Origin of the sequence: Pseudoalteromonas sp. SR41-7, from assembly GCF_014163935.1 — a bacterium.
GTDB lineage: Bacteria > Pseudomonadota > Gammaproteobacteria > Enterobacterales > Alteromonadaceae > Pseudoalteromonas > Pseudoalteromonas distincta.
The window spans coordinates 84,209-199,551 of record NZ_JACJEF010000006.1; the positions used below are offsets into that span (position 1 = coordinate 84,209).

The 115,343-nt window shown below is 39.2% G+C and carries 112 protein-coding genes, 1 tRNA gene and 1 other RNA gene (2 of these 114 running past the window's edge); 47 read left to right on the forward strand and 67 right to left on the reverse strand.

Translation table 11 applies throughout. The features are described from left to right. The 3 genes in view from ybeY to lnt are tightly spaced (at most 22 nt apart) and all read left to right on the forward strand, a layout consistent with a single transcriptional unit that may run on beyond the window. A protein-coding gene (ybeY, locus tag H5092_RS10050; RefSeq protein ID WP_182671337.1) for an rRNA maturation RNase YbeY crosses the window boundary here: on the forward strand, window positions 1-137 show its 3' end. Its footprint begins 322 nt before the window's first position; 137 of the gene's 459 nt are visible here — the last part of the coding sequence; its start codon lies off the left edge, out of view; the stop codon is at window positions 135-137. Between the two features lie 22 nt (window positions 138-159). Beyond that, on the forward strand, window positions 160-1,044 hold the full coding sequence (gene corC / locus H5092_RS10055; RefSeq protein WP_002958541.1) for a CNNM family magnesium/cobalt transport protein CorC: 885 nt from the start codon (window positions 160-162) through the stop codon (window positions 1,042-1,044). Continuing rightward, a complete protein-coding gene (gene lnt / locus H5092_RS10060) occupies window positions 1,025-2,575 on the forward strand; it encodes an apolipoprotein N-acyltransferase (RefSeq protein WP_182733441.1) in 1,551 nt (516 codons plus the stop codon). Before corC ends, lnt begins: the two co-directional genes overlap by 20 nt. 493 nt (window positions 2,576-3,068) lie before the next feature. On the opposite strand, the gene H5092_RS10065 is transcribed toward lnt, so the two are convergent. From H5092_RS10065 to H5092_RS10090, 6 genes are all read right to left on the reverse strand, one after another. Continuing rightward, complete coding sequence (locus H5092_RS10065; protein WP_139015391.1) at window positions 3,069-3,365, reverse strand: hypothetical protein; 297 nt, start codon at window positions 3,363-3,365, stop codon at window positions 3,069-3,071. A 7-nt stretch (window positions 3,366-3,372) separates the two neighbouring features. After that, complete coding sequence (locus H5092_RS10070) at window positions 3,373-3,657, reverse strand: hypothetical protein (RefSeq protein ID WP_182733442.1); 285 nt, start codon at window positions 3,655-3,657, stop codon at window positions 3,373-3,375. Between the two features lie 24 nt (window positions 3,658-3,681). Continuing rightward, window positions 3,682-4,137 carry an ATPase gene (locus H5092_RS10075; RefSeq protein ID WP_182733443.1) on the reverse strand — a complete coding sequence of 152 codons (456 nt, stop codon included), beginning with the start codon at window positions 4,135-4,137 and terminating at the stop codon, window positions 3,682-3,684. A gap of 82 nt (window positions 4,138-4,219) precedes the next feature. Beyond that, window positions 4,220-5,074: an alpha/beta hydrolase gene (locus tag H5092_RS10080; RefSeq protein ID WP_182733444.1), complete on the reverse strand. Its 855-nt coding sequence runs from the start codon at window positions 5,072-5,074 to the stop codon at window positions 4,220-4,222. Window positions 5,075-5,103: 29 nt separating this feature from the next. Beyond that, complete coding sequence (locus H5092_RS10085) at window positions 5,104-6,138, reverse strand: RDD family protein (RefSeq protein ID WP_182733445.1); 1,035 nt, start codon at window positions 6,136-6,138, stop codon at window positions 5,104-5,106. Window positions 6,139-6,290: 152 nt separating this feature from the next. Then, the gene (locus H5092_RS10090; protein ID WP_182733446.1) at window positions 6,291-7,376 is read right to left on the reverse strand and encodes an alkene reductase; all 1,086 of its coding nucleotides are present in this window, start codon (window positions 7,374-7,376) and stop codon (window positions 6,291-6,293) included. Window positions 7,377-7,556: 180 nt separating this feature from the next. On the opposite strand from H5092_RS10090, the gene H5092_RS10095 reads away from it, so the two are divergent. Together H5092_RS10095 and H5092_RS10100 are read left to right on the forward strand one after the other, a co-directional pair. Continuing rightward, window positions 7,557-8,333, forward strand: a complete 777-nt coding sequence (locus H5092_RS10095; RefSeq protein WP_182733447.1) for a hypothetical protein — start codon at window positions 7,557-7,559, stop codon at window positions 8,331-8,333. A gap of 67 nt (window positions 8,334-8,400) precedes the next feature. After that, complete coding sequence (locus tag H5092_RS10100; RefSeq protein WP_182694060.1) at window positions 8,401-8,925, forward strand: CIA30 family protein; 525 nt, start codon at window positions 8,401-8,403, stop codon at window positions 8,923-8,925. Window positions 8,926-9,069: 144 nt separating this feature from the next. On the opposite strand, the gene H5092_RS10105 is transcribed toward H5092_RS10100, so the two are convergent. From H5092_RS10105 to H5092_RS10120, 4 genes are all read right to left on the reverse strand, one after another. Further along, entirely contained in the window at window positions 9,070-9,324 is a 255-nt protein-coding gene (locus tag H5092_RS10105) for a hypothetical protein (RefSeq protein WP_182715651.1), read from the reverse strand. A 25-nt stretch (window positions 9,325-9,349) separates the two neighbouring features. Beyond that, window positions 9,350-9,826, reverse strand: coding sequence for an FKBP-type peptidyl-prolyl cis-trans isomerase (locus H5092_RS10110; RefSeq protein WP_024594701.1), 477 nt, complete (start codon window positions 9,824-9,826; stop codon window positions 9,350-9,352). A 2-nt stretch (window positions 9,827-9,828) separates the two neighbouring features. Beyond that, window positions 9,829-12,252 carry a Lon protease family protein gene (locus tag H5092_RS10115; RefSeq protein ID WP_024594702.1) on the reverse strand — a complete coding sequence of 808 codons (2,424 nt, stop codon included), beginning with the start codon at window positions 12,250-12,252 and terminating at the stop codon, window positions 9,829-9,831. A gap of 77 nt (window positions 12,253-12,329) precedes the next feature. Further along, window positions 12,330-12,788, reverse strand: a complete 459-nt coding sequence (locus tag H5092_RS10120) for a zinc ribbon-containing protein (RefSeq protein WP_002958528.1) — start codon at window positions 12,786-12,788, stop codon at window positions 12,330-12,332. Between the two features lie 175 nt (window positions 12,789-12,963). On the opposite strand from H5092_RS10120, the gene leuS reads away from it, so the two are divergent. The 13 genes from leuS (at window position 12,964) to lipA (ending at window position 25,712) form a co-directional block, all read left to right on the forward strand. After that, window positions 12,964-15,552: a leucine--tRNA ligase gene (gene leuS, locus H5092_RS10125; protein WP_024594703.1), complete on the forward strand. Its 2,589-nt coding sequence runs from the start codon at window positions 12,964-12,966 to the stop codon at window positions 15,550-15,552. Between the two features lies 1 nt (window position 15,553). Next, a complete protein-coding gene (gene lptE, locus H5092_RS10130; RefSeq protein WP_024594704.1) occupies window positions 15,554-16,045 on the forward strand; it encodes an LPS assembly lipoprotein LptE in 492 nt (163 codons plus the stop codon). After that, window positions 16,045-17,082 (forward strand): DNA polymerase III subunit delta, encoded by a 1,038-nt coding sequence (holA, locus tag H5092_RS10135; protein WP_002958525.1) that lies wholly within the window; start codon window positions 16,045-16,047, stop codon window positions 17,080-17,082. Before lptE ends, holA begins: the two co-directional genes overlap by 1 nt. Before the next feature lie 17 nt (window positions 17,083-17,099). Beyond that, window positions 17,100-17,735, forward strand: coding sequence for a nicotinate-nucleotide adenylyltransferase (gene nadD / locus H5092_RS10140; protein WP_182715652.1), 636 nt, complete (start codon window positions 17,100-17,102; stop codon window positions 17,733-17,735). Between the two features lie 55 nt (window positions 17,736-17,790). Next, window positions 17,791-18,108, forward strand: a complete 318-nt coding sequence (rsfS, locus tag H5092_RS10145) for a ribosome silencing factor (protein ID WP_002958523.1) — start codon at window positions 17,791-17,793, stop codon at window positions 18,106-18,108. A 37-nt stretch (window positions 18,109-18,145) separates the two neighbouring features. Continuing rightward, entirely contained in the window at window positions 18,146-18,616 is a 471-nt protein-coding gene (rlmH, locus tag H5092_RS10150) for a 23S rRNA (pseudouridine(1915)-N(3))-methyltransferase RlmH (protein ID WP_002958522.1), read from the forward strand. A 9-nt stretch (window positions 18,617-18,625) separates the two neighbouring features. Further along, window positions 18,626-20,494, forward strand: a complete 1,869-nt coding sequence (mrdA, locus tag H5092_RS10155) for a penicillin-binding protein 2 (RefSeq protein ID WP_154903378.1) — start codon at window positions 18,626-18,628, stop codon at window positions 20,492-20,494. Further along, the gene (gene rodA / locus H5092_RS10160; protein ID WP_002958520.1) at window positions 20,491-21,597 is read left to right on the forward strand and encodes a rod shape-determining protein RodA; all 1,107 of its coding nucleotides are present in this window, start codon (window positions 20,491-20,493) and stop codon (window positions 21,595-21,597) included. Before mrdA ends, rodA begins: the two co-directional genes overlap by 4 nt. Continuing rightward, window positions 21,597-22,361, forward strand: a complete 765-nt coding sequence (locus H5092_RS10165; RefSeq protein WP_182695326.1) for a septal ring lytic transglycosylase RlpA family protein — start codon at window positions 21,597-21,599, stop codon at window positions 22,359-22,361. The genes rodA and H5092_RS10165 overlap by 1 nt, the downstream gene beginning before the upstream one ends. A gap of 99 nt (window positions 22,362-22,460) precedes the next feature. Then, window positions 22,461-23,624 carry a serine hydrolase gene (locus H5092_RS10170; protein WP_002958518.1) on the forward strand — a complete coding sequence of 388 codons (1,164 nt, stop codon included), beginning with the start codon at window positions 22,461-22,463 and terminating at the stop codon, window positions 23,622-23,624. Window positions 23,625-23,798: 174 nt separating this feature from the next. Next, the gene (gene ybeD / locus H5092_RS10175; RefSeq protein ID WP_002958517.1) at window positions 23,799-24,077 is read left to right on the forward strand and encodes a DUF493 family protein YbeD; all 279 of its coding nucleotides are present in this window, start codon (window positions 23,799-23,801) and stop codon (window positions 24,075-24,077) included. Window positions 24,078-24,096: 19 nt separating this feature from the next. Next, window positions 24,097-24,750 carry a lipoyl(octanoyl) transferase LipB gene (gene lipB / locus H5092_RS10180; RefSeq protein ID WP_010554695.1) on the forward strand — a complete coding sequence of 218 codons (654 nt, stop codon included), beginning with the start codon at window positions 24,097-24,099 and terminating at the stop codon, window positions 24,748-24,750. Further along, complete coding sequence (gene lipA, locus H5092_RS10185) at window positions 24,747-25,712, forward strand: lipoyl synthase (RefSeq protein WP_002958515.1); 966 nt, start codon at window positions 24,747-24,749, stop codon at window positions 25,710-25,712. The genes lipB and lipA overlap by 4 nt, the downstream gene beginning before the upstream one ends. 80 nt (window positions 25,713-25,792) lie before the next feature. On the opposite strand, the gene H5092_RS10190 is transcribed toward lipA, so the two are convergent. Further along, on the reverse strand, window positions 25,793-27,079 hold the full coding sequence (locus tag H5092_RS10190; protein WP_182733448.1) for a VCBS domain-containing protein: 1,287 nt from the start codon (window positions 27,077-27,079) through the stop codon (window positions 25,793-25,795). 255 nt (window positions 27,080-27,334) lie between these two features. Between H5092_RS10190 and H5092_RS10195 the strand changes: the two genes are divergently transcribed. Together H5092_RS10195 and H5092_RS10200 are read left to right on the forward strand one after the other, a co-directional pair. Beyond that, a complete protein-coding gene (locus H5092_RS10195) occupies window positions 27,335-27,574 on the forward strand; it encodes an RNA-binding protein (RefSeq protein WP_002958513.1) in 240 nt (79 codons plus the stop codon). Between the two features lie 319 nt (window positions 27,575-27,893). Then, the gene (locus H5092_RS10200; RefSeq protein WP_182724579.1) at window positions 27,894-29,513 is read left to right on the forward strand and encodes a M28 family metallopeptidase; all 1,620 of its coding nucleotides are present in this window, start codon (window positions 27,894-27,896) and stop codon (window positions 29,511-29,513) included. 36 nt (window positions 29,514-29,549) lie between these two features. Here H5092_RS10200 and H5092_RS10205 read toward each other — a convergent pair whose 3' ends face one another. From H5092_RS10205 to H5092_RS10325, 25 genes are all read right to left on the reverse strand, one after another. Continuing rightward, window positions 29,550-30,497, reverse strand: a complete 948-nt coding sequence (locus H5092_RS10205; RefSeq protein WP_024603579.1) for a PDC sensor domain-containing protein — start codon at window positions 30,495-30,497, stop codon at window positions 29,550-29,552. 220 nt (window positions 30,498-30,717) lie between these two features. Then, entirely contained in the window at window positions 30,718-30,933 is a 216-nt protein-coding gene (locus tag H5092_RS10210) for an EF-hand domain-containing protein (protein WP_024597051.1), read from the reverse strand. A gap of 80 nt (window positions 30,934-31,013) precedes the next feature. Beyond that, window positions 31,014-31,220: a calmodulin gene (locus tag H5092_RS10215; RefSeq protein ID WP_182733449.1), complete on the reverse strand. Its 207-nt coding sequence runs from the start codon at window positions 31,218-31,220 to the stop codon at window positions 31,014-31,016. Between the two features lie 169 nt (window positions 31,221-31,389). Beyond that, window positions 31,390-31,602: a calmodulin gene (locus tag H5092_RS10220; RefSeq protein WP_007585535.1), complete on the reverse strand. Its 213-nt coding sequence runs from the start codon at window positions 31,600-31,602 to the stop codon at window positions 31,390-31,392. 601 nt (window positions 31,603-32,203) lie between these two features. Then, window positions 32,204-32,419 carry a TIGR02450 family Trp-rich protein gene (locus H5092_RS10225; RefSeq protein ID WP_002958506.1) on the reverse strand — a complete coding sequence of 72 codons (216 nt, stop codon included), beginning with the start codon at window positions 32,417-32,419 and terminating at the stop codon, window positions 32,204-32,206. A 70-nt stretch (window positions 32,420-32,489) separates the two neighbouring features. Then, window positions 32,490-32,843, reverse strand: coding sequence for a cupredoxin domain-containing protein (locus H5092_RS10230; RefSeq protein ID WP_182733450.1), 354 nt, complete (start codon window positions 32,841-32,843; stop codon window positions 32,490-32,492). A 20-nt stretch (window positions 32,844-32,863) separates the two neighbouring features. After that, window positions 32,864-35,110: a heavy metal translocating P-type ATPase gene (locus H5092_RS10235; protein ID WP_182733451.1), complete on the reverse strand. Its 2,247-nt coding sequence runs from the start codon at window positions 35,108-35,110 to the stop codon at window positions 32,864-32,866. After that, entirely contained in the window at window positions 35,100-35,543 is a 444-nt protein-coding gene (locus H5092_RS10240) for a MerR family transcriptional regulator (protein WP_182733452.1), read from the reverse strand. Before H5092_RS10240 ends, H5092_RS10235 begins: the two co-directional genes overlap by 11 nt. Window positions 35,544-36,051: 508 nt before the next feature. Continuing rightward, window positions 36,052-36,549: a DUF2059 domain-containing protein gene (locus H5092_RS10245; RefSeq protein ID WP_024595964.1), complete on the reverse strand. Its 498-nt coding sequence runs from the start codon at window positions 36,547-36,549 to the stop codon at window positions 36,052-36,054. Window positions 36,550-36,679: 130 nt separating this feature from the next. After that, the gene (locus H5092_RS10250; RefSeq protein WP_002958501.1) at window positions 36,680-37,012 is read right to left on the reverse strand and encodes a Na+/H+ antiporter subunit G; all 333 of its coding nucleotides are present in this window, start codon (window positions 37,010-37,012) and stop codon (window positions 36,680-36,682) included. Between the two features lie 9 nt (window positions 37,013-37,021). Next, entirely contained in the window at window positions 37,022-37,291 is a 270-nt protein-coding gene (locus H5092_RS10255) for a K+/H+ antiporter subunit F (protein ID WP_007378493.1), read from the reverse strand. Continuing rightward, window positions 37,285-37,821 (reverse strand): Na+/H+ antiporter subunit E, encoded by a 537-nt coding sequence (locus H5092_RS10260; RefSeq protein ID WP_002958499.1) that lies wholly within the window; start codon window positions 37,819-37,821, stop codon window positions 37,285-37,287. Before H5092_RS10260 ends, H5092_RS10255 begins: the two co-directional genes overlap by 7 nt. After that, window positions 37,821-39,338: a monovalent cation/H+ antiporter subunit D gene (locus H5092_RS10265; RefSeq protein WP_024595965.1), complete on the reverse strand. Its 1,518-nt coding sequence runs from the start codon at window positions 39,336-39,338 to the stop codon at window positions 37,821-37,823. Before H5092_RS10265 ends, H5092_RS10260 begins: the two co-directional genes overlap by 1 nt. Further along, complete coding sequence (locus H5092_RS10270; protein ID WP_010554685.1) at window positions 39,335-39,688, reverse strand: Na+/H+ antiporter subunit C; 354 nt, start codon at window positions 39,686-39,688, stop codon at window positions 39,335-39,337. Before H5092_RS10270 ends, H5092_RS10265 begins: the two co-directional genes overlap by 4 nt. After that, entirely contained in the window at window positions 39,688-42,480 is a 2,793-nt protein-coding gene (locus H5092_RS10275; protein WP_182733453.1) for a monovalent cation/H+ antiporter subunit A, read from the reverse strand. Before H5092_RS10275 ends, H5092_RS10270 begins: the two co-directional genes overlap by 1 nt. 215 nt (window positions 42,481-42,695) lie before the next feature. Continuing rightward, entirely contained in the window at window positions 42,696-43,871 is a 1,176-nt protein-coding gene (locus H5092_RS10280; protein ID WP_182733500.1) for a hypothetical protein, read from the reverse strand. Then, a complete protein-coding gene (nlpI, locus tag H5092_RS10285; RefSeq protein WP_002958493.1) occupies window positions 43,858-44,736 on the reverse strand; it encodes a lipoprotein NlpI in 879 nt (292 codons plus the stop codon). Before nlpI ends, H5092_RS10280 begins: the two co-directional genes overlap by 14 nt. Before the next feature lie 141 nt (window positions 44,737-44,877). Further along, a complete protein-coding gene (pnp, locus tag H5092_RS10290) occupies window positions 44,878-47,004 on the reverse strand; it encodes a polyribonucleotide nucleotidyltransferase (RefSeq protein WP_182721252.1) in 2,127 nt (708 codons plus the stop codon). 620 nt (window positions 47,005-47,624) lie between these two features. Then, a complete protein-coding gene (gene rpsO, locus H5092_RS10295; protein WP_002958490.1) occupies window positions 47,625-47,894 on the reverse strand; it encodes a 30S ribosomal protein S15 in 270 nt (89 codons plus the stop codon). Window positions 47,895-48,047: 153 nt separating this feature from the next. Further along, on the reverse strand, window positions 48,048-49,007 hold the full coding sequence (gene truB / locus H5092_RS10300) for a tRNA pseudouridine(55) synthase TruB (RefSeq protein WP_002958489.1): 960 nt from the start codon (window positions 49,005-49,007) through the stop codon (window positions 48,048-48,050). Further along, entirely contained in the window at window positions 48,991-49,473 is a 483-nt protein-coding gene (rbfA, locus tag H5092_RS10305) for a 30S ribosome-binding factor RbfA (RefSeq protein WP_002958487.1), read from the reverse strand. Before rbfA ends, truB begins: the two co-directional genes overlap by 17 nt. A 109-nt stretch (window positions 49,474-49,582) precedes the next feature. After that, complete coding sequence (infB, locus tag H5092_RS10310) at window positions 49,583-52,243, reverse strand: translation initiation factor IF-2 (RefSeq protein WP_002958484.1); 2,661 nt, start codon at window positions 52,241-52,243, stop codon at window positions 49,583-49,585. A gap of 25 nt (window positions 52,244-52,268) precedes the next feature. Beyond that, a complete protein-coding gene (gene nusA, locus H5092_RS10315; RefSeq protein WP_002958483.1) occupies window positions 52,269-53,768 on the reverse strand; it encodes a transcription termination factor NusA in 1,500 nt (499 codons plus the stop codon). Window positions 53,769-53,807: 39 nt separating this feature from the next. After that, entirely contained in the window at window positions 53,808-54,263 is a 456-nt protein-coding gene (gene rimP / locus H5092_RS10320) for a ribosome maturation factor RimP (protein ID WP_002958482.1), read from the reverse strand. Window positions 54,264-54,544: 281 nt separating this feature from the next. Then, window positions 54,545-54,621, reverse strand: a tRNA-Met gene (locus H5092_RS10325). 435 nt (window positions 54,622-55,056) lie between these two features. Between H5092_RS10325 and H5092_RS10330 the strand changes: the two genes are divergently transcribed. Together H5092_RS10330 and H5092_RS10335 are read left to right on the forward strand one after the other, a co-directional pair. Next, window positions 55,057-55,518: a globin domain-containing protein gene (locus H5092_RS10330; protein ID WP_002958480.1), complete on the forward strand. Its 462-nt coding sequence runs from the start codon at window positions 55,057-55,059 to the stop codon at window positions 55,516-55,518. A gap of 311 nt (window positions 55,519-55,829) precedes the next feature. Then, window positions 55,830-57,386 (forward strand): cryptochrome/photolyase family protein, encoded by a 1,557-nt coding sequence (locus tag H5092_RS10335; protein WP_182715661.1) that lies wholly within the window; start codon window positions 55,830-55,832, stop codon window positions 57,384-57,386. A 60-nt stretch (window positions 57,387-57,446) separates the two neighbouring features. Here the strand turns inward: H5092_RS10335 and H5092_RS10340 are convergent, their stop codons facing one another. The 9 genes from H5092_RS10340 to H5092_RS10380 form a co-directional block, all read right to left on the reverse strand. Then, complete coding sequence (locus H5092_RS10340; RefSeq protein ID WP_024595972.1) at window positions 57,447-57,893, reverse strand: Hsp20 family protein; 447 nt, start codon at window positions 57,891-57,893, stop codon at window positions 57,447-57,449. 235 nt (window positions 57,894-58,128) lie between these two features. Next, on the reverse strand, window positions 58,129-58,659 hold the full coding sequence (locus tag H5092_RS10345; protein WP_024595973.1) for a peroxiredoxin-like family protein: 531 nt from the start codon (window positions 58,657-58,659) through the stop codon (window positions 58,129-58,131). A 113-nt stretch (window positions 58,660-58,772) separates the two neighbouring features. Continuing rightward, window positions 58,773-60,170 (reverse strand): sigma-54 dependent transcriptional regulator, encoded by a 1,398-nt coding sequence (locus tag H5092_RS10350; RefSeq protein WP_084324654.1) that lies wholly within the window; start codon window positions 60,168-60,170, stop codon window positions 58,773-58,775. A gap of 9 nt (window positions 60,171-60,179) precedes the next feature. Further along, the gene (locus tag H5092_RS10355; protein WP_039489282.1) at window positions 60,180-60,554 is read right to left on the reverse strand and encodes an Hpt domain-containing protein; all 375 of its coding nucleotides are present in this window, start codon (window positions 60,552-60,554) and stop codon (window positions 60,180-60,182) included. 108 nt (window positions 60,555-60,662) lie between these two features. Beyond that, entirely contained in the window at window positions 60,663-61,403 is a 741-nt protein-coding gene (locus H5092_RS10360; RefSeq protein ID WP_024595976.1) for a bifunctional diguanylate cyclase/phosphodiesterase, read from the reverse strand. A gap of 500 nt (window positions 61,404-61,903) precedes the next feature. Next, window positions 61,904-62,194, reverse strand: a complete 291-nt coding sequence (locus H5092_RS10365) for a hypothetical protein (RefSeq protein ID WP_182715663.1) — start codon at window positions 62,192-62,194, stop codon at window positions 61,904-61,906. 688 nt (window positions 62,195-62,882) lie between these two features. Next, window positions 62,883-65,693, reverse strand: coding sequence for a PAS domain-containing hybrid sensor histidine kinase/response regulator (locus H5092_RS10370; protein ID WP_024595978.1), 2,811 nt, complete (start codon window positions 65,691-65,693; stop codon window positions 62,883-62,885). Beyond that, a complete protein-coding gene (locus H5092_RS10375; RefSeq protein WP_231619836.1) occupies window positions 65,686-66,300 on the reverse strand; it encodes an isochorismatase family cysteine hydrolase in 615 nt (204 codons plus the stop codon). The genes H5092_RS10370 and H5092_RS10375 overlap by 8 nt, the downstream gene beginning before the upstream one ends. Window positions 66,301-66,319: 19 nt before the next feature. Then, window positions 66,320-67,357 (reverse strand): response regulator, encoded by a 1,038-nt coding sequence (locus H5092_RS10380; protein ID WP_259398383.1) that lies wholly within the window; start codon window positions 67,355-67,357, stop codon window positions 66,320-66,322. Between the two features lie 258 nt (window positions 67,358-67,615). On the opposite strand from H5092_RS10380, the gene H5092_RS10385 reads away from it, so the two are divergent. The 3 genes from H5092_RS10385 (at window position 67,616) to H5092_RS10395 (ending at window position 70,711) form a co-directional block, all read left to right on the forward strand. After that, window positions 67,616-67,879 carry a GrxA family glutaredoxin gene (locus H5092_RS10385; RefSeq protein ID WP_024595981.1) on the forward strand — a complete coding sequence of 88 codons (264 nt, stop codon included), beginning with the start codon at window positions 67,616-67,618 and terminating at the stop codon, window positions 67,877-67,879. 160 nt (window positions 67,880-68,039) lie between these two features. Then, window positions 68,040-69,884, forward strand: coding sequence for a DEAD/DEAH box helicase (locus tag H5092_RS10390; protein ID WP_024606656.1), 1,845 nt, complete (start codon window positions 68,040-68,042; stop codon window positions 69,882-69,884). Window positions 69,885-70,120: 236 nt separating this feature from the next. Beyond that, window positions 70,121-70,711: a membrane protein gene (locus tag H5092_RS10395; protein ID WP_024596511.1), complete on the forward strand. Its 591-nt coding sequence runs from the start codon at window positions 70,121-70,123 to the stop codon at window positions 70,709-70,711. 76 nt (window positions 70,712-70,787) lie between these two features. Here the strand turns inward: H5092_RS10395 and H5092_RS10400 are convergent, their stop codons facing one another. From H5092_RS10400 to prmB, 9 genes are all read right to left on the reverse strand, one after another. Next, on the reverse strand, window positions 70,788-72,341 hold the full coding sequence (locus tag H5092_RS10400; RefSeq protein WP_182733454.1) for an AbgT family transporter: 1,554 nt from the start codon (window positions 72,339-72,341) through the stop codon (window positions 70,788-70,790). Between the two features lie 144 nt (window positions 72,342-72,485). Beyond that, entirely contained in the window at window positions 72,486-72,761 is a 276-nt protein-coding gene (locus H5092_RS10405; RefSeq protein WP_024596509.1) for a YfcL family protein, read from the reverse strand. Beyond that, complete coding sequence (locus H5092_RS10410) at window positions 72,758-73,921, reverse strand: ATP-NAD kinase family protein (protein ID WP_182733455.1); 1,164 nt, start codon at window positions 73,919-73,921, stop codon at window positions 72,758-72,760. Before H5092_RS10410 ends, H5092_RS10405 begins: the two co-directional genes overlap by 4 nt. After that, the gene (locus tag H5092_RS10415; protein ID WP_182733456.1) at window positions 73,911-74,465 is read right to left on the reverse strand and encodes an elongation factor P hydroxylase; all 555 of its coding nucleotides are present in this window, start codon (window positions 74,463-74,465) and stop codon (window positions 73,911-73,913) included. Before H5092_RS10415 ends, H5092_RS10410 begins: the two co-directional genes overlap by 11 nt. A 118-nt stretch (window positions 74,466-74,583) precedes the next feature. Next, window positions 74,584-75,045 carry a zinc-ribbon domain containing protein gene (locus H5092_RS10420; RefSeq protein WP_182733457.1) on the reverse strand — a complete coding sequence of 154 codons (462 nt, stop codon included), beginning with the start codon at window positions 75,043-75,045 and terminating at the stop codon, window positions 74,584-74,586. A gap of 61 nt (window positions 75,046-75,106) precedes the next feature. Beyond that, window positions 75,107-75,754, reverse strand: a complete 648-nt coding sequence (locus tag H5092_RS10425; protein ID WP_182733458.1) for a glutathione S-transferase family protein — start codon at window positions 75,752-75,754, stop codon at window positions 75,107-75,109. Between the two features lie 106 nt (window positions 75,755-75,860). Continuing rightward, the gene (locus H5092_RS10430) at window positions 75,861-76,238 is read right to left on the reverse strand and encodes a DUF4112 domain-containing protein (protein ID WP_024591638.1); all 378 of its coding nucleotides are present in this window, start codon (window positions 76,236-76,238) and stop codon (window positions 75,861-75,863) included. Window positions 76,239-76,357: 119 nt separating this feature from the next. Then, the gene (gene aroC / locus H5092_RS10435) at window positions 76,358-77,455 is read right to left on the reverse strand and encodes a chorismate synthase (protein ID WP_182733459.1); all 1,098 of its coding nucleotides are present in this window, start codon (window positions 77,453-77,455) and stop codon (window positions 76,358-76,360) included. A 64-nt stretch (window positions 77,456-77,519) separates the two neighbouring features. After that, on the reverse strand, window positions 77,520-78,455 hold the full coding sequence (gene prmB / locus H5092_RS10440; protein ID WP_007580615.1) for a 50S ribosomal protein L3 N(5)-glutamine methyltransferase: 936 nt from the start codon (window positions 78,453-78,455) through the stop codon (window positions 77,520-77,522). A 152-nt stretch (window positions 78,456-78,607) separates the two neighbouring features. On the opposite strand from prmB, the gene smrB reads away from it, so the two are divergent. Both smrB and H5092_RS10450 read left to right on the forward strand, forming a co-directional pair. Then, window positions 78,608-79,165 (forward strand): endonuclease SmrB, encoded by a 558-nt coding sequence (gene smrB / locus H5092_RS10445; protein ID WP_007377742.1) that lies wholly within the window; start codon window positions 78,608-78,610, stop codon window positions 79,163-79,165. Between the two features lie 27 nt (window positions 79,166-79,192). Beyond that, window positions 79,193-80,134 (forward strand): AEC family transporter, encoded by a 942-nt coding sequence (locus tag H5092_RS10450; RefSeq protein WP_024604477.1) that lies wholly within the window; start codon window positions 79,193-79,195, stop codon window positions 80,132-80,134. 52 nt (window positions 80,135-80,186) lie between these two features. On the opposite strand, the gene H5092_RS10455 is transcribed toward H5092_RS10450, so the two are convergent. Both H5092_RS10455 and sixA read right to left on the reverse strand, forming a co-directional pair. Continuing rightward, on the reverse strand, window positions 80,187-80,537 hold the full coding sequence (locus H5092_RS10455) for a RidA family protein (protein ID WP_024604476.1): 351 nt from the start codon (window positions 80,535-80,537) through the stop codon (window positions 80,187-80,189). A gap of 23 nt (window positions 80,538-80,560) precedes the next feature. Then, the gene (sixA, locus tag H5092_RS10460) at window positions 80,561-81,031 is read right to left on the reverse strand and encodes a phosphohistidine phosphatase SixA (RefSeq protein ID WP_024593905.1); all 471 of its coding nucleotides are present in this window, start codon (window positions 81,029-81,031) and stop codon (window positions 80,561-80,563) included. A gap of 191 nt (window positions 81,032-81,222) precedes the next feature. Between sixA and H5092_RS10465 the strand changes: the two genes are divergently transcribed. Then, entirely contained in the window at window positions 81,223-83,946 is a 2,724-nt protein-coding gene (locus H5092_RS10465) for an insulinase family protein (protein ID WP_182733460.1), read from the forward strand. Between the two features lie 54 nt (window positions 83,947-84,000). Continuing rightward, window positions 84,001-86,253, forward strand: coding sequence for an EAL domain-containing protein (locus tag H5092_RS10470; protein ID WP_154903373.1), 2,253 nt, complete (start codon window positions 84,001-84,003; stop codon window positions 86,251-86,253). On the opposite strand, the gene H5092_RS20700 is transcribed toward H5092_RS10470, so the two are convergent. Together H5092_RS20700 and yeiP are read right to left on the reverse strand one after the other, a co-directional pair. Next, window positions 86,250-86,444, reverse strand: a complete 195-nt coding sequence (locus H5092_RS20700; protein WP_024604473.1) for a hypothetical protein — start codon at window positions 86,442-86,444, stop codon at window positions 86,250-86,252. The genes H5092_RS10470 and H5092_RS20700 overlap by 4 nt on opposite strands. 139 nt (window positions 86,445-86,583) lie before the next feature. Further along, a complete protein-coding gene (gene yeiP / locus H5092_RS10480; RefSeq protein ID WP_002962153.1) occupies window positions 86,584-87,156 on the reverse strand; it encodes an elongation factor P-like protein YeiP in 573 nt (190 codons plus the stop codon). A 194-nt stretch (window positions 87,157-87,350) separates the two neighbouring features. Here yeiP and H5092_RS10485 point away from each other — a divergent pair, with 194 nt between their 5' ends. Further along, a complete protein-coding gene (locus H5092_RS10485) occupies window positions 87,351-87,737 on the forward strand; it encodes an MmcQ/YjbR family DNA-binding protein (protein ID WP_024596739.1) in 387 nt (128 codons plus the stop codon). 35 nt (window positions 87,738-87,772) lie between these two features. Here H5092_RS10485 and H5092_RS10490 read toward each other — a convergent pair whose 3' ends face one another. The 3 genes from H5092_RS10490 to fadI form a co-directional block, all read right to left on the reverse strand. Next, window positions 87,773-88,282 carry a GNAT family N-acetyltransferase gene (locus tag H5092_RS10490; RefSeq protein ID WP_024596740.1) on the reverse strand — a complete coding sequence of 170 codons (510 nt, stop codon included), beginning with the start codon at window positions 88,280-88,282 and terminating at the stop codon, window positions 87,773-87,775. Between the two features lie 74 nt (window positions 88,283-88,356). Beyond that, window positions 88,357-90,564, reverse strand: a complete 2,208-nt coding sequence (fadJ, locus tag H5092_RS10495; protein ID WP_182733461.1) for a fatty acid oxidation complex subunit alpha FadJ — start codon at window positions 90,562-90,564, stop codon at window positions 88,357-88,359. Then, the gene (gene fadI, locus H5092_RS10500) at window positions 90,564-91,874 is read right to left on the reverse strand and encodes an acetyl-CoA C-acyltransferase FadI (RefSeq protein ID WP_004335629.1); all 1,311 of its coding nucleotides are present in this window, start codon (window positions 91,872-91,874) and stop codon (window positions 90,564-90,566) included. Before fadI ends, fadJ begins: the two co-directional genes overlap by 1 nt. Before the next feature lie 306 nt (window positions 91,875-92,180). Between fadI and H5092_RS10505 the strand changes: the two genes are divergently transcribed. From H5092_RS10505 to H5092_RS10545, 9 genes are all read left to right on the forward strand, one after another. After that, complete coding sequence (locus H5092_RS10505; protein ID WP_007377762.1) at window positions 92,181-93,137, forward strand: MoxR family ATPase; 957 nt, start codon at window positions 92,181-92,183, stop codon at window positions 93,135-93,137. Between the two features lie 3 nt (window positions 93,138-93,140). Further along, window positions 93,141-94,085 (forward strand): DUF58 domain-containing protein, encoded by a 945-nt coding sequence (locus H5092_RS10510; RefSeq protein ID WP_004335626.1) that lies wholly within the window; start codon window positions 93,141-93,143, stop codon window positions 94,083-94,085. A 2-nt stretch (window positions 94,086-94,087) separates the two neighbouring features. Then, window positions 94,088-94,522 carry a DUF4381 domain-containing protein gene (locus tag H5092_RS10515; RefSeq protein ID WP_004335624.1) on the forward strand — a complete coding sequence of 145 codons (435 nt, stop codon included), beginning with the start codon at window positions 94,088-94,090 and terminating at the stop codon, window positions 94,520-94,522. After that, window positions 94,515-95,501: a VWA domain-containing protein gene (locus H5092_RS10520; RefSeq protein WP_008138638.1), complete on the forward strand. Its 987-nt coding sequence runs from the start codon at window positions 94,515-94,517 to the stop codon at window positions 95,499-95,501. The genes H5092_RS10515 and H5092_RS10520 overlap by 8 nt, the downstream gene beginning before the upstream one ends. After that, window positions 95,501-97,432, forward strand: coding sequence for a VWA domain-containing protein (locus H5092_RS10525; protein ID WP_182733462.1), 1,932 nt, complete (start codon window positions 95,501-95,503; stop codon window positions 97,430-97,432). The genes H5092_RS10520 and H5092_RS10525 overlap by 1 nt, the downstream gene beginning before the upstream one ends. Next, entirely contained in the window at window positions 97,426-99,084 is a 1,659-nt protein-coding gene (locus H5092_RS10530; RefSeq protein ID WP_182733463.1) for a BatD family protein, read from the forward strand. Before H5092_RS10525 ends, H5092_RS10530 begins: the two co-directional genes overlap by 7 nt. A gap of 61 nt (window positions 99,085-99,145) precedes the next feature. Continuing rightward, entirely contained in the window at window positions 99,146-99,703 is a 558-nt protein-coding gene (locus tag H5092_RS10535; RefSeq protein WP_032827217.1) for a sigma-70 family RNA polymerase sigma factor, read from the forward strand. After that, window positions 99,703-100,455 (forward strand): DUF3379 family protein, encoded by a 753-nt coding sequence (locus H5092_RS10540; protein ID WP_138489429.1) that lies wholly within the window; start codon window positions 99,703-99,705, stop codon window positions 100,453-100,455. Before H5092_RS10535 ends, H5092_RS10540 begins: the two co-directional genes overlap by 1 nt. Window positions 100,456-100,619: 164 nt before the next feature. Further along, complete coding sequence (locus H5092_RS10545) at window positions 100,620-101,474, forward strand: Tim44 domain-containing protein (RefSeq protein ID WP_182733464.1); 855 nt, start codon at window positions 100,620-100,622, stop codon at window positions 101,472-101,474. Window positions 101,475-101,521: 47 nt separating this feature from the next. Here the strand turns inward: H5092_RS10545 and ggt are convergent, their stop codons facing one another. Together ggt and H5092_RS10555 are read right to left on the reverse strand one after the other, a co-directional pair. Further along, window positions 101,522-103,195, reverse strand: coding sequence for a gamma-glutamyltransferase (gene ggt / locus H5092_RS10550; RefSeq protein ID WP_182733465.1), 1,674 nt, complete (start codon window positions 103,193-103,195; stop codon window positions 101,522-101,524). 98 nt (window positions 103,196-103,293) lie between these two features. Beyond that, entirely contained in the window at window positions 103,294-103,836 is a 543-nt protein-coding gene (locus tag H5092_RS10555) for a GNAT family N-acetyltransferase (protein ID WP_024596749.1), read from the reverse strand. A gap of 51 nt (window positions 103,837-103,887) precedes the next feature. Here H5092_RS10555 and H5092_RS10560 point away from each other — a divergent pair, with 51 nt between their 5' ends. Further along, window positions 103,888-104,253 carry a hypothetical protein gene (locus H5092_RS10560; RefSeq protein WP_024596750.1) on the forward strand — a complete coding sequence of 122 codons (366 nt, stop codon included), beginning with the start codon at window positions 103,888-103,890 and terminating at the stop codon, window positions 104,251-104,253. 101 nt (window positions 104,254-104,354) lie between these two features. Here H5092_RS10560 and fabB read toward each other — a convergent pair whose 3' ends face one another. Beyond that, the gene (fabB, locus tag H5092_RS10565) at window positions 104,355-105,566 is read right to left on the reverse strand and encodes a beta-ketoacyl-ACP synthase I (RefSeq protein ID WP_004335606.1); all 1,212 of its coding nucleotides are present in this window, start codon (window positions 105,564-105,566) and stop codon (window positions 104,355-104,357) included. 179 nt (window positions 105,567-105,745) lie between these two features. Between fabB and mnmC the strand changes: the two genes are divergently transcribed. Then, window positions 105,746-107,755 (forward strand): bifunctional tRNA (5-methylaminomethyl-2-thiouridine)(34)-methyltransferase MnmD/FAD-dependent 5-carboxymethylaminomethyl-2-thiouridine(34) oxidoreductase MnmC, encoded by a 2,010-nt coding sequence (gene mnmC / locus H5092_RS10570; protein ID WP_182733466.1) that lies wholly within the window; start codon window positions 105,746-105,748, stop codon window positions 107,753-107,755. Between the two features lie 57 nt (window positions 107,756-107,812). Here mnmC and H5092_RS10575 read toward each other — a convergent pair whose 3' ends face one another. Continuing rightward, on the reverse strand, window positions 107,813-109,294 hold the full coding sequence (locus H5092_RS10575; RefSeq protein WP_182733467.1) for an OmpA family protein: 1,482 nt from the start codon (window positions 109,292-109,294) through the stop codon (window positions 107,813-107,815). A gap of 318 nt (window positions 109,295-109,612) precedes the next feature. Between H5092_RS10575 and H5092_RS10580 the strand changes: the two genes are divergently transcribed. Both H5092_RS10580 and H5092_RS10585 read left to right on the forward strand, forming a co-directional pair. Next, entirely contained in the window at window positions 109,613-109,936 is a 324-nt protein-coding gene (locus H5092_RS10580) for a hypothetical protein (RefSeq protein WP_024596752.1), read from the forward strand. Window positions 109,937-110,118: 182 nt separating this feature from the next. Next, window positions 110,119-110,754, forward strand: coding sequence for an NAD(P)-binding oxidoreductase (locus H5092_RS10585; RefSeq protein WP_182733468.1), 636 nt, complete (start codon window positions 110,119-110,121; stop codon window positions 110,752-110,754). Window positions 110,755-110,930: 176 nt separating this feature from the next. Here the strand turns inward: H5092_RS10585 and H5092_RS10590 are convergent, their stop codons facing one another. Next, on the reverse strand, window positions 110,931-111,689 hold the full coding sequence (locus H5092_RS10590; RefSeq protein WP_024596754.1) for a sulfite exporter TauE/SafE family protein: 759 nt from the start codon (window positions 111,687-111,689) through the stop codon (window positions 110,931-110,933). Window positions 111,690-111,875: 186 nt separating this feature from the next. Here H5092_RS10590 and H5092_RS10595 point away from each other — a divergent pair, with 186 nt between their 5' ends. The 3 genes from H5092_RS10595 (at window position 111,876) to H5092_RS10605 (ending at window position 114,481) form a co-directional block, all read left to right on the forward strand. Continuing rightward, window positions 111,876-112,880, forward strand: coding sequence for a YHYH protein (locus H5092_RS10595; RefSeq protein ID WP_182733469.1), 1,005 nt, complete (start codon window positions 111,876-111,878; stop codon window positions 112,878-112,880). 35 nt (window positions 112,881-112,915) lie between these two features. Continuing rightward, complete coding sequence (locus tag H5092_RS10600) at window positions 112,916-113,212, forward strand: hypothetical protein (RefSeq protein WP_182195342.1); 297 nt, start codon at window positions 112,916-112,918, stop codon at window positions 113,210-113,212. A gap of 135 nt (window positions 113,213-113,347) precedes the next feature. Then, window positions 113,348-114,481, forward strand: a complete 1,134-nt coding sequence (locus tag H5092_RS10605) for a hypothetical protein (RefSeq protein ID WP_182733470.1) — start codon at window positions 113,348-113,350, stop codon at window positions 114,479-114,481. Window positions 114,482-114,579: 98 nt separating this feature from the next. Here H5092_RS10605 and ssrA read toward each other — a convergent pair. Further along, window positions 114,580-114,936, reverse strand: a transfer-messenger RNA (tmRNA) gene (gene ssrA, locus H5092_RS10610). 263 nt (window positions 114,937-115,199) lie between these two features. Here ssrA and H5092_RS10615 point away from each other — a divergent pair. Then, window positions 115,200-115,343: the 5' end (the start) of a DUF342 domain-containing protein gene (locus H5092_RS10615; protein ID WP_182733471.1), read on the forward strand. Its footprint extends 1,482 nt past the window's final position; the window shows 144 of its 1,626 coding nt (coding positions 1-144); it begins with the start codon at window positions 115,200-115,202; the stop codon falls past the right edge of the window.

The window sequence follows — 115,343 nt, forward strand, 5'->3', positions numbered from 1 at the left end:
ACATGGTTATTCACGGATGCTTGCATTTGCTTGGATTTGACCATATAAAGAGTGAAGACGCTTTAGAGATGGAAAGCATCGAAAAGCAAATACTTGCAGAGCTAAACATAGCAGACCCATACCGGGACGATATTTAAATTAACGGAGCAATTAGACGCAATGAGCGACGGTAACTCGCAATCTAGCCAGGGTTCTTCTGGCAAAACGTGGTTGGGCAGAATAGCCCAAATGTTGCAAGGGGAACCCCAGAATAGAGAAGAGCTGGTCGAAGTTATTGCCGATGCGCAAGAACGAGACGTAATCGATCCAGAAACAAAAGAGATGATAGAAGGTGTGCTTGGCGTGTCTGAGCTTAAAGTGCGAGACATAATGGTTCCGCGCTCACAAATGATCACTCTTGAGATTGACAGCCCGCTTGAAGAACTAATTCCAATGATGGTTGACTCAACTCACTCACGTTTTCCAGTGGTGATTGAAGACAAAGATCATGTAGAAGGTTTTTTACTCGCTAAAGATTTATTGCCACTGATCTTAAATAAAGACGAGCATTTACCATCAATACGCGATTATTTACGCCCAGCAATGGTAGTACCTGAAAGCAAACGTGTTGATACATTGCTAAACGAATTCCGTCAGCAACGCTACCATATGGCTGTTGTTATTGACGAATACGGCGGCGTATCGGGCTTAGTAACGATTGAAGATATTCTTGAAATAATTGTTGGCGAAATCGAAGATGAGCACGACGAAGAAGAAGAACATCAAGATATTCGTCAACTTGCTAAACATGTCCACGTAGTGCAAGCACTCACTCCTGTAGATGACTTTAACGAGCATTTTAAAACAGGCTACAGCACAGACGAAGCCGATACTATTGGCGGAACTGTACTGCACGCATTTGGTCATATGCCAAGCCGTGGTGAAACGATTGACATAGAAGGTTACCAATTTAAAGTAACCAACGCCGACAATCGTCGTATTTTGCAACTGCAAGTCACCGTTCCTAAGGCTGATGATAACGACAGTGAAGAAACTGCTAACTAGACTTACCCTATTAGCAAAAGATAAAAAAGCATGGCTCGCACTCGTTGCGGGCCTTGTTTTAACTTTTGGCTATGCCCCTTTTGAAATTTGGCCCATCGTATTTATTAGTCTTGGCGCCATAATTTTTTGCATTAATCCCAATAATACCGGTAAAGCACACGCAAAAACCGCCGCTAAATATGGCTTTATATTTGGCCTAGGCTGGTTCGGTGCAGGTATAAGCTGGGTACATGTTTCTATTGCCACCTTTGGCGGTATGCCGCTTATAGCGTCGCTCTCGTTAATGGCTTTTTTGTGCTCATACTTAGCATTATTTCCCGCACTTGCCTTTTGGGCAACTACACGCTTTGCCAGTGGCCCTAAAAGCTTTGGCGCATTACTAATTGCCTGCTTTGCAATTACTGAGTATTTACGTGGCACCGTACTTACCGGTTTCCCGTGGTTAAGTTTTGGCTACACACAAACCGACGGAACTTTAAGGCTGCTTGCCCCTTATATTGGCGAGTTTGGCTTAACACTAACATGTGTAGCTATTGGCTTTGCACTATATAGACTTACCCAAAAAGATTTTAAAACCCCGGCGGTTACTGCGACAGCTGTTGCGCTTATTTTTACAGGTGCAAATACCACAGGCAGCATTCATTACACAGATAAAAACATGTCAGTATTGCTCGTACAAGGCAACATACAGCAACATCTGCGCTTTGAGCCAAGTGAGTTTTGGACCACAATGAGCAAATACCAAGACATGACACGCCCACATTGGGATGCCGACTTAATAGTGTGGCCTGAAGCCGCAGTGCCTGAAATAGAAATGCTTGCCGATTCCTACCTAGCCAATTTAGACAGTGCCGCCTCGTTTAATAAAACCGCCCTTGTAACCGGTATTGTTGACTACCAGCGAGACACCAAAAATATATTCAACACACTTATTGTGGTCGGTAATAAAGAACGTGGCGACGAGCATGGGCATTACCATTACCTTGATAAAAACCGCTATCAAAAACACCAGCTACTACCTATTGGCGAATTTGTACCATTTCAAGACTTTTTGCGCCCTATTGCCCCATTATTCGATTTACCTATGTCATCGTTTACCCGTGGCGACAAAGTGCAAAACAACTTACGCGCCAATGGCTATAACTTACTCCCTGCTATTTGCTACGAAATTGTTTTTGCCGACTTAGTACGCGGTAATTACAAAAGCGACTCTGACCTACTCTTTACTGTAAGTAACGATGCCTGGTTTGGCGACTCCATTGGGCCTTTGCAACACATGCAAATAGCCCGTATGCGCGCGCTCGAACTACAACGCCCTCTAGTGCGTGTTACTAACAATGGTGTAAGCGCCGTATACGACCCTATAAGCCACACACAACAAACCATGCCTCAGTTTGAAGCTACCATATTGAAAGCCAAAATTAAGCTTATAAAAGGCGACAGCGTGTACAGCCAATACGGCAATGTGTTTGTGTGGGGATTTGTGTTGTTGATGGGAGTTGTTGGGTTTGGGGTTAGGTTGAGAAAGTGAATTAAAATTAATAGCTGTGGGTGGACAGCTATTTAAAAAAGTGTTTATTGTTGGGTTTCGCTTCGCTCTACCCAACATACGCAAATTTACTTTTTAATCTAGCCTATGCTAAAAATATAGCGAATGCCTCGTTCTATTTTTAATACTTGATGCTGTTCAACATCAGGCCTAAACAATTTAATTCAATTATAAATGATGATTTGATTCTCACAAACAAACTCACCCCCTAAGTTGCATGCTTTAGCGCAATATATTGAGTCTAAAGTGCCTAACGGTCTTAACTTTATTGGTATACAGTTTTATTTTACTCCCCTGTGGGAATTCAATTATGTACGCATCAAATTTAAAAAGGGCTAACATTCGACACAATAATATTTTATCGTAACTTGATGCGCCCGCAGCCAGCTAAATAACTTACTTTGTATAAAATCTCATGTAAAAATAGTAACTAGAAGTTTGACTCCTACTTTTAATTTATATTTAAAAAAAGAACCTACTGGTTATTTCTGTATTTCTTCAAATACTTTAATGCTTGAGCACAGTTATATTGTGCACTTTTGTAGGTTAAAAGCATTTCGTAAGCCAGCATACTACCAGGTGAGTTATTACAAATATCATTTAAACGCATCAGCTCTTTATTTAAAACTTGTGTAATCTGGTCATTTGAATACTTTTGAAGAGCCATATCAATTGCACTTATAGTTAAATTCAAAGATGAGTCCCTATTTGATGAAAAGGGATTCGATGTTACTTTTACACATTTTAAAATTTCTTTATTATCACTATTCACCGAGCACCTATTTATCAAGGAACATTTTAATAATTGTTTGTATCTTACTAATTGTTTCTAAACTCGCTCGACGCTCTGCTGATAAACAACTGTAATTACCGATATTATTAAAGTGAATTATCGTTTTAGATAGCGCTTCATTACCAAGCTTTAGATAATTATTGACCTCTTCATCTAGTAGTTTATAAGTTGCAGCTGTTTCAGTATGCATAGAACCGCTAAGTTGTTGAATATAATAATCATCATAATTTTTCAATAAATACCACAAAGAACCTACTTCAATGAGCTTCATAAAGCCTGCCTTATCCTTTATAACTTAAAAACCAAGCCACTTAAACTTTAGCTTTGCTGAGTGCACTCTACTCACCTGTGGCCTCAGTAGATTACAATGAATATCAATATAGCTACTTTTATTTGGTTCTATAAAAATGTCATCGCTTTTACCTAAACAATTACCAACAAACTTTCCGTTTTTATCGAATGTAGATGCTATAACACCACCTGCATATATGCTTTCATTGGTGATATTTTTTAACTCGGCAGTTATTCTTACTCGCCCATTTTCTTTAAAAATATCAGAAAGGGTAAGTTTATAATCACTATTTAAGTCGTCAGTGCCCTCCAATGCTTTATTTGATACCTGGTCTTTAAAGCCACTATCAACTTCTGCGGCTATTGTTAGCGCGTACACACTGATACCACCGAGTGTTGCTATTACAAACCCTATCCCCCAAAAAAAGCCCTTTATAGCCTCATTAAAATTATTACTCATTTAATTCCCTTTTAATTTTTCACTACTAAATTTCGTTAACAATATACCCAAAATCACTCCTTTCACTAACCTAGTATATAAATTAAAACTTATTTTTTAATAAGCTTTTTAAACCATAGTACCAACTAAGCGCTGCCACCGTGCCATGAGTTTCTTCTTCAAAGTAACGTTGATTTATATATAAACTGTTACTCGGGTGCGCTTTTAGTTTTTTAGCAAGCTCTAAGCCCCATTTATAATTAGCCTCTCCAATTTCACCAAAAGCTGCATTATTAGCAAAAGTAAAATATACATTGCCTTTAAGCTGCTTATTTATAAGCTGTTGCTCGTCAAAATAACGATTGAGATAATTATTATCCCAAAGGTAGGTTGCATCAATAATTAAGTAATCAGTAAATAAAGAGTGATTGGTAAGTAAAACATAACTTGCGAACAAGCCGCCGAAAGATTCCCCAATTAATACCTGCTTATTTGATGTACGGTAATTTTTATTAATGAAGGGAATAAGTTCTTTTTCAAAAAAAGCGGTGTAGCTTGCGGCATTGCCAATGTTTTCAAATTTTTCGAGTAGCTTGCCGTTAAAAGTCCAATCGACATTGGTAGGGGTAAAGTCGCGCTCTCTTATCGCATTTTTACTATTAGGAACAGCGACAATAATTGCTTGTTGAATTTGTTTTTCTAGCCGCTCAGTACTGAGTGCTTCAACAAGCCCCGCTAAGGCTTTTAAATGGGTTGGGTCGCCATCAAGCAAGTAAATAACAGGATATACTTGTTCGAGGTTTTGCTTGTAGCTTGGCGGTAAATAAACACTATAACTGCGCTGCTCACCTAAAATAATAGACTTAAGCTGATGTTTTTTTGCTAACACAATATTTTCTGACGCATACGAAGCAGTAATAAAATACAGATAACTAAACGCCATTAATAAAGCTTTCATAACCATCCTTGTAATTAATAAGAGCAAACTTAACTTTTTACAGTCTCTTCTACCGTTTCAACGTTTACAACTTGATTCAAGTTACCTTTAATAACCACAGTTGCTGATATTTTATCTTGAATGGCTTGTCTATTTGGGTCCCAATATATTTGTAAAAACCCTAACAAGCCTGTGGCAAAGCCTGCGCCGTAGCCGCCGTAGCGACCAAAACAATCTAATAAACCTAATGGCTCGCCGCTTAGGGCTACAACACGGATATTACAAACCTTTTTACCCGGTGTTTGGCCGCGCCAAAGTAACGAGAACAACGTAAAGTAAACAGCAGCCCAGCCAAAACCTAAGCCTAAGTCTTGAATAATGCCTTTGCTCCACTGCAAAATACTATTTGTGCTTGTTTGTGCAGGTTTTTCTTCTATTAACTGTACAGGTTTTTCTTCTATTAACTGTGCAGGCTTTATTTCGTTATTTTCACTGAGCACTAATAGTTGTAAAAGTACGGTAGCAAGTTGTGGGTTTTGTAGGTCATCCATTTCTGCTAATTTGGGAACTTGCCCAATTAAATTATCAAGCGCGTTTTGTTGGCAAGGTTGCTCACAGCTGTCATCGGCTGTTTGCGCTAAATAAGTATTTACCTGTTGTTTTTCTGTGGGAGTAAGCTGAATTTCATCTTGTATTTTTACGCCCTGAACAGCTAAACCTTGATCAGTGTTATCGTCTTCTAGGTAATCTATGCCAATTGAAAGCACAGTAAGTGCGCTTACAAATAAAATACTTGCTGCCGTTATTTTTAAGATTCTTCGCCACACATTCGACATTTTTGGAAGGTATTGCTGTGCAGTGCCTTTATAAAAAGCCATTGCAGCAACAAACGCTATTAAAGCAGCGCTAAGCTTGGCCGCTAAAAATATCAGTGCAACATCAATAATTATCGCTAGTGCACGCCGAATTGGCGTAGCTAAAGGCAAGCCCAGTAAAGCGCTGTCAATTTTAAAAGCGTAGGGTGTAATAACTTCTCGGGTTTCAGAATTTGATAATTCTAATTGTTCTATTTCTGTGGCTTTCATTTATTTTCTTGTTATTAAAATAGGTAACCCGGTTAACTTACGCGTTTTTTATTTTTTGCTCAAGGTAAAGCTATTAGAATCAATGCACAAAAAAGGGCTGCATAAAATGCAGCCCTTCATGTTTTTACTCAATGTTAATTACTTACTGGCAATTATACCGTTGGATAATCGGTGTAGCCTTGTTCTGCGCCACCAAACAAAGTGTCGGGGTTGTGGCTGTTAAGTGGCTTGCCTTGCTTTAAGCGTGCTGGTAAGTCTGGGTTTGATACAAACGGGCGACCAAAGCCAATCATGTCGGCCCAGCCTTCGCTAAGTGCATTGTCTGCGCGCTCTTTGGTGTACTTACCTGCGTAAATTAATACTCCACTGTAGGCTTTGCGAATCGATTTTTTAAATTCAACACTCATTAAAGGTGCGTCATCCCAATCGGCTTCGGCTATATGCATGTAACCTACACCGGCTTTATTTAGTGCCTCAGAAACCGCTAAGTAAGTTTCCTCAGGGTTTTCGTCTACAGTGCCATTAAGAGTTGTTAACGGGGCAAGTCTTACACCTACTTTGCTGCTACCAATTTCGTCGCTAACAGCATGTACCACTTCAATTAAAAAGCGCATTCGGTTTTGCACACTGCCACCATATTCATCGGTGCGAGCATTTGACTCTGAGTCTAAAAATTGATTAATAAGGTAACCATTTGCAGCATGAAGCTCTATGCCATCAAACCCTGCATTAACTGCATTTTTAGCTGCTTGGCGAAATTCGCCTATGACATGCGCAATATCTTGTTTGCTCATTTCGCGTGGGAGTTGGGTGTCTACAAACCCCGGTGAGCCGTTTGTATCTACAAATACTTTTACGTCTTTTGCGGCAATGCCCGAGGCTGAAATAGGCTGCACGCCACCGGTGTTGTCACTGTGGGTAACACGGCCAACATGCCAAAGCTGAGCAAACATCACTCCACCAGCGCTATGTACTGCGCTTGTTACTTTACTCCAGCCTGCAACTTGCTCATTTGAATAAATACCCGGAGTCCAAGCGTAACCTTTACCAAGCTCACTAATTTGTGTTCCTTCGCTTACAATTAGTCCGGAACTTGCGCGCTGTGCGTAATATGTTGCCATTAAGTCGTTGGCTATATCGCCAGGCTGCGTTGAACGCGAGCGAGTCATTGGGGGCATAACAATACGGTTTTTTAATGTTTTACCTGCAAGTTCTATTGGTTCAAAAAGTAATGTCATAATGCCTCCTAAGTTTGATTGCGCTCATAATAACGTAACCAAGCACATGCAAAAACAACAAAAACTGCAAAATAGTTTTGTTGTATCTGCAATAAAGCCACAAAGTAAAACACATTAACTTTAGGTGAACTAAATGTATTTTATTGACTCTTAACAGCACTATTAAGTTGAGGGTTTGATGTGAATAAAGGGAATGCATGGCCGTGGGTTATCTCGTTGTGTATACACGCTATTGTGTTGTACTTTTTGTTTTCGCAATCTATTAAAGTTGCGCCGCCAAAGGAGGAAAAAAACGCAATAATACAGGCCTATGTTACGGTTAATTTAGCAAGCCTACCTAAGCCAAGCTCAGTTGTTACAACAACCAATGCGCCTGATATAAAACCTGTAAACACTAAAACTGATGCACCAAATTCAGCAACCTCTAACACTACACCTATAAAAAAAGATTCTACAAAAGCCAAAGTAAGGGTAACTAAAAAAACGCAAGCCAAAACCATCACGTTACCAAAGGCACAAACAGAGCTTAAAAAAGACCCTGTAAAACCTGTTGAACCCCTGGTAGCGGCGCCTTCAGAGCCTACAGCAAAAGCTTCTCAAACATTTAAAAAGCTAAATCCATACGCGCCGCTATTTGGCTCTCCTGTAAATAATATGACTCATAAAAAAATGGTCTCCTTTGGTGAAGATAAAAGCTCTGAAAATGATGAGATAAACAATAAGCCCACAATTAAAACACCAGTAAAATCTGATAATTCAGAAGTTATTAACCAAAATACAACAGGCACACGACGATTAGAAAAATTTAACGGTAAATGCTATTTAATTGATACTTCAACCGTATTTGGTAGTAATGGCATGCCTCAAGGTAGCGGTAAACCCTGTCCTGAGGATCAAACTGATAAAGAAATTATGTTTGAAAAAATCATGAAAAAATGGAGCCGTAAAAATAATTAACTTTAAATAAGTGAACAAATAATATGTTTATCCGTATTGATAAGCTTAAAGTAATTAGGAGTAAGCCATGATCACCAAACAACTATCCTCACTTTTTGTATTTAATTTATTAGTTGTAAGTGCACAAGCTAATGCAAACCAGCGCTGGTACGTTGTTAACGACTCAGTAATGGGCGGTGTATCTAATAGCCAAGTAACACAAACTCAAGAAAGTTTGCTTTTTACAGGCAATGTTTCGCTTGATAATAACGGCGGTTTTGCATCAATACGTACAGAGCTAAGTACACAAAGCCAAAATACTAAAGCTATAGCGCTGCGTGTTAAAGGTGATGGACAAATCTATCAGCTTAGGCTCAGAACTACCAATTACCTTGATGGCGCAGCGTACACTCACTCATTTAAAACAGTAAAAAATGAATGGGTAGATATAAACTTTGCTCCGAGTGATTTTACTTTAACGTATCGCGGCCGCGTGCTTGAGCAACAACCGATTATTGATTTTGACGATATAAAACAGCTAGGCTTTATGATTGCAGGTAAGCAAGAAGGTAAGTTTAAACTTGAAGTGGGTAAAATTGAGTTTAAAAGCTAATCAAGCAGCAAGCTTTGGCATTGAGAGGTGTAATCATGAGCGCGAATGGTTGCGCTACTTTCGGTGTACTATTTAGCCCTACTAGCAAAAAGCCCCACTTTATTAAAGTAGGGCTTATACCAATTTATTAAACTAACTCATTGCTTACTCAGTGCTTTGGTTATCTTGTGAGAGCGCAATAAGTACAAGCGCCGCATTTAGACGAGTATTTAAATTATTATAAATAGTCATTCCAAACACACCGATAATACAAACTATTAAACCCATTTGTAGGTTAACGCTCATCTCTAGTAAAAAAACAGCTGCAACTAGTAAGCATAGCGCTAATGCATAAATAATAGATTGAAAGGTAAAGTTAATATCACCTTTGGCTATTTTAAGTAATTCATCTTTATTCATAATTTACTTCCTTGTTATTTAATCACTAAGACTCAATTGCCAGTAACTCTACTTCAAAAATAAGTACTGAGGCAGGAGGAATACTCCCTACACGTTTTTCGCCGTATGCTAATTGGTGCGGTACATAAAAAATGTATTTATCACCTGGGCTCATCAGTTGTAAGCCCTCAGTCCAGCCTTTAATCACTTGGTGCAAGCCAAAACTAATCGGTGTTTTACGCTCTACTGAGCTGTCAAACACCGTGCCGTCGATTAGTGTGCCGTGGTAATGCACGTTAACCATACTTGTTGGGCTTGGTGTGTTTTCACTCTCACCTTTGTGTACTATTTTGTACTGCAAGCCAGAAGCTGTTTCTACTACACCTTCTACTTTTGCGTTAGCGGCTAAGTAATCGGCCCCTATTTGTGCATTTATGCCTGCTTGTTGTTTTGCTTTTTTACTATTTTGAAATATTAAAAAACAAAAAATGGCGATAACCACCGCCAAAATTATATTGATCATTATTAACCTTTTTCGTTATCTAGTTCTTCGTCTTTTTCGTCATCGTTATCGCCATTAACTATGTCGGCAATTTCTTTAAGGCGAGCAAGCGCAATTCCGTTTACTGAGTTTTCTGGATACTGGTCATCAATAATATCGCCAGCTTCTATATCCATTAACAGGTTCAGCGCTTGGTCTACGGTTTCAACTGCGTAAATATTAAATTTACCCGCTTCAACTGCATTAAGTATTTCATCATCAAGCACTAAGTTAACTTGGTTTGATTTAGGAATGATAACGCCTTGCGAACCTGTTAAGCCACGCATTTTACACAGTTTGAAAAAGCCTTCTATTTTTTCGTTTACGCCACCAATAGCCTGTACATCACCATGTTGGTTAATAGAGCCTGTCAGTGCAATTGATTGGCTAATAGGTAGGCTTGTAATAGACGAAATAAGCGCACACAACTCTGCCAAAGATGCACTATCGCCATCTATATAACCGTAGCTTTGCTCAATAGCGATATTAGCGCTAAGCGTTAAGCTAAAGTGCTGCGCGTATTTATTACCTAAATAACCGGTAAGTAGCATTACCCCTTTTGAGTGAATTGCTTTACCAAGCTCGGCTTCACGTTCAACATCTATTACGCCATCGGCGCCAGCATAAACCGTTGCCGTGATACGCGCAGGGGTACCAAATGAGGTATCGCCAATGTGTAATACGGTTAAACCATTTACTTTACCAATGGCTTGGCCGTCGGTTGCAATAAGTGTGTGACCTTCTTTTATATCGCTTAGCATATTTTCACTAATTTGGCCGGTACGGTATTGCTTACCTTCAATGGCTTCATCAATATGATGCGCATCTACAACAGTTAATTTATCTTGTTTTGCGTAGTAACTTGCCTCTGCAACTAATTCAAGTACATCAGCAAAGCGCGCAGAAAGCTTATTGTGATGCTCTGCTTGGCGGTAGCTAAACTTAAGTAAACGCACCATAGCTGCTTGTGTGGTAGTGCACTTTAATGTTTGCTCGCAGTACTCGGTAACTTTAGTTATAAATTGGTACTGTAATTTATCGCTACTTGGTAAGTAGTAATCAAAGTCAGCTAATACTCTAAATAACTCTGCAAACTCTTCATCGTATTCACCTATGGTGTAATACAGTTCGCGCGAGCCTAATAAAATAATTTTTACATCAAGCGGTATAAGCTGCGGGCGAAGTGTAAAACTACTACCTACTGAGCTATCTTGATACGGTAAGTCGTTTTTAATTTGATGCGTTTTAAGCGAAAGTTTTAAACCATCCCACACTTGAGGGTTAGCCATTACCTTTTCAGCATCCATAATTAAATAACCGCCATTAGCACGGTGCAATGCTCCCGGCTGAATAGAGCGATAACTGGTAATTAAAGACCCTTGCGATGTGGAATACTCAATTTTACCAAATATATTACCAAATGTTGGATTGGGCTCGTACACCACGGGTGCTGCATCGTCTTCTTTAAACTCAACTAAAATATTAGGTGCAAAAAAGTCGGTAAGCATGCCTTTACGATCAAAGTCTTCTTTGCTTTCTTCGCTTTCGTCTTCGTCATCGAGCCACTCAAGTACCGCGTCTATAATTTCAACGCGTATATCTTTTAAATAACGCAGTACACCAATATGAGTTGCATATTTATGTTCTAAGTCTTTTAAAAGCGGTTTTGTGGCCTGCTCTGCAGTCGACTTTTTAAGATTACGCTGTTTTTCTTTTGATTCGCGCTTCCAGCGTGGCAGCTCAATTAACGCTTCTATTAATGCATCTTCTAGCTTTTCAATTTTTTCAAAAAACTCTTCGCGTAACGTTTCTTCAAGTTCGCCAAATTCGCTATCGCTTAATTGTTTACCATCTACAAGCGGTGCAAACCCAACTGAATTTTTTTCTTCGACTAATGCAACACTTTGCTCAAATGCCGCAATTTCTACTGCAGTAATAGCGCTGTCGTAGGCATCGTTAAATTCACGGTCGATTGATTTTTTTTTGCGTTGGTATCCTGGGTTATCAAATGCAGCAGGAAATGTGTCGAGTACTTCATCTAAAAATGAATCTATGTCGTCACTAAGTTGCTTGCTTTGACCTGCATGCATAAACAGCGCGATAGGCTCTCTGTGATCATCGTAATTATTTACGTATAACCATTCGTTTGGTGTTGGGCGGTCTTTTGCGTGTTGCTTAAGTTTATCTTTAACAAGCGTAAAGCGCCCATGGGCAGCCTCGCCCATTACATAAACGTTGTAACCAGGTAGTTCCATCCCTAAAGAGAAATCTAAGGCACTTTGGGCGCGTTGTTGGCCTATAAATGTTAGTTGCTCGGGGTATGGATTGCTCATACACGTATGTACGTGATTAGTAGAAATACTCGGTGCGAGCTTTGAAACAGATAGTGGCAGCAATTTTTTCGTCATTCTAACTTCTTTTTTTACCAACATATTCGCTGGCCTTTGGGCGTATTAAGTGGCCCGCAGCCACTTAATAATTATATTTAAGGGTGCAGCGCCTTACGACTAAAATAGATTCCATCACATTCAATACACGGTGTAATTTGTGTCGCGTGATAAACATCGTAACTATGGGTGCAATTCTTACATACTAATGTGCCCATGGCTATCCATTCGCCTGCGTGATACACACCATTGTGCTTAAAATCTTGACTAAGAGATTGCCACTCAAGCTGAGTTTTATCTTCTATGTGCGAAAGCTCAAACCATAAGGACTCTTTAAGCTCTTGCCATGCAAGCGAATTATAGTGCGATTCGTTTTCTTGGACATGTTCTATATCGCGCTGTAAATAACTTTTATATAAAGCGTATCTTTCTTGCCCTAAATCTTTAAGTGCCTGCTCAGATTCAACAAATCGAGTAACTGCGTCTTTTACTTCATGATCTTTTACATCTTTTAGCCATTTGGTTAAATCGCCAAGCCATGCTTTATAATCTGCCATTTTTTACTCCTTCAAAATTGCTGTTAAATCACCCTATAACTTAGATAAGTATAGGTTAACCTGAACTGAAGGTTAGAATTTATCAAAACCGCGTTTTTGACGCTGTGAATAGCACTTTATTTGGGGTATCCTAATGGCAATTTTTTATTAGTTTGCAAGAAGTCTGGAACCATAGATGCAAGAGCAATATAACCCGCAAGATATAGAGTCAAAAGTACAAAGCTACTGGGAAGAAAACCAGGTATTTAAAGTCACTGAAGATGAGAGCAAAGAAAAGTATTATTGCCTTTCTATGTTTCCTTATCCGAGTGGTCGACTGCATATGGGTCATGTACGTAACTACACCATTGGTGATGTTGTTTCTCGTTTCCAGCGCCTGCAAGGCAAAAACGTAATGCAACCTATGGGTTGGGATGCGTTTGGTTTACCTGCAGAAAACGCTGCTATTAAAAACAAAACAGCACCTGCTAAGTGGACATACGAAAATATTGATTACATGCGTACACAGCTTAAGCAATTAGGTTTTGGTTATGACTGGGATCGCGAAATAGCGACATGTCATCCAGAATACTACAAGTGGGAGCAGTGGTTTTTCACTAAGCTTTACGAAAAAGGCTTAGTGTATAAAAAAATGTCGACGGTTAACTGGGATCCAGTGGATCAAACAGTATTAGCTAACGAGCAAGTTATTGACGGTCGCGGTTGGCGTTCAGGCGCTGTGGTTGAGCAAAAAGAAATTCCACAGTGGTTTATTAAAATTACCGACTACGCACAAGAACTACTTGACGATTTAGACAAGTTGGAAGATTGGCCAGAGCAAGTTAAAACAATGCAGCGTAACTGGATTGGCCGCTCTGAAGGGTGTGATATTGAATTTAAACGCACCGATAACGACGAAACTTTTAGTGTATACACAACTCGTCCAGACACCTTTATGGGTGTGACGTATGTTGCTGTTGCTGGTGGTCACCCTATTGCACAAGAAGCCGCTAAAAATAGCGATGCTGTTGCAATGTTTGTTGAAGAATGCAAAAACACCAAAATTGCCGAAGCAGACATGGCAACAATGGAGAAAAAAGGCATAGCAACAGGCTTTTACGCAACTCACCCATTAACGGGCGAGCAAGTACCAATTTGGGTCGCTAACTTTGTATTAATGCATTACGGCTCAGGCGCTGTTATGGCGGTACCTGCACACGACCAACGCGATTTTGAATTTGCAACGGCTTACGGCCTAGATATTAAACAAGTAATTGCACCGGTTGAAGGCTCAGGTCTTGAAGTAAACCTTGAGCAAGAAGCATTTACCGATAAAGGCGTACTTGTAAATTCAGGTGAATTTGATGGTCTTGATTTTGACGCCGCGTTTAAAGCCATTGCCGACAAGCTTGAAGCACTCGGTGTTGGGGAGCGCAAAGTAAACTTCCGTCTACGTGACTGGGGTGTGAGCCGTCAGCGTTATTGGGGTTCTCCAATCCCAATGCTTAGCGACGAAGAAGGCAAAGAACTTGCAGCAACAGAAGATATGCTACCAGTTCGCTTACCAGAAGATGTGGTAATGAATGGTGTAACGTCACCTCTTAAAGCAGACCCTGAATGGGCTAAAACTACAGTAAATGGCGCACCTGCGTTTCACGAAACTGACACGTTTGACACCTTTATGGAATCATCTTGGTACTACGCACGCTACTGTAGCCCACGCTACGACGAAGGCATGCTAGATCCAGCGGCTGCTAACTATTGGTTACCAGTAAACCAATACATTGGTGGTATTGAGCACGCTATTTTACACTTATTGTACTCGCGATTTTTCCATAAATTATTACGTGACTTTGGTTTAGTAAATTCAGACGAGCCGTTCGACCGCTTACTTTGTCAAGGTATGGTGCTTGCTGAAACATTTTATCGTAAAGATGAAAAAGGCGGCGATGTATGGATTTCGCCAAGCGATGTAAATACCGAAACCGACGACAAGGGCCGCGTAACTAAAGCATGGCATAAAGAAGACGGTGAGCCGGTATTCTCATCAGGCATGAGTAAAATGTCGAAGTCTAAAAACAACGGTATAGACCCACAACAAGTAATTGCCCAATACGGTGCAGATACAGTGCGTTTATTTATGATGTTTACAGCACCACCAGAGCAAACGCTTGAATGGTCAGACTCAGGTGTTGAAGGCGCACATCGCTTCTTAAAACGTGTATGGAAATACGCAGTAGATGTTAAAACAGTAGGTTACCAAGCACTTGATAAATCAGCGCTCACTAACCCGCAAAAAGTACTACGTCGCGACTTACACAAAGCAATTGCTAAAGTGACTGATGATGTTGAACGTCGTCAAACCTTTAACACCGCTATTGCAGCCATTATGGAGCTTTCTAATAAGTTATTAAAAGCACCACTGAGCGACAAACAAGATGTAGCGATTGCTAACGAAGCACTTGAAGCATTAGTTATTATGCTTGCACCTATTACTCCGCATTTATCACATGAGCTTTGGAAAGAGCTTGGTAAAGAAGGCGAGATTTTAGATGCGCAGTGGCCAAAAGTTGACGAGTCGGCTCTTGTTGAAGATGAAAAACTAATCATCGTACAAGTAAACGGCAAGCTTCGCGCTAAGTTAACAGTGGCAGCTGATGCCACTCAAGAGCAAGTAGAAGCCCTTGCGTTTGCAGAATCTAACGTAACTAAATTTACGGATGGCGCAACTATTCGTAAAATTATTTACGTTCCAGGTAAACTACTTAACGTGGTAGCTAACTAATATGGCTGCATTTAACGCCATTAAAAATGGACTAGCCTTAGTGCTAGTCTGTTTTTTGTTATCAAGCTGTGGCTTTCATTTAAAAAAAGCCTCTAGCTTGCCTGATAACTTAAAACAGCTAACACTTGTAGGCGATGATGAAAAATCGACTTTATTTACTGAGCTTAAAAAAGAGCTTAAAGCGAGTAACGTAGAGCTAGTATCGTCAGCTAAAGATAAAGCCCAATTGTATTTACGCAAAGAAAGTATTGAACGCCAAACTCTTTCGCTGTTTCAAAATGGTCAGGTTGCTGAATACGAACTTGCTTATGGCGTGTCGTATGTAGTTAAACTCCCAGGCGAAAAAGCGATAGAAAAACGTTTTGAGCTTTACCGTAATTACCAAGACGATCCGGATCATGCATTAGCAAAAGCAAAAGAGCTTGAGCTACTCATTAGCGAGATTCGTGAGCAAGCCAGTCGTCGTATTGTTAGAGAGCTGTCGCAACTATAATGCGCTGCTACGCTAATCAACTACCGAGTGAATTAAATAAAGGGCTAAAGCCCTTTTATTTAGTATTTGGTGAAGAGCCTTTTCAAGAAGCGCAGTGCGTACAACAAATTCGCGACTGTGCTAAGCAACAAGGTTTTGATGAAGTAATTAAGTTTACTTTAATGCAAGGATTCGATTGGCAAGAAATCATAGCCCAGTATCAGAGCATGTCGCTGTTTAGCGCCCGCACTATTATTGAGCTTGATTTAAACCAACAAAAGCCAGGCGTTATTGGCAGCAATACCTTTAAAAAAGTAGTTGAGCTGGTTAATCCCGATACTATTTTAATTGTTAAAGGCGCTAAAGCCAGTCAAGAAGTACAACGTGGTGCGTGGTTTAAAGCCCTTGATAAACTAGGCGTGTTCGTACCTTGCTACCCACTTACGGGCTCTCATGTAAAACGATGGCTTGATGAGCAATGCCAACGTTTATCACTTAATATGCAAAGCGACGCCAAAGTAAGCTTAATAAATGCCACTGAAGGCAACTTATTAGCCTGTTTTCAGGAGCTTGAAAAGCTCTCGCTACTACACGGCAATGCATTAATTACTCAGCAACTAGTTATGCAAGGGCTGTTAAATCAAGCCAAGTTTGATATTTTTGATTTAAGCGATGCACTATTAAATGGCCACGCTAAACAAGCTATAAAAGTACTAAACAAACTTGCCAGCGATAACACCGAAGTGGTGAGTATTTTGTGGGCTATAACCAAAGAGCTCAATACACTTATAAGCGTGCAACTTGGTTTATTAAATGGCGAACCAATCGCTAATTTATTTAAACAAAAAGCAATTTGGAAAAACCAACAAGGTCCAGTTCAAAACGCAATTAACCGTTTAAATATGCACACACTGGAACAAATAAACAGTGATGTTGCGTTGTTTGATGCCAGTTACAAGCAAGGTAATTTAATTGCACCTTACCAAGCGCTTGCTCATATTTGTATTAAATTTTGCCAGCCGCTCAACATTCCTATGCCGTGCCACGCGGTTAATTAATAAATAATGGGTGTTAAATGATCGCAATTTTTGGTGGCACTTTCGACCCCGTCCATTTAGGCCATCTAAATATGGCGCAGCAATGCGTTAATGCGTTTAATTTAGATACGCTTTATTTTATGCCCTGTGCACTCCCTGCACATAAAGCAGCTCCGGGAATTAGTACGCAGCACCGTATTAATATGCTAAACGCAGCTATTGCACCTTATCCTCATTTTGAACTCGATTTAAGAGAGCTTAACCGAGCTGGTCCATCGTATTCGCTACTTAGTTTGCAAGAACTTCGTAAAGAGCACCCCACTACACCTATTTTATTTTTAATTGGTATGGACTCGTTTAACAATCTCGATAAGTGGTTTGAGTGGAAGGCAATAACACAGCTTTGCCATATTGTGGTGTACCAGCGCCCAGCTCAACATTGCACTGTAAAAGGTGAGCTCAAAAGCTATATGCAACACGCAAATACTGGCGAAGTAGCGGCACTTAAACACTCACTTGCAGGTAAACTTTATTTTTTACCGGGCGAAATGCTCGATGCGGCCTCAAGTACAATTCGCAAGCAGCTAAAAAAAAGTAATAAAAAGAATGAACTATTGCCCGATGCAGTGAGTCATTACATAGAAGTGCATCAGCTCTATCAAATTGATGCTTAAAAACTCCTAGCGTGTTAAAATGCGCGCCATTAAATTTTTAAATTGAGACAAAACCTTGGATTCAAAACAACTACTCGCCTTTGCTATGGACAAAATTGACGATATGAAAGCGCGTGACATCGTTCATATTGACGTAACTGAAACATCAGATATTACAGATTACATGGTAATTTGTTCTGGTACTTCTAAACGCCACGTACAGTCAATTGCCGATCACTTAGCAAAAGAAGCGCGTCATGCAGATTCAGAGCCACTAGGTTATGAAGGTGAAGGCGACGGCGAATGGGCACTGGTTGATTTAGGTGATGTGGTTGTACACGTGATGCAAAACGAAGCACGTAGCTATTACGATCTAGAAAAACTGTGGGGCTAAACGCTCACTCATTTTAGACAATGCTTGGAAGTAATACGTGAAAATACAAATGATTGCTGTTGGTACTAAAATGCCAGCATGGGTAGAAACGGGATTTGCAGAATATCAGCGCCGTTTCCCTAAGGATATGGCGCTAGAGTTAATCGAAATTCCAGCCGGTAAACGTGGTAAAAATGCAGATATAAAGCGTATTTTACACATTGAAGGTGAAAAAACATTAGCGGCTATTCCAAAAGGCAATCGTATTGTAACGTTAGAGGTAACAGGGAAAGCACTCGATACTCACCAACTTGCTAAAAATATGGAAAAATGGCAACTCGATGGCCGCGATGTAAGTTTACTTATTGGCGGACCTGAAGGACTTGCTCCAGAGTGTATTGCAGCGTCTGAGCAAAAATGGTCGTTATCTAATCTAACATTGCCGCATCCTTTGGTGCGTATAATTGTTGCAGAGAGCCTTTACCGAGGCTGGAGCTTAAATAACAACCATCCTTATCATCGCGAGTAACCCCTTGCCATGCTAAAACATAGACCCACTATTCGTGACCACTCCGCAGAAGCAAACTTATTTGCTAGGCGAGCATTCGTGGGTTTTGTTTTTGTATTAGGATTAGTCGCAGTATTGCTTTCTAATCTTTATACTATTCAGGTCGAAGATCACCAAGACTACCAAACCCGCTCCAACGATAATCGTATTAAAGTTATTCCTATTGCACCCAACCGTGGTTTAATTTACGACCGTAACGGTGTGCTACTTGCTGAAAACAAACCTGTTTACAACCTTGAGGTCATCCCCGAAGAGGTAGACGACCTTGACGAATCGCTTGATCAAATAAGTAAAATAATTGCGATTACAGAGCAAGACAAACAAGACTTCTTAAAAGATATAAAACACACCCGTCGTTTTAAATCACAAGTATTAAAAGCTCGCTTAGACGAAACAGAAGTGGCGAAATTTTCGGTTAATCAACATAAATTCCCTGGTTTTAGCATTGAGGCACGCCTTGCACGCTACTACCCATTTGGCGACACACTAACGCATGCGCTCGGTTACGTTGCCAAGCTTAATAGAAAAGAGCTAAACCAATTAGAACAAGAAGACCGTGCAACCAATTACCGCGCTACGCACGACATTGGCAAACTCGGCATAGAAAAATATTACGAAGAAACACTGCACGGTAAAGTAGGCTCACAACGGGTAGAAGTTAATAACCGTGGCCGTGTAATACGCACCCTGAGCATGACCCAACCGCAACCTGGTAGCGACCTAGTACTTACTTTAGACGTGGGCTTGCAACAAATAGCACAACATGCGCTTAAAGATATGCGTGGCGCTGTTGTAGTTATGGACGCCAAAGATGGCGGCGTGCTGGCACTTTATTCAAACCCAAGTTACGATCCAAACTTATTTGTACACGGCATTAGCAGCAAAAATTATAAAGCGCTGCTTAACCAAGACCGGCCATTAATAAACCGTACTACGCAAGGTCGTTATGCGCCGGCCTCTACGGTAAAGCCCTTAATGGCTGTATTAGCGCTTGAAGAAAATATAGTAAATGAAACAACATCAATGTGGGATCCAGGCTTTTTTGAAATACGAAACGTAGAGCATAAATGGCGTGACTGGAAACGTTGGGGCCATGGTCATGTAGATGTATACAAAGCCATTGAAGAGTCGTGCGATACCTATTTTTACGATGCGGCTTATCGATTAGGCATTACTAAAATAAGCGATTTTATGGCCCGTTTTGGCTACGGTGATTTGTCAGGTATTGATATTCACGAAGAAACTACTGCTATTCTACCTTCAAAAGAATGGAAAGAAGGACGCTTTAAAGAGTCTTGGTGGCCTGGTGATACTATTTCGGTAGGCATTGGCCAAGGTTACTGGACTGCCACACCAATTCAAATTGCAAATGCAACTAACATATTAGTTAATCGTGGTATTAATCATCCCCCTCATTTGGTGCAAGTAATAAAAAAAGATAGCGACATAACGCAAATTAACAACGAAGAAAAACCCCCTGTTATTTTAAAAGATCCGCGCCATTGGCAAGTATCGTTAGATGCAATGCATAATACAGTACAAAAAATATCAGGCACAGCCCACAAAGCATTTAAAGGGACTAACTACGACTCGGCTGGTAAAACCGGTACCGCGCAAGTAGTTAGTATTGCCCAAGGTGAGCGTTACGATGCAGAATCTCTTAAAGAGCGCCAACGAGATAATACAATTTATGTAGGCTTTGCACCTTATAGCGATCCTAAAATTGTGGTTTCTGTTGTATTAGAAAACAACCACGGCGGCATTCAAATAGCTCGCCAACTTATGGATTACTACTTTGCAGCCAACCCTGTTAATCTTGCAAGGAACGAGACACCATGACCGCTTTGCACGATAAACGCTCTATTTGGATGCGTATGCACCTCGACCTACCGCTGCTTATTGCACTACTTATAATGATGGCTGGCAGCATAATGGTTGTTTACAGCGCAAGCGGGCAAGAGTCTTCTATGATGATTAGGCATATGACCCGCATGGGCGGTGCGATTGTTGCTATGATTGTTTTAGCCCAGTTTTCGCCTGCCACGTTAAAGCGGTTAGTGATCCCACTTTATTGTGTTGGGTTATTAATGCTAGTCGGTGTACTTTTATTTGGAGTAAGCTCAAAAGGCGCGCAGCGTTGGCTCAATTTAGGGGTGACACGGTTTCAACCTGCAGAATTAATGAAGTTGGCAGTCCCGATGATGGTAGCTTGGTATATAGGTAGAAATCACTTACCACCTCGCCCGCTACATTTAATTATTGGTTTTATGATTGTAATGCTCCCTACATTATTAATTAAAGAACAACCCGATTTAGGTACCGCTATACTTATTGCAAGCTCAGGTATATTTGTATTATTTTTGTCTGGGTTGAGTTGGCGTTTAATAGGGTTTTTAAGCTCGATTGTAGCGCTTGCTGCATGGCCATTTTGGCACTACGGTATGCACGATTATCAAAAACAACGTGTACTCACCTTTTTAGATCCTGAGAGCGATCCGCTTGGTTCGGGTTATCATATTATTCAATCGAAAATTGCTATTGGATCAGGCGGCATAGAAGGTAAAGGCTGGTTGCTTGGTACACAATCGCAATTAGAGTTTTTGCCAGAGCGCCACACCGACTTTATATTTTCGGTTTTAAGCGAAGAATTTGGCTTATTCGGCGTATGTGTTTTACTTAGCCTGTACTTATTTATTATTGGTCGTGGTTTATACATTGCTGTTAATGCACAAGATGCATTTGGTAAATTGCTCGCAGGCGCACTCACCCTCACCTTTTTTGTATATGTATTCGTAAACATAGGCATGGTATCGGGTTTATTACCTGTTGTAGGCGTACCTTTACCACTGATTAGTTATGGTGGTACATCGATGGTGACGTTAATGGCAGGATTTGGCATTATTATGTCAATCGCGACAGATAAAAGGATGCTTTTAAAATAATGCGACACACGAATCAGTTTATATTTACTACATTATTAATTTTACTTTTAAGTGCTTGTAGTAGTGGGCCAAGTAGCCGTTATAGTATGCGTCATGATGCAGCGCCATTAAGAGCTCCAACTACACTTGAGATGCAAGACGCTATAGTTACCGAAACCACTAAAAGTGCTAGCGCTAGCCGCCCATACACAGTGCTTGGTAAAAGCTATTCGCCCATGCTTGATGAGACGGGTTATAGTGAGGAAGGCATTGCCTCTTGGTATGGTCGTAAATTTCATGGTTATCACACCTCAAATGGTGAAACGTATGATATGTTTGCCATGACCGCAGCGCATAAAACGCTGCCACTACCTAGCTTTGTTAAAGTAACCAATACAGCAAATGGTAAATCGGTAATCGTACGCGTGAACGACCGTGGCCCATTTCATGACGATAGAATAATTGATCTTTCGTACGCAGCCGCTTATAAGCTTGGCTACTACACCCATGGTACAGCAAAGGTTAAGCTAGAGGCCGTTACGCTTGCGGGCGCAACTGCGCGTCAAACCTATATTCAGGTAGCTGCAGGTAGTACACTTGCTAATATTGAAGCACTTGCCAGCACATTGCGAGAGCAATACAAATTACCAACAAATATTGTGCAAAAAGACGATATTTACAGATTGCATTTAGGGCCAATAAAAGACACCCCTCATGCAGACGAAGTATTAAAAAAATTAAAACAAAATCAATTTCAAAACGCGTTCTTGCTTTACACTCAGTAAGACTAATACCCAAACCAGCCCAAGATGCTCGCATCTCGGGGTAGTTTGGGTATAAAATGGCGTAACGCGAATCTTTAACTTTAACCATTAATGAGTATGATGAAATCTATTAAACATAAAATCCTCAAAGGTGTATGCGGCCTAGTTTGTACAGCCGCCGTATTCTCAGCCAGCGCCCAAATTATTCCGGCACCACCTCAAGTTAATGCGAAAGGTTATTTTTTAGTCGACTTTACAACAGGTAAAGTTATTGCTGAAGGTGAAGCCGATACACAGCTAGCACCTGCAAGTTTAACTAAAATGATGACCAGTTATGTAATTGGTACTGAAATTAAAGCAGGTAATATTGCCACTACCGATATGGTAACGGTAAGCGAAAAAGCATGGGCTAAAAACTTTCCAGAATCTTCAAAGATGTTTATTGAAGTAGGTAAACAGATTAGTGTTGATGAGCTTAACCACGGTATTATTATTCAATCAGGTAATGATGCATGTGTAGCAATGGCTGAGCATATTGCTGGAAGCGAAAGCGCATTTGCTGATTTAATGAATGCCCATGCTGCTAAATTAGGTATGAGCAACAGTCACTTTATCAACAGCCACGGCCTTGATACTGACGAGCACTTCACAACTCCACGCGATATGGCGACACTTGGTGCTGCTCTTATTCGTGATGTGCCAGATGAATATGCACTTTATAAGCAAAAATCGTTTACTTATAACGGCATTAAGCAATACAACCGTAACTCATTATTATGGGATGAAAGCTTAGATGTTGACGGCATTAAAACAGGGCATACATCAGAAGCTGGTTACAGCCTAGTTACCTCAGCAACTAAAAACGATATGCGTTTAATTGCTGTTGTTATGGGTACCTCAAGCGAACGAGCTCGTAAAGTAGAAAGTAAAAAGCTACTTAACTATGGTTTTCGTTTTTATGAAACAATTACTCCGTACAAAGCAGGCGATAGCTTTGCAGAACAACGTATTTGGATGGGTAACAAAGAGAACGTATCTTTAGGTATTTTAGAAGATACACCAATTACTATCCCACGTGGTCAGCATAAAAACCTTAAAGCTAACTTTGAGCTAGATAATACGCTTGAAGCACCACTTGCTAAAGGTACTAAAGTAGGTACGTTATTCTTACAACTAGAGGGCGAAGATATTGCTCAATACCCACTAGTTACACTTGAAGAAGTGGAAGAAGGCAGCTTCTTTAGCAAAATTTATGATTACTTACGCTTACAGATCATGCAGTAATTTATATCTCCCCTATTAACTAGGTAACTAATTTAAACGTCTCCACTGTGAGGCGTTTTTTTTTGCTTGAAAAATGTTAGAATGCGCCCCATATAAGCAAGACTGCTAATTGCCTATCTGTATTAAGCTTCAAGCTTGCATAGAGTCCACACTTTTGTATGAGGAGTCACCGTCGTGGTTCAACCTGTTAAAGATACTAAATTTGATGAGTACCTAGAGTACCCTTGCCCATTTACATTCAGAATAATGGGTTTAGCTAACGTAAACTTAACTGATCAAATTTTAGCTAAGTTACAACCAATAGCACCTGGCGATTACGCCCCTAAAGTAAAACCAAGCAGCAAAGGTAATTACGAGTCAGTAAGTCTTGTAGCAACAGTTACTAGTGGCAAACACATTGAAGAAATTTACAACGTGATCAGCAATATTGATGACGTACGCCACATGCTTTAATCCATAGTTGAGATTTGTTGTGAACGAAAACACTTTGATCGTACGCCAACTGGGTCGTCAGCGTTATATGCCAATTTGGCAAAAAATGCAGGACTTTACCGACACCCGTGATGAAAATACGCCAGATGAAATTTGGCTTGTAGAGCACGAGAGTGTATTCACCCAAGGTCAGGCTGGTAAGGACGAACACTTACTAGCTCCTGGCGACATTGAGGTGATTAAAGTTGACCGTGGCGGGCAAGTAACTTACCACGGCCCAGGTCAGCAAATGATGTATGTATTATTTAATCTACGTCGTTTAAAGATTGGTGTACGTGAACTGGTTACTTGGCTTGAAGAGTGTATTATTGAATCACTCGCCGAGTATGGTATTGAAGCTTATGCTAAAGCTGATGCACCAGGTGTATACGTTAATGACAGTAAAATTGCATCCCTTGGTTTAAGGGTTCGTCGTGGTTGCTCGTTTCATGGCTTAGCATTAAATGTTAACATGGACCTAAGTCCATTTTTACGCATTAACCCATGTGGTTATGCGGGCATGAATATGGTGCAAACTAAAGAATTAGATGGTCCTCAAAACCTAGAAAGTGCGGGTGAAGGATTGGTGAAACACATGATCAAGAAGCTTAATGCAACACAGGTTAAGCATACTGAAGGGTTTGAAAACGAATGAATAAACCAGTCAAAATGGAACCAGGTGTAAAACTACGCGACGCAGAAAAAATGGCGTTGATCCCAGTAAAAGTTTTACCTACAGAAAAAACTGAAATGTTGCGTAAGCCAGAATGGTTAAAAATTCGCTTACCTAAATCAACCGATCGTATTGACGGTATTAAAAAAGCGCTACGTAAGCATGGCTTACACTCGGTATGTGAAGAAGCTTCGTGCCCTAACCTATCTGAATGTTTTAACCACGGTACAGCTACCTTTATGATTTTAGGTGCTATTTGTACTCGTCGTTGCCCATTTTGTGATGTTGCTCACGGTCGCCCATTAAAACCTGATGCCACTGAACCTGAAAAGCTAGCACTTACTATTAAAGATATGAAGCTAAGCTACGTTGTAATCACTTCAGTTGACCGTGATGATTTACGTGATGGTGGTGCACAGCATTTTGCCGATTGTATTCGCGAGATTCGTAAACATAATCCAACTATTACTATCGAAATTTTAGTACCTGATTTTCGTGGCCGAATGGACCGCGCACTAGAGATACTAATCGAGACGCCACCAGATGTGTTTAACCACAATCTTGAAACTGCGCCACGTTTATACAAACTAGCTCGTCCAGGTGCTGACTATAAATGGTCTTTAGAATTACTTCGTCGCTTTAAAGAAGCTCACCCAGAAGTAAAAACTAAATCAGGCTTAATGGTTGGTTTAGGTGAGGAAATTAGCGAAATTGAAGAAGTACTTCGCGATTTACGTGCTCACAACGTTGACATGCTAACTGTAGGCCAATACCTACAACCTTCTAAGCATCACTTACCGGTTAAGCGCTACGTGCCACCAGTAGAGTTTGACGGCTTAAAAGCGTATGCAGACGAAATTGGCTTTACTCACGCGGCTTCTGGCCCGTTTGTACGTTCAAGCTACCATGCTGATCAACAAGCAGCGGGTAAAGAAGTGAAATAATCACTTTTATCAAAAAATTAAAAAAGCCGTTAATGATGCATAATTATTAACGGCTTTTTCATGCTAATTGATAAAATAGCTTACTGCGCTATCTTACCTTTTGTAATAGAAAAATCAGCAAACCTAACACGTTCTTCATCAGCGCGAAGGCTGTCGGTTTCAACAATCGAGCGGTAAATTCCCCACTTAGGACGAGCAAAATCAGCATCACTAAAGCCGCGCCACATATCTATGTTTTGCTCGCTTATATTAAATATCTCTGCATTATCGCTTAAGCGCGTTAACGTCATATCAAACTTACCGTTTTCACTAAATGTAGCTTGTACAAATACCTTGACCCATTCATCTGTAATGAGTGACCAGTCGGTTTCAATGAGGTTTTTATCAAGCCCTGTGCTGTTACCGTTTTCATCAAAGCCTGCACTATATCGCACTTGCAGTTGATTGCCTGTACTGTTTTTTTGTGCTCCTGAGAGTGTGATAATAGGCTGGTCGTCATTACCATTAGTATTATCGTTGCTGTCATTTCGAGCTTTTATTTGAAAAAAATGGCTAAACTTACTCGTAAGCTCAAGCTCGCTGCTTACTTTAAATTTCCAGCTATATTGAAATGTCTCCCCCTCAAACGCCAGTGTTTCTTGTGGTGATTTATCGTAGGTTTTTATTTCGTTACGTTGTCTATCACTTACGCCTTTGTCTTTATCTTGGTCATCATCTCGGTGAGCTAAAAAGACAAAATGGTTACCAATTATCGTATCGGTATCTTCAAGAATATGGACAACACTTTGATGATTGCCAGCATATAAGTCTGGAGATTCAATTGACCCTTCGCCGAAGGTATTTTCAATAAGCGTGTATGCGTCAAGCCCCGAATTAACGCCATCTGATCGCAATAAAACGTGTGATATTTTCTCAAAGCCATCAGCTTGAGCTATTGGTGCACCTACAATTGTTATGATAATTTGTGCGCTGGTACCATCTACAGAGTTTACTGTTATTGTATCTTGTAGTGTTTCACCTTCACTTAAAGATGTTATTGAAGCGTTTAAATCGTCAAGTGTGTATGACCAATCTCCACCAGCATTTAAGCTAAAAAAACCATAGCTTGTAGCGCTATTTTCTTGTGCTACAAAAGCACCTTCACCTGATTGTTGATCCGTAATAGTTAACGAGCCTGTTATTGCATCATTACTATCGCTAATAACTTCACCTAGAGTGTTACCACCAATTGTTGCAGGAGTTTGTGAAGAAATCGCTTCATTATTTTGCACCGTAGGATCAGAGCCTGAGCTGCCACAACCAGTAACTAAACAAGATAGAAGTATAGCTGTAACTGTATTACAGGGTTTAAGGGTATATTTAGACATGAGTAGTTCTGTGGTTAATAGTAAGTTAATTAAATATGAATTTACCAATTTATTGTGCAAATAACCACAATTCAATTACCAATTAATATTACCAATTTACTGATATTTTAAATTTAATTATAAAATCTATTATTTTCAAAGTGATACATAAAAATATTTCTATAGAGTGTTTATTTATATTTGTTTTAAAATAAAATTAGGTTAAACCTGAGTTACTTGAGATAATTAATACTGACATAATTATTTAGGTTCATTATGAAACTATTAGTTCGTAACTTGTCTCGTGCTACCACTGAGCATGAGCTTCGTACTTTATTTGCAGAGCACGGTAAAGTGACTACTTGTAACTTGGTACTTGATAAAGAAACTGGCCAATCTAAAGGTTTTGCCTTTGTAGAAATGCCAAACGACATAGAAAGTAAAAGCGCAATTACTGCACTTAACCAATCTACTGTTGATAAAAGTAAGATCCGCGTAAAACTTGCAGACGCATAAAGCTAACTGCAACCTATGCAAAAAAACCAGCTAATGCTGGTTTTTTGCTTTTAGTGCCCAGTATTATAAAAGAAGCAGACAGCACAAAAAATGTCTCCTGCTCAGCTAATATTGCAGCAGCAAAAAATGCAATGCCACTAGCTATAAATAAATACCCACTTTTTTACATTGGCCCATTATGTGCTCCTTTAGATTGTTCGTTATTTATACGCCTTATAAAATCAATCTGCAATTGAATGAAAAGTTCTCTATAAAAATTCGACATCGCTGCGGTGCTTCCTTTATATTGAAAGCCTAATTAAATAACAATATGAAGACTATGGCATCTACTCTTTTAAAAAGCGCTAGCCTGAGCTTGCTAGTTGCACTCTTTGGCTGCTCAGAGCCTGCAAGCGAACAAACTCCATTAGAAAATACAGCAGGTGTAAGCCTTAGCAATATTAAACAGCATATTAAAACGCTAGCCTCTGATGACTTTGAAGGCCGAGGCCCGCTTACTCATGGTGAAGTAAAAACCGTAGGCTACTTAAGCGAGCAATATAAAGCGCTGGGTTTAACCGGTGCTTATAAAGGTAAATACTTACAGCCTGTAAAAATGGCAATGGTGACAGCTAATCAGGATATGCAGTTAAAGGTAGGTGATTTAAGCTTTGAATCAGGTAAAGACTTTACCGCACGTACCGAGCAACTTCAGCCATTAATTGATGTACGCAATTCTGACGTTGTATTTGTTGGCTATGGTATTAATGCACCAGAATATAACTGGAATGACTATAAAAATATTGATGTAACTGGTAAAACTGTGGTTGTGCTAGTTAACGATCCAGGCTTTGCTACTCAAAACGACGCCCTTTTTACTGGTAATGCAATGACCTACTACGGTCGTTGGACTTATAAATATGAAGAAGCCGCTCGCCAAGGTGCAAAGGCTGTATTTATTGTTCATGAAACCGCGCCTGCGGCATATCCTTGGGGCGTAGTTGAAAGTTCAAACACCGGCACTAAATACACGTTAATGGATAACAATTTAAACGCGTCTAAATTACCGGTTATGGGCTGGCTAACACTTGATGCGACCGAGCAAATGTTTAACGCCGCAAAGCTTAACTATCAAGATTTAAAACAAGCAGCATTAAATAATGACTTTAAAGCGACGCCACTTAACTTAAAAGCAAACCTTGCCTTTAAAAACGAAGTATCACATGCAAAATCGCATAACGTAGTTGCACAAATTACAGGTAGCGAATCACCTGACGAATACGTTGTTATTAGCGCTCACTGGGACCACTTTGGTACTAAACAAACTGATACTGGCCCTAAGATTTATAATGGCGCAGTAGATAACGCTTCAGGCACTGCAGCCACGCTTGAAATAGCACGTATAATGAGCAAAATGAACAAGCAAAAACCATTTAAACGCTCAATTATTTTTGCTAACTTTACAGCAGAAGAAACAGGGTTAATTGGTTCTGAAGAGTTTGCATCGGGTGCGGTTGTACCTACAAAACAAATGGTCGGTTTATTAAATATTGATGGCATGAACGTGCTTGATGGCACTGACTACATTTTACAATACGGTAAAGATTTATCGACAATGGAAAACTATTTAGCAAAGGCTGCAAAATCACAAGGCCGTGTTGTTAAAATGGATCCTCGCCCGCAAAATGGTTTGTTTTTTAGATCAGATCATTTCTCGCTTTCTAAGCAAGGCGTGCCTAGTTTATTATTTATGAGTCTGGGTGATACCGACCCTGAGTACATTGCGCATAAATACCATAAAGAAGCAGACGACTACTCAGCTGGTTGGTCGTTAGGTGGTGTTAAGCAAGATATAAATCTTATTGTTGATATAGCCACACAGCTTGCAAATAATGGCGATTGGCCAAAGTGGACGAGCGAGTCTGACTTTAAAGCCAAACGCGCGCAAGATAAGCAATAAATAGCTATTAAATAGTTATGTAATATAAAAATCCTCCTACTTGGAGGATTTTTGTTTTAAACGAGCGCGCATTAATAGCGTTTCGGCCTTTGCCCCTAAATAAACATAAATAGCCAGTGCAATTAAAAGCCCTACCACTGCCAGCATCATCGCTATGGCAGGCATTAAATATTCCGATTGCCCCAACGCCGCTTTAAACATAGTTAACAGCGCCTCAATTGATATAGCAATCAACACAGTAGAGATAAACCGTGTAATAGTGCGCCGCGTAGACGAGTGCCTAAAAATATCCTTATGCATCAGGATTTCTTCTTCGAGTATTGTTTTACCTAAATCAAATACTGCCAATGCCAAGGTGATGTAAATAATGATACTAAAGGGTTCAAGTGGGTCTGATGAGGTATCTACATGAGTTAATAGAGCGTATATATCACTAAAAACGATATTTAGTAAAAATAATACTAAGCAAAATAAGCACGCCACAATAATACCGTAACCCGCCTTGAAGTAAGGCGACATATTAGCGCGCGCAGTATCACCCATTACAAACTCAATAAGCTGCGTTAAGCTCACATCAACAACCAAGTAATGTTGATTATTAATTGGTTTTTTTAGCTCTTTAATCGCCGATATACATAAATGGTTAGTCGCTATAGAAATATAGGGATCAGTAAAGCACACTTTATCACTTGCTTTAGCGTTCAAAAAATAGGGTCGCTCACTTAAATCTTGTTGATTACCACTTTCACCTAATTTTTTGCTGTATGCGCGTTTAAAGCAGACGTTATTACCCTGCTGCAAACCTTCTGCATTTAAACAATATTGTAATTCTAAAAATGGGTACTGCTTAATCAGATAGCGAGTATCACGTTCTTTAGTTAATCCGTCCTCAATACTCATTAAAATAGATTCAAGTAAACTGTGTATTACATGCTCATATTCGTGGTAGCGCTCAACACTACTGATATAACTCATTCGCGCCATTTTAAATACTCATTAACCTAAGTTATAAATAGATTTGCAAGTTTAAAACCAACAATAAAATAACTTAACAATCAGTAACTTGACACTATTCAAACTCAAGTTTTGCACTACTTTGGTGACTAAATAGTAATATATTAAATTAAATGCACAAAAAAGCAGCTAAGTATTAATTACTTAGCTGCTTTGTGAGTATGACTGGTAAGGTTCTACATAGAGCTTATTACTGAACCTTCGAAAACTCTTCTTTAGATAACTCGCCATTTCCATCTGTATCTAATTGATCAAAAAGCTGTACTAGTTGCGAGTTTACTTGGGCTTCTGTTTTGCTAATTACGCCGTCGCCATCTGTATCAAAAGAATCAAAATCTACCGCAGCAAACGCCGCTGAAGAAGAAGCTAGGGCTACAAGAGCTAAAGTTTTGTGTAATGTTTTCATAATCGTTTCCTTAGGCTTTGAGCCTGATTAGAGGTAAGAAGTCCTTTTCAAAGATCCTTTAGGAGTAAAATGTCTATAAATTAATATTCAAAAAAATCATTTTCTGTCGGAGCACCGCTACTTTGAACATTCAGCTCGTCAAATTGCTCTATCACTTGCGCCGATTCTTCAGAGCGACTAATTGAAGCGTTGTCGTTTGCATCGCGTGTTTCAAAGTCTGTGCTTGCAAATACTACTGACGAAGAAACAATAGCCATAAGTACAAATGTTGATTGTAGCTTTTTCATAATTTAATCCTTCAAAAGGATGCGGTGTCCTAAATAAATTTGCTCTATAGTGCTCTCTAGTCACTTCCTAGTTATTCTTTTTAGTAGGCTCCCTTGCCTACTTAGGTTGTCTTTGGCAACTCAGAATTTAGATAACATCACAGAGCATTAACTGCTTAAGGCTTTAATTTTAGGCCTTAGAAAACTCATCTTCAGATAGCTCACCATCTTGGTTAGTATCGAGTTCTTCAAACTTGCTTAAAAGCTCAGCATCTACTGAGGCTTCGGCTTGGCTGATTGCGCCATTACCATCTACGTCTAGCGTATCAAAATCTGTTGCTGCAAAAGCCGCTGATGAAGAAGCTAGCGCCATTAGTACTAATGTTGATTGAAATGTTTTCATAATAGTATTCCTTCATTGGGTTGTTGCGATTAAGGCCTTTGGCTTTCATCACGTTTTGCTTAATACACTCTAGGTATTACAACTTCGGTGCCACTTTTTATTTATTATTTAAAAACAATGAGTTAAATGATATAAAGCGAGAAAAGCTTAATTTGGGGAGGTGTTATTGTTGCTATTTAGCAACAGCCATTTAACTAAAAATAATAAACCATTATAAATCAATTGGTTAAGTTTAATTAAAAAGACACACTTTTGCTAAAAAGCCAATAAGGGGGCGTTTAGGTTAGCCTTCAAAATAAACTGAATATGAACATGAAAATTACATCGGATTTATTTTCGGCTATTAAATAATTAATTTATTTATAATCAGTAAGTTATATTGTTTTTGAAATTTATTATAAAAATTTTGGAAAGATATTTTGAAATTAACTGTTTTGTTGCCAAATGGCGAATTTATCTAGTAAGGTTTCAATGCTAAAGCTAAGTTGTAGCATTCAACTCATAATTTAATGCGCTGTAAAGCATAGGTTCGCTTGAGTTAAGCAAACCTACATCGTGTGCCAGCCAGCTATTGGAGTGAGGTAAATTATATAGATTTAAACTACTTCCACCCTTGCAGCCACTTTTGGTTATCTTTTAAATCTCGCCAACTAATTGGATATTGATTTTTTGACATAACAGCCTCAGTAATACATTCAATTACATTGCCGTCTTCATCAAATTCCACCTCAACAATAATGAAGTGTTTTTCTTTATTTATAGCAGGTGTTGCGGTCCATTTACTATTCAATAATTTTTTAGGGTTTAGTTTATTCATTTAATGTAACCACTCCTACTCATAGCTTATTTAAGGCAACTATACGACCCCAACACCTACTTAGTTCAGACTACTCTGCAACTAGCTTGCCTTTGTACATTTGCATTTGGCAATGAAAGTCATACTCACCGGCTTCAAGCGCAGGTAGTTTAACCGTATTGCCATCACCCATTGCCAGCGTTTTACTTATATCAAGCTGTGGAAATACCACTGTTTCGGCGCACGGCGCGCTGTCTTTTCTATCAAAGGTAAGTACAACCTCTTTGTTGGCTGCCACTTTAATGTGTCTTGGCTTATAAACACCGTTATCAACGACTATCGTTACTTTGTTGCCATCACTTTGTGTTTGCTCTGGTTTGTATAGCCAAAACCAATAAATAATTGCAGCTATTAACAGTGCACCACCTATATTAATCATCAACATAATGTACTCCTTAGCTAAAATTACGATTTATTTGGTTTGAAAAAACGTAAGCGATTAGCGTTACTTACCACTGTAAGCGATGAAAGTGCCATAGCTGCACCGGCAACAACAGGGTTAAGTAGTATTCCAAAAAATGGATACAACACGCCGGCTGCAATCGGAATACCCGCCACGTTATAAATAAAGGCACCAAATAGGTTTTGTTTAATATTTGAAATAGTTGCATTACTCACTGCAATTGCATCAGCAAGGCCATGTAACGAACCACGCATTAAGGTAATGTCTGCACTTTCTATTGCAACATCGGTACCTGTACCAATTGCAAATCCTACGTCAGCTTGTGCAAGTGCGGGAGCATCGTTAATACCATCACCTGTCATACCCACTATTTCACCATTTGCTTGGCGCTTTGTTACTTCGTTTACTTTGTCATCGGGCATTACTTCTGCAATAAAGTCATCAATACCAACTTGTTTAGCAACGGCTTGTGCAGTGGCTTTGTTGTCACCTGTTAGCATAACTAGGTGGATACCTTTATCTTGCAGGCGTTTAATAGCTTCAACTGAATCCTCTTTAATTGGATCTGCTACTGCAATAATAGCGTGGAGCTTATTATTACTTGCAAAATACATGGGCGTTTTAGCATCACTGGCAAGTGTTTGAGCTTGCTCGGTTGCATCATCAACGGCCACGTTGTATTTATCCATTAGCGCTTTATTGCCAAACAACAATGTTTGCCCGTCAACACTGCCAGTTACACCTTTACCTGTAATTGCATCAAAGTCGGCTACTTTACTTAAAGCTAAGCCCTGCTTTTTAGCGTGTGCCGTAATTGCTTGGGCTAGAGGATGCTCTGAGCTACTTTCAAGGCTTGCAACAAGTTGCATTACTGTATTTTCATTACTGTTATTAAAGGTAACTACATCGGTAACTTGCGGTGTGCCTTGAGTAATAGTGCCTGTTTTATCTAAAATCATGGTGGTGATTTTAGATGTTGTTTGCAGCGACTCACCATTTCGAATTAATATTCCTGACTCTGCAGCTTTACCAATACCCACCATAACCGACATAGGGGTTGCGAGTCCTAGCGCACAAGGACAAGCAATAATAAGTACAGTGGTAACCGCAACAACGGCATAAGCAATTGATGGCTCAGGTCCGAAGTTTAACCATGCAAGGCCTGCAAGCACCGCAATAATCATGACTGTTGGTACAAATATTCCTGATATAACATCAGCTAAGCGCCCTATTGATGGCTTTGAGTTTTGTGCACGCTTTACCATATTGATAATATTGGCAAGTGTGGTTTCGCTACCAATGTGCGTGGCTTTAAATAATAAAGTGCCACTTTTATTAATACTTCCGGCAACGACTTTATCGCCCGTTTTTTTGCTTACAGCCATTGGCTCACCAGTAAGCATTGACTCATCAACCGTACTGCTGCCTTCAATAACATCGCCATCCACAGGGATTTTTTCCCCCGGGCGTACGCGTACTTCATCATTTTTTACAACATCACTAATGTCGATGTCTTGCTCTTGACCATCACGAATTACGCGTGCAGTTTTTGGTTGCAGGCCAATTAAACGTTTAATTGCTTGTGAGGTGCGCCCACGTGCTTTTACTTCAAAAGCGAGCCCTAAACTAATTAAACCGATGATCATCGATGATGCTTCAAAATATACGTGCCTTGCGACTTGTGGTAATAAGTTTGGTGCTATTACTACGAACATTGAATACAACCACGCAGTACCTGTACCAAGCGCTATTAATGTATCCATATTGGCAGCATGGTTTTTAAATGCCTGCCAAGCACCTTTGTAAAATTGCTTACCTGATATAGCCATAACCACAAGCGTGACTATACCCACTAAAAACCAGGCTATTCGTTGTGTGTCGGTGGTCACACTCATATCAAAAATAAGCCCGTATATCATTAACGGTGCACCGACCCCTAACGCTAATATCATATTACGCATTAGCTTTTTGTAATGTGCCTCGTCCGACTTTGCTTTTTCATCAAGTGCATCTTGATCAGACTCGTTACTCATTGGCTTAGCTGAATAACCAATGTTTTCGACTGCTTTAATAAGCGTGCTTTCGCGGGCTTTACCTTCTACACGTACTGTACGCTGTGCAAAGTTCATTTCTACATTTTGCGCACCTTGCACGCTATTAAGGGCTTTTTCAATTTTAGCCACACAACTGCCGCAATTAGCGCCTTCAATAATAAAGTTTTGCGCGGTGTCTTTTTTATTAGTCGTCATTACGCTGCTCCTTATTTGCAGAATCGTTTATTGGATCAACAAAAGATTCTATTAAACTACACACGTCACTGGCATTTGCACCATCGGCTGATGTATCCCATTGCGCCAGAGCTGCATGCATTCTATTTCGTAATTTTAATGTTTCTTGAAATAGTGCTTCGGTTTCTTCTAGGCGTTTAGTAATGAGTTTACGCGTTAACGGACAAGCACAATTCCCCTGCTCAGACTCGCCTATAATGTGTTGAATATCTTTGAGAGAAAAACCAAGTTGACGAGAGCTAATAATAAACTTTAAACGCTGCTGGTCTTGCTTTGTATATTCTTGATAGCCATTTCCTTCACTGCGTATTGGATGAAGTAACCCAATTCGTGTGTAATGACGAACAGTATCTGCAGTCACGCCCATTAACTTGGCGAGTTGTTTAACATACATAATTTAGCTCCGTCGTGTTTCAATAGCTTCATAATAAACCTAGGTGCAACACATAGGTCAATGGCTATTTTAAAAGTAACAAAATAATACTAATTGGCTTAATTAAGTGCTCTATTTAAGACAATAAATCGAGTGGATAACAAGGCAAAGGTTTCGTTATTTAGTTGTTATTATTAATTGCCCCTGCATCCATGCAGTCGTATCTCAAAAATGTTTAACGCAGTTAGCGCCGTACTTAATCCCTCAAATTGATTATGTATTGTTGCTCATTGGTATAGTGACACAAACATAATTAACTTAAGCTGATATTGGCCGTGTATTATCTGAAGGGGGCGTAATTTAGTAGAGAAGCGCCTAAGTAAGGCGCGTATTAATCTAAGGGCGTGTTGATCATTGGTGATTTAATTTATGCAGACTGTTTGGTCTTTAGGCAAGGCAGAGCCTATGTAGTGTGGTTACCCCCCATAAACAGGCGATAACGCAGCATAAATACCAAACATGCGCTGCCCTAGTTTGATTCGCTACGGCTTTGCTCTAATTCGTCGCTTAGTTGCTGCGCTAAAGTTTGTATTTTAGGCATAGCATCTTTCATTAAGCTTTGTGACATTTGCATAGACTCTTGCATTACAACAGGCATTTTTTCGAGTATTTTTTGCCCTGTATCTGTTTTATAAAACGCTAACATATCGGCAATCTCTTGCTCACTAAAATGCTTGTCGTATACATTGACCATCATTGGCTGCATTTTAGCCCAGCTCATTTCGGTTTTTAATACCGTCGTCATGTCGCCGTAGTACTTATCAAAAATAGCTTGCTCAGAAGGCTTAACACCCATTTGGTCTGACATGCCTTTCATCATACCTTCAACCTGGCCGTACATAGAATCAACCATTGAATCTAAATTCATTACACTAATGAGTTCATCTATTTTTTGCTGCTTAGTATTTTGTTCAGCATATAAACTACTAGAAAAAATCAGTAATGATAAAAGTAGTACTTTACCCATAATAATATCCTTTCATATAAATAATTAATTTATAGTCACATGAATAGTTTGTATTGTAAAGGGTACAAGCAATCATTAAAAAGGCCGAATAAAATGAATTTATTCGGCCTTTTATAAATTACTTTTTGCGTTAGTCGTCTTCTACATTATCTAGGCCTTTAGTGCCTTCTTTGGCTTTTAGCTTATGATGAATAGCTGACTTTATTAGCATGTAACCACTAATCGGTGCTGTAATTAGTAAAAATATAGTAATGAGTATTTCTTTAACACTTAGACCATGCTCTGAACTTGCAAAATAAACCATAGCCGCAATTAACATACTCGCCATGCCCAAGGTAGTTGCTTTAGTTGGTCCATGTAAACGCATAAAAAAGTCAGGTAGTTTAATTAAACCTATTGAGCCAATTAAAATAAACGTACCACCAAATAACAATAATATTGATACAACCCATTCGCTGATCATGTTTTCACCTTATTCAATTATATCGCCACGTAGTAAATACTTACACACTGCAACCGTACTTATAAAGCCGAGCATGGCAATGAGCAGTGCAGCTTCAAAATAAAGCCCTGTATCCATACTAATGCTGTATAAAATAATCAGTGCGATGACGTTAATGTACATAGTATCGAGCGCTAAAACACGGTCAGGCACTGACGGACCGATGATCAATCGCCATAAATTAAGCAATAATGATAAGCCAATCATCGAAAAAACAATGAGTAATACAGTATCTAACATTGAAATATCTCCTTTAGTGGAGCTTCGTAGCGTTGTTTTATTTGTTTGATAAGTGCTTCTTCATCTTTAAGATCAAGCACATGTATCAGTAAGTAGCGTTGCGTTGGCTCTTCACCTTCAGGTAACGACTCAGCAATTGGATAAACCTCTGCACTCACAGTACCAGGTGTAAGCGATACACAACTAGCCAATATAGTAATTGGCATGTCGTGTGTTAAATCTATAGGAACTTTTATAAAGGCCGGACGCAATTTTTTTGATGGTCCAAGTATAAGTAAAGCCACTTGTAAATTTGCAACAACAATATCGTATAGCACTATAAGTAACTGCTTAAGCGCCAAGCCTGGCTTTAAAATCAGTGGCTGAGGGTCTCGAAACGAAAAACTCAATATAGGGATAAGTATCGCAAAAATAGTCGCTAATACTAAGTGCCCTACCGATACGCTATTGTTTAACAATAACCAAACCATAAACAAAAATAAGCTACGAAATGGCGTTGGTAACCAACGAAAACGGGCTTGTAATCTCATCACATGCCTCCTTTAAGTACAGCATTAATACCGCCGCTTAGATCATGTAACTGAGTAGCAGCATTTAGCATATATTCACTTATTGGTCCGCCCAAAATAACTAGCAATGGCGAACATGCAAGTAAAGCTATAATTACAGTTACCTGCAACGGGTGTGCACTTGCACAATCGGCATTTTCGCTACTTTTGCTTCTATGCTCCCAGAACAAAGTTGTGCCAGCGCGCGAAAGCGCTACTAACAACGCAAAACTTGTTACTAAATATACTGGCCAAAATAGTAAAGCTTGCTCACTGTTTAATGTCGCTTTAAGTATCCAAATTTTACCTACAAAGCCTGACAGTGGTGGCATACCAACTACCGTTAAAGACGCAATAATAAAGCACACACCTAATAAAAATGGCTGTTTTACAGAGCGACCTGCTACTAGTCTATCGCCAACTTTACCGCGCTGGATTGAAACTAAGTCTGCTAGTAAAAATAGTGCGGCACTAACAAGTGTTGAATGCACTAAATAATATAAAAGTGCAGCAGTGGCATTTACATTTTGCAATGCTATTAGCGCAACCAGCGTACCTACCGATACTAATACTAAGTTAGAGGTGAGTTTACGTAAGTCTTGTGCTGCCATCACACCAATTGCACCTACTATAATGGTCGCAATTGCTAAGCCCCAAAGCCAAGGCTGCGCCATGTGTTCAAGCGCTCCGGCTTGTTCACCAAATATCACCGTATAAACACGAAGCATAGCGTAAACGCCTACTTTAGTCATAATCGCAAACAATGCAGCAACCACAGGTTTAGCACTTGCGTAAGTATTTGGAAGCCATAAATGCAGAGGTAATAGTGCGCCTTTTAAAGCAAATACTATTAATAGCAGTAAGCCGCCTGCTTTTGCTAGATATACATCATCACCTGTAAGTAGTGATACCTTTTGCGTCATGTCTGCAATATTAAGCGTACCAAGCACACCGTACAAAATACCCAAACCAATTAAAAATACGCTTGAGCCAACTAAATTCAATATTACATATTGCAATGCCGCGCGAGTATTTTGTTTATCACCTGCGTGCATTAACAATGCATAAGATGCAATCAGTAGCACTTCAAAAAATACAAATAGGTTAAATAAATCGCCAGTTAAAAACGCGCCATTTACACCTAATATCAAAAAGTGAACAAGTGGGTGATAAAAGCTACCTTTTTCATCATCGCCAGCACTACCATATAAAATAGCGCCCAAACCTAAAAATGAAGTTAACGTAACCAATAAGGTAGACAACATATCGGCTACTAAGACTATTCCAAATGGTGCAGACCAATTACCAATAGCGTAAACGTTAATACCTGTATTATTAACATGTACAAGTAAAAGCACACTAATGGCAAAAGTAGCTATTGCCATTACAATTGAAACTAAGCGGCGAATTTTAACGCTTTTACCACATGGTGGCAGCAATAAAATAACAGCCGTCAGCATAGGTAATAAAATAGGGAGCGAAGCTAAATGTTGGATCATTTTTGCTCCTTATTATCTGCAGAGGTGTTGGGCACATAACCATCAACATGGTCGCTACCTAAATCGGCGCGTCCACGTATTGCCAAAATAACCACGAATGCGGTCATCGCAAAACCAATAACAATAGCTGTAAGCACTAAAGCTTGAGGTAGAGGATCGGCGTATTCTGTACCAGTACCAAGCACTACCGCTTTATTAATAGTAAGACGACCTGCTGAAAACAAAAATAAGTTAACAGCATATGAAATCATAGTAAGCCCAAGTACTACAGGAAACGTACGAGCTCTTAGCAGTAAAAACACACCGCAACTGACCAATACTCCAACGCAAGATGCGTACAATAATTCCATTAAATATTTACCTCTTTTTTCTGGGTATCTGCCGTCATATTACCTAAGCTTGCCAAAATCATTAGCGTAGCGCCTACAACCGTTAAGTAAACACCTAGGTCAAATGCAATCGCGCTGGCAAGCTCTGTTTTACCGACAAACGGAATATCAAAGTAGTCAAACCAAGTTGTTAAAAATGGCTTATCAAAGAACCAGCTACCCACACCAGTGAACAGTGAAATACCAATGCCTGAAGCTATGATTTTACGATAATTAACATCAAAACGTCCGTTTATCCATGCTGTACCATGCGCCATGTATTGCAAAATAAACGCGATTGACGTTACCAGTCCAGCAATAAAGCCACCGCCAGGTAAGTTATGTCCGCGTAAGAAAATATATGCAGAAACCAATAACGCAAGCGGTAATAAACTTTGTGAAATACTCGCCAGTAAGATTGGATGGCGCTCTCGTGCCCATGGGCGCCCTTCGCTGTCACTTGCTGGCATAAATAATGGGATTCGAGAAAGTACTTTAAATATACCTAATGCGGCAATGCCTAATACGGTAATTTCACCAAGCGTATCAAAGCCCCTAAAGTCGACTAAAATAACGTTAACTACATTAGTACCACCGCCACCAATTTTAGCGTTAGCAATAAAGAAGTCTGAGATTGAATCTAATGGACGTGTAAGTAATGCATAACAGATACTCGCTATAACTACACCTAACGTAGAGGCAATTCCTAAATCTCGAAGTACGCGTAATGAACTTGATTCTTTTGGCGTATGCTGGGGCAAGAAAAACAATGCCAGCATAAGTAAAATAATAGTAACAACCTCAACAGTTAACTGTGTAAGTGCTAAATCAGGAGCAGAAAAGCGTGTGAATACAACCGATACCATTAACCCTACGATTGAGAGCATTAACAACGATACCATTCGAGAGCGATGCCAAATAACGGTAGCAAGAGCACCAATAATCAATAAGCCCGCACCAATTGCATTGTGCACATCAACAGGGGTAAGTGGCATGCTGCCAGCGAGTTGTTGCATTTCAAATAATGGCCAACCGGCACACAGTAAGACTATCGCTAACATAATTACTAGGTAGCGCTGCAGCGATCCATTTTCGATACTGCTTACCTTTGACTGACACCAAGCAACAACACTTAAAATTACACGTTCAAAGGTTTTTTTAGCATTTAAAGGTGGTAATGACGCTTGAAACTGAAATAGATATTTACGATTAATATAAATAAATAAACCGCCAGCAATCGCCATTGCACTCATTAATAGAGGCAAGTTAAACCCGTGCCAAATAGCCAATTCGTAAACTGGCATTTCTTTTCCAAGTACAGCTAAAGACGCCGCAGATAAAATGCCATCAATTGTAAAGTGTGGGAACATACCCACTAGTAAACAAATCACAACTAATATTTCTATTGGTACCCGCATATAACGTGGCGGTTCGTGCGGCGTGCGAGGTAAATCGATTGGCTCACCATTAAAGAACACGTCATGAATAAAGCGTGCGGAGTACGCAACAGCTAATGCGCCTGCAACCGTTGCCAGTACTGGAATTAACCACGACATAGAACCAAGCACTTGCTGATGCAGCGTTTCTGCAAAAAACATTTCTTTAGATAAAAACCCATTAAGTAATGGAACCCCTGCCATAGCAGCCGCCGCGACCATTGCAAGCGTTGCAGTGTATGGTAAGTATCGCCACATACCATTTAATTTACGCATATCGCGCGTGCCTGTTTCATGATCGATAATACCAACGGCCATAAATAACGACGCTTTAAACGTTGCATGGTTAATTATATGAAATATAGCAGCAACAGTCGCAAGCTCAGTATCAAGCCCGAGTAATAGCGTTATTAAACCCAAATGGCTTATTGTTGAGTAGGCTAACAATCCTTTTAAATCGTGTTTGAATAATGCTATATAAGCACCAAACAACAGCGTAGCTAAACCTGTTAACCCAACAAGCAGGAACCACGTATCGGTGCCAGCTAAAGCCGGATGAAAACGTGCTAACAAAAATATACCGGCTTTTACCATGGTTGCAGAATGTAAATACGCGCTCACTGGCGTAGGCGCTGCCATTGCATGAGGAAGCCAAAAATGAAATGGAAATTGTGCCGATTTAGTAAACGCACCCAATAGCACCAATACTAATGCTACTTCGTATAAATCGTGAGATTGAATTATTGCTTTACTCGCTAGGATAACATCTAGGTCATAACTACCAACAATATCACCTAATAGCATTAAGCCTGCAAGTAACGCTAAGCCGCCCGCACCTGTTACAGCAAGTGCCATACGAGCACCCTTTCGCGCTTCAGACTTATGCCACCAAAAACTAATTAATAAAAATGAGCTGATGCTCGTTAATTCCCAAAACAACCACAGCTGAATAACATTGTTAGACATAACAATGCCAAGCATTGCAGTCATAAACAGCATTAAATAACTATATAACTTAGCCATTGAGTCGTTGGCACTGAGGTAGTAACGCGTGTAGAGGATAACGAGCAAGCCTATGCCTAAAATCATAAACATAAACAATAAACTGAGGCCGTCTAACCGCAGAGATAGGTCGAGCCCTATTGACGGGATCCAAGCGAAAGAGTAACGAATGGTTTCGCCCGCTAAAACTGCAGGTGCATGGTATAAAGTTATTCCCAAAGCCGTTAAAGGCGCAAGAGCCGTTAAACTAGTGCTTAAATTGCGGGATAACTTACCTGTGCATGCAGAAATAACACTGCCAATTAAGGATAACAAGGGTATCCAGAGCAAAGTCATAATGTAGGGCCTTTTATAATCATAAGTTTATCAGGGCATCTCTTTTTAATACTAAGGGATGCTTTTACTGCCTGTTTTTAAACGACATTAATGACTATAGTTATACTGAAAAACACTGATTTTGTCTATAAAAAGCGGTTCTGTATGGGTGTTTTTTAAACATGAACTAACAATTTATTAAGCCTACAAAAACAATTAATTAATAGTGATAATTGTTAATTTAATATGGCCTTACTTGCAAATGTAAGCGCGCTGGAGTGGCGATAAGAATTACCATTGGTCATATCTAAATGCTTCAACCAAATCTCTCTATACTGCGCCGAGAGCCCTAACTGCTGATATTGCATAATAGACCAATTTTCACTAGGTTTATATGCAACACCACCTATCTGGCAACTCTTTGCTTTATGCCAGCCTATTGGGGGCGACTCATCATGAGAAATAAATAAATTAGGTGCCACAAAACCTGTTTTTGCACACAACCATGCTTGTTTAGTTTTAGGCAAAGCATATTCATCTTCAAAACCGTTAAAATGCATCAACTCATGCAAAAACACACTGTATTTTGCTTTTGAGTTTATTAGCATTGTTCCTTTAGTAACATTAGCCGTTCCATCTTTTGGCATCATTACTATAAAATCAAAATTGTTAGGAAGCTGGTTATTTAGTTTAGCTGATTGCCAGTCACACTTTGCTATTTGATTAGTGCTACTTTTACACTCAAGCATACCTGCAACGTAAACAGGTTTTGAAAAGCAAAAAATATTTTCACGGGGCTCTGGCTGTTTATTATAAGCATTAATAAACTCGGTGAGTTTATATAAGCCACTGCGATGATCGCTCATAGTCAGCACGTTAAACATACATTGCTTATTAGGTTTACTTATATTTATTAAAGATGAAAAACCGAGAGCGTGGATAAACTCACTAGATACTTTACTCTGTGGTGTTTTTAACTGAAGCTTTAGATGATTTAGCACATCCCCTGCTGGTAATTTGTTTTTACTAGCGAGTAACTTTAAATCGCTCCAACGTGAGTGCTCAAGTAACTTTGTTGCTAATATTTTACGCTCTGGGATTGTTAAGTCATTTATAGCGGAGAGCCAAAATTGTTTTGCAGTATCGCTCTGACTGTTTTTAATAAGCTTAAGAGAATACATATATTGGGCTGAAGAAATTTTACTGCGGGCGAGTATAGCTAAAGAAGTATTTGGTAACTGCTCTAAGTGATCAGAAAAATAACCAGGTGATTTCCAATAACTTTGTAGCACATTAGCTTTTGCGTTTAAAACATGCCAAAAGCCAATAGCGCCTAGGTGATTACTCGAGCCTGTAATTAACAAACAACATAGTAATACACCTATTAATTTAAAACGCTTAACTTGCGTCAACACCTTGCATCAACTCAAGCTCTAAACGCGCATATTTGTACTCAATAAACTCGTGTACATTAGTTGCTAGCGCAAGCCTAAAGTAGTCTGATGCTAAATACAGCTCACCTGCTGCTTGATGCATTTTAGCTAAATAAAAATAAGCTTCGCATAAACGCTGCGCATATTCTTGCTCAGTTCTAACACCATCACTAATGCCAGATAAAAATGCATGTTCACTCATATCCCCCGTATAAAGAGAAATTAACTGGTACGCCCATTGTGACTCATCAAGCGCAGTGGCATTTTGTTTAAGTGCATCAAGCGCAACGGCTTTATCCTCTTGTGCTTGTGCTAAATAAACCCATAAAACTCGGTACGGATCTTTTGGAGAGCGAGCTAAAAATTCATTAAAATCATTTTTAGCAAGGCCTGCTCTGTCGCCGTAATACAGTGCGATACCACGATTTAAATAGGCGTATTCATGCTCTTCATCAAGTTCTAGGGCAGAATCGAAAAACTCATAGGCTTTTTCATACTGCTGCATAAGCGTATGTTGAATACCTAAAAAATTATACACTTCAGCTAAATCAGGCTTAAGCTTTACTGCGCGATTAAAATCAATACGCGAAAGAGTTGTCATACCTAGACTATCAAAAAGTACACCACGGTCGTAATAAAGCTTAGCTTGTTGTTCTTCGCTTAAGTCGGCTCTATTTAATAGCTCTGAGTAGCGTGCAATAGCAATTTCACTTCTAAAGTCAGAAGCTAAAGGTGCAGTAAATGGCACATTAACAATCGGGGTTGGTTCTGATTCTGTTGTAGTTTGGCAAGCGCTTAAAGACAAAATAGCAAAAGATGCCAAAGCTAAATGTTTGAGTATCATTAAAATCCTTAATACCAAGATATATCGCGATTAATATAAGACAGACCTTGTCCAATAAGGTTTCATTAAAGCATAAAAAAAGGGGCTAAACAGCCCCTTTTTTACTATCTAGCTAATATAACTAGATTAATAAGTTAGCAATTACGCGTCAGTTGGCGCGTCAGCTGCAGGTGCTGCTGATTCCATTGCTTCTTTAATACTTAGACGTACACGGCCTTGGCGATCTACTTCTAGTACTTTAACTTTAACTTCTTGACCTTCAGAAAGGTGATCAGCCACGTTATTAACGCGCTCAGTACTAATTTGAGAAATATGTACTAGACCATCTTTGCCAGGAAGAATGTTTACAAACGCACCGAAGTCTACGATACGTACAACTTTACCTTCGTAGATAGTACCTACTTCAAGTTCAGCTGTTAATTGCTCAATACGGCTAATTGCATTAGCTGCACTTTCGCCATCTGTAGCGGCAATTTTAATTGTACCGTCGTCACCGATTTCAATCGTGGTACCAGTTTCTTCAGTAAGCTGACGAATAGTTGCGCCACCTTTACCAATAACTTCAGCGATTTTCTTCTGTGGGATTTTCATTGTGTATATGCGAGGAGCAAACATTGATAGCTCTTCAGAAGGAGCAGAAATCGCTTCATCCATCACTTCTAAGATATGTAAACGTGCAGCTTTTGCTTGTTTAAGCGCAATTTGCATGATTTCTTGAGTGATACCTTCGATTTTGATATCCATTTGAAGTGCAGTAATACCTGCAGCAGTACCGGCAACTTTAAAGTCCATGTCACCTAAGTGATCTTCATCACCTAAGATGTCAGAAAGAACAACGAATTTATCGTCTTCTTTAACTAGACCCATCGCAATACCAGCAACAGATGCTTTAATTGGTACACCCGCGTTCATAAGTGCTAGAGAAGTACCACAAACAGACGCCATTGAAGAAGAACCGTTTGATTCAGTAATTTCAGATACTACACGGATTGAGTAAGGGAACTCAGTAAGTGTAGGCATTACAGCTGAAATACCACGCTTAGCAAGGTTACCATGGCCTATTTCACGACGCTTAGGAGAACCAACAAAACCAGTTTCACCTACACAGAATGGAGGGAAGTTGTAGTTAAGCATAAAGTGGTTTTTATGAGTACCAGTTAAATCGTCGATTAACTGTGAATCACGTTCTGTACCAAGTGTCGCTGTTACTAACGCTTGAGTTTCACCACGTGTAAAGATAGCAGAACCGTGAGTACGCGGTAATACGCCAGTCATTACGTCTAGTGCACGAATCATATCTGGTTCACGACCATCGATACGTTTTTCGCCAGCAGCTATACGGCCACGAACGATTTTCTTCTCAAGTGAACCGAAGATTTTGCCAATTTCTTGCTTGTCTAAAGACTCGCCTTCAGCAAGTTCAGCTGTTAATACTGCAACAACTTCATCTTTAGCTTCACCAAGAGCTTCTTTACGCGCTACTTTATCAGTGATTAAGTAAGCTGCGCCTACTTTTTCAGCAGCAATAGTTGCTACTTTATCTTCTAGTGCAACATCTTTCTCAGGTGCAGTCCAATCCCAAGTAGGCTTGCCTGCTTCTGCTTTAAATTCTTCGATTGCAGTAATGATCGCTTGAGATTGCTCATGACCATATACAACAGCGCCAAGCATTACGTCTTCTGCAAGTACGTTAGCTTCTGATTCAACCATAAGTACCGCTTTATCAGTACCGGCTACCACTAAATCAAGTTGGCTTTCTTCAAGCTCTTTTAATGTAGGGTTAAGTACGTATTCGCCGTTGATGTAACCAACGCGAGATGCACCAATTGGACCACTGAATGGGATACCAGAGATAGCAAGTGCTGCTGAAGTACCAATCATCGCAACCATATCAGGTTGGATTTCAGGGTTAACAGAAACAACAGTAGCAATAACTTGTACTTCGTTTACAAAGCCGCTTGGGAAAAGTGGACGAATTGGACGGTCAATAAGACGTGCAATAAGAGTTTCGCCATCGTTAGGACGACCTTCACGCTTTAAGAAACCACCAGGGATACGACCAGCAGCGTACATACGCTCTTGGTAGTTAACTGTTAGTGGGAAAAAGTCTTGACCAGGTTGTGCTTCACGCTTACCAACAACAGTTACTAAAACTGAAGTGTCGCCAATGCTTGCAAGTACAGCGCCGTCTGCTTGACGAGCGATTGCACCAGTTTCTAGAGTCACTGTATGTTGACCTAGTTTGAATTCTTTAATAATTGCTTGCACTTAAAATATTCCTTAAATGTATTCTAATAAGTTGTCATCAAAGTACCAATTACAGTACATAATTGTATTCAGTTGGAAATCAATTAAGTACTACAATTGGCAATGATGTGAATAATTGCAGATAAACCTTTTTACCTACGCGCATAGTATATACCAAAGCTACTTCAAAATGCGAGTCTAGGGTGTGTTGATCTTTGTGGATTGAAATTTGTTCAATCTAGGGGCGATTTAATCACGGCGCGAGATTTGTAACCTAGTGGGCTAAGTAAAAATCGAGCAACAAAGAGTTAATCGCCCCTAGGATGAACCCGCAGGGCAGCGCATGTTTGGCATTTATGCTGCGTTATCGCCTATTTATGGGGAATAATCACACTACATAGGCGCTGCCTTGCCTAAAGACCAAACATACAGCTGCAAAATTAATCACGAAAGGTCAACACACACTAGCTACTAGATTTAAGCTGGGCTAATGAGTGGGTAAATACAACGATGCTTGATAAGCTATGAAATAGGAGTTTTACAATATAATTCAATAAGTTTATAAATTTGTTTTATTTTCAAACACAAATTTTAGGCACAAAAAAAGGAGCTAAAAAGCTCCCATTTCTATAATCTAGTTCTTAACGACGTAGGCCAAGTTCTTTGATTAGTGCAGTATAACTAGTGATATCTTTACCTTTAAGGTAATCAAGTAGTTTACGGCGAGTGCTTACTTTACGAAGCAGACCACGACGTGAGTGGAAGTCATGCTTGTGATCAGCAAAGTGACCTTGAAGCTTGTTGATATCATAAGTAAGTAATGCTACTTGTACTTCTGATGAACCTGTATCGCCTTCTGCACGTGCAAATTTAGCAATGATATCGATTTTTTCTTGATTGCTTAGTGACATAGTAACTCCAAAAATTAAATTTAAAAGGTGTCTTAGCCGATCACTAATTCAGCCAAAACGATTAAGCCGGCGTATTCTACCAACTGTGGGAATAACTACAAGTTAATTATTCCCATCTACAACTAATAAGCCACTGCTGGGCACACTAATTGCTTATTCAGGCTTTACGTAATCATCTTGCTGGCTAGCAAGACCACGTTTAACCTTTAAATGGCCACTTGAGTTGCGCTCGCCAGTACCAATAAACACACCATCCGCAACAACTTTAATTGCCCCCTCAGGTAAAGCTTCAGGTAACTCGACTGCTTGCCCATGACTAAATACTTTGCCCTGCTCTTTCGAAATTTCAATAACAGGTAAATCAGTTAAAGCAGTGTCTATAGGTAATAACAACGAGTCTAAATAAGTAGAAGGCGCAAGCTCTTCTGCTTTCGCTTTAGCAAGCAACGCTTCAATTTCATCAAGCGAAACCATTTTATCTGCCGGATACTGACCAACAGCAGTTCTGTGAAGCATTATAACGTGTGCGCCACACCCTAGGTTTTCGCCCAAATCATCAACGATTGTACGAATATACGTCCCTTTTGATACATGAGCCGTCATTTGCAATACGTTGTTTTGTTCATCAAATTCGTCAAACGATAAGCTAAACACATTTATTTTTCTGCATTTACGAGGGACTTCAATACCCTCTCGTGCGTACTTATATAATGGTCTACCTTGATACTTAAGTGCTGAGTACATTGATGGGTATTGATCTGACTCTCCAACAAAAGCTGCAATTTCTTTTGTTAACTGCTCACGCGTCACATTCACATCTTTCGTGCTTACGATTTCGCCATCAGAATCTGATGTTGTTGTACGCTCACCCAGTTTTGCACGAACGATATAGGTTTTATCTGTATCGAGTAAAAACTGCGTAAACTTAGTCGCCTCACCAAAACAAATTGGCAGCATACCTGTAGCAAGCGGGTCTAAAGCCCCAGTGTGGCCAGCTTTTTGTGCAAAATAAACACCTTTCGCTTGCTGCAGAGCTTTATTTGATGAAATGCCTTGCGGTTTGTTTAACAACAAAATACCGTCAACTGCACGGCCTTTACTGCGCTTTGCCATCTGTATCAGTGCCTTCTTCGCTATCTGTATCTTCTACGTGCTTAGTACTTTGTTCACTATCTGAAATATCAGCATCAACACTTTCTACATCTTCATCGACATGCTTTGCGTTATCTTCGCGGATAATAGAATCCACTAAATTAGAAATACGCATACCTTCCATCAGTGAATTATCAACTACAAACTTTAACTCAGGCATTATACGAGCACGAATACGCTTACCAAGTAACGAGCGAATATAACCCGTTGCTTCATTAAGTACTTTAGCGCTTTGCTTAGCTGCATCTTCATCTTGTGTGTTAAACACAGTGATGAAAATTTTGGCATAAGATAAATCACGCGATACTTCTACCGCTGACACTGTCACCATACCTAAGCGTGGATCTTTAATTTCGCGTTGTAAAATTACAGCAATTTCTTTTTGGATTTGCTGTGCAACACGATCAGTGCGAGAAAATTCTCTCATTGCATTTGTCCTAAAATCATAACTTATTGAAATTTAATAATAAGCTAATTAAATAATGGATACACAAATGGGGGCTAAGCCCCCATTTATTAGTTTAGCGAGCTAACAATTAAAGAGTACGTTGTACTTCAACTGTTTCAAATACTTCGATTTGGTCACCAACACGTACGTCATTGTAGTTCTTAACGCCGATACCACATTCCATGCCGTTACGAACATCAGCAACATCGTCTTTAAAGCGACGAAGTGACTCAAGTTCACCTTCATAGATAACCACGTTTTCACGTAGTACACGGATTGGAGCGCTACGTTTAATAACACCTTCAGTAACCATACAACCAGCAATTGCGCCAATTTTTGGAGACTTGAATACGTCACGAACTTGCGCAAGACCAATGATTTCTTGTTTAAACTCAGGTGCTAGCATGCCTGACATTGCTTGCTTAACTTCTTCGATTAAGGCATAAATTACGCTGTAATAACGAAGGTCTAAGTTTTCAGTATCAATCACTTTACGAGCAGAAGCATCAGCACGAACGTTAAAGCCAACTACAATTGCGTTAGACGCTGCAGCTAGTGTCGCATCAGTCTCAGTAATACCACCAACACCAGAACCTACAATCTTCACTTTCACTTCATCAGTAGAAAGTTTAGTTAGTGAATCAGAGATTGCTTCGATAGAACCTTGAACGTCTGCTTTAAGTACCACGTTAACTTCAGAAACATCACCTTCAGTCATGTTAGTAAACATGTTTTCAAGCTTAGCTTTTTGTTGACGTGCTAGTTTAACATCTCGGAACTTACCTTGACGGTATAAAGCAACTTCACGCGCTTTACGCTCGTCTTTAACAACAGTTGCTTCGTCGCCCGCAGCTGGAATACCAGAAAGACCTAAAATTTCCACTGGAATAGATGGACCTGCCGACTTGATGTCTTTACCGTTTTCATCGCGCATTGCACGAACACGGCCATACTCAAGACCACATAATACAATGTCACCTTGGTTAAGCGTACCAGATTGAACAAGTACTGATGCAACTGGACCGCGGCCTTTATCAAGACGAGATTCAATTACAACACCTGCAGCCATACCTTCGGTAGGGGCAGAAAGCTCTAAAAGCTCAGATTGCATAAGTACGGCTTCAAGAAGGTCATCAATACCTAGACCAGTTTTAGCTGAGATATGAACGTACTGCGTATCGCCGCCCCATTCTTCAGGGATAACGTCTAGCTGAGCTAGTTCGTTTTTAACGCGATCTGGATCTGCGCCTTCTTTATCCATTTTGTTTACAGCAATGATTAAAGGAACGCCAGCTGCACGTGCGTGCTGTACCGCTTCTTTAGTTTGTGGCATAACACCATCATCTGCTGCAACCACTAAGATTACGATATCTGTCGCTTTAGCACCACGAGCACGCATTGATGTAAATGCAGCATGTCCTGGAGTATCTAAGAAGGTAATCATATTGCCATTTACATCAACATGGTATGCACCAATATGCTGTGTAATACCACCGGCTTCGCCAGAAGCAACCTTCGCAGAACGAATGTAATCTAGAGTCGATGTTTTACCATGGTCAACGTGACCCATTACAGTTACTACTGGAGCACGAGGCTCTGATTTACCATCTTCATGGCGGTCGTTAAGTACTGTTTGCTCTAATTCGTTTTCTTTAACAATGATAACCTTGTGACCCATTTCTTCTGCAACTAGTTGTGCAGCTTCTTGGTCGATCACTTGGTTAATAGTAACCATGTCACCCATTTTCATCATTGTTTTAACAACTTCAGCGCCTTTAACAGCCATGCGTGATGCAAGCTCAGCTACTGTAATTGTTTCGCTAATACGCACTTCATTTTTAACATCAACAGTTGGTTTTTGGAAACCATGCTGCAGCGATGCTGGTGCTTTTAATTTAGACTTGTTACGGCCTCTTGACGCTGCAAATTTATCTTTTGCTGGCGCTTTTTTCTTTTTCTTAGCACGGCGAGTGCCTTGCTCATCACGAGCATCGGCAACATCTTCTGCTTCACGTGCATAAGTTGAAGTCGTAAGATGGTGATCCGCTGTTTCTTCGCGTTTCTTACGTTCTTCTTCTTCTTTCTTCCAGCGTGCTGAATTCTCTTCAGCTAGCTTTCTTGCCTCTTCTGCTTGACGTTTCGCTTCTTCTTCAGCTTTCTTCAATGCGGCCTCTTCTGCTTCTTTTTGCAGACGCTCAGCTTCTATGCGATCTTTCTCAGACTTAGCACTTTGCTCTGGGGTCATCTGCTTTTGTTTCGCTTTACGCTCTGCATCAGCTTTGCGTTTAGCTTCTTCTTTAGCTTTACGGTCAGCTTCTTCTTTCGCTTTACGTTCTGCCTCTTGTTTCGCTTTTAATTCTGCGGCTTCTTGTTCAGCTTTTTGTTGCTGTTCAAGACGGGCTTTTTCTTCAGCGGCTAAGCGTGCTTGCTCTTGTTCTTGCTCCATTGCGCTTTTCTTCACGTAGGTACGTGTTTTACGAACTTCAACTTGAACATCTTTAGCTTTACCCGTAGAACCAGTCACACTTAATGTGCTTTTGCTCTTACGTTGTAAAGTCATACGCGCTGGGCCATCTGAACCTGTGCCACCATGATGCTTGCTTAAATGATCAAGTAACGTTGCTTTTTCAGCTTCTGTTACGTTATCAGTTGCTTGCTTAGTGATACCTGCTTGTGAAAACTGCTGTAGCAATTTATCAACAGTTGTACCTATATCGCCGGCTAGTTTTTCAACATTTACTTCTGCCATAGTGTGTAATACCTCCGTTAATAAATTACTCGTCTGCAAACCAACAAATGTTTCGTGCAGCCATAATCAGTTCACCCGCTTTTTCAGATGAAAGTTCTGTGATATCAACTAATTCGTCAATACCTTGCTCTGCCAAGTCTTCAAGTGTAACAACACCTTTGCTTGCCATAACAAATGCTAAGTGACGCTCTAAGCCTTCAAGCGCAAGTAAGTCTTCAGCTGGCTCTGCGCCATCTAAGCTTTCTTCCGTTTTAAGTGCTTTAGTTGTCAATGCATCTTTTGCGCGTGAACGCAATAAATCTACAGTCTCTTCATCAAGACCATCAATTTCTAAAAATTCAGATGCAGGTACATACGCCACTTCTTCAAGTGTCGAGAAACCTTCGTTAATAAGTAATGATGCAAACTCATCATCTATATCTAAATTTTCAGTGAATAAGTTAAGTAACTTATCAGATTCAGCTTCATTTTTGGTACGCATGTCTTCAACAGTCATTACGTTTAGTTCCCAGCCAGTTAATTGGCTTGCTAAACGAACATTCTGACCATTACGACCAATTGCTTGTGCTAGGTTATCGGCTTCTACAGCGATATCCATTGAGTGAGTGTCTTCATCCATTACGATTGAAGCAACTTCTGCTGGCGCCATTGCATTGATAACAAATTGTGCTGGGTTGTCATCGTAAAGTACGATATCAACACGCTCACCACCAAGCTCAGACGATACAGCTTGAACTCGTGCGCCACGCATACCAACACATGCACCAATTGGATCAATGCGTTTGTCGTTAGATTTAACAGCAATTTTAGCGCGTGAACCTGGATCACGTGCAGCTGCACGTAACTCAATCATCTCTTCGCCAATTTCTGGCACCTCAATGCGGAATAATTCCATTAGCATTTCAGGTTTAGAGCGCGTTACAAATAATTGTGCACCGCGTGCTTCAGGTTTAACTTCATATAAAAGACCACGGATTCGATCACCCGGGCGGAAGTTTTCACGTGGCAACATGTCATCACGGTAAATTACCGCTTCTGCGTTATTACCTAAATCAAGTACGATTGCATCGCGAGTTGCTTTTTTAACAACACCCGTTACCAGCTCGCCTTCTTGATCTTTGTATGCTTCAACAACTAAAGCGCGCTCAGCTTCACGTACTTTTTGTACGATAACTTGCTTAGCCATTTGTGTTGTAATACGGTCAAATTTGATTGAGTCAATTTGCTCTTCAACATAATCACCCATTTGCAAATCAGGTTCTTCAACCTGTGCTGCTTCTAGAGTGATTTCGCTGTATGGGTTCTCTAATGAACCATCTTCTAATACAGCGGCAATTTGCCAGCGACGGAACGTATCGTAATCACCGGTTTTACGGTCAATTGCTACACGTACTTCAATTTCGCCATCGTGTTTTTTCTTTGTCGCTGTCGCTAGAGCGAACTCTAGAGCTTCAAAAATCTTTTCTTTTGGAACCGCTTTCTCATTGGAAACGGCTTCAGCAACCAATAATATCTCTTTTGCCATGGGTAATGCCTCGCTTGCCCTATTCCTTCGCACTCGAATTTAAAACTTCGCGATTAAATTCGCACGTTCGATGTTACTAAGCATGATCAGATGCTCTGCACCATCGCTAGATAGTGTGATCATATCGCTGCTAACTGCTACTAAGTCGCCTTTAAAATTACGACGACCATCCTGTGGAAGTTTAGTACGCACGCGTACTTCCTCTCCTTGCGCCTGCTCGTAGTGATCTTGTTTGAATAATAGACGATCAACACCAGGAGACGATACTTCCAAATCATATTCATTTGTAATTGGGTCTTCGACGTCTAAAATCGCACTAATTTGGCGACTGGCATCCGCACAGTTATCAACTGAGATCCCATCCTCATGAGCAATATATACTCTTAAGGTAGAATGGCGACCCGCTTGTACAAATTCAAGACCATGCAACTCAAAGCCTAACATTTCTACCGCAGGCGTTAACATGGTTACTAAATCTTGTTCAAGTTTTGTCACGAAAATCCTCCATACAAACAAAAAAAGGGCTTATAGCCCTAAAATACTGAGTTTAAATTTTAATTTGATAGCAATTGCCACAAATCGTAAGGTGCAGATACAACAACGCCCCGAACCAAGCGGGGCGTCACACCAATAAAGCATAAAACTGTGTGGCCGAGGGCCAAGCTTGGTTGCGAGTCAGTAAACTGACCTAATTAAACTACATAGCCTAAAACGCAAAACGCGCATTACTTAGAATGCGCGATATAAATTAGTAAGGTAATACCTACTAGTAGAATTGGTTGCGGGAGCCGGATTTGAACCGACGACCTTCGGGTTATGAGCCCGACGAGCTACCAGACTGCTCCATCCCGCGCCAATAGATATCAAACCTTAAATTTAATATCGCTGTTAGCTGTTATACAACACGCTAAACAATGGCCGCTATTATAAGGATGTACAGGATAATTAGCAACTATAATACGCAATTAGTTTATAAAATTTGCAATTCGTCAAGATGCTAATTTAATGTATATGTAAGTAACATAAGTAATCAGCCAACTTTATAAAATTCCCATACTTGAGTCATAAAATGTAGTAGCTTATTATTTCAGGATAAAAATCAGATAAACTGAAGTTTAATAACTCTTAAAATACGTTTTAAAGGCTCACTAATTACCAGAAAGTAAATAGATATAACAAAAAGCCATACTTTCACACTAAAAAAACGTGCAGAATTTGAACTGCCCGCTATAATCAACTTTATTCCTACTTGATAATAATAGTTATTACTCACTGCAACGAGATAAAAATGAATCAACAACAATCAGCATTATTAAATAACTTAACAATTATTAAGCCTAACTTTCATGCGTTTACGGCTAAGTTTCATAGTAAATTAGCCCAATCTAGTATTGAGATGAATTACCCGACGGCCTTACAGTTTAACGAAAAGAGCTTTACCCTCTTTTGCGTGTTAGAACGAATTGTTAAACATTTAGATAAACCAGCATCGGTAGCTCCTTTTTTAGCTCACCATTTAATGTATCTAAAAAAAAGCGGCGCTTCACACAGTGACATTGCCCTTTTATCTAACGCTTTTTACGAAACCCTTGAAGAGCACCTTGGTAAGCATTTTACTACTGAGAGTCAACTCGCTTGGAAAAAAGCGCTTAGGTACTTTGAAAGCTTTGCAAGCAATGTTCTTTTCAACGTTACCAACGTGGTTTCGTTACAACAAAGAATGCAGCAAAAGCAAAGTAATAAAATTTAGATATTCAATTGGGGGGAGACTTAATTTACTTAATCTCCCCTTAATTATGCTCATTTTAACACCATGGTCAAAAACGCCTTGATATGCGGTTAAACTTTTTTGCCCTATTGCTAACAGCACAATGTATTGTGTTATTTAACGCTTTTATTCGTTTTACTAATCCATTATTAAACTCAAGAAACAACTAATCCCCAGCATTGAAAACAGCAAACTATTGTCGTTATGCACTTAATTACTCCTATTTGCTTGTTATAAAATATTAAAACGATCGTTTAATTAACTATGTCCGTATAAAAAAATTTGGCTTTACTATGACCTATCATAAAACACTTAGATTAATATTAGGCGATCAGCTAAACCCATCTCATTCATGGTATAAACAAAAAGACGACGACACGCTTTATCTCATCGCAGAATTAAAACAAGAAACCAACTACGTTAAGCATCACATTCAAAAACTGTGTGCTTTTTTTAATGCTATGGAAAACTTTGCAACTGCATTAAAAACGGCAGGATTTAATGTTTTGCATTTAACACTTGACGATACAGCTGACGACAAAGATTTAATTGAATTACTCAAGCGAATTGCTGATAAATACCAATGCGAAACTATTGAATATCAATATCCTGATGAGTTTAGGCTTAAGTCTCAATTAGCTAAGTTTAAAAGTGATGGCTCATTTGATGTAATTGCCACAGATACTGAACATTTTTTATTACCGTTCACCGATATAAAAACACGCTTTACAAAAAACAAGCATGTGACAATGGAGCACTTCTATCGTGCTATGCGTAAGCAGTTTAATATATTAATTGATGATACTAAGCCAACCGGTGGCAAATGGAATTTTGACAGTAATAATCGTAATAAATTTTCCAAAGCTGACTTAGCGTGTATACCAAAACCTAAGCTATTCAATAATGATGTTAAGAACATCATTTCTCGCTTAAATAAGCACAAGATCGTTTACTTTGGCGAAATAGCCGATCAGAAACTAGAGTGGCCAACAACGCGTAAACAAGCCATTGAATCTCTCGAATACTTTTGCGAGCATTTACTTAGTTGCTTTGGTCACTTTCAAGATGCGATGACAGATCAAAGTAAAAATAATACCAGCTTGTACCATAGCCGATTATCGTTTGCCCTAAACGCAAAAATACTCCACCCGTTATATGTAATCAAACGTGTAATAAGAGAATACGAACAAAGACCAAGTGAAATATCCCTCTCGCAAGTAGAGGGCTTTACTAGGCAAATATTAGGTTGGAGAGAATATGTACGTGCCATTTATTGGATTAACATGCCCGACTACGCTGTTAAAAATCAATTACAAGCCAAAAACACACTACCATCTTATTTTTGGAACAGCTCAACAAAAATGAATTGCCTAAGCCACTCATTAAAACAAAGCCTTGAAACCGCTTATGCCCACCATATTCAACGCCTAATGGTTATTGGAAACTTTTGCATGCTTACAGGAATAAACCCTGATAACGTAGATAACTGGTACCTAGGTGTTTATATTGATGCCATAGAGTGGGTAGAGATGCCCAACACCCGAGGAATGAGCCAGTTTGCCGATGATGGAATAATTGCGACTAAACCTTATGCTGCAAGCGGTAACTACATTAATAAGATGAGCGATTACTGCAAAAGCTGTCAGTACGATGTTAAACAAAAAGTAGGTGATAAAGCTTGCCCGCTAAATAGCCTGTACTGGCATTTCATGAATAAACACAGAGACAGGCTAGAAAAGAACCCACGTATTGGTATGGTATATAAAAATTGGGATAAACAAGAAAAAACACTCCAAGAACAAACGCTGCAACAAGCAACCTACTACCTTAATAATTTAGAAGCGCTGTAAACAAAAAAGCCGCCTCGAATGAGGCGGCTAAGTAATCAGGGGAATATGTACTTTAGAAGATTATTTACCTTCTATTAGATTGCTATTACCAATTTCAATTTTACGTGGTTTTAGCGCTTCAGGGATTTCACGTTCTAAGTCAATACTTAGTAAGCCATTGGCTAAATCTGCGCCAAGTACTTTTACATGATCTCCTAACTGGAATTTACGTTCAAAGTTACGCTCAGCAATACCTTGATGAATAAATTTACGCTCTGCGTTTTCATCTTTATTTGCTTTAGTACCTGTAACTTTTAATGTGTTATTTTCTGACTCAATGGTTAATTCGTTATCGCTAAAACCGGCAACGGCCATAGTGATTCTGTATTTGTCTTTATCGAGTGCTTCTATGTTGTAAGGAGGAAAACTTGGCTGCTTATCTGTATTAGCTGCCGCATCCATAAGTGATGCTAAATGTTCGAAGCCGATAAATGAACGATAAAGTGGTGATAAGTCTACTGTACGCATAATAATATCCTCATATTTAAGCGATATTTTGCATGTGCTCTTCTATTGAACAAGCTCAAGCAAAGTTTAATTAATAGTATAAATTTCAATTGTTTAAGTTTAATTAAGGACCCATCAGGCGTCCTACTTAACTATATATGGACGGTAAAATTGTTTTCAAGAGATTAATTTAAAAAAATTAAAAATAAATAAAAAAAGCACTAAAAAGTGCCTTTTGAAACCATGAAAATGAATGTTATTTAATAAATGTGCCTCGGATTGGGTAGTCGTTTTCTCTAGAAAACTTAATTCCACCTAGCAGTTGCTCTAAATCAGGACGAACAAATGGGCTGTTTGATATATCGACCATTTGAAGCTGATTTTTTTCATTAAGTACAAAAATGCCTGGCTCAGCAAATGGATGATCAGTTTCTGCATCACTGCGAGGCTCGCTAATATGTAGCCCTAAATCGGTCATTTGTTCGATTGTTAAACCATAGTAAATTGGGAAGTTAATATCTATTTTTTCAAGATGTTTATTAAGCTGCTCATGGCTATCACCACTTACTGCAACCACTTCAACACCAGCATCTTTAAAGTCTTTATGAACTTTAGCAAGCTCGTTAAGTTGCGCAGTACATTTAGGGCAGTGCTGGCCTCGATAAACAACAATCATTTTCCAGGGAGAGTCACTTACTCTATCAACTAAATCTACCTTATTCTCATCAACATCTCTCACTACTAGTGATGGCATAATATCCGCAGGTTTTAAACTAGTGTTACTCATTGCGATCTCCTTTTACTGTTTCAGATTAAAAATTAATTTGCTCTTACCCATAGAGCTTAGGGTAACTTTTATTAATTCAACCTGAAAAGTGTAATTAAAAATCGATTATAACTTTAAGACCATCCCTTTATTTTTCTATAAATGGTAGATGCACTAACCCCTAGATAAGCAGCAGCAAGAGGAATATTGTCTTCACAACTTTTAATTGCATTTTCAATCGCCCTTTTTTCAACTTGCCACAAAGGTTCTATATCGTGAACAGACATAGGCGATAATTGAACACTCTGCTCGTTTGTATTGTGAACTGACTTAGCGGATATCGAGTGCTTCACAGCCCCTAATCCAAATGAGCTTGGTAGCATGTCTTTTTCAATTACATCGCCATCATTAATAACAACGGTGTTTTCAATTACATTTTGTAGTTCGCGAATATTTCCTGGCCAATCGTAATTACAAAAAAGCGCCTTAACTTCATCAGAAAAACCAGTAAAATGCTTTGCATTATTATCGCTTTTTTGTTTCAAAATATACTCAGCAAGCAGTAATATATCGCCTCCGCGTTCTCTTAAAGGGGGGAGCTTTACGGGGATAACATTTAAACGGTAATATAAATCTTCTCTAAAACGCCCTTCTGCAACCTCTATGATAGGGTTTCTGTTTGTTGCACAGACTAAACGAACATCGCTGTGTAATACTTCACTACTACCCACCTTACTAAAAATGCCTGTTTGTAAAAAGCGTAATAACTTTGCTTGTAAGTTAAGTTCCATTTCACATAATTCATCTAAAAATAAGGTACCGCCGTTGGCCACTTCAACAGCCCCTTTTCGATCGCTTAATGCCCCACTAAACGCACCTTTAACATGACCAAAAAATTCTGATTCAAATAGCTCAGCAGGGATAGCTGCACAGTTTATGGCAATAAATGGTCCTGTATTTCTCGGGCTTGTATCATGAAGGGTTTGTGCGCAAACTTCTTTACCGGTTCCACTTTCACCTGTGATAAATACACACGCTTTACTTCTAGCTGCACTATCAAGTAATCTAAAAACGGTTTTCATTGCCAGTGATTCACCAACAAAATCTTGATTTTTATCTCTGTTTTTAACCAATGGTTGAACTTTAACTTGCTCTTTTGGCGTCAAGGCACTTTCTACTGAACTAATGAGTCGTTGACTTGTGAAAGGTTTTTCTAAAAAATCAAAACCGCCTAAACGCATTGCTTCCACTGCAATATCAATAGAGCTGTTTGAGGTGATCATGACTACATTAGCAGGATTTTTCTGCTTATTTACAAATTGTAATACCTCAAGCCCACTTATATCTGGCAAGCATACGTCTTGTACTATGACCGCTGGCATTTTTTCTTTAATACCTACTAAAGCAGAGTACCCATCTGTAAAGTGTTTGCATTGGAAACCAGCCTGTTCAAGCTGACTTGCATATAAAGCACCACTGGCAATGCTATCTTCAACTATATAAACAAGACCTTTATCGATTATATCTGACACGGCTTTCTCCTAGATAGCTATACTATTACTCATTATTTGATACGCATCTCGGGTTTTATCCAAGTTGTGTTTAATAACAAGCGCTGCGTGCAAGTTTTCTTGTGTAGTTGACGGTGGCGAATCGTGTAATTGTGTTGCTAACGCAGCTAAAGCAGATGCACCATATAAAGCTGCTGAATTTTTTAAGACATGCATTACTTCTTTAATTTTTATAGTATCTTCACTACTAATTGCCGTATCTAATTGGTTAGCCATAGTAACTAATTCATCAATAAATAATTTAATTAAACGAGCTAACACAGTTGTCCCAACATCCTTTTCGAGTTGAGTTAATACATTTAGCTCGGTAATACTTTTATCGACAAACTGCTCTGATATGGGCATAGATAACCTTTGTGTAAGTTAAAACTTCGTACACTAATAATATGTAAGAGTTGTAGTTTAAGAGTAATTTGTTTTTTGCATTTTGCAAATCAAAATGAATATAAACATTTACAAAGCCCAAGTATCAATACTTTTAGTTAACGTTTGCGGCTTATCTAGCAGGTACCCCTGAGCTATATCGCAACCAAGTTGTTCTAATATTTGTAATTGCTCATTCTCTTCAATACCTTCTGCTACCGTTTGTAAACCCAATCGTTGAGCCATCGCAATAATTGCGCTACATAACGTAAAGTCTTCATTATTAGTTGCAATACCACTTACAAAACTGCGATCAATTTTTAAACCATCAATATCAAATTGACGAAGTAAACCTAAAGAGGCATACCCAGTGCCAAAATCATCAATCCACACCTTTACGCCTTCTTTATGGAAGTTTTCAAACGCCTTAGCTATTTTATCAGGACTATGAATGAGCGCTGTTTCCGTTAATTCGACTTTAATAGCCTGTGGTGGTATTTGGTGCTTTTCTAGCAAAGACATTACTTTTGCAAACACATCACCATCTAAGATTTGTACCGGTGAAATATTTAATGAAACAGCAATATCTGTCATACCAAACTGCCGCATATGTTTTAAATCAGACAAACATTGCTCAAAAATCCAGTCACCTAATTCTAAAATCATTCCCGATTGCTCTACATGAGGGATAAACTCATCAGGGCCAACAATGCCAAAGCGCGGTGATTGGCACCTTACTAGCGACTCAAAGCCGACCAGCTTTCCAGATCCCAATGATACAAGCGGTTGATAAACCATTTTAAAATAATTATTTTGCATTGAATCAGACATGATCCTCTCTAACTCATGCCATCTTGCTAGATTGACTGGTTTTTCCGATTCTAGGTATTTAAACGCACTCATGATTTTGCTCCGGTTTCACTCTTAGTGACTTATTATATTAAAGAGCAATTTACAGGCCATTTTAAATACAAAAAAACAGAAATAAAAACCAATATATTCAGGTAGTTAAATTAGAATATTAAATGGATTTACTTCTCCCATTTCATTCGCATTTTGCAATTCAGTTTGCAATGCAGCTACATTGGCAATGTGAGCGCTTAATCGAGCTTATAAAACACAGATAAGCCAGTTAATAGATACTGACCAAAGCTAATATTAGCAATTGTATATGAGAAAAGAGAAAGCTTTGATAAAACCCTGTTTAGGTTAAGCACCATCTAAATTTAAGAGAAAATAAATAATTTTATGGGGAGGGATAAAAAATTAAATTGGTGGTAGGAACATAAAAAAACGCAGGCAACTATAAATAGTTACCTGCGCAAAAGTCTCTAGTTTGAAAGAGTGTCGTTATTTTCGTTTTTAGAAGAAGTTACATGTTGTGCATAGTTGGTATTTTGCGAGTCAAACGTATTACTCATCAACTGAGCGTTTTCAACATCAGCTTGTGTGAAAGTAATTGGCTGAATATCTGCCAGCGGTTCAATCGAATCGCTACCTCGTAAAACTGTTATACCTATTACTAAAGTGGCAACAAGCAAAATTGACAAAACCATAATTTCAGGTGTTAGTACCCAATTGTTACCTTTAGGCTGTTGTTTGGCTTTTGTGTTTGTTTGCATATTGCACCCCTTAAAAATTTAACTAAATTCGTCTTGATTTGATATTTAATATATTGCGAAAGTCGTGCCAACCAGATAACAACTTTACAAAAAAGTAAAAACCTTACAAAATCATGTCGTTAAAATAAATTAAAGGTATGATTGAGTATTTAAATAAAGTTCATAACATTTTATTTTTATTTTGAATTGCAATTTGCGAATCAAATTAAAAAAAACACACTAAAAAACACTCATTAATTACTAAAAAATAAATTTAACTTACCCCTAAAATACTAGGTTAATTTCTCCGTTTATCAAGTTTTATGCAACACAAACCCACTTTTTATATTGTCTGTTGATCTTTGCGGATTAAAATTCGTTCAAACTACAGGCGGTTTAATCGCGGCGCGAGGTTTATAACCTAGCGGGATCGGTAACTGCTCCTGCGTTACCCTACTGACTTACATCGATGTAAGACCGAGCAAAGCTTCCGCGTTCTGCTCACGCCCCTTACCTACATCCATGTTGGCAACAAAGAGTAAATAGCCCTTAGGAAGAAACCTTTGGGCAGCGCCTGTTTGGCATTAATGCTACGTTATCGCCCATTTATGGAAAATAACCACACTGCATAGGCTCAACTTTGCCTAAATACCAAACACACTGCTACAAACTTAACCCTAAACGTTTAACAAACCCTAGCCTTCATTGCTCAACTCAACTTTTCCCACACTTGCGCTAAACGAGAGAGCTTTAAATGTTTAGATTCAATAACCTGCTCTGGGGCATATTTATCAAGTAATAAATAAAGTGTCTCACTTACAATTGGCTTAGCTAAATAGTCATTCATCCCCGCGTCTATAAATCGCTCTTTATCACCATGAATCGCATTTGCAGTGAGTGCTATTATGGGGGTGGTTATACCTAACTTTCTGATTGCTTTAGTTGCAGAAATCCCATCGAGTATTGGCATTTGGATATCCATAAAAATAATATCAATTTCATCGTTTTGCGCCTTTATTATTGCCTCTTGACCATCACTAACAATATGTACACGGCAACCTTTTTGTTCTAAAAACTGCCGAATTACAATTTGATTATTCGTATTATCTTCAGCAACTAATACCTTGGTTCCGCTTAACTGAGTTAACCCTAAGGGGCTTTCTAAAGTTTCTTTTTGCTCACGATTGGTAAATATAATATCCAAATGAAACAACTGCTCTTCTAATAAACTAATTGCCCGTAGTACATGGGATACTTTATAAGGGCCATTTAACCTAAGCTCTCTGTCGTTAATATTTTGCGGTAATAAGCTTTTACCTAGCAAATCTAGGATGAGTAAACACGGTGAATTAAGGGAGTTGTATGTATTTATACGCTCGCGTGTTTGGGCTAACATTTGAGGATCAGTTAGTACAATTGCATCAGGAAAACTATCGTACTTGGGTATATCTGGGCATACTTCGTAGTGTTCAAAAGTGATAGAAAACCGAGTGAGCGTATGCTCCAAGGCTGTTTTTAGAATTTCGTGACTTCCTACTATCCATACTTTTGGCTTTTTACTTCGTGCTGCAAACCCTTCTCTTAAAATTGAGTCAGTTGTGTCTATTTGCAGCGGGTAATTAACTATAAACTCGCTTCCTTTATTAAACTCAGAACTAACCGAAATATCTCCACCTACCACATCACAAATTTGCCTACATATCGCAAGCCCTAAGCCACTGCCACCATGCTTTCGAGTAATTGAATTATCGGATTGAATAAAAGGCATAAACATACTGTCAATTTTATTTTTTGCAATTCCCATACCCGTGTCTTTTACAGATATATAAAGGTTTAAATTATTACCTTCAATATGAGTGCACTTAACAGTAACCGTTATTACACCATGTTGAGTGAACTTAATCGCATTGGCTAATAAATTTATGACTATTTGTCTTATACGGGCATGATCACCAATTACTTGAGCTGGTACATCAGGATAAAAATCAAAAATAACCTCAAGCCCTTTTTGTAAAGCGCTTTGGGAAATTATATCTATTGCTTCTTCAATACACGTATCAATACTAAATGGCTGATTATTGAGTGTTATGGCTTGTGCTTCAAAACGTGAGTACGTTAATACATCGTCCAATACACTTAATAGCGCGTCAGAACTTGTTTTAATCATTTGTGTATAGCGCATTTGTTCAGAAGTTAAACCGGTATGATGCAAAATATCTGCAGATCCAATCACAGCATTTAATGGCGTGCGAATTTCATGACTAATATTTGCCATGAATCGGCTTTTTGACTCCGCTAGGGTTTCTGCCTGATGTTTAGCTTCAAGTAATATTTGCTCGCTTTCAATACGCTCTTGTATATCCACAAGTGTCGCAGCAATTGATGATAAATCACTTTCGTAGCCACCAACAATTGGAGTAAGTGTAATTTCGACCCAGTTATTTATACCTTGTGCATTAATTAAACGTATATCAAAGCGACGTATATCACGCTTACCTTGTTTATAATCAAGTAAAGTGCTACTAATTTTTTCTACATCTTCTTTTGCTATAAACTTAATTATAGGTAAGCCAAGGCTCTCATCTACCTTGCTGTGTAGAACTCGCTGCCATGCTTGATTTATAAATAATAGATTGCCAAATGTATCAAGGCGTAAAACAATATCAGGGATATTATCAACGACAGAGTGATAATTATATTCTATCTCTGCCATTGCTTGTTCGGCTTTAACTCGCTGCGTAATATTAGTTTCTATAGCGATAAAGTGCTTTACTTGGCCTTCATCATCTCGCACTGGGTTTGCATCAATAGCAACCCAATAAATATTACCGTTTTTATCGTAATTTGTAGTTTCAACTTGAAAAGGAAGTCCATTTTTTACGGCATGAGACATGACCTTACGGCTTTTTTCACATGTTTTTGGCCCTTGCAGTAAATGACCAGGACTGGTGCCTATAACCTCATCACAGGTGTAACCTGTAAGTACTTCAAAACTATTGTTAACCCACTCAATTACGCCAAATTTATCTGTAATTATCACTAAGTTATTTGTATGGCTCGCAACAAGCGATAAGCGTTTTACATATTTTTGCTGTTGTGTAAGCAAAAGTTGTGAGTCTTTATGACGTTGAATGTCATAGAGTGAACCTATAAAACCGCTTTTTTCATCATAAACTAGCCTCAACTCAAACCAGTTTAAGAGTCCGTGACTATTTTTTATTTGTATTTCTACACTAGGAGTCTGCTTTCCTTCAAGCAAACAACAACTGTATGCAACAAAATGCATAATATCATCGCAATTCATTAACTTAGTAATATTAGAACCAATTAATGAATCGCTTGAGTAACCTAGTTTCTTCTCCCATGCTTCGTTAATATAGGTAAGATTTAAATGTTTATCACACTCAAAAATACATTCATCTAAAATAGCTAATAGCTTTGCTTGACGTCGATTACTATTGGAGAGCTTTTCGACCAATGCATATTGGATTTGCACTTGTAGTTCATCGTTGTTATCCATGCTCTCTCCAATGCTTAATAAAAGTTTTACTATCACAAACTCGCGCATAAAGGGGAAAAACCTCTTCACAGTAAAAAGTTTGTTCAAAAGGAGTGCGACTCGATGTACAGTCACTTAAAATAGTGACGTTAAAACCAAGTTCAACAGCCGTTCGCGCAGTTGAGTCAATACAAATAGAAGTCACCGTGCCGGCTAAAATTACATTAGTGACACCATGTTCTTTGAGCTTTTGCGCTAGAGCAGTATGTGTAAAAGCATTTAAACCTCTTTTCCCAGGCACCACTTCTATAACATTGCTAAAAAAATCTAGCTGCTCAATGGTTTGAGCGCCGTACGAACCTGCTTTAAATGCGCCCACATCAGCAATAGCTTTTAATATGCCAATCGGATTTTTAAGCTCACTGTAGTTTTGTGTAAAATGAATGGGTGTATTAACAACTAACGCAAATTGCTCTGCACAGGCGGCCAATAAAGAGAGTGTATTCTCTACCACGCCAGTAATTCTTGACGACTCTTCAACCACGTCATACAAAATACCTTTTGGTGAAAAGTAATCATTTTGAAAACCAATCAAAATAAGCGCTGTTTTAGAAAAGTCATGCATCATTGCCACCTTATTAACCAATTTAAGACGCTAATTGCCAAGGTTTAATAAACTTTTCGAGCACTGCTTTGGTCACTGGTTTTTGTAAATAGTGCGTAATACCTTTTTCAAATAACTCAGCTATCTGCTCATCCCCTGTTAGCCCCGTTAAAATAACTTTGGGTGTATCATTATTAGGGGTATTTTGACGCACCAATTGCTGTGCTACGTCACTGCCAAACATTCCTGGCATGCGCTCATCTAAGAGCAGTAAATCAAATGGTTCATTTTGAGCAAGCGTTAAAGCACTAGCGCCATTTTCTGCACATGTTACTAAGCAGCCCAGCATTTCGAGCATCACTTTTGTTGCAATTTGGCTTGGTAAGCTATCATCCGCCACTAATACAGATAAACGTGTTTGCGTATGAAATGTTGTTAAAATGGTAATGAGGTCAGTATCAAAAAATGGCCAACCTAGTATTTTTCTAGATAGTTTATTCTCTTGGCTCAGCTCACTGATATCGCTAATAGTGCATAACTTTATGTGTCTATTTATGCTGTCACCATTTAGTTTATCAGTTAGCGCATCACCACTAAGGTGACGTAAATCCTCAATCTGTACCGTTTCCTTAAAAGTGCTATTGAATAATTTAAAATTTAAGCCAAAGCGCTCATGGGTATTATCCGATGTTATTAAACAACTTTTAAATAACGCCTCACAATCAGTTAGAACGTCTATATTTTGGCTAATATCAAGTGCCAAACTAACAGACTCTTTTGTTGCTAAAAGCCCATGAAAATCCAGCGTGCTTACTTGCTCAGAATCATCAATCTGGTAATGAAGGCTAACCCCTTGTATATTTGCTTCTAGGTTAAGTAAAAAGCTCTGCTTTACAGATGCTAGCGCTGGAATCAGAAATTCCTCGCATTGCGCAATCATTTGCTCAAGAGGGATTTGCAAACAAACGTAGTTACATTGCAACTTGTTAATTAAAGTAACTGAAAAATTTCGATTTTGGGTTTTACAATATTTACCGATTACCCCTTGGATAATTTCTAAAACGTGACTATTAATATTCATAAAGTATTCTCGTTAACCCAATGTATAGCTCTTAATCATCAAGTTATGTGCCACAAATTAGTTCTTGTAAACACACTTGCATTCATATACTTAAGTATTAGACAGACAGCGCTTTAGTTTCTCATTCGCATTTTGCAAATCATATTGATATGCAATATATGATTTATAGTTTTTATTAGAATGGTGTAATCGATTTTTTTTGCTTTAAATAATTTTTCAATCATTTAAACTGATTTTAATCAAATTGAGGAGAAAGCTATGTTAACTGTAATTTTTGGCCGTGAAGGTTGTCCATATTGTGTTCGTGCAAAAGATGTTGCGGAGCAACTATCAAATGAACGTGATGACTTTAAATTTCGCTACATCGATATAATTAAAGAAGGCATTAGTAAAGCCGACCTTGAAAAGTCAGCTGGTAAACCTTGCCCTACCGTTCCACAAATTTTTGTGGATCAAAATCACATCGGTGGATTTACAGAATTTGAAGCTTACGCAAAAGAAAACCTAGGCTTGTACAAATAAGCGTTGTATTAAATATGTTAACCAGTTTAATAAACCCCAAATCAAACTGGTTAAATTTCGACCAACATCAAACACATAGAAATTAGTTTCAATTTATACAAGCATTTGCCTCGCGAATCCTATATAATGCGCGCCTCTTTAAATTCGTTGAGGCGTATTAATGTCAGAACCAGTCACGTTTGAATCTCTAAATCTTTCTCCTGCAATTTTGAAGGCAGTTGAAGAGTTGGGTTACAAGACACCATCTGAAATCCAAGCTCAATGTATACCGTTATTGCTAGAAAGAAAGGACGTACTGGGACTAGCTCAAACGGGTACAGGTAAAACCGCAGCATTTGCACTGCCATTACTAAATAATATTGACCCGTCTGTGAAACAGCCACAGATCCTTGTACTCACACCAACACGTGAGCTTGCGATCCAAGTTGCTGAGGCATTCGAACAATATGCTAAACATGTTCGTGGTATTGAAGTATTGGCACTCTATGGTGGCCAAAGCTACAGTATCCAATTAAGCGCACTTCGTCGTGGCGCTCAGGTTATTGTTGCAACTCCAGGTCGTTTAATCGATCACATTAACCGTGGCACTATCAAGTTTGATGCTCTACAAGCACTTGTACTTGATGAAGCCGATGAAATGTTACGTATGGGCTTTATCGATGATGTAGAAAGCATCATGGAAAAAACACCGCGCGAAAAGCAAACATGTCTTTTCTCTGCGACTATGCCTAAGCAAATTCAAAACATCAGCAGCAAGTATATGAATAACCCTGAACAGGTTCATATTTCTGCGCGTAACTCTACAGTATCATCTGTTGAGCAAGTGTTTTGGAATGCAAGCGTACATAAAAATAAAGCAATTGTTCGCTTCTTAGAAGCTGAGCAATATGAAGGTGCTATTGTTTTCGTACGTACGCGTAACGATACAGTACAACTTGCTGAGTTATTAGAGCGCGAAGGTTTCTCTGCTGCTCCACTTAACGGTGACATGAACCAGCAAGCACGTGAACGCACTGTAGATCGCTTAAAAAGTGGCATGCTAAACATTGTTATTGCAACAGATGTAGCGGCACGTGGTCTTGATGTTGACCGTTTAAGCTTAGTTATCAACTACGATATCCCACAAGATTCTGAAGCCTACGTTCACCGTATCGGCCGTACAGGTCGTGCTGGTCGTACTGGTAAAGCAATCTTATTCGTAAAACATAACGAACGTTATTTACTTAAAAATATCATTCGTCATACGAAGTCTGAAATTGCTCAAGTTGAATTACCTACAGCAAAAATTGTTGAAGAAAAACGTATCGAAGCGTTACAAGCAAAATTAACTATTGCGCTTGAAAACAAAGACATCACGTTCTTCAATGAAGTAGCTACTAACATGGCTGAAAAACTTGATCTTCCTCTTGAAAGCTTAGCGGGTGCGTTACTGTGTTTAGCACAGCAACAATCGCCAATTAAAGTTGAAGAAGTTAAGATTCAACCTCGTGAACGTAACGAGCGTAACGACCGCAATTCACGCAACGATCGTGGTGACCGTGGACGTCGTAACGAACGTGGCGGCGAACGTGGTGGTGAACGCGCTGAGCGTAAACCTCGCGAACGTAACAGCCGTGATGCAGGTCCTATGGATACGTACCGTATCGAAGTAGGTCGTGAACATGGTGTTCAGGTTAAAAATATTGTTGGCGCTATCGCTAACGAAGCTGACATCTCAAGCAAGTTTATTGGTGATATTCGTCTACACGACAATCACAGCACGGTTCAATTACCGCAAAACATGCCTAAAGATGTACTTGATCACTTCCAAAAAGTGTTTATTTGTAAACGCCCTATGGGCTTAACAATTACAACTGATCAAGGTCCTGCTGAACCACGTGGCGAACGCTCTGAGCGTCCAGCTGGTGATAAGAAACGCAGCTTTAATAAAGATGACGGCGCACGCGGTGATAAGCGCAGCGGTCCTCGTAAAGAACGTCGCCCTGTAAGCTTCACAGCTAAATAAGCAACGACTCTTTAATAAAAAAACCTTGCCACGAAAGTGACAAGGTTTTTTTGTTTTTAAGCTGCTGCTACAGTGAAAACAAAGTAAACTTTCGCGTCAATTCAATAGCGGCTTGAGATAGTTTTTTTAGCCTGAGTTCGGGTTGCTTAATGCCTATAAATACATTTCTCTGATTTTTAAAATAACAAAAATTCTGTAAACTAGACAAAGGCTATAGTTCACGGACGAATTAAAAATTGAAAAAGATTTACGACAACTTGCTCTTTGTAGCAATAGTACTCCCCATTTTATTATGCATCACTATACCTATTTTAATGGACTTTACAGATCCACCATTCATCTCAAATGAACTATACGACGCTGTTTTCTTTATAACCCTCCCTATTATCTGTTGTGCACTATTTATCTATTTAAATATACTTATATTCAATAAATATAAACGCTGCAGTAAATATAGAGAATCACTTAAATACAATTTCTCAGATACTAAAATAAAATTAGCATCCATTTTCATGTACCCATTATCCCCTTTATTAATCTTTGGAATACTCTATGTTTTTATCTCTGATCCTATTAAATTATGGGCTTACTACACACAAGGCGACTATTGGTATAAAGAATACATCCTGACCGATGTACAAGAGTGTGGCACTGAGTATGAAGATAGCTGTACTCGTTTATACTTCAAAGACCCTAAAACGAATAAGATTCATGATTTTAGGTGGTATGACGATAAGTCTACAATAATGAACAACAAAAATGATTATGTGTATATTGTTGGAGAGGCCAGCTTATTTGGCTATATAGTGAGAGATTTAGAAAGATAACTTAGACTTACTTTTACATTACAGGACTTTTATTTAAAAACCTCACTCAAGTGAGTGAGGTTCATAAAGGTTTAGGCTAAGGCAATGCTGGATAAATGTAGCTTGCATCTAAACCTAAAGGAATACCAAGTGCCCAATAACCTAATAAAAAGATACTCCAGCCAATCATAAAGACAATTGAGTACGGCAGCATAATAGCAATTAAAGTGCCTATACCGGTGCCTTTGACATACTTTTGACAGTACACCACCACTAATGGGAAGTATGGCATTAACGGTGTAATAATATTAGAGCTCGAGTCACCTACACGATAAGCGGCTTGAGTTAAGTCTGGCGAAATGCCAAGTTGCATTAACATCGGTACAAAAATGGGGCCAAGTAACGCCCATTTTGCTGAACTTGAACCTACAAACAAGTTAACAAAGCCAGTTAAAAAGATAATGCCTACAACCGTTACTGCACTTGGCAATTCCATCGCCTTTAATAACTGCGCACCTTCAATTGCGAGCAGTGCACCTAAATTTGATTTACTAAATGCAGCAATAAATAGCGAACAGAAAAACGCCATGACGATATAATATGCCATGCCGCTCATCGCTTTACTCATAGCATCAATCATATCTTTTGAAGTATTAAAGGTACCTACCGTAAAACCATATACAGTGCCTGGGATCCAAAAAAGTAAAAATATTAGTGGTACAATTGATTGCATTAAAGGAGAGCTAAAATTAGTAAGGGATCCGTCACTACTGCGCATTGCAGAATCGTCTGGAGCAGAGACAAATGCTAATAACGCAAGTCCAGCAATCATCACGGTACTGGCTATATAAAAGGCACGTTTTTCATCACTACGTGCATCTTCAAATACAGGTAAATCCTCTTTAGCACCATCAACTGCTGTTTTTTGTAAACGTGGTTCAATAATTTTATCGGTAATGTACCAGACTAATGCCACAATAAATAAGCTAGATGCTGAAGCAAATGCCCAGTTATTTAACGGGTTAATTGTTATTGCAGGATTAATTATTTGCGCCGCACTTTGGGTAAAGCTTTGTAGCAATGGGTCGATACCCGATGGAATAAAGTTAGCCCCAAAACCACCACTGACTCCTGCAAATGCAGCTGCAATACCCGCAAGCGGATGGCGTCCTGCTGCATAAAATATAACACCGGCAAGTGGAATAACTAATACATAACCTGCGTCAGTAGCGGTATGGCTCACAATGGCCACTAAAATGATTGAAGGCGTTAATAGCTTTTTAGGAGTAACTTTAAGCATTAACTTAAGGCCGGTATTAATAAAGCCCGAATGCTCTGCAACACCGACACCTAACATAGCTACTAAAACGACACCTAAGGGAGCAAAGCCAGTAAAGGTTTTTACCATAGAGGATAAAAAAGTAGCGAGCGAATCACTTGCCAGCATATTATTAATAATAATCGCTTCACCGGTACGTGGGTCTATTGCATCAAAGCTCACGCCTGAAAACCACCACGACAAAAACCAAATTAATAACATTGCAAATAGAAATATTACGGCTGGATCTGGAAGCTTATTTCCTACTCGCTCAACAAAATTTAAAAAACGCGCTACAACCCCTGAAGGTAAAGCGTCTTGATTATTATTCATTTTTATTGTTCCTAAAATTTATTTTAGTAACAATATCGCATAAAAACAAAACAGTAAATTAACATGGGAATGTGCTTTAAAAGTTTTGGGCACAAAAAAACACGATAGTGATAAACAAATCGTGTTTTTTTTTGCCACTTAGGGTTAAGCGAGGGCTTTAACTTCATCCCACAAGCGTGCAACTAATGCCTTGTCTTCTTCGTTAAGCTCGCCGTTGCGATATGCTTTAACTAAGCTTTGCTCTACAGTTTCATTTAGCTCATCTATACTGATTGTCAGCTTTTCTACTTCGGCATAACCAACTGCAAGATCAAAATGACCTCGTAAATAGCCGCCAGCAAATAACTCATCGTCAGTTGCTTTTATTACTAAATCATCGAAGTACTGCTGGGCTGCATCGATATAGTTCACTAAACTCATTTATTAATCTCCTGGTTTTGCAAAGCACCTGTATTTTCAAGGTTTTGGTGCCCTACTGCATACATAATATGGTCGTTAAATCCGGTGGTTACTTTAATATAACCGGTTAATTCATCATCTAATTCGCCATCGCCTGTATCACAAATAAGGGGGCGACCATTAAGCGCTAGTAGTTTTGTTTTTGTTGCTACTACAATAATATTTTCTTTGCCAATTGCGCGTATAAGCAAAGGACTCAATTGCTGGTTACCACGGCCAAATATATGCCCTTGCCCGCCAATGAGCGTAATGACTAACTTAGTACTTTGATCATGTGTAAGCTCAAGCAATTGCTTAGCCGTTAAATCTTGGGCAACTAAGGTTTGATCTTTTATTAAATCAACACCAAGTAACGTATTTTCAAGCCCCATTTCTTCCATTATGGCTTCAACCGTTGAGCCGCTACCCATAATATAAAATGTGTCTTCATCCATTTGCGATACAACATGCGCTGCAATGTCGGCAAGTACGAGTTCGTCGGTTTCTTTACCGCCATTTTTAACCGCTTGCATATAGCGTACTTCGCTAGGTGTTTGCATTTCGCCGTAGCGTTTGGCTTTTACTGTGCCTTGCCTGAAAGCATCTTCATCTATATCCATTACATCTGCATCGGCTAAGGTAACTAACTCCCCCTTAACCAGCATTTCGACTACGCGCCCTGCAGCCTTTGGCGTGATAGCGTAAACACCAGAATGAATTTTACAACCTGCGGGAATACCAAGTACGGGAATGGTATCCTCTATTGCATGGCAAATGTTACGTGCTGTACCGTCGCCTCCGGCAAATAAGACTAAATCAACACCAGAGTTTTTAAGTATTTTTGCGGCTTGTTCTGTGTCATCTGGGGTTGTTATTGCAGAAGTGTTATATACAACCTCTACATTAAAGCCCAAAGCTTTTGCTGTTTGCTCACCCATGTCACCGTTAACAGTGTAAATGATTAAGCGTTCTTTATAAGGTAATAGCACCTCAAGCGCTGCTTTTGTTCGGCTATTTGCTTTTGGCTCTGCGCCTAACTCTATTGCTTTTGCCGCTGTGTGTGCGCCATCACTGCCTTTTAAAGCGACTGTGCCACCTAAACCTGCTACAGGGTTTACAATTAAGCCTAATTTAAACGCCATTACAAAGCTCCTTTGGATGTTGCCACTTAAATTGCTGCGCTGTTAAGGGCCACGGTGTATTGTAAAAATCACACACTGCTTTTAAAAGTGACTCTGTACGAGAGTTAAAGCCATTTTCGATTAGCGATAATACCTGTGCATGTACTCGCTGCTGAAAATCAAACCGACACGTTTGCTCGCCGTTTAAATTATCCACCGACACATTAAAATTAAACCCTGCTGCGGTGCTTAATAACCACTCTATAGCTTGGGGCTTTATTTCTACGTTTTCAAACTCAGCTTGTTTTTGTTTGTCGCGCCCGTCTGGGCAGTACCAATAGCCGTAGTCTTCTAATAACCGACGTGCATCACCGGCCACCAGCCAGTGTGCTATTTCATGTAATGCACTGGCATAAAAACCATGCGCAAATACAACCTGGTGATATGGCACCTGCTCTGTTGCTGGTAAATACACAGGCTCACAATCGCCTTTTATCAGTCGTGTATTGTGACTTTGATAAAAAGTGCGCTCAAAAATTGAAATTAGATCAGCTATTTGATGCATAAAAATTGATTAATTCGTCTCGGTTACAGCGCCATATTAGCGCACTAAAAACGAGACGAATTGTACGGGCTTTTACAACTAAAGTAAAAATAAGGCGTGATAGTAAAATATAAGCGGATTAATCTTTGACTTTATTGATATTTTTAATAATACCTAAACAGTAAAGCGTATTGGCAAGTTCTTTACGCTGTGTTTTTTCACTTGAGGTTTTATTGGCTAAGCTAGTTAACATACCGTACCGTTTACGTAGAGTTAGTATATATCTGGCATGCTTACGGCATTCAAAACAACGTGTACAGTGTGAATCGACCCAAAAATCAAGTACCTCAAACCAATATTGCTGCTCTTGAGCAAAAAAAATAAATGCCTTAGAGCAACTTTCGCACTTCTCTTTAATATCAACATAAAGTGCCCGAGGGTCAATGGCATAGTTTTGCTTTTTTATATCTGCCAATATTACCGTATCAGGGAAGTATTTAAGCCTCGAGTAACGCCAGTGCGCATTCTCTATCGCCTCTATTGTCACTGAGGTATTGGTAGTTATCGTTTTATTGCCATACCTTGGGTGATTTAGATACATGAGCAGCCTAGTTTAAACTTATGATTTTAAGGCATAGAACATGCCATATGAAAAACAATAATTATAAAGGCGTTCCTGCTTCATCACACTCTACAATATCGGTTTCGGTTAATGCCTGAGTGATCCATGCTTGCAATACTGGGCAACGCATAACAAAGTCACAATATTGTTGCGCCTCTGGCGATAACGTAATTTGATATGTTTTTAAACGCAATACAATAGGTACGTACATAGCATCAGCAATACTAAAGTCACCAAAAAACCACTCATTTGGAAACACATCTTGTTGCTGTGCAAATATCTCGTCTATACGGGCTATGTCTTTTAATGCTTCGCTCGATAGGTCTACTTTACGGGTAGCTCTTATATTCATTGGCATTTCACTGCGCAGCGCCATAAAGCCTGAATGCATTTCAGCGCTTAGCGCACGCGCTTTAGCTCTTTGGGTAATATATTTTGGCCATGCAGCGCCCGATAAGTAAGCATCGTTAATATATTCACAAATTGCTAGTGAATCCCAAACCTGTAAATCACCATCGATTAACGCTGGAACTTTTTGCACAGCAAAGGTCTTTTTTAGTTCACTGTAAAAATCAGGGGTGTCGAGTACCAGCTGGGTTTCACTAAACTCAACATCAAATTTACTCATTAAATACCATGCGCGTAATGACCAGCTGGAGTAGTTTTTATTACCGATAAATAATTGCATATTGTAAATACCAAAGTGAATAGACGCTCCTACCTTACTAGGTGATTAAAAAACCAACAACATTTTGTTTAAAGTCTCTTTGCTAACGGTTACTTAAAGCTATTAATTACTCACTTAACTGCTTGTTTAAATGTTTTTTTAATAGTTGTGTATTACGCGTATTAGCTTTAAAAAACGCATCAAATATATCGCCAAAAAACGGCACTAAGCCGCCCACAAAGTCAATGAGCATATTGATAATCATCTTAGTCTTTATACGTTTACTCACACCTAAACGCTGCGCTTCTATAAGCACATAGCTTGATAAAATTAGCCCTGCGGCATCACCTATAACGGGAATTAAACCAATCACAGCCTCTAGGCCTATATTAAATTTAGTAAAAGGAATACCAATGCTGCTATCCGTTAACTTACTGAAACGTTCTAAGCGGGCTATTGCAGCCTGGGCTTTTATTTGTGAGTGTTCATTAATATTATCGTTCATGATTACTACCCTCCTTCTTGCAGTATATAGGACCTACTTGAACAACTCCTGAAAGGCTTTAAACTAAATTACAGACATAAAAAAACGCGGTAATCCGCGTTTTTTATAATTATAAATACTTAAACAGAGCCTTTAATTGGGCCGTGCTGATGATTTACATGCGGATTTTGTCCGCGTTGACGCAGTAAATGGTCCATTAATGTAATAGCCATCATTGCCTCAGCAATCGGGATTGCACGAATACCTACACACGGGTCGTGACGACCTTTAGTGATCATCTCAACCGCTTCGTTGCTTGTATTAATGCTGTTACCTGGAATAGTAATGCTCGACGTTGGCTTAAGCGCAATAGAAGCAATAATATCTTGCCCTGTCGAAATACCCGCAAGTACACCACCTGCATGATTTGATGTAAAACCCTCAGGGGTTAGTTCATCACGATGCTCAGAGCCTTTTTGCTCAACTACGTCAAAGCCATCACCAATTTCAACGCCTTTAACAGCGTTAATACTCATTAATGAATGTGCAAGTTCGGCGTCAAGACGGTCAAATACTGGCTCTCCAAGACCAACAGGTACATTGCTTGCTACTACTTTTACTTTAGCGCCAACTGAGTCACCTTGCTTTTTAAGGTCACGCATATATTCGTCAAGCGCTTCAAGCTTACTTGCATCAGGGAAGAAGAATAAGTTATTTTCCACTTCATCCCAGTCAAACGTTTCCGCCTTAATAGGGCCAAGCTGACTTAAACATGCTTTAACTTCAATACCATGAAATTGCTTTAAGTATTTTTTAGCAATAGCACCTGCCGCTACGCGAATCGCGGTTTCGCGTGCAGATGAACGACCGCCACCGCGATAATCGCGCAAGCCGTACTTATGCCAATACGTGTAATCGCCATGACCTGGGCGAAATACATCTTTAATTTTGCCGTAATCTTGCGAGCGTTGATCGGTATTTTCAATCAATAAACCAATGCTGGTACCTGTGGTTTTACCTTCAAAAACGCCTGCTAATATTTTTATTTGATCGCTTTCACGGCGCTGCGTTGTATAACGGCTTTGGCCTGGTTTTCGGCGATCTAAATCAATTTGTAAGTCGGCCTCTGTGATTTCAAGACCTGCGGGAGTACCATCAACAACGCCGCCTAATGCAACGCCGTGGCTCTCACCAAAGGTGGACACTTTAAATAACTGCCCAATGCTATTACCTGCCATTAACTTTCCTCATTCCTAATGACTACCAATAGCCAAGCACAGGGCTTGGCTATTCATTTTTTACTTATTTTGCAAAATACTCATCTAGCTGCTTTTTGCTAATTACAAATACACCTAAGCCGCCTTGTTCAAATTCAATCCATTCAAACGGCGCGCCCGGATAAAGTGCATCCATATGTACCATAGAGTTACCAACTTCTACAAATAACAAACCGTTATCAGTTAGGTGTTCACTCGCTTCACTTAAAATAGTACGGGTTACATCTAAACCATCGTGGCCTGATGCAAGCCCAAGCTCTGGCTCATGATGAAATTCGCGTGGCAGGTCAGCCATATCTTCTGCATCAACATACGGTGGGTTTGCAACTATTAGGTCGTATTTTTGACCTGGTACACCGCTAAATACATCAGACTGAATCGGTAACACGCGATCACTTAACATGTAATCGTTAATGTTAATGTCTGTCACTTCAAGCGCTTCATACGATATATCTACCGCATCAACTTGTGCTTCCTCAAAAGCTTGAGCAAGTGCAATTGCGATACAACCCGACCCCGTACATAAATCTAATATGCGGTTAACCGATTGTGGCTCTTCAAGCCAGGGTGTAAAGCGGTTACTAATAAGCTCAGCAAACGGTGAGCGAGGTATAAGTACACGTTCATCCACATAAAATGGCATACCCGCAAACCATGCAATATTTGTTAAGTAAGGTACTGGTGTGCAGTCGTTAATACGTTCTGCAATAAGACCCGCAAGTCGGTTTTTTTCTGTGCTTGTTAAACGCGCGTGCATTAATTCTTTTGGCGCATCAACAGGCAAGCTAAGCGCAGGCAGTAATAAGCTTACAGCTTCATCCCATGCGTTATCTGTACCGTGTCCAAAAAATATACTACTACTTGCAAATTGGCTTGTAGTCCAACGTAACCAGTCATGTAAAGTTGACAGTTCTGCAACGGCTTCTTCGAGTGTTGCTTCTTCTATTTGTAAATCGCTCATATATTTTTACCTGTATTAGCTTACTGACTGTTTTGAGTCTTTAAGACGATTGCATTGCCTATCTGCGCTGGGCAAATTACAATTGCCCCTCATTTAAGTATTGTACCGCCTTTTGCGCTGCGTTTTTACGTTTTTTTGTTTAGGTAATAGTTATGAAAAAAGACACTCCATCACATTCGTCCCTAAGCAATGACGACATAAGCTTATTTCGTCAAACGATCACAGGCGCCAAAGTATTTAAACAAGATACTCATCGTTTTGATACAAAGCCTAAGGTGTCACAAGCTAAGCAATTTGCCCAGCAAAAAAAGCAGGCTCAATCTGAATTTTTCTTCTCAGACGTTTATATTCCCGATATAGACACCCACGGCACGGTTAAATATGTAAAACCTGGCCAAGATACTTTCCTAGCTAAACAGCTTCGCCGTGGTGACTTTGCACCCGATTTGACGCTAGATTTACATGGCTTAAATAAAGAACTTGCTAAAGACGAACTCGCTGGACTCATTCACGAATGTAAAAAGCAGCATTATTATTGTGCATGTGTAGTGCACGGTATTGGTGGCGGCGTACTAAAGCACAAAGTGCCTCAGTACTTAGTACAGCACCCTGACGTAATAGCGATGCACCAAGCCCCTCTCGAATATGGTGGAAGAGGCGCTGTACTTATTTTAATTAATTTACCGCAAAGTGATGAATTTAGACGCTAACTTTAGCCATTACTAGGATGTAACTACGTGCATATTTTTTCAATTATTTTTCCGCTCATTTTTATTGTGGCACTGGGTTATGGATGTTGTAAGTTAAAGTTTTTTAACGAACAACACATTGCGGGTCTAAGTAAATTTACTTTTTATGTGAGTTTACCGGCCTTTTTAGTACTAAATATGTCGCAAATAAACTTACAGCAAAGTATTAGCCTTTTTGCATTTTTGAGCTTTTACATACCTGTTTTGAGTGTGTTTGGATTAGGCATTTTAATTGACCGCTTTTACTTAAATAAGCCATGTCTCAATAATAAAGCAATAAATTATCAACAACACAGCGTATTTGGTTTGGCAGGAAGTTATTCAAATATGGTGTTGGTAGGTATCCCAATTGTTATAGCGTCACTGGGTAAAGAGATGATTGCTATTGCATTTATGATCATCACCTTTCATAGCACATTGCTATTTGCCCTGACCTTTTTAATTGGGGCAAAAGGAAGTGCTGAAAACTTCTCATGGTATAACTTTAGCAAGAGTATGGTGCTAAACCCTATCGTACTGAGTATTGGTTGCGGGTTGATCATTAATGTATCTGGGCTTAGCTTATATGACAATTTAGTAAGCAGTATAGATTTACTCGCCAAACCCGCTATTCCGTGTGCTTTATTTGTACTAGGCGCAAACTTAGTATTTTATAAAATAGCCTCAAACTGGCAGCCCGCGCTTATATCTTCATTATTAAAAATTATTATATTACCGGCTGGGGTATTTGTTGCAGCAACTTATGTGTTTGAGTTAGATGAGCAAATAAGAAATGTGCTAGTTCTATTGAGTGCATCACCTGTAGGGGTAAATGCTTACTTAATTGCGTGTCAGTTAAAACAGCATCAAGCAACGCTTGCAGGGACGGTGGTACTTTCTACTATATTGTGTATGTTGAGTTTTAGCTTTTGGTTGGCTATTTTGCTTTAAACAACTATATAACTAACAAAACTGCCATGAGCTATATAATTGTTTAATCAAATTACTTTAAGGCCGCTACAACAGATATTTCTACGAGTAGTGCATCACGTGCCATTTTAGCTTCCACACAGGCACGTGCTGGTGCATAACCCTCGGGTACCCATGCATCCCATACTGCATTCATATCAGCAAAGTATTCCATGCTCTTTACATAAATAGTCGCGCTAAGCATATGTTCTTTTGAACTCCCTGCTTCATCAAGCAGCGCCTCTACTTTATCAAGCATAGTTTGAGTTTGCTCTTTAATACCTTTTTGCGCGTCGGCGCATACCTGCCCACATAAATAAACAGTGCCGTTGTGTTTTACTATGCGGCTCATGCGCGCACCTGTTTGTAAGCGTTCTATCGTCATATTACTTTTCTCAATTATTTATATTAAAGGTTTTCTGGGGCATTTATACTTATATAACTACTACGCTGGGTTTGCTCATCATAACTAATAACAGCAACAGCACCTGTATTAAAAATTGGCATATTACCAGGGCTTAATTGGTCCACTAAATAACTTACAATAGGCATGTGTGCCACTATAAGCCATGTATTGCATTGGGGATGAGTAGCAATAAGCGTTTCAAGATAGTCAGCAGCAATTTGAGGTTTGCCTTCGGGGATAATATCGGATGTGGTTTCGCTAAATTTAAATACGTTATTTTTAGCTACACCTGCAGCTGTTTGCTGTGCACGAATGTAAGGACTAACTAACAGTGCATCAGGGCAATGTGCTTTACTGAGCCAAAGGCCCATTTTTTCAGCTTCATCGTGCCCTGCTTGGGTTAAATTTCTACCTGCATCATCAGCCTGCATGGGTGTTGCTTCGCCGTGGCGCATTATTAGGATTGTTTTCATAAAAAATCAACCGATTAAAGAATATAAAACAGTAGCCAGTTTGCCCATTTGTCAGCTATATTAACAACATAAATCTATTTATTTCTAAATAATTCTTTCATGAGATTCAGGTAAATCTTTAAGCTGTATTTCGCTTTCCTGAAGCCATCATCTGTTGTTAACAAGTAAACGTTTAGTTTCAGGAGCATCATTTGAATATCAGCCGCAATGATAACAGAGCATACCGCGCCTTTACACTGGACAATGGTCTAAAAGTACTATTAGTGCAAGATAAAGATTCTACAAAAGCGGCAGCATCAATGGCAGTTAACGCCGGGCATTTTGACGATCCTCTTGATAGGCAAGGCCTAGCACACTTTTTAGAGCACATGCTTTTTTTAGGCACAGACCAATACCCAGATTCAGGCAGTTTTAATAATTTTGTTTCGCAAGCTGGCGGGAACACTAATGCGTGGACTGGCACTGAGCATACCTGTTACTTTTTTGATATTAATAACCAAGAATTTGAACAGGCGCTTACCCAATTTAGCCGTTTTTTTATTGCGCCACTTTTAAATTCAGCCGAAACAGAAAAAGAACGCAACGCAATTGAAGCCGAGTTTAAACTAAAAATAAAAGACGATGGTCGCCGTATTTATCAAGCCCACAAAGAAACGGTAAATCCAGCTCATCCATTTGCTAAATTTTCTGTAGGAAACCTACAAACCTTAGCTGACAGAGAGCGCTGTATTAGTGATGAGCTTCGCGACTTTTTTAATAGTCAGTACCAAGCTCAGTGGATGACTTTAGTTATTTGCGCAAACGAAACATTAGACACACTACAAAGCTGGGCACAAACTTACTTTGGCGCAATTAAGGGTAATAAAAACCTCAAAAAGCCAGAGATCAGTGAGCCACTTTATCGCAAACAAGACATAGGAAAAACACTTCATATTGAGCCGCATAAGCATATGCAAAAACTTATCATAAGTTTTGCTATGCCTAATATTGACGACTTTTATCGCCACAAAACAGTGAGTTTTATTGCCCATTTACTTGGCTATGAAGGCGCGGGCTCTCTTTATTCTATTTTAAAAGAGCAAGGCTGGATAAACGCGCTTTCTGCTGGCGGTGGTATTAATGGCAGTAACTTTAAAGATTTTAATATTAGCTTAGCGCTTACCGATGAAGGTATTGAATACTTCGAAGACATTATTGAAATGGTGTTTGAATATATTTGCTTAATTAACGATAACACCGAAAAATTGCCGCGCTTATACCAAGATAAAAAAAATCTATTACAAATAGCATTCGATAACCAAGAAAAGTCACGCTTGATTGATTGGGTCAGTAATTTAAGCATTAATATGCAGCATTACGACGAAGCAAATTACGTGCAAGGCGACTATTTAATGGAAGGCTTTAAAAAAGCGACCCACGAAATGGCCATGCAGTGGTTAACGCCACATAATATGCGCATCGTACTTATACATCCAGATGTAGAGCCTGAACATAAAACCGCATGGTACAACACACCATATAAAGTAGAACATATTTCACCTAATTGGCTTGATGCACTTAGCGAGATAAATAAACCGCTGAGCGAAATGCTGCTGCCTACCGCTAATCCTTATTTGACAAAAGAAGTGGTGTTATTTGATGTCATAAAACCACAAACAAAACCCGAGTTATTAGTAAAAGAACCCGGTTTTGACTTTTGGTTTAAACAAGACAACACATTTCGTGTTGCTAAAGGTCATTTTTATTTGGCCATGGATTCTGATTTTGCCGTAAAAGATGTAAAGCATATGGCACTCACCCGCTTATTTACAGATTTATTTATGGATAGCGTAGGCGAGCAATTTTATCCTGCAGAACTTGCAGGACTTAGCTACCACTTAACCTCGCATCAAGGTGGATTAACTCTACATACCGCTGGGCTTTCATCCAGTCAGTTAGAGCTTGTTGATCAATTAATAGATGCTTTATTTAATGTAGAAATTTGTGCAAAACGCTTTGCTGAATATAAAAAACAACTTGTAAGGCATTGGCGCAATAGCAACCAAAACAAACCAGTCAGTGAGTTATTTAGTATTTTAGGCGCAAAAATAATGCCTTGGAACCCTCAACCTGGGGAGCTTGCATCGGCATTAAAAAACACCTGTTTTCAGCAATTTAATGAGTTCAGAACAGACTTTTTTAAAGCACTACATGTTGAATCATTTTTACATGGTAACTGGCAGCAAAGTGATGCATTAGCCTTTCAAAAAAAGGTCGCCGAACACCTAAAAAACGCAGCCATAATTGAAGATTTAAGACGCCCCCTTTTTGAAATTAAAAAAGTAACTCGCTACGAGTTAGAACTTCCTTGTAGCGACCATGCCATGGTAGTTTACTATCAGGCGCAAACGGATTGCGTGGCCGAAAAAGTAAAAATGATGGCGTTAAATCATTTAATTAATCAAGATTACTTTAACGAATTACGAACAACACAACAGCTAGGTTATTTAGTGGGCGCAGGTTATGCACCTTTTAATACTCGTGCTGGAATAGCATTTTATGTGCAGTCACCTAAGTTTGATGCAAAAACATTATTGCATCGTCATAACAGCTTTATTAAAAAATACCTTGATAACATTGATGCACTTGATGAAAACGATTGGCAACAGCAAAAACATGGCCTTAGTACTCATATTGCAGAAAAAGATAAAAACTTGCGCCTGCGCTCACAACGGTTATGGCTTGCTATTGGTAACAGAGATCACGAATTTCATATGCAGCAGCGACTTTTAGATGCCCTAAACGCACTAACACTAAGAGAAGTAAAAGTTTATGCACTAAGCCTATTTGATGATAATAGACCAAGATATGAGCTTTTAAGCTCGGCGAAAGTCAGTAAATCTCAAAATATGCCCGTTTACTCTCAATCTCTTTGACTCTAGGTTTAGCTTGTTTTAAATTATCATTTGTAAATTAGAAGTAATCAAAAAATGATAAAAACAATAATAAAACTAAGCATGCTTGTAGTACTTGCTTACTCATTTGAGCTTTTTGCCTTTGAGTCATCACTTAATTACAACTCAGACAATATACTTATACTAGCAAGCGCCATTATATCGCTTGCTTTGCCCTACCTGTTATTTGTAATCCATAAACTTAGACGTTCACGCCGCCAACTTCGACTTTCGGAAAAACGCCTTAAAAGTACCGTAGAAGGTAGTGGCGATACGCTTTGGGACTGGAACATAAAAACAGGCGAAGTTATTCGTATTAACGATAAGTACTTAATGGATTCAACTACCTTAATGGGGTTTCCACCAAATAAAGGCCTTATCCATCCTCACGATATTAATAACGTTGAGCACTTGCTAAAAGTGCACTTTGCAGAGCAGTCTGCTTTTTTTGAAGCCACCTACCGAATCAAAGATACTTTTGGTCGTTGGCACTGGGTGCTCGATCGTGGAAAAATAATTGAAAAAGACGCCAACTTATCCCCCCTTAGAATGACGGGTACCGTTCGCGATATATCACAGTTAAAATCAACTGAAGAGCGCTTAAACCTTTTTGCAAAATGTGTTGAGTCGCTTACTGACGCCTTAGCAATTTACGATAAAAACTTTAAACTGGTTGATATAAACCCTAGCTTTTTAACCTTGTTTGGTGGCGTACGCGAACAATACTTAGGAAAAGATTTTAGCCTATCTGGGTATGAGCCAAGCTACACAAACAGAATTATTGAAATAGTAAAAGAGCGCGAACATATTCAACAAGAAGTGAAGCTTCGTAATAGTGAGCGTATTTTATTACCGATAGAAATATCCATAGATGAAATTAAAAACGATCAAAATCAAATAACTAATTATGTCGTTGTATATTCAGATTTAACAGAGCGTAAAAAAGCAGAATCGCAATTACATAACTTATCGAATCGAGATCGCACAACCAGTCTGCCTAACCGAAATTTATTTTTTACTGATTTGCATAAACTAGTAAAACTCAATTCGCATCACGCCTTGCTTGTATTCGATTTAGATAACTTTAAAAAAATAAATGACTCGTTAGGACATCAGCTAGGTGACAGTTTATTAGCTAAACTAGCAATGCGCTTAAATAAACTAACCCGCGAAAATGATGTGTTTTATCGTTTAGGCGGCGATGAGTTTGCTCTGGTAATGTCTGACACTAACGACATACATGTAATTACACGCATGGCTAAACAGTTTTTAGCAGCCATTGCTACACCATTTAAAATGGCAGGCCACGAACTGGCAATCACCTCAAGTGTAGGTATTGTATTATTCCCTGAAGACGGTAATACGCCTGAACTGCTTTTAAAAAATGCAGATACCGCCATGTATCATGCTAAAAAGAAAGGTAACAGCTACTTATTTTTTAACGACACGATGAACCGTCAAGCCGTTAAACGACTGCAAATTGAAAACCTCATGCGCTTTGGTTTAAAAGAAGACCATTTTGAAGTGTACTACCAACCAAAAATGAATATTCGCACAGGCAAGCTAACCGGAATGGAAGCGTTAGTGCGCTTTATTACACCCAAAAAAGGCATTATTAGCCCTGGTGTATTTATACCTATAGCCGAGGAAACGGGCCAAATAATTGAAATTGGTGAAGTGGTATTAAACAAAGCCTGCAGAGACGTAAAAGAATGGCTAGATAGCGGTTTATTTAGCGGTCGAGTAGCCGTTAACTTATCAGCAAAGCAATTTAGCCTCCCCGATTTAACCTCTCGTATTGACGTTATTTTGCAAAAAAACGAATTACCTTCATACTTTTTAGAGCTTGAAATAACAGAAGGTACTGTAATGGATGACCCTAAAGAAGCCATTGCAATTATGCGTTCGTTAAGTGCCCGAGGTATTCATTTAGCAATGGATGATTTTGGTACTGGTTATTCATCATTAGCGTATTTAAAGCAATTTCCGCTTAATACACTTAAAGTAGATAAAGCATTTATAGATGACATGACCAACGAACGTGGCCGTAATATGGTCGACTCAATAGTCACTATTGCGCATAACCTTGATTTACATGTAGTGGCTGAAGGTGTAGAACAAGCCCATCAAATTGATATACTCAAAAAGCTTAATTGCGAAACAGTACAAGGTTATTATTATTCCAAGCCACTATCAAAAAGTGAATTTACTGAATTTTTAAAGCAGCAACAAACTAAAGCAGCCCCAAGCTTAATTAGAAAAAATAAAAATGTGGCGTCGATAAATTAAGGGCGCCATATACACGCATTTATTCCTACATTTCTAACTAAAGCGCGACGATAATGTAGATTAAACAAGCACCAGGCTACAGGTCCAAGTAAACCGCCTAAAATCAGCCATCGTTTAATTGGCATGCCTTTTTTAATGGTTTCTAAATACATTAAAGCTATAAATGCACTGCTTAGTAAAACTATAAACAAAGCTCCCCCTTAAAGTTGCTCAAAAATACGGCGCTTATTCTAACGCTAACGTGATTAAATTTAAAGCAACAAATCCCCGCGCACAAAAAAGCCGAACCTGTTAAACACAGATTCGGCTTTTAAAATTATAATTTACGCGTTACTTTTCAGCACGACCCATAAATTTGTGTTCAACAGTATTAATACGGATACGGTCACCTGTTGAAATATGCTCTGGCACAGAAATATTTAAGCCAGTAGACATACGTGCAGGTTTTGAACGAGCACTTGCAGATGCACCTTTAATAGATGGGTCTGTTTCTTCAACAACAAGTTCAACACTTGACGGTAAATCAAGTCCTACTGGCGCGCCATCAATAACAATGACGTGTACGCCTTGCGTTTCTTCATTAACAAATAAAATTTCTTCGCTAATAGCATCTTTGTTTAAGTTGTAAGGCGTGTAATCTTCATTATCCATGAACACATACTCGTCGCCATCAATGTACGATAGCATTACTTCACGGCGTGTTAAATCAGCCAGCGTTAGCATGTCACTGTCTTTAAATGTTTCGTCAACTTTACCACCGGTTACCACATCGTATAAACGCATACGGTATAAACTACCACCAGCACGACCTTGCGGCACAGAGCGCACAATATCTTTTACAACTAAAACGCGGCCATTGAAGTCAATAGCAGTACCTTTTTTAACATCACTCGCCTTTGGCATGTGTGAATTCCTATTATTTTTTTGATTGGCAGAAACATACCACGAACTGGATTTTGTTCAACTAAAATTACGTTGGTTTTACGCTACATGTTGTATTAGCTTGTAAAATTTTAATTTATACTAAAATACATATAATCAAATGTGAAAAAAACTGCTATGGTAGCTTTACCGAGTATGACTTCAAGGAATGGATCATGGACCAGAAAAAAGTACATGAGTATTTAGTTAAAAAACCACTTGTTCAGGTTACAAAACCATTTGCGCAAGAGGTTGATGTATATAAAGTGAATCATAAAATGTTTGCGACTCTTGCTATTGGCAATGACGGTCAAACTAATGATGATGGTGAGGTTATTTGGTGGCTTAACTTAAAATGCGATCCTGATGAAGCAATATCATTGCGTGATACTTTCCCGGCAGTGATCCCTGGTTACCATATGAATAAACGCTTATGGAACACAGTAATTTTAGACGGCACAATTGCACAAAGTGAAATTGAGAGAATGATTGATAACTCATTTAATTTAGTCGTAGAAAATATGCCAGAAAAAGACCGCAAAGCTATCGCACTTCACTTGTAGCACTTTTTGGGCTAGGCTACTAGCCCATTAAAACCTTAAACCTTAAGCGTATAAATTAAATCGTCATATAACTTTTCGCCTATTGTATGCACTTTAAAAAGTGTATCGGTATGGGTTAAGCCACACTTACTAAGCACCTTTTCAGAACCAATATTGCCACGCGTTACGACAGCTTTAAACTGCCTAATACCACATTCTTTCCAAGCCCAATCAATCACAGCTCTTAAAGACTCTGTCGCGTAGCCTTTATTAAAATACTCTGGCAATAATAAATAACCAAGCTCTGCGGTTTCTCCGTCATAGGCAAAGCCTGTAACACCCACTGGTTGTTTTGTTTTATTATTAATAATGAGTAAGCACAGTGGGTGGCGTGATTTAGTATTCCACTTAGGTAAGCGTATCTCAAAGCGGTTTCTTATCAGTGACTCCATTGGCATATCAAAACAATACTTAAGGACTTGAGGATCGCGATGAAGCGCTAGAAAAAGAGGCCAATCAGATTCTTCCATTTGGTACATGCTCAATCTTTGTGTAAATAATGTCATTAAGCTCCTCATTTAAATATTAAAAATCATAAAAAAACCGCATCTAAATGCGGTTTTTATAAACAGTAGAAACTTTATTCTTTTGTTTCAATCTCTTTAGTAACTTCAGGCTCAGTGACACTTTGCTCTTGTGGCTCAGTGCTTTGTACTTCAGGAGCTACAACCTCAACAGTTGCTGCATTATAAAAAGTAGTACCAGAGCTTGCCATTGTTACCAGTGACTCACATGGAGCAAAGTTAGCATCGCTGTTAGCTAATGTAGACATATCAGAGCTTATTTTACTTGCGCCTAATTTATCCATATAGCTAAACGGGCCACCTAAAAATGGTGGGAAACCAATACCAAATATTGCACCAATGTCGCCATCACGAGGGCTTGCAATAATGCCATCATCTAAACAGCGTACTGCTTCGTTAAGCATTTTCGATACACATCGCTTAGCAATTTCGCTTTTGTTTAAACGTGGAGCTGGGGTAACACCCAATAGTTCGTAAACTGACTCATCAACCTTTTTGCCTTTTTTGTCGTATTCATAAAAACCACGACCGGACTTACGGCCAAGGCGTTTTGAATCAATCATACGCATAAATGCATCAGGGCCTTTAAAACGCTCACCTAATTCTTTTTCAAGAATTGAAGCAATTTTAGAGCCAATATCAATCCCTACTTCATCAAGTAGAGCCAGCGGTCCTACCGGAAAGCCAAACTCAACTAGGGCTGCATCAATCTTTTCAATTGGCTCACCCGCAAGCATTAAATTAGCAGCTTCGTTTAAGTAAGGCGCTAAAATACGGTTTACGTAAAAACCGGCCATGTCTTTTACAACAATTGGCGTTTTGCCTTGCTTACGTGCAAAGTTAACAACGCGAGCAATAGTCTCTTTAGATGTACCTTCGTGTGGAATAATTTCCACTAATGGCATTTTTTCTACTGGTGAAAAGTAATGTAAGCCAATTACATTTTCAGGACGTGCTGCCTGCGCTGCAATTTGCGAAATTGGTAATGATGACGTGTTACTAGCAAAAATTGTATTTTCTTGGCATTGCTGCTCTACGTCGGCAACCATACCTTGCTTAAGCGCAAGATCTTCAAACACCGCTTCTATTACTAAATCAATGTGTTTAAAGCCGCTGTAGTCTGTTGTACCTGTAATACGGTTCATTGTTAACTGCATATCAGCTTTAGACATAATACGGCGCTTAAGGCGCTTGTCTAAAATTTTGTAGGTGTAGCTCATTGCATTACTAATGCCCTGCTCTGCTACATCTTTAATACGTACCGGTACTTTAGCTTTAACAGCACTTACGTGCGCAATACCTGCGCCCATTAGTCCACCACCTAAAACAGCAGTTTTGCTAATTGCGGGTGCGTCATCATTGCGCCACTCTTTTTTCATTTCAGTGGTTGCAAAGAAAATACCGCGAAGCGCTTTCGATTCGTCACTCATTACAAGTGTTGCAAAGCTTTCAGCTTCTGTTTTATACGCTTTTAGCTCATCAAGCTCTACACTAGCACGCACAGCTTTAATAATAGCGAGTGGTGCTGGGTAGTGCCCGCCCGTTTTTTTAAGTACGTTTTCTTTAGCTTTTTTAAAGATAAAGTTACGGCCAAACGGGTTTGACTCTAGTAATTTACTAATATTGTCGAGCTTTGGCTCTTTTGCTTGTGGCTTTTTCTTAGTCGCAAATTCTTTTGCAACTTTTAGCAGCACACTGTGTGGTACACAGTCATCAAGCACGCCTGCTTTTTTAGCTTGCTTAGGGCGAATTTGTTTACCTGTTAGCATCCACTCAAGTGCTTTTTGAATACCAACAATTTTAGTTAAGCGCTGCGTACCGCCGCCACCTGGTAGTAAACCAAGTTGCACTTCTGGTAAGCCAATTTTTGTTAAATCGCTGTCGGTACCAACACGGTAGTCACACGCTAAAGCAAACTCTAAACCACCACCTAATGCAGCGCCATGAATCGCACTTACTGTTGTGTATGGCAGTTTTGTCATATCAAAAAATGCTTGATGGCATAGTTCGCTAATAGCTAAAGCATCATCACGCTTTTGAACGCTATCAAGCATTTTTACATCGGCGCCCGCGATAAAGTTATCGGTTTTTCCGCTTATAAATACCATGCCTTTTACATTTTGCGACTTAGCGTCTTCTAATAATGCTTTTAAGTCATCGGCAAAACTACTGCGCAGGGTATTCATTTTCTCCCCTGGCACATCAATCGTTACTACGGCAATTTTGTTTTCATCTACCGCTAAATTAAATACTGAATCAGTCATTACGCGCTCTCCAATACAAAGGCTGCACCTAAACCACCAGCAGCACAGGCTGTTGTTAATGCCAAACCGCCACCACGACGTTTAAGCTCGTGTAAGCTTTGCGTAATTAAGCGTGCACCTGTTGCTGCAAATGGGTGACCATATGCTAAAGAGCCGCCGTTAACGTTAAACTTATCCATGTTAATTTCGCCAATTGCTTTGCTGCGACCTAAATGCTCTTGTGCAAATTTGTCTGAGGCAAACATTTTCATATTGGCAAGTGTTTGCGATGCAAACGCTTCGTGCATTTCAATTAAATCTAAATCAGCAAGCGTAATACCCGCTCTATCTAGTGCAATAGGCGTTGAATGAGCTGGGCCCATTAACATGTCTTTTTCTACGCCAATTGCCGAAAATGCAAAGCTACGTACGTAACCTAATATTTCATAGCCAAGTGCTTTTGCTTTACTTTCGCTCATCATAAGTACGGCCGCTGCACCATCAGTTAATGGTGTTGCATTTGCAGCGGTAACAGTACCGTGCTGACGGTCAAAAACAGGTTTAAGCTTGGCGTAGCCTTCAACCGTTGAGTTTTTACGAATGTTGTTGTCTTCTGAAATAAAGCTTTTATATGGCGGTAAATGCGCCGTCATTACTTCATCTTTTAACTTACCATCAGCCCATGCTTGCGTTGCAAGTGAGTGAGAACGATGCGCTAACGCATCTTGATCTTCACGGCTAATGTTGTGTGTTTTAGCCATTTGCTCAGCAGTTTGCCCCATTGAAAGGCCTGTTGAGTACTCTGCAACTGCAGGAGGCACTGGTAATAAGTCTTTTAAACGCAGTTTTGAAAATATTTTTAAACGTTGACCAAGCGTACGCGCTTTATTTAAATCAACTAAGCTGCCTGCTAGCTTTTTACTTACACCAATTGGCAATACTGATGACGAATCTGCGCCACCTGCAATACCTACACTTACAGATCCCGCCATAATAGACTCAGCTACATTAGCAATAGCCTGAAAGCTGGTAGCACATGCGCGCGATACAGAATATGCATCAACCGATACAGGCATACCTGTGCCCAATACAATTTCACGTGCAATATTTGGCGCTTCTGGCATTTGTACTACTTGACCAAATACAAGTTGATCAATTTCTGACTTATTGAAATTTAATCGTTCAAGCATTTCGTTAACCACCAATTTACCCATATCAAGTGCTGGTACATGGTGAAACGCTGTTGCTTGTTTTGCAAAAGGTGTACGTAAGCCGCTAACGATGGCAATACGGTCGCCCTTTGGTGTTTTTAGTATGTTTTGCTCAGACATTTATGCTCTCCCGCTGACAGGTCTGACCTGTTTGTTTTCCTCGATTCTAAACAACCCGTGCCCTAAAGCCAATAGATAAACACAAATTTATATAAACAGTGTTTAATTACGACTATCACAATAGGCTTTTTTAGACGCATTTACAAAGTTTTGTGGTACGCTAAAATTCGTTAAAAAATAACGAACTATTTTAAAAAATACAGTCTAACTCTTGAGTTACCCAATTATAAACCTTATAAATAGGTCAGTATTTATCACCTAACACTATTAGGTACAAACCCAGCTGACGAGGACAGTCCACTTATTATGGCAGCTAACGCATTTTCACAATTAAAAACGTACTTAGATACACAAATCATTGGCCAGCCAGAGCTTACTCAAGCGCTACTTATTGCTATTTTAGCTGATGGTCACTTATTAGTAGAAGGCCCTCCTGGGCTTGCAAAAACACGTGCAGTTAATGCACTTGCTAAAGGCATTGAAGGCTCATTTCAGCGCGTACAGTTTACGCCAGATTTATTACCAGCTGATGTAACAGGTACCGATATTTACCGCCAACAAACTAGCGAGTTTGTATTTGAAAAAGGCCCTCTTTTTCACAACCTAATTTTAGCTGACGAAATTAATCGTGCACCAGCCAAAGTACAATCAGCACTATTAGAAGCCATGGCAGAGCGACAAGTTACCGTGGGTAAAAATACCTATCCGCTTAGCGAACTGTTTTTAGTTATGGCAACGCAAAACCCGCTAGAGCAAGAAGGGACTTACCCGTTACCAGAAGCCCAGCTGGATCGCTTTTTACTGCACCTAAGTATTGACTACCCTGGCGCAGAGCATGAGCTTGATATACTGCGTTTAACACGCGGCGAAGCGCTTAACGAGCAACAACCAGTAATGCAAAAAATTAGTCAAAGCGATTTATTTGCAGCTCGTAAAGAAATATTAGGCCTCTATTTAGCAGAGCCACTTGAGCAATATTTAGTACAACTTATTATTGCCACTCGTGAAGGCGCTAAATTAGACGCGCAACTAGGTAGCTGGATTGAGTTTGGTGCAAGTCCGCGTGCAACAATAGCACTTGATAAATGTGCTCGTGCTCATGCATGGCTTCAAGGCCGTGACTTTGTAGCACCTGATGATATTCAAGCTGTTGTGCATAACGTACTGCGTCATCGCATTATTTTAAGTTACGAAGCCCAAGCCGATGGCATTACTAAAGATCAAGTAATAAGCCGTATAGTTGAACTTGTAGCCGTACCATAAGTTATGCAAAAACAATTAGAAACCCAAGCATGGCTCAAACAGAGCCATAGCCACGGTGTTAATTTAGCACTCAAAGAGCTGATGTATTACAAAGCCAAAGCGCAATTGCTTGAACTTGCCCCTAAGGTAAAAATAAAAAACACCTTAACAGGGCAATACCTTGCACCGCACAAAGGCCGAGGAATGGAATTTGCCGAAGTGCGACATTATCAGCAAGGTGACGATATTCGCTCTATTGATTGGCGAGTTACTGCGCGTACCGGCGAGACTCACACAAAGCTCTTTCAAGAAGAAAAAGAGCGCCCTGTGTTTGTGTTCACTGATTTTTCTAACTCAATGCTGTTTGGCTCAAAGTTACTGTTAAAGTCGGTGCAAGCTGCGCATATAAGCGCTCTTGTTGCATGGTCGGCGTGTCAGCGCGGCGATAGAATTGGCGGTATTGTGTTTAATCAGCACTCGCATTTAGAGCTAAAACCCAGCGCCCGTGAAAAAGCCGTGCTTAAGCTTTGTCATAATTTATGCGACAACCACCAGCAAGCGCTTAACAATATTGATAAAACAGCCACTAACAACTTTAGCGATAACCTAAAGCGCCTTAACCATTTAGCAAAACCAGGCAGCTTAGTGTATTTAGTGTCTGATTTTAATGCTCTGGATGATGCCAGCTTTAAGCAACTTGAAATATTAAGCCGCCACTGCGAGCTGATTGGTTGCCACATAAGCGATCCGTTTGAGCATCAGTTACCTGCGTTTAAGCAAGCCGTTACCGTTAATGCAAATGGTCAAGACTTTGCCCTACCATTAATGGATAACAGCTTTAGAGAACGCTTTGCTAAAAATGCTGAGCAAGCATTTAGCGCACGCTTTAATCGCCTAACTAAATCGGGTCTTAATTTAATATCATTCAATGCAGCAACACCGCTTGAGCTGCAATTAGTGAGAAAATAACCATGCAAACCAATCCACTCGATGGCCTGCACGATATAATAGCGCCAAGCCAAGTTAATTGGTGGCCACTCGCCCCTGCTTGGTGGGTTATTATTGCACTGCTGTTTTTAGCACTGTGCGCAGCTATTTATATATTTTATAAAAAACATAAATTTAAAAAGCCTAAACGCTACGCAATACAATTGAGTCAAAGTGAGCAAAACCCTCAGCAACTGCATATTATTTTAAAACGTTTAGTGATTGAATATTACGACAAGCGACTTGCTGCGCAATCTACCTCTAAATGGTGCACAACACTTAATACACTCACCGGTTTAAGCTTTACAGAACAAGAAATACTAAGCTTGTATAACCCCAGCCAAAAAGATACAACACTGTGCGAAAAATTTCGCCAAGGTATTAAGCAATTTAAAATAAAGGAGTCAGTAAATGTTTGAATTTAGCTGGCCATGGTTATTTTTATTACTACCCTTGCCTTTATTACTTTTACTATTAAAACCCGCAGCAAGTAATGCCAGTACGCGTTTACGTATACCCAGTTTTGCAAAGCACAATTTAACCAGCCAAAGCATCGAGCCACACGCACGACGTTTAAATCCCCTCGAGTGGATAATTTGGTTATTACTTGTTACTGCTGCTGCCAATCCAACATGGTTAGATGAGCCAATTTCATTACCAAATGAAGGACGCGATATAATGTTAGCAGTTGACTTATCAGGCTCGATGACCGAACAAGACATGGCTTATAATGGCCAATATGTTGACCGCCTTACCATGGTAAAAGCTGTACTCAGTGATTTTATAGAGCAACGTCAAGGCGACAGGCTTGGACTAATATTATTTGGCGACACCGCGTTTTTACAAACCCCGCTCACCCGCGACGTTAAAACAGTAAGTAAAATGCTCAGCGAAGCGCAAATTGGTTTAGTGGGGCGCGCAACAGCCATTGGTGATGCATTGGGTCTTTCGGTAAAACGCTTTGCCAATAAAGATGAAAGTAACCGAATTGTGGTGCTATTAACCGACGGACAAAACACCGCGGGCAATCTAAACCCAGAAGATGCCCTACTGCTAGCTCGCGAAGAAGGTATTAAAGTGTACACCATTGGTGTTGGCTCAGATAATCCGCGCGGCTTTAGTCTCTTTAATGTGGGAGGCTCTAGTGGCAGTAATTTAGATGAAAGCTTACTTAAAAAGATTGCCGAGCAAACTGGCGGATTATACTTTAGAGCTAAAGATGTAGCTGGCCTTCAACAAATTTACGCAGAGCTTGATAAGCTTGAACCTATTAGCGCTGATGAACAAACATTTCGCCCACAAAGCTCATTATTTTACTACCCGTTACTTATCGCTATTTTACTTATTAGCTTAAAAGTAATGCTTAGTACACTGCGTGCATTAAAGGAGCCAAACTAATGGATTTTGAATTTATTCGCCCCGCTCTTTTATGGTTACTCATACCTGCTGTGGCATTATTTTTTGTTGCCTTAATTAAGCATAAAAAAACCACCAGTGAGCAGCTAATTGCACCTCATTTAGCACAATTTATAATGAGCGAAGCAAATACTAAAGCCAGCCAGCCACTTTGGTTAGTTGCTTTGTTTTGCAGCCTTGGCATTTTATTTATTGCTGGGCCTAGTTTTGAGAAAAAACAAGTTCCTGTATTTCAAAGTAAAAGTGCCCGTGTAATTGTTATGGATATGTCGTACTCAATGTACAGCACCGATATTTTGCCAAATCGTTTAATGCAATCACGCTTTAAAGCGCTTGATATGATTGAGCTATTTAAAGAAGGTGATACCGCGCTTGTAGCTTACGCAGGCACGGCCTATGTAATTTCGCCACTAACAAACGATGCCACAACACTCAGTAATTTAATTCCAAGCTTAAGCCCTGAAATAATGCCAGACAAAGGCTCAAACGTTTTAGCCGGTCTTGATATGGCCAAAGAGCTATTAACGCAAGCGGGTTATATTGATGGCGACATTATTTTAGTAACCGACGGTATTGACCAACAAGAACAAAACGACGTGAGTAGCTTTACCAGTAACACCCAATATAGATTAAATATTTATGGTGTAGGTACCGCTCAAGGCGCACCAATTAAGTTACCTGAAGGCGGCTTTTTGAAAGACAGATACGGCCAAATTGTTGTACCTACAATTAATGCCTCTCAGCTTAAAAATTTAGCATCAAGCAGCGGCGGTAAATTTGCTAGTTACCAACCTAGCAATAACGACATAAATACGTTTGCTCCAAATGCGCAGAGTGAATTATTGAAAGACGAAAAACAAAGCCACGCACTTTGGCGAATAGATGCAGGTATTTACGGACTATTGTTATTACTGCCATTTGGTTTGTATTTATTTAGACGCGCTGCCTTGTTAGGCGCATTTTTAGCTTTTGGTTTTTTACCGCAACAAAATGCGTATGCCGTAGAGCTCCCTACTCTTTTGCAAAATGCAGATCAACGTGCATTAGAGGCTTACAATAATAAAGAATACGATGCAGCAACACAGGCGCAATCGAGTGAGTTAAAAGGCGCGGCGCTATACCAGCAAGGTAATTTTGATGCTGCACTTAATGAGTTTAGTAATGATAAGTCGGCTACCGGTTTATACAACTACGGTAATGCCCTTGCCAAAGCTGGCAAACTTGAGGACGCAATTGAAGCGTACAAACAAGCCCAAACCTTACAAGATGACTTTACGCAAGCAGCCGATAACCAAGCCTTAGTTGAGCAATTACTAAATCAACAAGAGCAACAAAACCAGCAAGATCAGCAAAGCGACGGCGACGACTCTCAAGACCAAGATGATAGTCAGAAAAAAGATGAGCAAAACCAAGGGCAGAATTCTGATGAGTCAAAACAGGATCAGCAACAAAATGGTGATAAAAGCGATTCTGAAAAAGGCGAAAACGAAAGTCAAAGCTCAAGCGATGAAAAATCAGATAAAGAATCTGAACAATCAAAAGATCAACAAGGTGAGCCTGGCGAGCAATCAGATAAGCAAAATGAGCCTGATATGCAAGCCCAGCCACAAAGCGAACAAGAGCAAAATAAAGAATCTGACCAGCCTAAAGAGGATGAGCAGCAACAAAGTAAGCCACAAGCAATGAGTGAGCAACCTGCCACTGATGAGCAAAAACAAAGTGCTCAGCAACAAGCGATGCAAGCCCAAGCAAGTGAGCTCACTAATGAAGAAAAAGAAAAAGCACAACAGCTTAATCAACTACTTAGAAAAGTCCCGGACGATCCGGCTATTTTATTACGGAATAAAATGCAATTAGAAGCCCAAAAAAGACAATACAAACGTCGCCCTACAGGAGTCGAAAAATCATGGTAATGCGATTATTTTGCTGTTTATTGCTATTAAGTGCGATGCCTTCGTGGGCTGCCACCAAATTAGAAGCCAGCGTAGATAAAAACCCTGTATTAGCGGGTGAATTTTTTATGCTTAATATATCGGTAGACGATACAGTTAAAGGCGAGCAACCAGACACCTCATTGCTGTTAAAAGACTTTGTTGTAGGCCCAACAAGCTTAAGCTCTCGTACCAACATTATTAATGGCAGCATTAATAAACAAACTACGTGGTCAGTTAAACTAATGACCCGTACAGAGGGTGATTACACGATACCAGCATTTAGCGTTGCAGGGTTAACCTCACAACCTATTAAGTTAAAAGTGGCAAAACGCTCAGTTGATGCAGATAAAAATAACGAAATATTTTTAAAAACGTCACTCTCGAGTAATTCATTATTTGTGCAAGAAGCCGGTGTTTACACTGTTAAGCTCTACCTTGCCAAAGAACTGCTTGATGGCAGCTTAAGCACACCAAGTATGGAAGATGCTCAGCTAACCCAATTAGGTAAACAAACTGAAAGTTATGAGCTAGTTGATGGCAAACGCTACCTTGTTATTACTCGTGAGTATTTGATTCAGCCACAAAAAAGTGGTGCCTACACGATTGCAGGCCCTGCGTTTCAAGGGCGAGTACAGCAAAATTACCGCCAACTGGAGGTATCTGCTCTTGGCGATGATCAGCAAGTAGAAATAAAACCAATCCCGAGTGACTATAAAGGTGCATGGTTACCAAGCGAATTGGTTAACCTTGATGAAGAATGGCAACCTAACGACAACACAGTAGAAGTAGGTACGCCTATAACTCGTACTATTACACTTACCGCGCTTGGAGTTACAAAAGAGCAATTACCTGAAATCTCTATGCCTACTATTGATGGCATACGCAGCTACCCTGATCAAAAAGAAAATAACAATGCAGTGCGAGACGGACGCGTTGTGTCGCAGCAAACGGCATCATATGCCTTACTGCCGCAAAAACCAGGTACTTATACTTTGCCTGAAATAAAGCTGCCTTGGTTTAATACCAAAATGAACCGTATTAGCGTAGCTACATTACCAAAGCGTACTATTACAGTAACGCCAAGTACTACCGCGCCTAATACAGCCATAGCAAACCCACAACCCAGCACAAATAATTCACCTACTCTTGAAAATATTTCGAATCAAGCAACTGGCACACAACCTATTGAAACTAAAAGTGATACTCCTCTTTGGTTAATAGTTGTTGCCGCTTTAGGGTATATTTTATGGATTGGTACTGTAATTTTTTACTTAATAAGCCGTTCTACTAAAAATACGACTGAAAAATTACAGCTAAACACCCGTGGTACTTCTCAGCCAAGCTTAAATGAGCTTAAAGCATTAGCTAAAACACACGATGTGAAAGCCTTTTACACCGCATTAAATAACTTTTCTGTAAAGGTGACCCATAAAAATGTTGGCGCGATTGATGAGCTCTGCATCCGTGTAAACAGCAGCGAGCTTAATGGTCTTATTAGCCAATTGCAGGCACAACTTTATAGTAATAAAGGCGCAAACACGGATCTTAATGCTATTATTAAAATTCTTGAGAACTATCAAACTCAGGCATCAAAGTCGCAACAAACTGTATTAAAAGACCTTTATGATTAATAACTACGAACCTCAGGTCTTTTTTTGCAATAACTAATAATTTTTAATTAAAAAAGTGCTTATGCTTGGAAAGAAAAAATCAAACAATCAGGTCTTAATCGATATGGCAGAGAAACAAAAGCGTTATGAAGCCTTGGTCCACGTTTACAATAAAGAGCTTTATCGCTTTGCTTATTGGTTATGCCGTGATCCGCACATAGCAGATGATTTAGTACAGGAAACGTTTTTACGCGCATGGCGTTCACTCGACTCTTTACTTGATCAAAAGGCAGCTAAACCTTGGCTGCTTACTATATTACGAAGAGAAAACGCACGCCGATTTGAACGTAAACAGTTTGATTACAGCGACGTAGAAAACGATACGCTTGTTGATGAAACCAGCCATTCATTAGACGATGAAATGGAACAAACGGTAATTCAACGCCAGATTGCACTGCTATCTGATGAATACCGAGAGCCATTATTACTGCAAGTTGTAATGGGCTGCTCTGGTGAAGAGATTGCAGGCATACTTAATTTAAATAAAAACACGGTAATGACTCGTTTATACCGTGCCAGAAATCAACTTAAAGAGGCTTTAAGCCGTGATGATGAACAACTTAAAGGGGCATCAAAATAATGGATGAACTTGAGTTTCGTCGCCGCACTATTGCGCAGCCAAACGACATTGACAAGGAGCTTATGGAGTTTGCTGACAATAACCCAGAGCGACAAAGTTTTATTAACGATATGAAAGATTTTGATAAATTCATTCAAGATTCTTTAGATATACCTGTGCCTGAAAATCTTGCAGACCGCATTCTTTTAAACACATCGTTAAAAGAAAAAGCACTCCAAGAAGAACAAGCAACTGGTAAAAACGTGGTTGATGCTCGATCGCGTTTTAAGTTTGATCGTGTACATCTTGCGTTAGCAGCGTCTTTTGTAGTGGCGATTAGTGCCTTCTTTTTTAGTACAGAGCAAAATATTGCACATGAAGCAGGTGAGCATGCGCTTGCCCATGTGTACTACGAAATTAATGCGCTTGATAAAAAAGAGCCCATTAGCCTACAAAGCGTCAACGACAAGCTTGCAGTATTAGGTGGTCATCTTGATGAACTTCCTGGCGCTGTAACTTATGCGATGTTTTGTGATTTTAAAGGCGAAAAAGGACTGCATTTAATATTTGAGTCTGACTTTGGTCCTATGACGGTATTTATAGTGCCTTCTGAAAATAAATCATTTGGTTTTGGGGATGACAACTTCCGCGATGAGCGCTTTGAAGGTCACATTAATCGTGGCTCACAAGCTGATACTATTTTAGTGGCAAGTCTTGGAGCACCTCTAGATACATATAACGAACGCGTTACTGGCGCAATTCGTTGGCTTTAAAATAGACAAATTTACCGCTTAGTTTCTACTGAGCGGTTTTTTGATTATATACTCACCAACAAAGCGTTTCTTCACTCCTCAAAACCTCTGATTTTTAAAGTAATTAATTAAATTCCTAAAGAAAGTAAATTATAATCGCGGCTCGATTTTAATTAGGGAATTTCATGAAGAACATCATCGTTATTTTTTCATTATTGGCATTGTTATGTACAGCCAGTTTTGATGCACATGCACGTAAAAAGTTTGGCAGCAGTAAACGCGGACAGACACCTGCAACACAACAAACAGCGCAAAAACAACAAACAGATACAACAACACCTACAGCTGCACCTAAAGCCACATCGAATAAAAAAGGCATTATGGCAGGCGTTTTTGGGGGACTTTTAGCGGGTGGCTTAATTGCAGCAATGCTAGGCGACGATTTTGAAGGTTTTCAGCTATTAGAAATGATTTTATTAGCTGGCGGACTCTTTATTTTATTTAAGCTAGTAACGGGCTTTTTACGTGCTAATCGTGCCCCACAACTTGCCAGTGCAAGTACAAGTGCTCAGCAAAATGCTTTTAAACAAGCACCTATCGAGCAACCAACAAGTACAGCCTTTGCAAGCAGCGCCCCACAAGGTGAAAGTGTGCCTTTTAATTTACCACCTAACTTTGACGTTAATGGCTTTTTGCAAGGTGCCCGTAGTCATTACCATACGCTACAAACTGCATGGAACAATGCCGATTACACCACAATGGCTGAATACTTAAGCCCTGCACTTGTTGCCGAGTTTAAAGCTGAACGTGAAGCTATACAAAGCGTAGAAACAGAAGTGATGTTTATTGATGCCGTACTTGTGCGCGCAGATACAAACGCGCAATCGTGGCAGATTAGTGTTCGCTTTAAAGGTAAGTACCGTGATTTAGGCGATAAAAAAGAAGAGCCTATTTTAGAAATTTGGCACTTAGAGCGTCTAATTTCAGACGATGCTCCATGGCTAATAGTGGGTGTTGAAGATTTAATTGATACTCAATAATTTTGTATTGTTTAAAGCACCGCGCTTTTAGCGCGGTGTTTTTTTATTTAAAAAACAATTGATTTACCACGTCCTGATGCTTCAGAAGCGGCATCTAATTGGCCCTCTTTATTAATAATAACGTGTAAGTCACCAAAGTGATTCTCATCTATGGTGTAGCCCATTTTTGTAAGCTCTGCTTTTACGCTATCGGTTAAACCTATGTGTGTTCTAATTATATTTTTAGGCCACAGTTGATGATGAAAACGAGGGCTATTTACAACCTGCTCTGCAGTCATATCAAACTCTACCGCATTTAAAATAGATTCGTACACAGAGCTAATAATTGTTGTGCCACCAGGCGAGCCTGTCACCATTTTAACGGTGTTGTCTTTAAGGAGTATTGTAGGCGTCATAGAGCTAAGCATACGCTTGTGCGGCTGTATTTCGTTAGCTTTGCCGCCTATTGCACCAAACACATTCATAACGCCTGGTTTGGCGCTAAAGTCGTCCATTTCATCATTTAAAATAAATCCCGCACCTTCAACAACTACACCGCTACCAAACCCTAAGTTTATTGTGGTGGTATTTGCGACAGCGTTACCCATTTTATCAACGATTGAAAAGTGTGTAGTTTGCTCACTTTCTTTAAGGCCCGGTTTAATATTTTCGGTAGTCGAGATAGCGGTTAACGAAATGCCATTACTGCGCTCTTTGAGGTAGTTAATATTAGTTAATGCGTTGACTGGTACATCAAAAAAATCAGGATCGCCTAAATACTCCGCCCTATCTGCAAATACACGTTTACCTATTTCAGAAAGTAAGTGTACATACTGAGTAGAGTTATGCGCTAAGCCCGCATCTGGTTTTTGTAACTCATACATTTTAAGCCACTGTAAAATAGCAATACCACCTGAACTCGGCGGTGGCGAAGTAAGTACTTCATAACCATTCCAACTCGCTTTAATAGGTGTACGTGATTTAGCGGTGTAACCTTTTAAATCATCTTGATTAATTATACCGCCATGTTGGTGCATAAATTTAGCAATAATATTTGCAGTTTCGCCTTTATAAAACCCATCTTGGCCGTTATCACGGATACGCTTTAGCGTCGCCGCTAACTCGGGTTGCTTAAATACTTTATTAGCTTTTACATCAGCAAAGTATTTTTCAAAGTTTACATTTATTTTTTGCTCTTTTAGATGGGCTATATAATTGCTCACACCTTTTGCTAACTTAGGCGGAACTACAAACCCTTGCTCAGCCAACGTTACCGCTGGTTGTACTAATTCTTCCCACTTTAAAGTGCCATGTTTTTTATGGGCAAGCCACATGCCCGCTACACTGCCAGGTACACCGCTTGCATGAATACCATATATTGATTTGTTTGCAATAACATTACCTTGCTCATCTAAATACATATCACGATGAGCCGCTGTTGGCGCTGTTTCGCGATAATCTATAAAATCGCCCTTGCCATCTTTTTGAATAAGCATAAATCCCCCGCCGCCAATATTGCCGGCTTCAGGAAGCGTTACTGCAAGTACAAATTGTGCCGTAATAGCCGCATCAACAGCATTACCGCCTTGCTCTAATATACTTTTAGCAGCATCGGCACTGAACGAGTCAGGCATTGCTACCGCGCTTTGCGATAAAGGCTGCGCTAAAACACTAAAAGCAGCGAACTGTAAAACCAGCACACTTTTGACAATTAATTTACGTGGTGAAAAAAGCAATCCCATACAACATCCTTAATTTATTATTTTTTAGTTACGCATTCTTATTAATGCACGTCACTTAAGGACAGGTCAATCTTTATACTGTTGATATTTAATCATCTTTAAACACTTTTTGAATAAAGCACCGCAGGTAAGTCGCCTTGCTCGTCTGTATGTGTATAATTTTTTATAAATTGCAGACCTAGCTTTTTCATTATATTTATAGAGGCCGTATTATCTTTTAGTGCCGTTGCACTTATCGCCTTAACGTCATCTTGCTTTATAAGTTCATCACATAATGCTAAAGCCGCCTCGGTTGCATAACCATGCCCCCAACTTGCTTGCTTAAAGCGCCAGCCTATTTCAATATCACTGTAGTTTGGTGCATCAGTAAAAAAGCACATAGGCCTTATTAATACCCAACCTATAAATGTATTGGTTTGCTTTATAGTGATACTCCACAGCCCCCAGCCTTTAAGCTCATTTCGATATGCGAGCATACGAGGCACTCCCTCATTTTTTATTTGCTCTAAAGAGGTAGGTTCACCTCGTGTTAAATACTGCATTACAGCTGGGTCTTGGTCGAGTTCAAATAATTGAGGCCAATCATGCTCATTCATTAATTTAAAATTTAATCGTTTTGTTACGGGGGCGTTCATTTTCATTGTTGTATAGTCTGCCTCGAATTAATTATCAGTCTCTAAAGGAGATAGCACATGAATAAATTAGCAGGTTTAGCTTTATTAGGCACTTTAATTACATTAACTGGTTGTGAAGATGCCAACGAAGTTAAAGAAGATGCAAAAGATAAAAGCGCACAAATGCAAGAAAAGCTTGGTGATGCATGGAACGACGTTAAAGAGACAACTAACGATCTTAAAAATGACGAGTCTTTAAACGAGCTATTAGAGCAAAGTAAAGCAATGGGCTTAGACATGTACGACGACGGCAAAGAGATTGCGGTTGACGCATGGATTAAAAGCAAAGAAGCTGCTGGCGAGTTAACTGAAAAAACTAAGCAAAAAGCGCAAGAAATTGCAGACGAAATTGAGCAAGCGCGTCAAGAACATAACGAAGGTTAATTAAACTTTCGATAATAAAAAAGGAAAGCCTCGGCTTTCCTTTTTTGTTTTGGACTATTTAGCCCAGTTATGCGTTTGCATATAGGGCTTATAAGCTCAAATTAACCTTTGTACTTACTCATCACTAAAGTCGCGTTTGTGCCACCAAAGCCAAAGCTATTAGACATTACAGTATTTAACTCAACATCACGACGCTCAGTAATAATATCTAAACCTGTCGCTTGCTCATCTAGCTCATCAATATTAATTGAAGGTGCTACAAAGCTGTGCTCTAGCATTAATAATGAGAAGATAGCTTCGTGAACACCTGCAGCACCTAGGGCATGACCCGTCATTGCTTTAGTTGCGCTGATCATTGGTGATTTACCACCAAACACTTCTTGTATCGCACCTAGCTCTTTAACGTCACCTACTGGTGTAGATGTACCATGCGTGTTTAGGTAATCAATACTATCTACATCTTGCATAGCTTGGCGCATACAACGTGCTGCACCTTCGCCAGATGGAGCAACCATGTCGTAGCCATCTGATGTTGCACCGTAGCCAACAATTTCAGCGTAAATGTGCGCGCCACGTGCAAGTGCATGTTCAAGTTCTTCAACTACAACAATACCGCCGCCGCCAGAAATAACAAAACCATCGCGATTAGCATCGTATGTACGAGATGCTTTTTCAGGTGTTTCGTTGTATTTAGTAGAAAGTGCGCCCATAGCGTCAAATTCCATTGCCAATGTCCAGTGTAGCTCTTCACCACCACCAGCAAACACAACGTCTTGCTTGCCAAGCTGGATTTGCTCTACTGCATTACCAATACAATGCGCAGATGTTGCACATGCAGAGCTAATTGAATAGTTAACACCTTTAATTTTAAATGGTGTTGCTAAGCAAGCAGATGTAGTGCTCGCCATAGTGCGTGGCACCATATAAGGCCCTACACGTTTTACGCCTTTTTCACGTAAAATATCAGCAGCTTCTACTTGCCATTTAGACGAACCACCGCCAGAGCCAACAATAATACCCGTGCGCTCATTTGATACTTGGTCGTCAGACAAACCTGAGTCTTCAATTGCTTGCGTCATTGAAATATAAGAGTAAGCAGCAGCATCTCCCATAAAGCGCATTGCTTTGCGGTCAACGTGTGCTTTAACGTCAATATCAATTTTACCCGATACGTTACTACGTAACTTATAATCGGCAAATTCTTGATTAAAAGCGATGCCGCTTTTGCCCGTTTTTAACGATTCTAATACTTCTTCTTTGTTGTTACCTATACTTGATACAACACCGATACCTGTAATTACAGCTCTTCTCATGGGTAATTCCCTTAGCTTAATACTTAATTGCATTCTATTTTACGCGAATTTAATCACCTAAGTGGTCAGCTTTCTAGCGTACACTTGTACTCTGAACTGCTAGCTTATAAATAACGCCAGACTATTTCAAAGAAAACCCGTAAAATAATTAAAAAATATATCTATAAAATTAAAAAATCATGATCAAAAATGCACATATACACTTTAATAATTTAGGTACACCTTTCGCTAATGACTTCGGTGATATTTATTTTTCTAATGACGATGGCTTAGCTGAATCGCATTATGTGTATTATGAGCAAAATAATATAGATGCACGATTACAAAATCATGACCAGCCACATTTTGTTATTGCTGAAACCGGCTTTGGTACAGGTTTAAACTTTTTAAATACATGGCAACGCTTTACTGACCACCTTGCACGTCAACAAGTTCAAAATCAATTAGATAATGGTGTTAAACGCTTACACTTTATTTCATTTGAAAAATATCCACTGCACATAGACGATTTAAACAAAGCACTACAGGCATGGCCATCATTAAGCGCCTTTAGTAACAAATTATCTAAACAATACCCAATTAATTTAGAAGGATGCCACAGACTCGAATTTGACAATGGACTGGTTGTTCTCGATTTATACTTTGGTGATGCACTTGAATCAATACAAGCAATGAGCTATCCGCAAACAGGAATAGTTGACGCTTGGTATTTAGATGGTTTTGCGCCAAGTAAAAACCCCGAAATGTGGCAGCAAAGTTTATTTAATTCTATGGTCAATATATCAAGGGCAAGTGCAACCTTATCAACATTTACTTCAGCAGGTTTTGTTCGCCGTGGATTAATTGATGCAGGCTTTAATACTAAAAAAGCCAAAGGCTTTGGCCAAAAAAGAGATATGCTTGTTGGCCAACTAGAGTGCGTAAATGATGCTCAATCAGCTCCTGCATATTTTCATCAAGATAGCAGCGCTTTAAAAAAAGTAGCGGTCATTGGCGGCGGTATAGCCAGTAGCTGCATTTTATATAGTTTGGCTAAACGAGGCATAGCAAGCCAATTATTCTGCCAAGATGAAAAACCAGCTATGGGGGCATCGCACAATGTGCAAGGCGCTATCTACCCTCACCTACAAGCTAAAAATTCACCGCACAGCGAATTGTTTGCACATAGCTTTTTATACGCAAAGCGCCTATATAACAACTTACTTAGCAGTGGTTTTAATTTTGATTACGATTGGTGCGGCGTATTACAACACGCAGTAAAAAAGCCTCTGGCCGATAAACATGAAAACTTAGCACAAAAACAACTGTGGCCAACCCAGCTAATGCACAACGTAACCGCAGAGCAAGGCGACGAAATAGCCGGCGTAGAAACAGGTTATTCGGGCGTGTTTTTTGAACAAGGCGGCTGGGTTAACCCTCCGCAATTAGTAAACGCCATGTTAAGCGCTGCAAATAGCATAAACCCATTTAAAAGCGTATTTAACTGCAATATAAAACAGCTTAAAAAAACTGACAGCGGTTGGTTTTTATTAACGAATGATGAGCAGTTAGGTCCTTTTAGTGATGTAATTATTTGTGCAGGCGAGCACAGTGATGCATTTGAGCAAACAAAAGCGCTACCAATAGTAGGCGTACGCGGGCAAGTTTCACATATTGAGGCAAGTGAGCAATCACGCAAACTTAAAACAGTGCTGTGCCATAAAGGGTATTTTACCCCAGCCTATTTAGATCATCACTGTATGGGAGCCACGTTTGAAAAAAATACCAAAAGCCGTCAAGTTACAGCGCTCGACAACCAATTAAACCAAGAGCAACTACTTAGCTTTTATCAGCAAAGTGAATTTGCCTCAACCCTTGGCAATATTACCTCGGCAAAAGCAGCTGTACGATGCACATTTATAGATCACCTACCAATGGCAGGGCAATGGTGCGAACAAAGTGATTATACAATGGCCTTTGCTAACTTACGCTTAGGTAAACGCTATCAGTACGAGCAACTTAATAAGCCACAACAAGGCCTACATATTTTTACCGGCTTTGGCGCCCGCGCTTTATGTAGCGCACCGCTAAGTGCAGAACATCTCGTAAGTTGTTTAAATAACGAGCCTCGCCCATTAAGCGAACGTGTAAGCCAAGCTATTCACCCTGCTCGGTTTATAGTACGAGATTTAATTCGTAATAAAATTTAAATGAGGTATACACATTAAAATAATAGATCTAATGTGCATATAAATTAAAAACGTAAATTATTTTGAACTAGACAACCTTTCAACTAATTCAACACGGCGGTTTAGTTCACGACCTAGATCATTTTTATTAGTTGCAACGGGTGAATAAGGACCCGCTCCTTGAGCTAATAACCTTTCTTTAGCTACCCCATAATCAGCAATTAATGCATTAACAACCGCATCAGCACGGCGCTTTGAAAGGTTGACATTATAATTAGGCGAACCTTTATCATCGGTATGACCAACAACATATAAACTCAATTTTTTATTTTTTTCCATAACTTGAGCAATAACATCTAACGCCTCTTTAGATTCAGCTTTAATAGTGGCTTTATCATAATCAAATAAAATACCGTAAATAGACGCCTTTCCTTTTTGCTCTAACTGCTCAAGAACTTTATCACTATTCGTTTCTATTAAGCCTGTCACTAAGGGCTCTGTACGAGCAACAACAAGCTGAATACGAGAATCGCCATTATAGTTACCTATAAAAAAGGCAACGTAGGTAGTTTGCTCATTTAGAGTTTTTTTCATAACTTGATATCTAGGTTGGTGAAAGTAGTTATAAACAGGTTTGATTGCCAGCTTATCGCCTAATGCTTGAATCTCTTTTCTTTTTGTACCGCATTCATTTTTTTGACAAGAAAATACGGTTTCAAAACCTTCTTTAGTCAAAGCACTCACATAGTTATGATAAATTTTTAACGTCGATACTTTATTCGCAATATAAGTAATTCGCGTTAAATCTCCTGTAACATCAAGCATAGGTGAAGTACTCGTTTTTTTATCAGACTTGCCAATTGGGATACTAAACTCCTCATAATCAATATTTTTATAATCCTCGATATAGCTACCAGGGTAACGACTTAATAAAGGATGATCTGCAGAACCTTTATAATCTCCATGTGTAGATTTTTTTATTTTATTATTAACTTTTTTCTTGAATGCTTCAAAATCAGCTTTTATTAGTCCAGTTTCAATTTCTTTAATATTGATCGTAGTCAAAAGCGCTTGTGTCGTATTTTTATATTGTCCAACAAATAACGAAATGGCAGCTTCAGGAACCTCTCCTTTTGCTGCGTAAATATAATGTGGTTGTCCGTAATAACTAGACACGTTGAAATAGCTCGACTCTTCAGCCAGCAATTTATCCTCTCGCTTTTCATAACAATCGTTTAAAGAACATATATACAAAACTTTAAATCCAGCATCATTTAAAGCGTCTTTGTAGTTTTCTATTACCTTTAAAGAAGCAACATTCTTTATTTGATAAGAAAAATGACTTACATCACCAATAAATGTCTTATATTCAAATTTTTGAGATTTTTTTAGCGCAGGATTAAAGGCTGATACAAACTGTGCTTCTTCACCCGCTAAAGTGAATTTTTCTTCTAATTTCGCATCGGGGTAAGCCGTTAGTAATAGCTTTGCTTGCAGGTTAAACGCGCAGCACAGGTAGGCAGTACAAATTAAAAGTACTTTGATAATACTATTTTTCATGGAAATTCCTTTTAAAGTATTAGTTTACATTAGCACTATGCCTAATGAGCAAACTTAATTCAACGATCCTTATTTGTGTAACTTTTTCACACTTCAACGTATAACTGAAGTGCAGCCATATTAAGAGTTGTATAATGCGTCGGTTAATAAGCTGTTTAAATAACGAGCCTCGCCCATTAAGCGAACGTGTAAGCCAAGCTATTCAACCTTCTCGGTTTTTAGTACGAGATTTAATTCGTAATAAAATTTAAATGACAAAGGTGCTTATTGAGGTAAGATGAGTACCAATAAATGGAATTTATTATTTAAAGGACTTTAATGAAAACTTTAGCATTTTTAATAATACTGCTATGCACTCTATCGTTTAATGTACTTAGCCAAAACGTCACTGAAATCCCACTTCCTGAAGAGTTTGTTACAACAATGGATGTAGCCGGCGAATATCCAATGGTACGCACTGGTTATTTAACAGATTCAATTTCTGATATCGCTCGCTTTTATCAGCAAAAATTAGGAGAGCCGTTAAAAACAAGCGGCAATAATACATATCGCACTTTGTTTTATAATTACCAAGAACATAAGGTTCGTATTAGTCTATATCGCCGTAGTTATGTGACCGAAGTGAGTATAATGGTTGAATAAAAAGTTCTAAAAAACACGCCAAAAGCAGCTAATTTTAATACTCAGTTAAGTATTGAATTTTAATTAAAGTATTTTTTGAAATTAGCTCATTTAAACTCTTTTTTACCCTTTAAAAATTATCCCCTACCCCAAGGTCTGTTTGTAAGCACATTACTTTTACTATTTATTGGAAGGAGTTAATTATGAGTAAGACCCTAATTATTGGCGCAAGCGGACAAATAGGTAAAATGGCAACTGAGCTACTTTTAGAAAATGAGCAAAATGTTGTTGCATTAGTGCGTGACAAAAATAAGCTAAGTGATTTAAACAGCTCTTTTTTAACTATTGTTGAGCAAGATCTTGAAGGCGATTTTGGCGAAGCAATGAAAGGCTGTGACCAAGTGATTTTTGCTGCAGGTTCTGGCGGAAGTACAGGCGATGATAAAACTGTACTTATTGATTTATGGGCTGCAACTAAAGCAGCTACCTTTGCAAAAGAGCATGGCGTTAAACACTTTATTATGGTCAGCTCAATCGGTGCAGACGACCCAGATTCGATTCAAGGTGATTTAAAACCTTACTTAGTTGCCAAGCACATGGCTGACGAGCACTTAATAAATAGTGGTTTAAATTATACCATTGTTCGCCCTGGTACACTGACTGATGATAGCGCTTCAATGCAAGTAACAACGCAGCGACCAAGTGATCGTTCTGAGGCTAAAATTAGCCGCGAAAACGTAGCCAATGCATTATTACATATTGCGACTAACTCATTTATTAGTAACCGCATTTTTGAGTTATTTGATGGCGACAAACCAATTAAAGCCGCTGTTAAATAAGCTTTAATACCAATTTATTTAAACGTATAAACAATTATTGCAGATTAGTATAGTTCATCGATAAGCCCAAAAATTACAGTGTAGTCGCTCTGCACCGGTAGTTTTTAGGCAATGAATTGTTTAATTCGCTTAAGTGATTTATGTTTAATAAAATTAAATTTACTCCACTAAGTAAATTAGTGGAGTAATATTTTAATACCTTGCCAACCGAGTTGTAGCGTTAATAACGTTAAAACGACTCTAAAAATACGCTCAAATTTATCCCCAGACATACTTTTAAGTAATTTAATTCCAAACCAAGTACCTACAGCACCACTTATTATCATAGCAATTACAAGCGGCATCCATTGCCAAAAACTAAAGCCAACAGCACCATAAATTACCGCTTTTAATAAATGCTGCACACTCATAATGCTCGAAAACGTTGCCGTAAATTTTAACTTTTCGTAATTATTTATATATAAACAGCTACCAACTAATGGCCCGCTCGCTCCCACAAACATAGAAATAAAAGTCGTTATGCCACCGGCGACCATACGCCATAACTTAGAGGTTAATTTTACTGGCGGTGTTTTACCCCACAGTAAATAAATAACAAAAATAGCGACCACTAACTTCATAGCATCAAGCGATATATCATCAATAACAAAACTTGATAACCCCGCCCCTACTAAGCCGCCTAACGCAAAATATACAAACATGCTTTTATCAATATGCTTAAAGCTGAGTAATAACCTATTTGCATTAGAGCCAAGCTGTACTAAACCATGCACAGGCACAACAACTGCCATAGGCATAAACGACGCCATAACAACAAGCAACATTAGCCCGCCACCCGCACCAAATGCAGCAGATATAAAAGAAGTAAAGCCAGCGGTGATCATCATTAATAGAAACAAAAATAAAGACATACTATCGGGAAATAAAAAGTCCATAAAACTCCACTGCCTATTTAGGTACTTTAAAGTCGCAGTATTTTAAACAATAAAAGGTACAACATACACCTATAGCAAGTGTTATAAGTCTCTATTTCAGGCAATGTATTATGTTGCGTTGTTTTTGCACTTTGTTTGCACATTTAACAAATATTATACATTCAACTTCATTACCGGATATTTCTGATGAGAAAACTTAACGCACCAATTTTAGCACCGCTTACAGTGTGCATACTTGCACTGGGCTTAGCTGCCTGTAACGGTAGTGATGCTGAAAATACCGTCGTAACTGAAACAACCACCGATGAGGGCACTACAACAGATACTTCAACCGATTTCGTTGTTGAAGTTGACCCTTTTAACTTTGAAAGCGATGCGCTCATTTCATCAATTACAACTCAAACATGTACGCTAAGTAATGGCGATGAAGCTTCATGCTACAAAATTGATATAGCCGGTGCGCCTTCAAATTACGAGATTGGTGTATTCTGCCCTAGAAATATCACATCAACAGCAGACGAAGCCGGTATTTGGTTTGATGGCACCGGTGAGGTTTACGATATAACTGGCGACTTTATTTTAAATCTACCAACATTGTATAACGATAGCCATTGGAAGCTATACGACGAAGGTACAGGCCTTGTAAATGTAACAGACACAAAAGAATCGTGTGATGGTGCTGCACGTCCAAACGTAGAGGAGCAATACCAAAATCACTGCGTAGAATGCTCTATTGATTATGTTGATGGCGGTATATCAGAATCATTTTTAATACCAATAACGCCTGTTGCAACCACTCAAAATAGCAGTATTGGTAACACTAATGTAGGTGTTGCTCTAAATGGTGTTGTACTTGCTGCATCCGCCCCTGTTGAGGCTATTCTAGGCGCATACACTATTGCAGCCTTTGATGATTGCGCTGGGCATATTAACTTAGTAGCAGGTTATCACTACCACGGTGAAGCAGGCTGTAGCCAAACACAAATCCAATCAGATGGTCATGCCGCCATGATGGGTTATGCACTCGATGGATTTGGTATATTTGGCATGCTTAACGAAGATGGATTAGAACCCACTGATTTAGATGAATGTAGAGGCCACACCGACGATACACGCGGATACCACTACCATGCAGCCGATGTATCTGAAAACATGTTTATTGGTTGTTTTAAAGGTGCTACCGCAAGATAACTCGCATTCTGGCCAAATAATTAACTGAGATACTAATGAAAATATTTAACGTAATAAAAGCATTAACCACTGGCTTTTTACTTGCTACCTCATGCTCAGCGCTAAGTCATGCAGGCCACGGCTCAAACGCGCCTTGGGAAGCATGTGAAGAAAAAGCCATTAATGAAGGTTGTAGCTACACAAGCCATGATAAAAAAGCGACAGGCACATGCCAAGCAATGAACAAAGTACTTATGTGCGTTCGAAATAAACCACTTGAAACATTAATAGACAAAGCAACCCAATCTGCCAGTGATCAAAAGCAATCTGTAAAATCACTCGCAAAACGATAAAGTAAAGTAACAGCTACACGCCAAAGTCTTAACGCTGTTTGTTAAGGCTTTTTTTAATCACAAATCATTAGAAAGCATACCCTTTATCTGTTAAATTAGCTTTGTGTATCAAATAATAAAAATAGAATTCCAAAAATGGAATTACACAAGCAAGGTACTAACGTGAGCGCTACATTTAAAATTGTTTTTAATGGTCAGTTATATCAAAATACTGACCTTACCTCTGCCCAAGAAAAACTTAGCCAACTTCTAAATATTCCTCATAATATTGTTGTTCAGTTATTTGATGGAAAAGCTTACGCTTTAAAAAAAGACTTATCGAGTATTGATGCTGTTAAAACAGAATCCTCACTAAAAAAGCTAGGATTAATTACTAAAGTAGAACCGCAACTCTCTACTGTAACCTCTCAATCTAAAAATAATCAAATAGCACTCACTGAGCACAACAAAAATACAGATAAACACATTAGTGAACGCACTGATGGCAAAAGTATTTCAATACAAAACGAACGCCTAGATACAGACGAAGCCCCAAATACAGCTGCAGCTATTAAGCAAAGTTATAATAAATATAAATTACTGCGTAACACTTTAAAAAGCGGATTGTACTTTTGCTATTGCGCACTTTGTATTATTACCATAATAGGCGTAGGGATCAGTGTTAATGCACTTAAAAACAATTTTGGCACTCTAAATAATGGAACCACAAATAACACAACTACAAACAGCTTAAGTTACCAAAACTATAAACAATATTTGATTGATCAAAACAGCCTAAATCAACCAACACAAAAAGTAACAAACGAGCAAGCAGCTAACCCTACACAGCAAAAAAGTAATGAGTACTTTAGTCGCTTTTCATCGCTAATAAATAGCTACGCGCAAAGTACAGGACAAGCTGATATAAAAACGATGGGGGGCGATAAATTACAACAGCACCTGCAAGAAATAGATGACCTAGGCCCTAAAAATGAATTTTGGCAGCAACTGGTACAACTTTCAAAAAGCTTAGATAACGATAAGCACGCAATAGGGATGCTCAATAATACTGACCCCGCCAAGGTACAATGGATAAACGCGGTAGATTGGATCAGCCAAAGCTATATTAGGCAACATCAAAACTCGCAAACTACCAACAACTCTCCTGTCACTACCTACGAGCCAAGTAACCCTATACTTAACCTAACGTTGTTAATAAGTATGCTGTCGTTATTTAGCCTGCTTGTGATTGCAATAAAAATGAAACTACGTGCTATAAGACATTCTTAAACTTTATTTTATAAATTCCATAAAAAAACCCGCAAATTTGTATTAACAAATTTGCGGGTTTCTTATGGTTTTCGAATAACGAGTTCAAAAACCTTTATTGGTGGAGCTGGGGGGATTTGAACCCCCGTCCGAAAAGCCTCGACCGTCGGTACTACATGTTTAGTATTGTCATTTAATTAACCTTTAAGTCCCGGACAAACACGGTAAATAAAGGCGAGGCCGCTTAGTTTTAACGCTTCAACCCCGGCCAGGGTTTCCGTCGCGATCAGGTGTTAGGGTGACACTCCAAAATCCAGTCCACAAGAATACATGGAAGGAGCGCTAGCCAGCCTAAGCTGCTAGAGAGTAGTTATCGTCGTTTGCGATTACTTTAGGTTGCGGCTGTTTAACGAGGCAAACCGCACCTCGACATGCACCTTGGGCTTCTTGAATTCCGTCGAATCCTAATCAGCCCCTGAATTAGTAACTCAATTCAGAGCGTGCAAACAGTATAACTGAGTAAAGTACTGATACTCAAGGCCTAGTAACGCTTTATTTTAATTACGTGCACTAACCGAGCATTAAGTAACCAAAATTTAGTTTATGCAAGCCCATATAAACATTTGCTTAACAATGTGTTTAACCTGTGTTCAAATAAGGAGTTAAGGTTTTTGTCATTTCTAAACCTTTAGTTGTAAAAAACAAAAATAATAACAGGCATAGAGTAGGGAATTAATAAATGTCGGTTTTTTCATTTGATCAAAATACAGGGGTTGTCTCTTTAGTTAGTCACCCTATTGATAGTGGCTTTCCTGTTACGAGTACTCAGCTTACGCAAATGCTCGAACAATCTGAGTTTAGTGAGTACGAAGCTGTCATTGCC

Excerpts from the sequence above, each read along its gene's own strand:
- corC (WP_002958541.1), top strand. The coding sequence starts at position 160 with ATGAGCGACGGTAACTCGCAATCTAGCCAGGGTTCTTCTGGCAAAACG.
- H5092_RS10070 (WP_182733442.1), bottom strand. The coding sequence starts at position 3,657 with ATGAAGCTCATTGAAGTAGGTTCTTTGTGGTATTTATTGAAAAATTAT.
- H5092_RS10075 (WP_182733443.1), bottom strand. The coding sequence starts at position 4,137 with ATGAGTAATAATTTTAATGAGGCTATAAAGGGCTTTTTTTGGGGGATA.
- H5092_RS10080 (WP_182733444.1), bottom strand. The coding sequence starts at position 5,074 with ATGAAAGCTTTATTAATGGCGTTTAGTTATCTGTATTTTATTACTGCT.
- H5092_RS10085 (WP_182733445.1), bottom strand. The coding sequence starts at position 6,138 with ATGAAAGCCACAGAAATAGAACAATTAGAATTATCAAATTCTGAAACC.
- H5092_RS10090 (WP_182733446.1), bottom strand. The coding sequence starts at position 7,376 with ATGACATTACTTTTTGAACCAATAGAACTTGCAGGTAAAACATTAAAA.
- H5092_RS10100 (WP_182694060.1), top strand. The coding sequence starts at position 8,401 with ATGATCACCAAACAACTATCCTCACTTTTTGTATTTAATTTATTAGTT.
- H5092_RS10105 (WP_182715651.1), bottom strand. The coding sequence starts at position 9,324 with ATGAATAAAGATGAATTACTTAAAATAGCCAAAGGTGATATTAACTTT.
- H5092_RS10110 (WP_024594701.1), bottom strand. The coding sequence starts at position 9,826 with ATGATCAATATAATTTTGGCGGTGGTTATCGCCATTTTTTGTTTTTTA.
- H5092_RS10115 (WP_024594702.1), bottom strand. The coding sequence starts at position 12,252 with ATGACGAAAAAATTGCTGCCACTATCTGTTTCAAAGCTCGCACCGAGT.
- H5092_RS10120 (WP_002958528.1), bottom strand. The coding sequence starts at position 12,788 with ATGGCAGATTATAAAGCATGGCTTGGCGATTTAACCAAATGGCTAAAA.
- leuS (WP_024594703.1), top strand. The coding sequence starts at position 12,964 with ATGCAAGAGCAATATAACCCGCAAGATATAGAGTCAAAAGTACAAAGC.
- lptE (WP_024594704.1), top strand. The coding sequence starts at position 15,554 with ATGGCTGCATTTAACGCCATTAAAAATGGACTAGCCTTAGTGCTAGTC.
- holA (WP_002958525.1), top strand. The coding sequence starts at position 16,045 with ATGCGCTGCTACGCTAATCAACTACCGAGTGAATTAAATAAAGGGCTA.
- nadD (WP_182715652.1), top strand. The coding sequence starts at position 17,100 with ATGATCGCAATTTTTGGTGGCACTTTCGACCCCGTCCATTTAGGCCAT.
- mrdA (WP_154903378.1), top strand. The coding sequence starts at position 18,626 with ATGCTAAAACATAGACCCACTATTCGTGACCACTCCGCAGAAGCAAAC.
- rodA (WP_002958520.1), top strand. The coding sequence starts at position 20,491 with ATGACCGCTTTGCACGATAAACGCTCTATTTGGATGCGTATGCACCTC.
- H5092_RS10165 (WP_182695326.1), top strand. The coding sequence starts at position 21,597 with ATGCGACACACGAATCAGTTTATATTTACTACATTATTAATTTTACTT.
- H5092_RS10170 (WP_002958518.1), top strand. The coding sequence starts at position 22,461 with ATGAAATCTATTAAACATAAAATCCTCAAAGGTGTATGCGGCCTAGTT.
- lipA (WP_002958515.1), top strand. The coding sequence starts at position 24,747 with ATGAATAAACCAGTCAAAATGGAACCAGGTGTAAAACTACGCGACGCA.
- H5092_RS10190 (WP_182733448.1), bottom strand. The coding sequence starts at position 27,079 with ATGTCTAAATATACCCTTAAACCCTGTAATACAGTTACAGCTATACTT.
- H5092_RS10195 (WP_002958513.1), top strand. The coding sequence starts at position 27,335 with ATGAAACTATTAGTTCGTAACTTGTCTCGTGCTACCACTGAGCATGAG.
- H5092_RS10200 (WP_182724579.1), top strand. The coding sequence starts at position 27,894 with ATGGCATCTACTCTTTTAAAAAGCGCTAGCCTGAGCTTGCTAGTTGCA.
- H5092_RS10205 (WP_024603579.1), bottom strand. The coding sequence starts at position 30,497 with ATGGCGCGAATGAGTTATATCAGTAGTGTTGAGCGCTACCACGAATAT.
- H5092_RS10210 (WP_024597051.1), bottom strand. The coding sequence starts at position 30,933 with ATGAAAACATTACACAAAACTTTAGCTCTTGTAGCCCTAGCTTCTTCT.
- H5092_RS10215 (WP_182733449.1), bottom strand. The coding sequence starts at position 31,220 with ATGAAAAAGCTACAATCAACATTTGTACTTATGGCTATTGTTTCTTCG.
- H5092_RS10220 (WP_007585535.1), bottom strand. The coding sequence starts at position 31,602 with ATGAAAACATTTCAATCAACATTAGTACTAATGGCGCTAGCTTCTTCA.
- H5092_RS10225 (WP_002958506.1), bottom strand. The coding sequence starts at position 32,419 with ATGAATAAACTAAACCCTAAAAAATTATTGAATAGTAAATGGACCGCA.
- H5092_RS10230 (WP_182733450.1), bottom strand. The coding sequence starts at position 32,843 with ATGTTGATGATTAATATAGGTGGTGCACTGTTAATAGCTGCAATTATT.
- H5092_RS10235 (WP_182733451.1), bottom strand. The coding sequence starts at position 35,110 with ATGACGACTAATAAAAAAGACACCGCGCAAAACTTTATTATTGAAGGC.
- H5092_RS10240 (WP_182733452.1), bottom strand. The coding sequence starts at position 35,543 with ATGTATGTTAAACAACTCGCCAAGTTAATGGGCGTGACTGCAGATACT.
- H5092_RS10245 (WP_024595964.1), bottom strand. The coding sequence starts at position 36,549 with ATGGGTAAAGTACTACTTTTATCATTACTGATTTTTTCTAGTAGTTTA.
- H5092_RS10250 (WP_002958501.1), bottom strand. The coding sequence starts at position 37,012 with ATGATCAGCGAATGGGTTGTATCAATATTATTGTTATTTGGTGGTACG.
- H5092_RS10255 (WP_007378493.1), bottom strand. The coding sequence starts at position 37,291 with ATGTTAGATACTGTATTACTCATTGTTTTTTCGATGATTGGCTTATCA.
- H5092_RS10260 (WP_002958499.1), bottom strand. The coding sequence starts at position 37,821 with ATGAGATTACAAGCCCGTTTTCGTTGGTTACCAACGCCATTTCGTAGC.
- H5092_RS10265 (WP_024595965.1), bottom strand. The coding sequence starts at position 39,338 with ATGATCCAACATTTAGCTTCGCTCCCTATTTTATTACCTATGCTGACG.
- H5092_RS10270 (WP_010554685.1), bottom strand. The coding sequence starts at position 39,688 with ATGGAATTATTGTACGCATCTTGCGTTGGAGTATTGGTCAGTTGCGGT.
- H5092_RS10275 (WP_182733453.1), bottom strand. The coding sequence starts at position 42,480 with ATGACTTTGCTCTGGATACCCTTGTTATCCTTAATTGGCAGTGTTATT.
- nlpI (WP_002958493.1), bottom strand. The coding sequence starts at position 44,736 with ATGATACTCAAACATTTAGCTTTGGCATCTTTTGCTATTTTGTCTTTA.
- rpsO (WP_002958490.1), bottom strand. The coding sequence starts at position 47,894 with ATGTCACTAAGCAATCAAGAAAAAATCGATATCATTGCTAAATTTGCA.
- truB (WP_002958489.1), bottom strand. The coding sequence starts at position 49,007 with ATGGCAAAGCGCAGTAAAGGCCGTGCAGTTGACGGTATTTTGTTGTTA.
- rbfA (WP_002958487.1), bottom strand. The coding sequence starts at position 49,473 with ATGAGAGAATTTTCTCGCACTGATCGTGTTGCACAGCAAATCCAAAAA.
- infB (WP_002958484.1), bottom strand. The coding sequence starts at position 52,243 with ATGGCAGAAGTAAATGTTGAAAAACTAGCCGGCGATATAGGTACAACT.
- nusA (WP_002958483.1), bottom strand. The coding sequence starts at position 53,768 with ATGGCAAAAGAGATATTATTGGTTGCTGAAGCCGTTTCCAATGAGAAA.
- H5092_RS10330 (WP_002958480.1), top strand. The coding sequence starts at position 55,057 with ATGAATCAACAACAATCAGCATTATTAAATAACTTAACAATTATTAAG.
- H5092_RS10335 (WP_182715661.1), top strand. The coding sequence starts at position 55,830 with ATGACCTATCATAAAACACTTAGATTAATATTAGGCGATCAGCTAAAC.
- H5092_RS10340 (WP_024595972.1), bottom strand. The coding sequence starts at position 57,893 with ATGCGTACAGTAGACTTATCACCACTTTATCGTTCATTTATCGGCTTC.
- H5092_RS10345 (WP_024595973.1), bottom strand. The coding sequence starts at position 58,659 with ATGAGTAACACTAGTTTAAAACCTGCGGATATTATGCCATCACTAGTA.
- H5092_RS10355 (WP_039489282.1), bottom strand. The coding sequence starts at position 60,554 with ATGCCCATATCAGAGCAGTTTGTCGATAAAAGTATTACCGAGCTAAAT.
- H5092_RS10360 (WP_024595976.1), bottom strand. The coding sequence starts at position 61,403 with ATGTCTGATTCAATGCAAAATAATTATTTTAAAATGGTTTATCAACCG.
- H5092_RS10365 (WP_182715663.1), bottom strand. The coding sequence starts at position 62,194 with ATGCAAACAAACACAAAAGCCAAACAACAGCCTAAAGGTAACAATTGG.
- H5092_RS10370 (WP_024595978.1), bottom strand. The coding sequence starts at position 65,693 with ATGGATAACAACGATGAACTACAAGTGCAAATCCAATATGCATTGGTC.
- H5092_RS10375 (WP_231619836.1), bottom strand. The coding sequence starts at position 66,300 with ATGATGCATGACTTTTCTAAAACAGCGCTTATTTTGATTGGTTTTCAA.
- H5092_RS10380 (WP_259398383.1), bottom strand. The coding sequence starts at position 67,357 with ATGAATATTAATAGTCACGTTTTAGAAATTATCCAAGGGGTAATCGGT.
- H5092_RS10385 (WP_024595981.1), top strand. The coding sequence starts at position 67,616 with ATGTTAACTGTAATTTTTGGCCGTGAAGGTTGTCCATATTGTGTTCGT.
- H5092_RS10390 (WP_024606656.1), top strand. The coding sequence starts at position 68,040 with ATGTCAGAACCAGTCACGTTTGAATCTCTAAATCTTTCTCCTGCAATT.
- H5092_RS10400 (WP_182733454.1), bottom strand. The coding sequence starts at position 72,341 with ATGAATAATAATCAAGACGCTTTACCTTCAGGGGTTGTAGCGCGTTTT.
- H5092_RS10405 (WP_024596509.1), bottom strand. The coding sequence starts at position 72,761 with ATGAGTTTAGTGAACTATATCGATGCAGCCCAGCAGTACTTCGATGAT.
- H5092_RS10410 (WP_182733455.1), bottom strand. The coding sequence starts at position 73,921 with ATGGCGTTTAAATTAGGCTTAATTGTAAACCCTGTAGCAGGTTTAGGT.
- H5092_RS10415 (WP_182733456.1), bottom strand. The coding sequence starts at position 74,465 with ATGCATCAAATAGCTGATCTAATTTCAATTTTTGAGCGCACTTTTTAT.
- H5092_RS10420 (WP_182733457.1), bottom strand. The coding sequence starts at position 75,045 with ATGTATCTAAATCACCCAAGGTATGGCAATAAAACGATAACTACCAAT.
- H5092_RS10425 (WP_182733458.1), bottom strand. The coding sequence starts at position 75,754 with ATGCAATTATTTATCGGTAATAAAAACTACTCCAGCTGGTCATTACGC.
- H5092_RS10430 (WP_024591638.1), bottom strand. The coding sequence starts at position 76,238 with ATGAACGATAATATTAATGAACACTCACAAATAAAAGCCCAGGCTGCA.
- aroC (WP_182733459.1), bottom strand. The coding sequence starts at position 77,455 with ATGGCAGGTAATAGCATTGGGCAGTTATTTAAAGTGTCCACCTTTGGT.
- prmB (WP_007580615.1), bottom strand. The coding sequence starts at position 78,455 with ATGAGCGATTTACAAATAGAAGAAGCAACACTCGAAGAAGCCGTTGCA.
- smrB (WP_007377742.1), top strand. The coding sequence starts at position 78,608 with ATGAAAAAAGACACTCCATCACATTCGTCCCTAAGCAATGACGACATA.
- H5092_RS10455 (WP_024604476.1), bottom strand. The coding sequence starts at position 80,537 with ATGACGATAGAACGCTTACAAACAGGTGCGCGCATGAGCCGCATAGTA.
- sixA (WP_024593905.1), bottom strand. The coding sequence starts at position 81,031 with ATGAAAACAATCCTAATAATGCGCCACGGCGAAGCAACACCCATGCAG.
- H5092_RS10470 (WP_154903373.1), top strand. The coding sequence starts at position 84,001 with ATGATAAAAACAATAATAAAACTAAGCATGCTTGTAGTACTTGCTTAC.
- yeiP (WP_002962153.1), bottom strand. The coding sequence starts at position 87,156 with ATGCCAAAGGCGAGTGATGTTAAAAAAGGTACTGCTATTGACTTCAAT.
- H5092_RS10485 (WP_024596739.1), top strand. The coding sequence starts at position 87,351 with ATGGACCAGAAAAAAGTACATGAGTATTTAGTTAAAAAACCACTTGTT.
- H5092_RS10490 (WP_024596740.1), bottom strand. The coding sequence starts at position 88,282 with ATGACATTATTTACACAAAGATTGAGCATGTACCAAATGGAAGAATCT.
- fadJ (WP_182733461.1), bottom strand. The coding sequence starts at position 90,564 with ATGACTGATTCAGTATTTAATTTAGCGGTAGATGAAAACAAAATTGCC.
- fadI (WP_004335629.1), bottom strand. The coding sequence starts at position 91,874 with ATGTCTGAGCAAAACATACTAAAAACACCAAAGGGCGACCGTATTGCC.
- H5092_RS10505 (WP_007377762.1), top strand. The coding sequence starts at position 92,181 with ATGGCAGCTAACGCATTTTCACAATTAAAAACGTACTTAGATACACAA.
- H5092_RS10510 (WP_004335626.1), top strand. The coding sequence starts at position 93,141 with ATGCAAAAACAATTAGAAACCCAAGCATGGCTCAAACAGAGCCATAGC.
- H5092_RS10515 (WP_004335624.1), top strand. The coding sequence starts at position 94,088 with ATGCAAACCAATCCACTCGATGGCCTGCACGATATAATAGCGCCAAGC.
- H5092_RS10520 (WP_008138638.1), top strand. The coding sequence starts at position 94,515 with ATGTTTGAATTTAGCTGGCCATGGTTATTTTTATTACTACCCTTGCCT.
- H5092_RS10525 (WP_182733462.1), top strand. The coding sequence starts at position 95,501 with ATGGATTTTGAATTTATTCGCCCCGCTCTTTTATGGTTACTCATACCT.
- H5092_RS10530 (WP_182733463.1), top strand. The coding sequence starts at position 97,426 with ATGGTAATGCGATTATTTTGCTGTTTATTGCTATTAAGTGCGATGCCT.
- H5092_RS10535 (WP_032827217.1), top strand. The coding sequence starts at position 99,146 with ATGCTTGGAAAGAAAAAATCAAACAATCAGGTCTTAATCGATATGGCA.
- H5092_RS10540 (WP_138489429.1), top strand. The coding sequence starts at position 99,703 with ATGGATGAACTTGAGTTTCGTCGCCGCACTATTGCGCAGCCAAACGAC.
- H5092_RS10545 (WP_182733464.1), top strand. The coding sequence starts at position 100,620 with ATGAAGAACATCATCGTTATTTTTTCATTATTGGCATTGTTATGTACA.
- ggt (WP_182733465.1), bottom strand. The coding sequence starts at position 103,195 with ATGGGATTGCTTTTTTCACCACGTAAATTAATTGTCAAAAGTGTGCTG.
- H5092_RS10555 (WP_024596749.1), bottom strand. The coding sequence starts at position 103,836 with ATGAAAATGAACGCCCCCGTAACAAAACGATTAAATTTTAAATTAATG.
- H5092_RS10560 (WP_024596750.1), top strand. The coding sequence starts at position 103,888 with ATGAATAAATTAGCAGGTTTAGCTTTATTAGGCACTTTAATTACATTA.
- fabB (WP_004335606.1), bottom strand. The coding sequence starts at position 105,566 with ATGAGAAGAGCTGTAATTACAGGTATCGGTGTTGTATCAAGTATAGGT.
- mnmC (WP_182733466.1), top strand. The coding sequence starts at position 105,746 with ATGATCAAAAATGCACATATACACTTTAATAATTTAGGTACACCTTTC.
- H5092_RS10575 (WP_182733467.1), bottom strand. The coding sequence starts at position 109,294 with ATGAAAAATAGTATTATCAAAGTACTTTTAATTTGTACTGCCTACCTG.
- H5092_RS10580 (WP_024596752.1), top strand. The coding sequence starts at position 109,613 with ATGAAAACTTTAGCATTTTTAATAATACTGCTATGCACTCTATCGTTT.
- H5092_RS10585 (WP_182733468.1), top strand. The coding sequence starts at position 110,119 with ATGAGTAAGACCCTAATTATTGGCGCAAGCGGACAAATAGGTAAAATG.
- H5092_RS10590 (WP_024596754.1), bottom strand. The coding sequence starts at position 111,689 with ATGGACTTTTTATTTCCCGATAGTATGTCTTTATTTTTGTTTCTATTA.
- H5092_RS10595 (WP_182733469.1), top strand. The coding sequence starts at position 111,876 with ATGAGAAAACTTAACGCACCAATTTTAGCACCGCTTACAGTGTGCATA.
- H5092_RS10600 (WP_182195342.1), top strand. The coding sequence starts at position 112,916 with ATGAAAATATTTAACGTAATAAAAGCATTAACCACTGGCTTTTTACTT.
- H5092_RS10605 (WP_182733470.1), top strand. The coding sequence starts at position 113,348 with ATGGAATTACACAAGCAAGGTACTAACGTGAGCGCTACATTTAAAATT.